The organism is Streptomyces sp. NPDC052496, from assembly GCF_040679095.1.
Lineage (GTDB): Bacteria > Actinomycetota > Actinomycetes > Streptomycetales > Streptomycetaceae > Streptomyces.
This window is the reverse complement of sequence record NZ_JBFAUH010000013.1, coordinates 113530-224661: the sequence shown is the minus strand read 5'-3', so window position 1 is coordinate 224661 and position 111132 is coordinate 113530. Positions and strand designations below refer to the sequence as shown.

Sequence of the window (111132 nt, the reverse complement as noted above, 5' to 3'; positions counted from 1 at the left end):
GACCGGGCGTAGTCGGCGGTCTGGAGCATGCCGGGTACGGTCGATGACTCGTGCATGCGGACGTGGGTGGATCTGGCCTCCAGCTCGGCGAGGTCGAGAGCCGGCCGCCGCATCACGTCCCGGTACGCGTCCCACCAGCCCTTCCCCCGGTCCTGGGCCATCGCCATCAGCCCCTCGAAGAGCGGGCCCTCCGTGCAGCCGTATGCCCGGAGCACCTTGTGGAGGCCGTTGCGGGGGACGTCGACCCGGCCCGCCTCGATGTTGCTCACCCGCCCGCGGTCGGCGTCGATCAGGGCGGCGGCCTGGTCGCCCGACAGCCCGGCGGCCAGGCGCAGCTTGCGCAGTTCGGCGCCGAGCCGGCGGTGGCGTGCGCTGGGCTGGCTCCTGGGTGGCATCGATTCCTCCTCGGGGTTCCGGGCAGTCTCGCGTGTCGTTGCGGCGGGGGACCGTGCACCGGGGCGATACCACTCGTCCGAGCGAGATGGACCGGAAGAGGTTGTAACTTCCAAAAGCCTTTCCCTAGTTTCGGAATACCGGCCCACCCCCGTGCGCCCCGCACGGCCCGGCCCGTGACCCGAGGAGGCCACGTCATGTGCCCCACCACCGAGGCCGTACACCGGCCGTACGCGCTGTGCGACTTCTCGCTCGTCTTTCCGCCGGACCCGGGGTGGGTACGTACGGCCAGGGACGCGGTCGGTACGGCGGTGCGGACCGCCGGGCGCGGGCACTTGGCGGACACGGCGCTGCTGCTGACGTCCGAGGTGGTGACGAACGCCGTCAAGGCCTGCCGGGACAGCGGCTGTTCGGAGCCGGTGACGCTGTACGGGGAGTGGCCCTCGCCGGCCACGCTGCGGGTGCTGGTGCACGACGGGGCGCCGGGGCTGCCCGTACGGCAGTGGGGGGAGCAGGAGGCGGTGGGCGGGCGCGGGCTGTACCTGGTCGGGGTCTGTGCCGACGAGTGGGGCGTGTGCCGGCACGGGCCGGGGCACGGGAAGTCGGTCTGGTTCGAGCTGGGGGACTGAAGCGAGGGACCGGGCGGGCCGGAAGACGGCCGCCGTGTGGTGAGGTACATGCCGAAAACGGCGGTGAAACACGCCCGTTTGGGGGAGGGTTGAGGGGTGCGCAAATACTGGGTGGCCGGTGGGGTCGGAGTCGGGCTGGTGCTCTGCTTCCTCGTGCTGCTCGTGGTGGGCACGTACACGGCCGCCGCGGGTCTGGCAGGAGGCGCGGGCCGGGCGGTGGGGCTGGCGAAGGGTGCCGTGCCGGCGTCGTACCAGCCGCTGGTGCAGAAGTGGGGCAATCTGTGCCCCGCCATCAACCCGGCGCTGCTCGCCGCCCAGCTCTACCAGGAGAGCGGCTGGAACCCGCGCGCGCAGAGCCCGGCGGCCGCGCAGGGCATCGCCCAGTTCATCCCCGGCACGTGGGCCTCGCACGGCATCGACGGGAACGGGGACGGCCGGCGGGACGTGTGGGATCCGGCGGACGCGATCCCGTCGGCGGCGTCGTACGACTGCGAGCTGGCGAAGTACGTGAAGGACGTGCCCGGCGACCCGGCGCGCAACATGCTCGCGGCGTACAACGCGGGCGCGTACCGGGTCATCAAGGCGGGCGGGGTGCCGGCGATCAGTGAGACGCAGAACTACGTGCGGATCATCACCACCCTCGCCAAGAGCTTCGCGGCGCCGGTGGGGCGGGTCGCGCCGTCCCGGCAGGCGGCCTCGGCGATCTACTTCGCCCAGGAGCAGCTGGGCAAGCCGTACCTGTGGGGCGGCAACGGCACACCGGAGCACAACGGGCGCTTCGACTGCTCGGGGCTGACGAAGGCGGCGTACCACTCGGTGGGGATCGAGCTGCCGCGGGTGGCGAACGACCAGTGGAACGCCGGGCCGCACCCGAAGCGGGACGAGCTGCTGCCGGGTGACCTGGTGTTCTTCGCGCACGATCTGAACGATCCGCGGTCCATCCACCACGTGGGGATCTACGTGGGCGGCGGTTACATGATCAACGCGCCGTACACGGGCGCGGTGATCCGGTTCGACAAGATCGACACACCGGACTACATCGGTGCGACCCGCGTCACCGAAGATGGCGCGAAAGCGCTGCCCCGACCGAACGCTGCGTGAACATGGGGCCCTGAACTGCGGACATCAGTCTCTCTTCGGTAACGTCCTGGTGATCATCCGGTAGAAGGTGGAACGGCCCGGCGCTCCATCGCGTTTCCTGGGCATGGAGACATGGCGAGGCCGTGGGAATCCGGCCACGCCCGAAGACCACGGGGGTCGGCAGCACTCACACGGCGCTCGCGCGCGCGAAAGGTAAGGGGCCGCGGCAGATGGCTGGACTCGCAATGGACGGGTCGAACCCCGATGTGGACGTGCTCGACGGCATCAACGGCCTCGCGAAGGACGCACCGGAGTGGCTCAACCGCGCCATGAAGTACGTCGGTGAGTACGGCCTCATCGCCGGGCTCGCCGTGCTGTGTCTGATCGCCTGGTGGGGCGCGCGCAAGCGGCCGGACGCGCCGGCCGCGCTGGCGGGCCTGGTCTGGGCGCCGCTGGCGGCCGGGGTGGCGCTGCTGGCCAACATCCCGATCCGGGCGGTGGTGGAGCGGCCCCGGCCGTTCCGGGTGCACGCGGGCCTGGAAGTGCTGGAACCGGGCAAGACCGACTTCTCGTTCGTGAGCGACCACGCGACGCTGACCATGGCGGTCGGTGTGGGGCTGTTCATCGCGCACCGCAAGTACGGGCTGGTCGGTATCGGCCTGGCGCTGCTGGAAGGCTTCTGCCGGGTCTACATGGGCGTGCACTACCCGACGGACGTGATCGGCGGTTTCGCGCTGGGGACGGCGGTGGCGCTGCTGCTGGCGCCGGTGGCGCAGGCGATGCTGATCCCGGTGGCGACGGCGGTGGGGCGCTCGCCCGCCTGGTGGCTCGTCCAGGCCGGCGGGCCGGCGGCCCGCCGGGTCTCCGGGCCGGTGGCGGCGGTACCGCCGGTGTCCCGTACGGAGCGGGACGAGGACCTGGCGGCGTAGCCGGGCGCGGCACGCGTGAAGGGGGAGGCCCGAGGGCCTCCCCCTTGTGCATGCGCGGGGCCGGTGCGCCGGCGTCAGACGGCGGAAGGCGGCCGGTCGGTGCTCACGCGTGCTGCCCGTGGGGGTGGTGCACCGAGTGGATTCGTACGAGGGTCGGGTCGTACGCCTCCGCGATCGCCGCCCCGGCGACGTGCTCGCGGACGCCGGGGCACTGCATCGCTCCGGCGCCCCCCGTCACAGCGCCTGCGGAAATGTCCTGAACAGGCCGTTCGGGTCGTACTTGCGCTTCAGCTCGGTGAGGCGGTCGGCGGCCGGGCCGTAGTAGGACTTCTTCCAGTCGGTCAGGGCCGGGTCCGTGTAGTTCTGGTAGGCCGCGCCCGAGGCGTGGCGCCGCATCGCGCTGTGGATGTCCGCGAGCCAGGCGCTCTGCGCGGAGCCCGTACCGCCCGCCTTCCAGGACGCCAGGTACTGCGCGAGGAAGCGCGAGCGGCGGTGCACGAAGGCGGTGTCGGTGGGCCGGACCCGGTTGACCGCGCCGCCCAGCGCGGTCAGCGACGCGTTGCCGGCGACGCCCTTGCGGCTCGCGGCCTCGATCTGGCCGAGCAGGGCGCGGACGCCGGCCGCGTCGAGCGAGCGGTCGTAGAAGTCGGAGCGGGCCGCGTAGGTCTCGCGGGCGAGCTTGCCGGCGGCGTCGCGGCCGGGGAGGGTGCCGGGCAGGTGGCACTGTTCGGTGGTCTTCGAGGAGCAGCCCGCGTACGACTCCATCGCGTCGAGGTACGAGCTGGGCGTCAGCCGTACCGACGTGGCGGGTCCGGGGCCGCCCGTCCGGTCGGCGAGCTTGTCGACGGCGTTCTGGAGGTCGCCGTACGAGCCCAGGGAGAAGGCGGCGACGGAGACGGTCGGGGTGCCGCCGGGGTGGGCGTCCAGATGGAGGGAGGACCATATCTCGTCGGGCTGGACGGGGCCCCACTCCTGCCAGGAGCGCAGCAGGGCGGTGGCCTTGGACCAGGGCCAGGTCAGGTAGGCCCTGACCGAGCGGGGTGCGGCGTGGGTCGTGAAGCGCAGTTCGGTGACCACGCCGAAGTTGCCGTTGCCGGCGCCGCGCAGGGCCCAGAAGAGGTCGCTGTTGCGCTTGGCGTCGCACTCGACGGTCTTGCCGTCGGCCGTGACGACGGTGGCGGCGACGAGGCTGTCGCAGGTCAGGCCGTACGCGCGGGACGCGACACCGTGGCCGCCGCCGAGGGTCAGGCCCGATATGCCGACGGAGGGGCAGGAGCCGCCGGGGATCGTGACGTGGTGCTTGCCCAGGCCTTCGTAGACCTCGATGAGCTTGGCGCCGGCGCCGATGCGGGTGATGCCGCCGGAGGGCGCGGAGACCTGGTTCAGGGCGGACACGTCGACGATCAGCTTGCCGTTGCCGCTGGACCAACCGGCATATGAGTGACCCCCGTTGCGTATCGCGACGGGGGCGTTGTGGCGGCGGGCGAAGGACAGGCACTCGGCTATGTCGGCGGGATGGCGGACGTAGGCGACGGCGGCGGGCTTCAGGGTGTCGTAACGGGTGTTGTACAGGCGCCGGGCGGCGTCGTACTGGGCCTCGCCGGCGCGGATCAGCTTGCCGTCGAGGCTCTTGCGCAGCGCGTCCCACGACGCCTTGGCGGCCGGCGGCTTGCCCGCCTGCGCGCTGGTGTTGAGGCCGACGCCGCCGGACGCCGTGCCGCCGGGGCTGCTCGCGTGGCCGGTGTCGGTGCTGCAGGCGGTGGTGAGGCCCGCGGTCGCCGCCGCGAGTCCGCCGCCGGCTGCCAGGATCGTGCGCCGCTTCATTGTGAACTGCCCCTTTTGGAACCCTTTGCGGGTCCGCGCGCCGTGGATGACTTCCCCCTACCCAGATGGGACGGGGGCCCGGGGAGGTTCCAGGGGCACGGCCGCGGGGGCGGGGAGGGGCGTGGCAGCGGGCGTCAGGGTGAGGCGCGGCGAGGGGTTCCCGGGCGGGCGCGGCATCGCGTACGGCATGCCCGCCCGGGCCGGCGAGGGGTTCCGCTCACCCCGTCCGGTGGTGCTGTTCCGCGTCCGTCCGTGCCTGGGAGCGGGCCCGGCGGGCCGGGCCGTGCCAGCCGCAGGTGCAGCGGGCCAGGCAGAACGAGCCTCGTTCGGTGGTGGTGGTCCGGTGGTCGGATGCCCCGGAGGGCTGCGCTGTCGCCTCTTGCGCTGTCGGCTCCTGTGCTGCTCGGTCGTGCACGCCGCCACGCTACGCGGCCGGGGTGTACGGGCGTGACGAAGCGGGCTGAACAGTCGTTGAACGGAACGGGTCGTGGTGCTCCGGACAACCGGAACATCCCGGTCCGCCGGTTCACGAGCAGAGCGGCCGAGGGGGCTCGTACGCGATGGTGGTGCAGGACAGGCGAGGCGGCGCCGTCGCGGCCGCCGTGTGCGGGGTGGGCCTGGCGGTCGGGCTGCTCACCACGGGCTGCTCCCCGAACGGAGCGGCGGCCGACGACCACAGCCGCTCCGCAGACGGCCCGGTGGGCGGGTCGGCGGCCGGGCTGCCCTTCACCGACCGTGCCCGCCCGCCGGGCGACCGGGCGTCCGACGGGCCGCGGGAGGCGTCCGGCCCGTCGGCCGCCGGGTTCCCGTCCGGCCGTACGGACTACGCCGCGGCCCTGCGCGCCGGCGCCGACGCGCTGGAGCGGGCCGGCACCTCCCGGGTGCGTACGGAGATGGAGACCGTCAGCGGCGGCACCCGCGTCGCCATCCGGGGCAGCGGCGGCCATGACTACCGCCGGCGGACCGGCCGGCTGAACGTGCGGCTTCCTGACACCGGCGACGGGAGCGGCGCGCAGCGCACGATCACGGAGATCCTCACGCCGTCCGCGCTGTACATGAAGAACCGCGGGGCGGGCGTGCCGGCCGGCAAGTGGGTGCGGGTGGACACCGCCTCGCTGGCCGACGGCAACCTCGTCACCGGCGGCGCGACGGACCCGATGGCCGCCGCGGAGCTGCTGCGCGGTGTGCGGGAGGTGACGTACGAGGGGCGGGAGCGGCTGGACGGCGTGGCGGTGCGGCACTTCAGCGGGACGACGGACATCGGGGCGGCGGCGCGCGCGGCGTCCGCCGCGGTCCGGCCCGCGCTGACCGCGGCGGAAAAAGGCTTCACCACCGACGTGGTGCCCTTCGACGCGTATCTGGACGACGCCGGGCGGCTGCGCAAGGTGCGCCAGCGCTTCCGCTTCGCCAACGGCACGACGGGCGGGACGTCGGTGACCTCCACCACCACGCTGTACGGCTTCGGCGCGCCGGTTCCGGTCCGGCTGCCGGACGGGGACGACATCTACACGGGCAAGGTCGCCGCGACGGGCGGCTGACCCCGGTCGCCGCGGGCGGCCGGGCGCAGTGGCTCCGGGCGGCCGGGGCACGTGACGACGGCGTGTGCGAACTGGCGGAAATGGTCCATCCGTGCCATGCGCGGAGCGTGCGCCCGTACCTACTCTGGGCGGTAACCACCAGAAGAGTGGGGAGGCGCTCGAAGGAGGAGGTGTTGTACGTGGCCGGACACCGCAACTCGACGGTTCAGGACCACGTCGCCCTCGTCGAGATCGACCTGACTGGTGAGTTGATGATCGCGGCAGCCGCCGCGAGCGAGGATCGGCTCAGCTCGGACCGTATCGACGAGGTGCTGGACGTGGACGCGGACCGCGTGCGACCGGGGCACGGGCCCGGGAATTCCGGGTGACCGGGCGGCGGTGCCGGGCGCGACGGTGTGGGGCACCCGTGCGTCCGGCCTCCGCGGTCAGGTGCGCAGCATCCGCTCGATCGCCTTGGTGGCTTCCTTGACCTTCTCGTCGATGGCCTCGGGGCCCTTGACGGCGGCGTCGGCGACGCAGTGCCGCAGGTGTTCCTCCAGGAGCTGGAGGCCGAAGGACTGCAGGCCCTTGGTGCTCGCGGACACCTGGGTGAGTATGTCGATGCAGTACACATCTTCTTCCAGCATGCGCTGGAGGCCGCGGATCTGGCCCTCGATCCGGCGCAGCCTCTTGAGGTGCGCGTCCTTCTGCTGTGCGTAACCGTGGATGCCCAGATCGTGCGCGGTGACGGCGGTGGGGTCGCTTCCGGGAGCGGTTTTCGGCCCGTCGGTGGGGCAGGCCGCGGCGGCTGCGGTGGTGCCGTTGGTGTCGGCGTCCGTGGTCGTCATGGCCATCTCCCGTGGTACGTAGGCATTCCATATACCCCTAGCGGGTATATGGTACAGAAATTCGCAGGCGCGGGCGGTACCCCGTGCAGAGCATGGTGCCCGATGGGCGACACTGAAGGAATGCCGGTTAGCAGTGGCTGGATGATGCGCCTAGCATCAACTCGACCGAATCCGATGCACCCCGAGGATTTCACGTGCGCTTTCGTCTGACCCCCAGGGAGACGAGCTTCTACGACATGTTCGCCGCGTCCGCGGACAACATCGTCACAGGCTCCAAGCTCCTGATGGAACTGCTCGGGGCGGACGCCTCCGCGCGGACAGAGATCGCCGAGAGGATGCGGGCTGCGGAGCACGCGGGGGACGACGCGACCCACGCGATCTTCCACCAGCTGAACTCCTCCTTCATCACGCCGTTCGACCGCGAGGACATCTACAACCTCGCGTCCTCGCTCGACGACATCATGGACTTCATGGAAGAGGCCGTCGATCTCGTCGTCCTCTACAGCATCGAGGAGCTGCCCAAGGGCGTCGAGCAGCAGATCGAGGTCCTGGCGCGGGCGGCGGAACTGACCGCCGAGGCGATGCCGAACCTGCGGACGATGTCCAACCTCACCGAGTACTGGATCGAGGTCAACCGCCTGGAGAACCAGGCCGACCAGATCCACCGCAAGCTGCTCGCGCACCTGTTCAACGGCAAGTACGACGCCATCGAGGTGCTCAAGCTCAAGCAGATCGTGGACATCCTGGAAGAGGCGGCCGACGCCTTCGAGCATGTCGCCAATACGGTCGAGACGATCGCGGTCAAGGAGTCCTGACCTCCGGTGGACACCTTCGCGCTCATCGTGACCATCGGGGTCGCGCTCGGATTCACGTACACCAACGGCTTTCACGACTCCGCGAACGCCATCGCGACCTCGGTCTCCACGCGGGCGCTGACCCCGCGGGCGGCGCTGGCGATGGCCGCGGTGATGAACCTCGCCGGTGCCTTCCTGGGCAGCGGGGTCGCCAAGACGGTCAGTGAGGGACTGATCTCGACGCCCGAGGGCTCCAAGGGGATGGGCATCCTCTTCGCGGCCCTGGTCGGCGCGGTGGTCTGGAACCTGGTCACCTGGTACTTCGGACTGCCGTCGTCGTCCTCGCACGCCCTGTTCGGCGGCATGGTGGGCGCGGCGCTGGCGGGCGGTACGACCGTCTACTGGTCGGGCGTCATAGAGAAGATCGTCGTTCCGATGTTCCTCTCGCCCGTGATCGGCCTGGTCCTCGGCTATCTCGTGATGGTCGTGATCATGTGGCTGTTCCGGAAGTCCAACCCGCACAAGGCGAAGCGCGGCTTCCGCATCGCGCAGACGGTCTCGGCGGCCGGCATGGCGCTCGGGCACGGCCTCCAGGACGCCCAGAAGACCATGGGCATCGTGGTGATGGCGCTGGTCATCGCGGACGTGCAGAGCGCCGGCGACGCCATCCCGGTCTGGGTGAAGATCGCGTGTGCGCTGACCCTGTCGCTGGGTACGTACGCGGGCGGCTGGCGCATCATGCGTACGCTCGGCCGGCGGATCATCGAGCTGGACCCGCCGCAGGGCTTCGCGGCCGAGACGACCGCGGCGTCCGTCATGTACACCGCCTCGTTCATGTTCCACGCGCCGATCTCCACCACCCATGTCATCACCTCGGCGATCATGGGTGTGGGCTCGACCAAGGGCACCCGTGCGGTGCGCTGGGGCGTGGCCAAGAACATCGTCATGGGCTGGTTCATCACCATGCCCGCCGGCGCGGCGGTGGCCGCCCTGTGCTACTGGGCCGTCCACCTCGTGTTCGCCTGATCCGGCGCGGCCCACGGGCCGTGCATTCTTGTGGGCCCGCCCTCCGGCACCGGAGGGCGGGCCCTCGTCCTTGCGGTGGCACCGCCATGCAGCACCGCAGGACGCGCGGGGGCCGGCCGGACACGGGCTCTCACCGGACCGGCCGGGGACCGCTCACCGGACCGGCCGGGCCTCTCTCACCCGGCCGGCCGGGGCCGGCTCACCCGAAGCGGCCGGAGATGTAGTCCTCCGTGGCCTGGACCGACGGGTTGGAGAAGATCCGCTCGGTGTCGTCGATCTCGACCAGCTTGCCCGGCTGGCCGACCGCGGCCAGGTTGAAGAAGGCCGTACGGTCCGAGACGCGCGCCGCCTGCTGCATGTTGTGCGTCACGATGACGATCGTGAACCGTTCCTTCAGCTCGCCGATCAGGTCCTCGATGGCGAGCGTGGAGATCGGGTCGAGGGCCGAGCACGGCTCGTCCATCAGCAGGACCTGCGGCTCGACCGCGATGGCGCGGGCGATGCACAGCCGCTGCTGCTGGCCGCCGGACAGGCCGGAGCCGGGCTTGTTCAGCCGGTCCTTGACCTCGTTCCAGAGGTTGGCGCCCTTGAGGGACTTCTCGACGACGTCGGTCAGCTCGGACTTCTTCTTCACCGTGCCGTTCAGGCGCAGGCCCGCCGCCACGTTGTCGAAGATCGACATGGTGGGGAACGGGTTCGGGCGCTGGAAGACCATGCCGACCGTACGGCGTACCGCCACCGGGTCCACGCCGCTGCCGTACAGGTTCTCGTCGTCCAGCATCACCTTGCCCTCGACACGGCCGCCCGGGGTGACCTCGTGCATCCGGTTCAGGGTGCGCAGGAACGTGGACTTGCCGCAGCCCGAGGGGCCGATGAACGCGGTCACCGAGCGGGGCTCGACGGTCATGGAGATGTCGTCGATGGCCCGGTGGCTGCCGTAGTACGCGGAGAGGCCGCTGACGTCGATTCGCTTGGCCATGGAAATCACTGCTTCTTTCTATCGCTGGAGTCAGCGGCCGGTCCTGGGGGCCTTCCAGCGGGCGATGCCGCGGGCCACCAGGTTGAGGATCATGACGAAGGCGATCAGGACGAGCGCCGCGCCCCAGGCGCGGTCGTACGCCGCGTCGGTGCCGATCTGCCACTGCTGGAACACGTACAGCGGCAGCGACTGCTGGGCACCTTCGAAGGGGTTGGTGTTGATCAGCTTCGCGCCCCAGACCAGCAGCAGTACGGGCGCGGTCTCACCGGTGATACGGGCGACGGCCAGCATCACGCCGGTGGCGATACCGCCGATCGAGGTGGGCAGCACCACCTTGAGGATGGTGCGCCACTTGGGCACGCCCAGGGCCAGCGACGCCTCGCGCAGCTCGTTGGGGACCAGCTTGAGCATCTCCTCGGTGGAGCGCACGACCACCGGCATCATCAGGATGGCCAGCGCCATCGCGCCGGCGAAGCCGGACGGGCCGAAGCCGAGGATCAGGATCCACACCGACAGGATGAACAGGCCGGCCACGATCGAGGGGATGCCGGTCATCACGTCGACGAAGAAGGTGACGGCCTTGGCGAGCGTGCCGCGCCCGTACTCGACCAGGTAGATCGCGGTGAGCAGGCCGATCGGCGCGGCGATCAGGGTGGCCAGGCCCACCTGCTGGAGGGTGCCGATGAGGGCGTGGTAGATGCCGCCGCCGGCCATCGCGTCGGGCAGGTTGCCCATCGAGTGGCTGAGGAAGTATCCGTCGACGACCTTCGCGCCGCGGGCGAGCGTCTCCCAGATGAGGGAGGCCAGCGGGATCACGGCCAGCAGGAAGCAGATCCAGACCAGGCTGGTGGCCAGGCGGTCCTTGGCCTGCCGGGTGCCTTCGACGGCCGCGGCGAGCAGGAAGGTACCGAGGACGAACAGCAGGGCGGCGATCAGGCCCCACTGGACGCGGCTCTCCAGGCCGGCCGCCAGGCCGATGCCGCAGCCCACGGCGGCCGCCGCCACGGCGAGGCCGGCCGGTGCCCAGCGGGGCAGCCGGGGCTGCTTGAGCGAGACCGGAAGCGGCGCGCTGTCGGCGACGGGCCGCCGCGCGGTGACCGTGTTACTCATGCGTTGGCCCCCGAGTACTCCTTGCGGCGGGCGATGATCAGGCGGGCCGCGCCGTTGACGAGCAGCGTGATGACGAAGAGGACGAGGCCGGAGGCGATCAGGGCGTCCTGCCCGAACTCGTCGGCCTCGCTGAACTTGCTGGCGATGTTCTGGGCGAAGGTGCCGCCGCCCGGGTCCAGCAGGCTGGTGTTGATCAGGAAGCTGGGGGACAGGACGGTGGCCACGGCCATCGTCTCGCCGAGCGCGCGGCCCAGGCCCAGCATCGAGGCGCTGATGATGCCGGAGCGGCCGAACGGCAGCACCGACATCCGGATGACTTCCCAGCGGGTCGCGCCGAGCGCGAGCGCGGCCTCCTCGTGCATCTTCGGCGCCTGGAGGAAGACCTCGCGGCTGACGCTGGTCACGATCGGCAGGATCATGATCGCGAGCAGGATGCCGACGGTGAACAGCGACCGGGCGGCCCCGTGCCCGTAGGCGAAGATGCCGGTCCAGCCGAGGTAGGTGTCCAGCCAGCTGGACAGGCCGGTCAGGTGCGGTACGAGGAAGAGGGCGCCCCACAGGCCGTAGATGATGCTGGGGACGGCGGCGAGCAGGTCGATGACGTACCCGAGCGGGGAGGCCAGGCGGCGCGGCGCGTAGTGGGAGATGAACAGCGCGATGCCGACCGCGACCGGGACCGCGATGACCATCGCGATCACCGAGCTGACGACGGTGCCGAAGGCGAGGACGGCGATGCCGAACTGCGGCTCGGGGCCCGAGGTCCGCCAGTCGAAGTAGGTCAGGAAGTTCGCGTGGTCGCCGGAGACGGCGATCACGGAGCGGACGGTGAGGAAGGCCGCGATGGCGGCCATGATCACCAGGAGGGCGATGCCCGAGCCGCGGGAGAGGCCGAGGAAGATCCGGTCTCCGGGGCGGACCGCCTTGCCGGACACCGGGGAGGCGGCGGGCGCGGCCGGTGGCGGGGGTGGGGCGCTGGATATCGAGGGTGCTGAGTTCATGGTTTCTCCGGTCTGCGGAGCCCGGCGGGGGCTCCTGGCGCGGCGGTGCACCGGACGGGCGGCGGCCTGCGGGGTTGCGGGCCGCCGCCCGGTGGGTCAGGAGAGCGAGGAGACGGCCGAGCGGACCTTGTCGGCGATCTCGGTGGGCAGCGGCGCGTAGCCCAGCTCCTTGAGGGCGTTCTGGCCGTCCTTGCTGGAGATGTAGGTCAGGAAGGACTTGGTGGCGGGCAGGGTCTCCGCCTTGTTGCCCTTGTCGCAGGTGATCTCGTACGTGACCAGGGTGATCGGGTAGGCGCCCTCGGCCTTGGTGGTGTAGTTCAGCTTCAGGGCCAGGTCGCTGCCCTTGCCGACCTGCTTGGCCTCGGCGATGGCCTGGGAGGCGTTGTCGACGGTGGCCTCGACGGGGGCCTTGGCGCCGGTGTTCAGCTTGACCGTGTCGATCTTGCCGGCGGTGGCGTACGACAGCTCGAAGTAGGAGATCGCGCCGCTGGTCTGCTTGACCTGCGAAGAGACGCCGGCCGAGCCGGACGCGGCCTGGCCGCCCTTGCCCTCCCAGGTCTTGCCCGGCTCGTGCTTCCAGGCGCCGGGCGCGGCGCCCTTGAGGTACTTGGTGAAGTTGTCGGTGGTGCCGGAGTCGTCCGAGCGGTGGAACGCCTGGATCTTCAGGTCCGGCAGCTTGGCGTCCGGGTTCAGCTTCTTGATCGCCTCGTCGTTCCAGTTGGTGATCTCCGTGTCGAAGATCTTGGCGAGCGTCGGCGCGTCCAGGACCAGGCTGTCCACACCGGGCACGTTGTAGCCGACCGCGATCGGGCCGCCGACCATCGGCAGGTTGATCGCCTGGCCGCCCTTGCAGATCTTCTTGGACTTCTCGACCTCCTCGGGCTTGAGCGCCGAGTCGGAGCCCGCGAAGGCGGTCTGGCCCTGGAGGAAGGTGGTGATGCCCGCGCCGGAGCCGGTGGGCTGGTAGTTGATGCTGGTGTCCTTGCAGGCGCCCGAGTAGGCCTGCACCCAGGCGTCCATGGCGTTCTTCTGCGCGGACGAGCCGGAGGCGAGCAGCTTGCCCTTGCCCTCGCACTTGACGTTGCCGGTCTTCGCCGCCGAGGCCGCACCGCCGCCACCACTGGTGTCGTCGGAGCCGCACGCCGACAGGGCCAGGGCACCGGTGACGGCGAGAGCGCCGACGGCGAGGGCGCGAACCCGGTTCTTGCGCTGCAGCTGCTTCACTGTCGTGAGTTCCTTCCTGGGGCGCGCCGCTTCTTCGGCGTGCGGGGTGGAGATATGGGTGGTCGCCGGCGCGGCGACCGGGTCGTGACGGTGGGGTCACTGTGCGGCGGCCGCAGGGGTCGGGCAAGAGTCGCCGGGGCGGTCCGCCCGGTGGTTCAGCAATGCCGTGCGGCGTTCGCTCCCACGGAGTGGCGCGCCGCTCGGTACGGCCGAAATTAGGCAGATCAGGTGAAGCCGCCGATGGAGGAGAGTGAACGCAGGGTGAACCTCGGCCGTCGGATGGGGGCGGCCGGCGGACGGCCCGGAATCCTCGGCCTCGCTCTGTCGGATTACCCGCGGGTATGGCAGCATCCGCGCCAGCGGAGGTGCACGAATCGGTGCGGAACGACCGGAGGTGGCTGGTGGGGCGGCAGGGGGCAGGGCGGGGCAAGAGCGGTACGTACGGCAAACGCGGCGTAGCGGACCGTACGGGTGCGGCGGGCGTGCCGCGGCGGGCGGGCGCGGGGAGCCGGGCGGGGGATCGGAGCCGTGCGGGCGCGGGGCGCCGGCGGGGTGTGCGGGGGCTGCGCGGCGCGGTGGTGGCGGCCACGGCGGTGGTGCTGGCGGTGACCGGCGTTCTCGGCGGGGCTCCGGCCGCGTACGCCGATCCCGGGCCGGGCGTGTCCGAAAAGCGCCTCGAAGAGGTCCGCAAGGAGCTCGAAGGGCTCTACCGCACGGCGGAGCAGGCCACCGAGGCGTACAACGCGGCGAAGGAGCAGGTCGCCCTCCAGCAGAAGGAGATCGTCAAGCTGGCGCGGACCATCGACCGCACGCAGCGGCGGATGGACGAACTCAAGCGCCAGGCGGGCGCGCTGGCCAGCGCGCAGTACCGGGGCGGCGGCATTCCCCCCGAGGCCCGGCTGATGCTCAACAAGGACCCGGAGGCCTTCCTCGACAACGCCACGCTGGTCCGCAAGGGCCAGCACGCGGCGAAGGACCTGAGCGACCAACTCGCGCGGACGAAGAACGCGTTGGAGGGGTACGCGCAGGACGCCACCGACCGCTGGGAGCGGCTGGAGGAGAACCGCAGGAAGACCGAGGCCGCGCAGCTCGACGTCCGTCAGAAGATCGAGGCCGCGCAGGCACTGGAGTCACGGCTGGCCGCCGAGGAGAAGGAGCGGCTGAAGAAGCTGGAGGACGCGCGGGCGCTCCAGGAACAGCAGAAGTGGCTGGATTCCGGCGTACTGAAGGACATCGGCGCGCACGCCTCGACAGCCGGCAAGAAGGCGCTGGCGTACGCGACTTCGCAGATCGGCAAGGACTACGTGTGGGGTGCGGAGGGGCCGGACACCTTCGACTGCTCGGGCCTGACGATGCGGGCCTGGCAGGCGGGCGGCCGGGAGATCCCGCGGACGTCGCAGGAGCAGTGGCGGCAGCTGCCGCGCATCGCCCTGAAGGACATGCGCCCCGGCGACCTGATCATCTACTACCCCGACGCGAGCCATGTCGGTATGTACGTCGGGGACGGCGCGATCGTGCACGCGCCGCGGCCGGGCCGGCAGATCACCGTCACCGGGGCCGGTTCGATGCCGGTCCTCGGGGTGGTGCGGCCCGACAAGTAGGGGCGGCGCGGCGGCGTGCGGCGGTGTTCGCGGCCCTGTACGGAGCGTGAGACCCACGTGCGTTTCGTCACGGAGCGCCGGGGGCCAACCCGACGCTGCCGGGGTGATGTTCGTCATTCCGCATCCGCGCTTGCCCAGGTCACCGGCTGTGTGGGGGACGGCATATGACAAGTGCGGAGTGCCTTCGGCCATTCCGTAAGGCTCCGCGCTAGCGCTATGGTCGCCTCTCGGTGCCCGGTGGCGCACCGCCCGGACGGACCGCCGGGCGGCGGCGGAACCGGGCACAGTGGCGCGCCGTTCGGCGGGCCGCTGCACCCTCGGGGGGAGGGAAGGAAGCAGAGCATGTCCGTACCCATTCCGCGTCAGCGGACGGCCGTGCTGCCGCAGGAGGCAGCGCCGGCGGGCGACGCGCGCGACGGCGCGGCGGCAGCGGCCGGACCGGCGGCGGTGCCCGCGGACGCCACGGGCCTCCAGGACACCTCTGCCGCCCCGGAAGCCGCGGAAAGCACCTCCGCCGCCCCCTCGGAAGCCCCTGCGCCCGCCGCCCGCTCCGCGGACACCGGCCTGACCCTGCTGCTCATAGGCGAGGACCCCACCAGCTCCGTGCCCGAGATGCGGGACGGACAGGGCCGCCGGGTCCGCGTCCGTACGGCCCGCAACCTCACCGAGGCGGAGCGGCTGCTCACCGACGACGTGCACTGCATCCTGCTCGACCTGGCGCCCGCGGGCGCGCGGGACCGTACGGACGCGCCCATGGCGCAGGAGGACGGCACCCACGACGAGCTGGACGCCCTGCGCGCGGTGCTGCGGCTGGCCCCCTCCCACGCCGTCCTCGCGCTCACCTCCGAGGCCGACGCCGAACGGGCCGCCGAAGCCGTACGCGTCGGCGCGCAGGACTACCTCTTCCGCGACGAACTCGACGGCGCGGTCCTCGGCCGGGCGGTGCGCTACGCCGTCGAGCGCAAGCGCGCCGACCTCGCGCAGCGCCAGCTCACCGAGTCACGGATGCTGGCCCAGGAGAACCGCCGCCTGGAGCGCGGCCTGCTGCCCACACCGCTGCTGGACGGCTCCGACCTGCGCTTCGCCGCCCGCTACCGCCCCGGTCGCAGCCGCGCGCTGCTCGGCGGCGACTTCTACGACACCGTACGGACGGCCGACGGCACCGTGCACGCGATGATCGGCGACGTCTGCGGCCACGGCCCGGACGAGGCCGCGCTCGGCGTGGAACTGCGCATCGCCTGGCGCGCGTTGACCTTCGCCGGACTGTGCGGCGACGCCCTGCTGTCCACCCTCCAGAAGGTCCTGGAGCACGAGCGCGCCGACGACGAGATCTTCGCGACGCTGTGCCTGGTGGACATCGCGCCGGACGGGCGGCGCGCCGGAGTCTGGCTGGCCGGCCACCCCGCGCCGCTGCTCGTCCGCTCCGGCGGGGCGCCGCGGCTGCTCCCGTACGAGGACGGCGGCCCGGCCCTGGGCCTGCTGCCGCGCGCCCGCTGGCCGCGCCGCCAGGTCGCGCTGGGCGGCGCCTGGAGCCTGATGATGTACACGGACGGCCTGATCGAAGGGCGCGTCGGCAACGGCAACCAGCGCCTCGGCCAGGAGGGCATGGCCGAGCTGGTGGGCCGCCGGATGGCCGCCGGACTGCGCGGCGAGGAACTGCTGGACGCCGCGGTCACGGAGGTGCGGGACCTCAACGGCGGGGAACTGACGGACGACGTGGCCGTCCTCCTGCTGGACCGCGGACGCGTGGCGAACTGACGCCCGCGCGCGGCGCCCGGTGTTCGCCGCTACGGCGCGCCGCACCCGGTGTTCGCCGCTGCCTACCGCCCGCCGTTGAACGGCCCGTACGGCCCGTCCGAGCTGGAGCCGCCGCGGCGCGGGCCCCGGCCGCCGGCGATGCCCTTGAGCGCGGGCCGCACGTCGACCGTGTAGACGATCACGGCGATGAGCCCGATGATCGGCAGGAACGACATCAGCGGCAGCAGGAACAGCAACGCGGTGGCCAGCACCAGGAAGACCAGCCACATGCCCTTGGTCTGCTTGTCGGCCGCCCGGTAGGCGTCCTCCCGCCGTACGGCGGCGTCGACGAGCATCACGGCGGCGTACACGGCCAGCACCAGCTGCACCCAGCTCAGCACGTTCTGGAACCCGTAGATCAGCACTGCCACCACCCGTTCGACTCGGTCCGCCGTCGGCCCACCGTACCCGGAGAACGGGCCGGACACGCGTGGCGTGCCCGGCCCGCCGTACCGGTTTGCTACTTGTCGTTCTCACCCGGCGCGGTGGTCTTCTTCGCCGTGGTCTTCTTGGCGGCCGGCGCCTTCTTGGCCGTGGCGGTCTTCGCCTCGGTGTCGCCGCCGGCCGTGGGCCCGGTCACGGTCTCCGCCACGGGCTCCTGCTTCGGCTCCTGGCGGGGCTCCGGCTCGATCGCGACCGCGAGGTCCTCGGTGGCCTCGGCGGTCTCGCTGCGCCAGTTCTGCACCGCGCCGCGGCCGCGCTCGGCCAGCTCCTCATAGCTCTCCCGGGCCTTGACCGCGGTCTCGGCGACCCGGCCGACACCCTGGAGCGCCAGGTCCTGCGCCTGCTGGCTGAGCTTCTTGAAGTCGGCGTCCAGCAAGCTCAGCTGACGGGTGATCCAGTCCTGCGCCTCCTTCGCCTCCTTGGTGACGCGGTCCTGCACGGTCTTCGGGTCGGTGTTGCGGACGGCCTCGAAGCGCTTGGGGGCCTCCTCGCGCACCTTCTCGACCCACTCCGGAAGCTCCTTGGCCTTCTCGGCGGCGAGGTCCACGGTGCCGGCGAGGAAGTACAGCGGAGTCGGGTCGGTCAGGGCCTTGCGGACGTCATCGGTGATGGCCATGGCGTGGTTCCTCCTGGAATCGGTGGTCGGTCGCTCAGGTGGCGTGCGGGTCGCCGTCGGCCTCTCGGGCGTCCGGAGCGGTCTCCTGCGCCGTCGCGCCACCGCTCTCGCCGCGCCCGCTCTCGTGTCCGTTCTCCTTGCGGAAGGACTCGTAGATCTGCAGCAGCACCTGCTTCTGCTTCTCGGTCAGCGCGGGGTCGGTGAGGATCGCGGTGTGCACCTCGACCCCGTCCACCTTCCGCTCGTCGAGGATCCCGGCCTGCACGTACAGCGTCTCGGCGGAGATCCGCAGCGCCTTGGCCAGCTGCTGCAGGATGTCCGCGCTCGGCTTGCGCAGCCCGCGCTCGATCTGACTGAGATACGGATTGGACACCCCGGCGGCATCCGCGAGCTGCCGCAGGCTCAGCTGCGCATTGCGCCGCTGCTCCCGCAGGAACTCGCCGAGATTGCCGACGTTGAGTGATGCCATACCCCGATGGTGCGCCATCGTGCTAACTATTGCAAGCGGGTGCTAGCAAAAGTGGCGGTGGCCGGCGTCGAGCAGCCGGTGGGCGTCGGTGACGCGTGCGAACGGGAACGTCCCCTGCACGTGGACCCGTGGACCCGTGGACCCGGAGACCGCCCTGTTCGACGAGTGCGACGAGCCCTCGCAGGGAGGCCGGGTCGGGGTCGACGGCGATGCCGCTGGAGCGCAGGCCGGCCGCCGCGGGCCTGGCGGCCGGCTCCGTGTCCTCCTCGGCGACCGCCGTCACCAGGTGACCGCCCGGGCGGAGCACGCCGAGTGAGCGCCCGGCGGTGTCGCCGCCGAGCGTGTCGAGCACGGCGTCGATGTCGCGGGCCACCTCGGCACGTGCGAGAGCGGCGCCGGCGTGCGTGCCGGATGCAGCGCCGGCGCCGACACGACCTCGGCGTACGCGCTCGCCGGCCGCGGGAACAGCTGCATCCCGAACACCTCGTCGCCGGGCCTCAGCCGCCACGTTCCCGATGCGTCCTCGACCACGCTTCCAGCGGGTTCAGCCCGATCGCCTGGACGCGGACGAGCACGCCGGTCGGGAGGGGCCCGGGGCTCGGGCGCGTCCACGACGGTGAGCACTTCGGGATGTCTCGCCGGCCGTCCGGCGCGGCCGGCGGCATCTCCCGCAAGGTGCTCACCTGGACACTCCGACGGCTCGCAGCGCACGGACTCGTCCGCCGCCAGGCCTACGCCGAGGTGCCACCCCGCGTCGAGTACGAACTCACCCCGCTCGGTGCGACGCTGATCGAGCCGATCCACGTGCTGACCGGATGGGCGAGGGCGAACGGCGGCGCGGTGCTCTACGCGCTCGACGCGCTCGACGCCGCCGGTCCCGAACCGGTCGCCCGGAGCGGCTGAGGCCGAGCGACCGAGGCCAGGCGACCGAGGCTCGAACGAGACGGCCGGCTGCGCATCGCCGGTAGCTGCTGCTCACGCCGGCGCGGGCGCGATCGCGGCTGTGCGGCGGCGCTTGTAGTACGCGACGGTCAGCACGGCCAGCAGCGGGCCCCACAGGGGCAGCGGTGCGTAGCAGAGGCGGTACCAGGCGAGCGCCCAGCCGGTGGCCAGGGACGGGTGGTCGGCGGGCAGCTGGACGCCTTGGATCGTGGTGCCCCTGATCTCGGAGACGGTGAACAGGAGGGTGAAGACGAGGATGAGGAACGCGGCCCCGATGGCCGCCGGGACGACCGCGGCCGCTGTCGGGACCTGGCGGCCGCGAAGAAACGGAACCCAGTGCGGGAACACCTCGCCCCAGCGGGCGATCAGGCCGATCGCGGTGAAGGCGAGGACTTCGGAGAGGACCGACAGGAAGACGACGTACAGCCGCTCACCGAGCCCGATGCCCTCGTCGAATGCGGCCGGCAGTCGCCAGATGCCGGCGGGCAGGACCGTGAAAGGCACTGCCCAGGCCACGCGTTGTAGGCGTCGCGACACTCCGGGCACGGGGTCGTGCGCGGCCCGCCATGCGGCGCGGAACCGCCCGGGACGGACGGCAGTGGGTTCTTCGGTGGAGCGGGGCGCCTGCATGCTGGGTCCTCGGTCGCGTGGTCCGGAGCTGATCCGTTCGGTCCTGACGATGCCAGTCAGGGGTGCGCCGGGGATCGCCCTGAGGGCTCAACTCGGCTCCCCCTGACGGCCGAAGCGGCGGTGCGTCCGCAGGACGAGGGTGGGGTGTCGGGGATGTCGGGGGCGTCGAAGGGCGTCGGGGCATCGGAGGCAGGATGTGACATGGGGGGTGGGCGGTTGGCAGCATGCCGCGCATGGTTGTCGGGGAGCAGCAGGGTGAGTGGGTCACGGTCGTGGCCAACAGGCCGGAGCGGTACCACTGGGTGCTGGCCGGTGTCATCGTCGGGGTCGGGTTGCCGGCCGGGCTCTTGTCGGGGTCGGTCGACCTCCTTGTCGCCGCGGGCACGGCGCTCGTGTGCGTGCTCGTCCTGGCCCGGATCGGCCATGCGTGCAGCGTCACCGTGACGGGCCAGGAGGTGCGGCGCCGCGGAGTCTTCGGCAGGACACGCCGCATCCCCCGCGGGGACATCGCCACCGTGCTGCACGCCCCGCACCTGGACCTCGGCAACAACCAGCGCGCGGACTGGCTGGCGCTGCTGGACGGGCACGGCAGGCCGCTGCTGCGGCTCTCCAGCCAGAACATCTGGCCGCGGGCAGGGATCGAGCGGCTGCGTGACGCCGTGGGCGGGCCCACCGTGCGCACCGTGCCGATCGTCAGGATGCCGCACGCGCAGGCCCGCACGGTGCGCGAGCGCTTCCCGCTGGCGATGCCGTACCGCGTGGCCCACCCGAACATCTTCGGCTGCGCCTTCGCCGCGCTGCTCGTCGCCGGCATCGCGGCCGGCGTGATCATTTTCGCGGTGCTGAACCCGTAGCGGCCCGGCGGTCGTCAGCGGGGCGGGGGCGCCGGGGCCGCCGATCCGTCGCGGCGCGGGGTTTCGGCCAGCGCGCTCCGGGCCGCGTCGAGGATGTTGCCGAACGTGCGCGTGATGACCGGCCGCGCGACGTGCCGGGTGAGGAAGCCGCCGACCAGGGGGACGGGGATCTCGGCGCGGGTGGTCCAGCGGACGTGGGTGCCGGCCGGGGTCTCGGTGAAGGTCATCCGGCCGAGTTCGTGCCGGGACGGCGGCAGGCTGCGCTCGACGACGTATTCGGTGGCGTACGGCGGGTCGTAGTGCGTGATGCGTTCCCGGAACCAGCCGATCAGCCAGAGGTGGCTGCGCACCGCGCCGACGCCGTACGGTGCCGTCTCCCCGTGCCGGGTCAGGCGGCAGCGCAGCACCAGGGGTGAGCGGGTGTAGTGGGTGGTCGTGGTGAGCCAGTCGAACACCGCCGCGATCGGGGCGTCGATGTCGCGTTCCACGGTCATGGTTTCCACGGCTGGGCTCCTCCTCTGTCGAGTGTGCGCACCGCGTCCGCGTGGTGCAGCTTGTCCGGGTTGCGTACGCCGTACATGCCGGTGATCCGGCCGTCGCGGACCTCGAAGGCGACCAGCCAGTCGAGGCCGCCGTCCGTCATGAACCGGGCCGCGGCCATGCCGTTGTACGTGGCGGGCTCGACGCGGGCCGTGGCGGCGCTGGTGCGGTACGCGCCGAGCACGAACCGGGCGACCTCGGTGCGGCCGGTGACCGGGCGGCGGGCGGCGGTCGCCTTCCCGCCGCCGTCGGAGAGGACCACGACGTCGGGCGCCAGCAGGTCCATCAGTGACTGGATGTCGCCGGTCGCCGCCGCGGCCAGGAACCGCTGGACGATCTCCCCGGTGACCTGGGAGACCGGCTCGTAGCGGCGCCGCCGCGCGTGGACGTGCCGGCGGGCGCGGTGGGCGGTCTGCCGTACGGCGACCTCGCTCTTGCCGATCGAGGCGGCGATCTCGCCGTGGGTGTACCCGAACACCTCGTGCAGGACGAACACCGCGCGCTCGGTCGGGTTCAGCGTCTCCAGGACGAGCATCATGGCCATCGACACCGACTCGGCCAGCACCGCGTCCTCGCTCACCCCCGGCGCCGTACGGATCGGCTCGGGGAGCCACATCCCGACGTACTCCTCGCGCCGCGCCTTGAGCGCACGCAGGTGATTGAGCGCCTGCCGCGTCACCGTACGGACGAGGTAGGCGCGCGGATGCCCGACCGTGGCCGGGTCGACCGCGCTCCACCGCAGGTAGCTCTCCTGCAGTACGTCCTCGGCGTCGGCGGCGCTGCCCAGCATCTCGTAGGCGATGGTGAACAGCAGCGGCCGGTGTGCGGTGAAGGCGTCCTCCGTCACGGTTCACCCCCGTCGTGTGCGTGGACCGGCATCCGGTGTGGCCCCTCCGGCATGGTGTCCGGCTCCTCTCCTCGGCGTCATGGAGACACGTCGCGCCGGCGAAGCGTGACAGACCGGCGGTGTGGTCCAGCTCACACCACTGCCCGGACCGGCCGGGGGACCGTACCGGCGGCCTCAGGGCGTCCCGGCCGGCCTGGTGCCCACCGCGACGGTGGCGCTGAGGTCGTCGTCCGTCGCCAGCCGGGTGACGAGGCCGTGGCGGCGGAAGGCTTCGAGGGTGTCCGGGGCCTGGCGTTCACTGGTCTCGATCAGGAGGTGGCCGCCGGGGGCGAGCCACCGGAGCGCGCCGGCCGCGACCCGGCGCTGTACGTCGAGGCCGTCCGTCCCGCCGTCGAGCGCCACCCGGGGCTCGTGGTCGCGGGCTTCCGGGGGCAGCAGGCCGATGGCCTCGGTCGGTACGTAGGGGGCGTTGACGACGAGGAGGTCGACGCGGCCGCGCAGGGCGGGCGGCAGCGGTGCGTAGAGGTCGCCTTCGTACACCTGGCCGGTGGCGGGCGGGATGTTGCGGCGGGCGCAGCGTACGGCGGCGGGTTCGATGTCGGTGGCGTGCAGGTCGATGCGGGGAGGCGGGGCCGTGCCGGTGGCAGCGGCAGTGGCGGGGGCCCCGGTGGCGGGGCCGCTCAGGGCGGCGGCCAGGGCCGCGCCGACGGCGCCCGTACCGCAGCACAGGTCGACGACGACGGGCCGCGGACCGGCCGCGTCACGCGCGCGGACGAGCGCGGCGGCCTGGCCGACGAGGAATTCGGTACGGCGGCGGGGGACGAAGACGCCGGGGTCGACGGCGATCCGCAGACCGCAGAACTCGGCCCACCCGACGACCTGTTCGAGGGGCAGGCCGGCGATCCGGCGGTCCGCCATGGCGGCCAGGTCGGAGGGGGTGCGGGCGGTGGCGGCGAGGAGTTGTGCCTCGTCCTCGGCGAAGACGCAGCCGGCCGCCCGGAGTCTGGTGACCAGACCGGTGAGGGACGCGGCGGCGGGGGAAGACAGCGGAAGTGACATGCGCGATCGGGCCTTTCGGGGAGCCGAAGGGCGCTCTCGCGGTCACCTGCCTCGGAGGGACCGTACAGCCGTGAGGTGAGAGCACCCGGCTTGGACAGCGGTAATGGGTCTCACCTCCTTGGTCGTCCACTGTGTGGGCTGGTCACCTTACCCGAAGCGGGCAGCCGCGGGCGGGAACGGCGGCGCGGACCGGGGCACCGGCGGGGGCGCGACCGCACGGCCCGGGACACCGGCAGGGGGCGCGCGGCGGCGCGCTTCGCCCCGGCCGGGCCGTCGCCGGTCTCGACGTGGCGGTGCCGGGGCTGGAGGGTGGAGGCGGGGTGCCTTCGCGCGAGGCGGCGACCGGGGGGTCGCCGTGGGGCGGGGCCGGAGAGGCGGGCGGCGATGGCGGGTGCCGGAAATCCCTACATGCGGGGGCTGTTCGCCCCGGTGCGGGAGGAGACCACCGCGTACGAGATGGCCGTGACCGGCCGGATCCCGGAGGAGCTGGACGGGCGGTACGTGCGCAACGGGCCCAATCCGCTGGGGGTGGACGACCCGGCGGCGTACCACTGGTTCAGCGGCGACGGCATGCTGCACGGCGTGCGGCTGCGCGGCGGCCGGGCCGAGTGGTACCGCAACCGCTGGGTGCGCTCCGACGCGATGGCGCTGCGCCTGGGCGAGAAGATTTTGCACGGGCCGCGCCACCTGGACATGGACTTCGCCCCGAACACGCACGTCACCCGCTTCGCCGGGCGCCTGCTCGCCCTGGTCGAGGGCGGTTCGCTGCCGTACGAGCTGGACGGCGACCTGGAGACGGTGGGCCCCTTCGACTTCGCCGGCACCCTGCCGGGCGGCCTCGCCGCGCACACCACCATCGACCCGGACACCGAGGAGCTGCACTGCGTGGCGTACTGCTGGGCCTGGCCGTACGTGCAGTACCTGGTCGCGGGGACGGACGGCCGGATCCGGCGGCGTGTGGACATACCGGTCGACGGGCGGCCGATGATGCACGACTTCTCGCTGACCGAGCGGCATGTGCTGCTGTACGACCTGCCGGTGGTCTTCAACCCGGGCGGGGTGGGCGTCGGGCCGTCCTTCCCGTACGTGTGGGAGCCGGGCCGCCCGGCCCGGCTGGGCCTGCTGCCGCGGGAGGGTGAGGCGTCGGACGTACGGTGGCTGGACATCGACCCGTGCTTCGTCTTCCACCCGATGAATGCGTACGAGACGGAGGACGGCAGCGGCCGGATCGTCGTCCACCTGGTGCGCTACGAGCGGCTGTTCGCGAAGGGGCGTACGGGGCCGGACGGGTCGCCGCCCGCGCTGGAGCGCTGGACGGTGGACCCGCGGGCCGGCCGGGTGCGGCGGGAGCGGCTGGACGACCGGCCGGTGGAGCTGCCCCGGGTGGATCCGCGGCGGCTGACGCTGCCGCACCGGTACGGGTACGCGGTGCTGGAGTCCGGGGCGTCGGACGTGCGGGGGGCGCAGTTCCCGGGGATAGAGCGGGTGGGGGCCGGGCTGCTCAAGTACGACCTGGAGCGCGGCACCAGCGAGGTGCGCCGCTTCGCGCCGCGGGGCGGCGTGGGGGAGGCCGTGTTCGTGCCGGCGGGTCCGGACGCCGCGGAGGACGACGGCTGGCTGCTGTCGTACGTCTTCGACCCGGACCGTGACGCCACGGACCTCGTCATCCTCGACGCCCAGGACTTCACGGGCGAACCGGCCGCGCGGGTGCACCTGCCGGTGCGGGTGCCGGTCGGGTTCCACGGGGCCTGGATACCGGACCGGGAGTGAGCCGGGGGATTTCCGTCGCCCGCCGCCTCCCCGCTGCGCAGGGCCGCCGCCCGGCGCTCAGCTCGCCTCTGGGTGGCGGGCCCCGTACGTCTCCTCGATCTCCCGCATGTGTGCGCGGCCCCATGCGCCGAGCGGTTCCAGTGCCGTGTTGAGCGAGGTGCCGAGCGCGGTGAGGGAGTACTCCACCTTCGGCGGGACCTGGGGGTGCGCCTCGCGGTGCACGATGCGGTCGGCCTCCATCTCGCGGAGCTGCTGGATCAGCACCTTCTCGCTGATCGCCGGCAGCCCGCGCTTCAGCTCGCCGAAGCGCTGCGGCCCCTGGGCCAGCGCCCACAGCAGCAGGACCTTCCACTTGCCGCCGATGACGTCCACGGCCGCGTCCAGGCCGCACTCGTACGGGCTGTTGCGTCTGCTCATGGCCGGGCCCCCTGATCCCACTTACCAAAAGGTAGGTACCGCACCAAATAGTCGGTACTTGAGGAATGGTAAGCCACCGGCAAACATCGGCAGGGCGCGCGCCACAGCAGCATTCGGCAGGTTCGACAGGCCGGTGTGGCGGCGTACGGGTGCGCCCGTACGCCGCCACGGGCCAGGGGAGTTGGAAGCATGGGTGACAACCGCACTCCGGTGACGGTCATCGGGCTGGGTGACATGGGTGCCGCGCTGGCCGGGGCGTTCCTCGCGCAGGGCCGCCAGGTGACGGTGTGGAACCGCACGGCGGCCAAGGCGGACGCCCTGGCCGCCCGGGGCGCGCTCCGGGCCGGCACGGTCGGCGACGCGGTGGCGGCGAGCCCGCTCGTGGTCGTCTGCGTGCTCGATCACGGCGTGGTGGAGGACGTGCTGGGCCCGGTGAGCGGCGCGCTCGCGGGCCGTACGGTCGTCAACCTCACCAACGGCACGCCCGAGCAGGCCCGTAAGGCCGCGGCCTGGGCGGACGAGCACGGCATCGGCTACCTGGACGGCGGGATCATGGCCGTACCGCCGGGCATCGGCACGCCCGGGGCGTTCATCCTCTACAGCGGCCCGCGGGAGCTGTTCGACGCGCACCGCGAGGCGCTGTCGGCGCTCGGCCGGCCCGAGTACGCCGGCACCGACCCGGGCGCCGCCGCCCTCCAGGACCTGGCCCTGCTCACCGGCATGTACGGGATGCTGTCGGGCGTCGTGCAGGCGCTGGCCCTGGTCCGCTCGGCGGGCTTCGGCCCGGTGGACTTCGCCACGGCGAAGCTGGTGCCGTGGCTGGGCGCGATGGCGGCGGCCGTGCCGCACTACGCCGGGCAGATCGAGAGCGGTGACTACACCCAGGGCGTGGTCTCCCGCCTCGCCATGCAGGCGGCGGGCCTGGAGAACATCTTCCGGGCCCACGAGGACCAGGGCGTCAGCACCGAACTGCTGGCCCCGCTACGGGCGCTGGTCGCCCGGCGGCTGGCCGAGGGGCACGGCGCGGAGGACTTCCCCGGCGTGGCCGAACTGCTCGGCGGGGGCGGGGCTACCGCCGGCCGGTGACGCCCGGCCGGCGGGATCCCGTACGGGGGCGGGAGCCCGCCGGCCGCCGCACCGGTCACGTGCCCGACCCCCGTACGGGCCCGTGCCGCGCGCGCAGAGTGGGAGCGGGGCCGCGGTCCCGCCCTCATCCCCCGTACGGACGCGCTTCCCGCGCCTCGCGCAACGCCTGCGCCCACCAGGCGAGCTGGTCCAGCAGCGCGGTGGCGGCCCGGTCGGCGTCCAGGGGCTCGCGCAGGTTGCCCTCGTCGTCGAAGAGCCGGCCGGCCATCGGGAAGCTGACCGTCTCGCGCACGGTCGTCGCGTGCAGTTCGGCGAAGACCAGGCGCAGTTGCTCGACGGCGCGCAGGCCGCCGGAGACCCCGCCGTACGAGACGAAGCCGACCGGCTTGGCCTGCCACTCCTCGCGCAGCAGGTCGACGGCGTGCTTGAGCGGGGCGGGGAAGGAGTGGTTGTACTCGGGGGTGACGACGACGAAGGCGTCCGCGGCGCCGACGCGCTTGGCGTAGGACGCCATCTCCTCGCTGCCGTACCGCAGTTCGTACGGGCGGACGTCGTCCAGGTCGATGACGTCGACCACGACGTCGTCCCGCCGGCCGGCGTGCCCGGCGAACCAGTTCGCGACGACGGGCGCGAACCGGCCCTCACGGGTACTGCCGACGATGACGGCGAGGGTGAAGGGGCGCTCGGGCATGGCGGGTCTCCTGAAGGCGGTGGTCCGAAGCCGTCGGTCGGCTTCGGAACCAGACGCTAAAACCTCAACCAAAGTTCATGTCAAGGCCTGGCCCCGGGCTGACCCCGCCCCGTCACTGTGCGCCGAAGAGCGTCAGCAGATCCGTCTTCTGGAACATCCGGGCCGTCTCCACCGCCGACGGCGTGCCCGCCGACGGGTCGGCGCCGTGCGACACCAGGATCCGCACGACCGCGTCCTCGCCCTTGAAGACGGCGCCGGCCAGGGGCGTCTGGCCGCGGTCGTTGGTGCGGTCCGGGTCGGCGCCGCGCTCCAGCAGGGCCGCGACCGCGTCGGCGTGGCCGTGGTAGGCCGCGAGCATCACCAGGCTGTCGCCCTTGTCGTTGGTGAGGTTGGCGGGCACACCGGCGTCCACGTAGGCGGCCAGCGTGCTGGTGTCGCCGTGCCGCGCGAGGTCGAAGACCTTGGCCGCGAGCTGCAGCACCTCGGGGTCGTGCGCGTGCTCGGTCGTGTCGGGACCTTGGGGCTCCGTGTTCGCGTCACTCATGGTCGCCGGCCTCCTGCTCTGGTGGTGCGGCGGTGTCCTGCAACTCCCGCCGGGGCCTTCTAGCTGTCCCCGCCACCTTATTCAGCACACCCGCCGGGCGGACCCTGGCGCGCGCCGGAGCCCCGGCCGGAACGCGTCAGAAGACGTCCGGGCACCACGGCCGGCGCGCCGTGTGCAGCAGCAGGTCGGCGGTGGCCAGGGCACCCGGCCGCTCCTCGTCGGCCCGGCCCAGCGCGGCCAGCCGTACCGCGGACTCGTCGCCCAGGTAGAGCGACGCGAAGGCGCCCACGTCGAGGGTGAGTTCCGCGCTGCGGTCCGTACGCGTACAGGTGGCGCCCTGCGGGCCGGCCTCCAGAAGGTAGCGTCCGCCGGCCAGTTCCGCCTCGTCCCGGATCTCCAGGACGAGGGAGCCGTCCGCAGGGTACGTACGGGCCTCCAGCAGCCGCGGGACGTCCAGCGGCCGGACCCACAGGAAGTCGGAGTGCCGCACGATCCGTGCCGCGCGCGGGTCGCCGAGGTGGTACGGCAGCAGGTCGTCGGGCCCCCGCAGGCCCGTCCTGACGTGCAGCACCCAGTCGATCGAGTACAGGAAGCGCCACAGGGCCCGCTCGGCGGCCGGGGTGGTCCCGGTCAGGCGGTCGACGGTGAGGGTGCACTGCGGCAGCTTGTGCTCCCACACGTCGTCGACCCGGTACGTGACCATGCCCTCGACCGCGCCGGACGCGGACCGGTACACGGCGCGGAACCGCTCCTTGACGGGGACGTGCGGGTGCGGGACGGCCCCGGTGTCGGCCTGCCACCAGCTCGCGGGCAGGTCGATCGCGCCGGGCTGCCCGGCACGGAACCGGTCGTGCAGCGCGGGGCCGAGCTCGCCCGCCTCGTCGTGGTCGGCGAAGTCGACCCGGCCGCCGTCGTCCGGGCTCGCGTGCCGCGGATCGAGGGCGGCGCGCGCCACGTCGACGTGCCATTCGGTGCACCAGGTGGCCGGCCCGAAGCCGAACCGCCCGTATATCGGGTACTCCGCGGCGACCAGCGTGGCGAGCGCGTCGCCGCGCTCCTTGGCGGCCCGCAGGTCCTGCGCCATCATCCGGCTGAGCAGGCCGCGCCGCCGGTGGGTGGGGGAGACCGTCACGCTCGTGACGGCGTCGGCGGGCACCCGGGCGCCGCCGACGACGGTCAGCTCCTGCGCGAAGCTGCGGAACGTGGCGACCCAGCGGCCGTTGTCGTACGCGCCCTGGGTGCGGTCCGGGTCGTAGGCACCCCGGCGGAACTCGATCTCTTCCTTCGTCACCTCGGGCGGCCGCAGGAAACCCGTGGCCAGGCCCCGGACCCAGCCGGGGAGGTCCGCGTCGCCGACCGTACGCAGCTCGACCGTCATGGGCGTACGGTAGCGACGGCCCCGGCCCGCCGTCGCGGCAATATCCGGGGGCGGCGCCCGCAGCCGGGCGCCGACCGCCTCAGAACGCCGCGCGGATCTCCCCGACGCGCTCCGCGCCGCCCAGCAGCGGCGCCTCCGCGATGCGCTCCAGCACCGGCGACTCGACGCCCATCAGACGCAGCACGCGGCCGAGTATCGGGCCGAGCGTGCGGGTCGCCCCGTCGTCCACCTTGAACGCCAGCGCCCGCCCGTCCGGCAGCGCCACCGCCTGCACGGCCTCCGCGCCCATCTTGGACAGCACGCCGGGCAGCGCCTGCATCAGCCAGGTGTCGGGGCGGCGGGTGCCGGCCACGTACTCGGGGTGGGCGCGCATCGCGTCGGCCACCCGCCGCTCCGGCGTCCCGGGGTCGGCCAGTACGTAGTGCCGGAACGAGCGGGCCAGGCCGGTCAGGGAGATCGCCATCAAGGGTGCGCCGCAGCCGTCGGTGCCGATGTGCTCGACGCGCTCGCCGCTCGCGGACCGCACCGCCTCCAGGGCCAGCTGCTGGAGCGGGTGCTCCAGGTGGAGGTAGGACTCCAGCGGCCAGCCGTTGGCGGCGCAGGCGGCCAGCATGGCGGTGTGCTTGCCGGAGCAGTTCATGGTCAGCGGCTCGCGCACCCGCCCGGACGCCAGGTACGTCTCCGCCTCGGCCGGGTCCAGCGGCAGGTCCGGCGGGGTCCGCACCAGCCCGGCGGACAGGCCGTGCTCGCTGAGCATCTTCTGCACGAGGTCGAGATGAAAGCTTTCACCGGAGTGGCTCGCGGCGGCCAGCGCCAGCCGCTCGCCCGACAGGTCCAGCCCCGCCCGCAGGATCGCGGCGGCCTGCATCGGCTTGTTGGCGGAACGCGGGAAGACCGGGGAGGTCACATCGCCCAGCGCGGTCTCGACGCTGCCGTCCGCCGCCAGGACCACCAGCGAACCGCGGTGCCGGCCCTCGACGAAGCCCGAACGCACGACTTCGGCGAGGACGGGGGATATACCGGCCTGGGCGGACCCTTCGGTAACGGGGGAGGTGCTCATCGGGGGCCTTCCGGGGAATGACCCGCGATCCCCCCGGAACCGTGTGGCCGCCGGGTCAGGAGAGCAGGTCGTCTACTTGTGCTTCGCCTTCACGGTACCTGCGGGCGATCTCCGCACTGCAATCGTCGGCGGTCCGCTGCAGGGCCTGGCGCCGCCGGGAGACCTGCTGCTCGTAACGGACCAGGCGGGCCATCGCGTCGTGCAGCTCCTGGTCCGTGCGGGCCGTGAGGTCCGACAGCTCCACCTCGCCGAGCATCTGCTCCGCCAGCTGGCGGTACTCCTCGCTGTGCGGCATGCCGAGCGTCACGTGGCGGGCCGAGGAACGGTGCCGGGACGGCCCGTCCGTCAGGATCTCCGGGAGCCGGTCCAGCAGGGGCGAGTGCGGGGCCGTACGGCGGGTGCTCTCGGCCCGCAGGATGTCGATCCGGCCCTGGAGCAGCCGCCGCACATAGCTCAGGTCGGCCTCCTCCCGCTGCGCCTCGCGCCGTACGACGCGCAGGTCGGGCAGGCTCAGCCGGGGCAGCTCGGGCCGCGGGACCGGGCGGAAGCGGTCGCGTTGCAGCGGCGGCCGGTGCGGTGCCGTGCCTGCCTGGAACATGGGACCGTCCTCCGTGCGGGCGGGCCCGGCGGGCGCCGGGGCCTGCGGGGTCGTACGGGCCGCCGTCGGCGCCGTACGGGCGATCGGTACGGGTCCGGGGGTGTGCCCGGGACCGGCAGTGCTCATGAGTCGTTCCGTCCCCTCGTCCGGTGCGGTCGTGCGGGCAGGTTGTCCGCGCGACGCACCGCGTGCACGCATCGTGCCACTGCGGGCGGGCCGTCCGCAGGGCCAGCCATGGCCATGGCACCCGAACGGCCCCGGCAGGGTACGGCTGTCGGATGCCCGGGCGCGCCGTGCATCATGGGCGGTATGCGAGCTGTGGTGCAGAGGGTCGACGGCGCACGCGTCGAGGTGGACGGCGAGACGGTCGGGGAGATCGTCGGAGAAGGGCTGTGCGTGCTGGTCGGAGTGACGCACGACGACACTCCGGCGAAGGCCGCGCAGCTCGCCCGCAAGCTGTGGTCGGTGCGCATCCTGGACGGCGAGAAGTCCTGCTCGGACACGGGTGCGGGCCTGCTGGTGATCAGTCAGTTCACTCTCTACGGTGACGCCCGCAAGGGCCGCCGGCCCACCTGGAACGCGGCGGCCCCCGGCCCGGTGGCCGAACCCCTCGTCGACGAGGTCGTCACGCAGCTGCGTGCCCTGGGCGCGGAGGTCGCCACGGGCCGCTTCGGCGCGGACATGAAGGTCTCGCTGACCAACGACGGCCCGTTCACGGTGCTGCTGGACGTGTGACCGCGGCGCCTACGGCTCGACCACGACCTCCTGGGCCGCCGCGGTGCTCTCCGCGAGCAGCGGCGCGTCGACGGGGACGTTGCGCTTGACCAGGGCCAGCGCGATGGGGCCCAGCTCGTGGTGGCGGGCCGAGGTGGTGACGAAGCCGAGCTGGCGGCCTTCGGCGCCGTCGGCGGCCAGGCGTACGGGGGCGCCGTGCGGCGGCAGGTGCACCTCGCTGCCGTCCAGGTGCAGGAAGACCAGGCGGCGCGGCGGCTTCCCCAGGTTGTGGACGCGGGCCACGGTCTCCTGGCCGCGGTAGCAGCCCTTCTGGAGGTGGACGGCGGTGCCCAGCCAGCCCAGCTCGTGCGGGATGGTGCGGTGGTCGGTCTCCATGCCCAGCCGCGGCCGGTGCGCCTCGACGCGCAGCGCCTCCAGGGCGAGGGTGCCGACGGCGGGGCCGTGGGCCGCCGCGAAGGACTCCAGCTCGCCGCGGGGCAGGAACAGGTCCCGGCCGTGCGGGGTCTCCCGGACGACCGCGTCCTTCGGGGCCTCGGCGATGGAGCCGGCCGGCAGGTGGACGACGGCGTACTCGTCCGTACGGTCGGCGACCTCGACCCGGTAGAAGAACTTCATGCTCTCCAGGTAGGCGATCAGCGCCTCCTCGTCGCCCGGCTCGGTGTGCAGCCAGGTGGTCTCCCCGTCGTCGACGAGGTAGAGGGCGTGCTCGATGTGGCCGTTGGCGGAGAGGATCAGCGCCTCGGTGGCGTGGCCGGGCGCGAGGTCGCTGACGTGCTGGGTCAGCAGCAGGTGCAGCCAGCTCAGCCGCTCGGGGCCGCTGACGGTGACCACGCCGCGGTGCGAGAGGTCGACGAGGCCGCGGCCGTCCGCGAGGGTGCGTTGTTCGCGGAACAGGTCGCCGTAGTGTGCGGCGACGCCTTCGTCGGGGGCCTCGGCCGGAACGGCACCGGGCAGCGACAGCAGCGGACTGGCTTCACGTTGACGCGGCATACCCCAAGCGTACGACCGGCTACGACGGGGTCACCGACCCGCCCTCGGCGTGCGGACCGCCGTCCGGTGTGCGCGCCGCGCGCTTGCCGGTGCACGCCGCACAGCGCCCGAAGATGGCGAAGTGCTTCAGGTCGGTGTCGAAGCCGAACGTTTCCCGCAGCGTCGTCGTGAACGGTGCGGCCACCGTCTGATCGGCCTCGATCACTTCCGTGCAGTCCCGGCACACCAGGTGGATGTGGTGGTGCCGGTCGGCGAGGTGGTACGTGGGCGCGCCGTGCCCGAGGTGGGCATGGCTGACCAGGTTCAGCTCCTCCAGCAGCTCCAGCGTCCGGTAGACGGTGGAGATGTTCACGCCGCCCGCCGTGCGGCGCACCTCGGTGAGGATGTCGTCGGGGGTCGCGTGTTCGAGCTTGTCCACCGCCTCCAGCACGAGCTGTCGCTGCGGGGTCAGCCGGTACCCGCGCTTGCGGAGGTCGCTCTGCCAGTCGCTGCTCACCACACCGACAGTGTAGGAGGGTGCTCAGCGGCCGCCTACTTCCCGCAGATAGCCGGAGAGCGCGGTGACGGCTGCCGGGTTGCGCGGGCTCTCCACCAGGTCGGCGTAGTCCATGACGTAGATGTGGTCGTTCTTGACCGCCGAGACGTTCTTCAGCGGTCCGTACGACTTCAGGAATGCCTTCTTCTGCTCGGCGGTGGGCGTGCCGTAATCGTTGATGACGATCACGTCGGGGTCGCGCTCGACCACCGACTCCCACCCGACCGTGGTCCAGGAGTCCTTCAGGTCCTTCATGACGTGGTCGCCGCCGGCCTTGGTGATGATGTCGTGCGGCCCGGCGAAGCGCCCGGAGGTCATCGGCTTGTCCTGGCCGCCGTCGTACAGGAAGACGGTGGGCCGCTCGCCGTCCTCGGGGGCCTTGGCCTGCGCGTCGGCGATCTGCTTGCGGTACTTCGCGATCAGCGCGTCCGCCCGGTCCTCGACGTCGAAGATCTTCCCGAGGGTCTTCAGGTCGGTGTAGAGCGCGTCCAGCGGCGGCATCACGCCCCGCGCGCGGCCCTGGCCGCCGTCGGTCCCGTTGCGGCACGACTCGGTCAGGACGTAACTGCCGATGCCGAGCTTCTTCAGGGAGGCGGGGGTGACGTCGCTGTCCTCGCCGAAGCCGTAGTTCCAGCCCGCGAAGACCAGGTCGGCCTCGGCGTCCAGGGCGATCTCCTTGGTGATCGCCTTCTTGGAGAGCCAGGGCACCTTGCCGTACGCGTCCTTCCAGGCGACCGCGTCGAGCTTGCCCCGGTACGCCGGCATGACGTACCCGGCCATGTGGTCCTCCAGGCCGAGCGCGAACATGATGTCGGCGATCCCGACGTCGTTGGTGACCACGCGCCGCGGCGCCTTGGCGTACGTGGTCTTCGTGCCGCAGTTCTCGATCGTGACCGGGTAGTGGCCGGACCCGCCGCCCGCCCCGGACGCCTTGGCGGCGCCGTCCTTGCCGTCCTCGGCGACGTGCGCGCCACAGCCGGTGAGCGCGGCGAGCGTGAGGGCGGTGAGCAGGGCGGCGGGGCGGTGGCGGGTGCGCATGGGGGTCCTCACGGGAGTGCTCACGGGGTGGTCGAGGGGTCGGTACGGCCGGGCAGGCGGTCGAACAGCAGCTGTACGACGCCGGTCTCGGGATGCGGCACCCGGTGCGCGCGCACCCCGAACACCTCGGCCAGCAGCTCCGGGCCCAGCACGTCGTGCGGCGCGCCGGAGGCGACGATGCGCCCGCCGGAGATGACGTACAGCTCGTCGCAGTGCACGGCGGCCAGGTTCAGGTCGTGCAGCGCGGTCAGCACCGTCAGCCCGCTGTCCCGCACCAGCGCCAGCAGCTCCAGCTGCTGCGCGATGTCCAGGTGGTTCGTCGGCTCGTCCAGCACCAGCACCCGCGGCTCCTGGGCCAGCGCGCGGGCGATCAGCACCCGCTGCTTCTCACCGCCGGACAGGCTCAGGAAAGCGCGCCCGGCCAGGTGGGCCGCGCCGGTCCGGGCCAGCGCCTCCTCGCACACCCGCAGGTCCGCGGCGCTCGGCCGCCCCGAACCGCGCTGGTGCGGCAGCCGCCCCATCGCGACGACCTCGGCAGCCGTGAACCCGAACTCGGTGGCCGACTCCTGGGGCAGCGCGGCCAGGTGGCGGGCCCCTTCGCGGACGCCCATGGCGTGCAGGTCGGCGCCGTCCAGCCGGACCGTCCCGGTGGCCGGGCGCAGCGCACGGTAGGCGCAGCGCAGCAGGGTGGACTTGCCGCTGCCGTTGGGCCCGACCAGCCCGACGACCCGGCCGCTGCCGGCGTGCAGGGTGATGTCGTGCACGAGCCGGGCCCCGGCCACGTCCACGGACACCGCGTCGAGGTCGATCCGCATCAGGCCCCGCCTCCGTACGTACCGCCGTGTCCAGGCATCAGGCCCCGCCTCCGAACGTGTAGCCGCGGCGCCGCATCAGCAGGACGAAGGCCGGCACGCCGAGCACCGCGGTGATCACTCCGACCGGGAGCTCCACGGGCGCCAGCGACACCCGGGACAGGATGTCCACCCACACCATCAGCACCGCGCCCAGCAGCGGCGCCACCGCCAGCACCCGGCGGTGCCCGGCGCCCACCAGCATCCGGGTCACGTGCGGCACCATCAGCCCGACGAAACCGATCGCGCCGCTGACCGCGACCACCGCGCCGGTGACGGCCGCGGTCACCGCGAACAGCTCCCGGCGCAGCCGCCCCGGGTCCACGCCGAGCGCGGCGGCCGACTCGTCGCCCATGGCGAGCGCGTTGAGGCGGCCGGCGGAGAGCACCAGGTACAGCAGCGCCCCGGCCACCGCCGCCGCGGCGACGGGCAGCGAGCCCCAGCCCGCGCCGCTGAGGCTGCCGAGCAGCCACATCATGGCGGAGCGCGCCGCCTCGCCCCGGTCGGCGGCGAAGACCATCAGGGTGGAGACGGCGGAGAAGCCGTAGTACATCGCGGAGCCGGTCAGCACCAGGCGCAGCGGGGTCAGGCCGTGCGGGCTGCGGGCCGCCGCGTACACCAGCGTCATGGCCAGCAGCGCCGAGCAGAAGGCGGCGGTGGACAGCGCCCAGACACCGAGCGCGGCCAGCGAACCGAAGAGCAGGACCGCGTTGGCGCCGACCGCGGCGCCGGAGGAGATGCCGAGCACGAACGGGTCGGCGAGGGCGTTGCGCACCAGCGCCTGGACGGCCACACCGACGGCGGACAGCCCCGCGCCGACCACGGCGGCCAGCAGCGCGCGCGGGAAGCGCAGCTCCCACACGATGGTGTACGCGGAGACCTCGTCGGCGGTGATGGTGCCGCCGCTCAGCCCGGAACCCAGGTAGCGCAGCACGTCGCCCCACCCGATGCCGGACGCGCCGAGGCCGACGCCGCACACCAGCGAGGCGAGCAGCACCAGGGCCAGCCCGGCGACCAGCGGCACCGTGGGCACCGGCGAGCCGCCACGGGGCCGGGCGCCGGTGTCCTGCCCGGGCGCGGCGGCCGGGGCGGCGGTACGGGCGGAGGCGGTACGGGCGGGGTCGGCCAAGGGACGTACGCCTTCGGCTCGGGCCGCGTCCGTACGGTCAGGGGTGACGGCGCGCGGCGCGGGGCCGGCGGCGGTGTCCCCTCGCAGTCCACGGCGAGTTGTCAGGAACGGGCGCCCCCGCGGGTGATCGGGCTGGCGGAACGGGCGTTCCGCACACCGTTGCGGGTCAGCGCCGGACTCTCACCGGACTTCCCCCGCGGGGCGCTCTGTGACTGTCTGTGCTGGTACGCAGACCTGTGACGGTCTACTTGAAGAAGGCGATGCCGTCGTCCGGCAGGTCCTTGAGGTCCTTGGCCCACTCGCGCGGGTCGACGACCTTCTTCAGGTGCGCCGACATGTACGGGCGCAGCGGCACCTCGGGGGTGGCCTTCTCGCCGACCCACATCAGGTCGCTGTTGACGTAGCCGTACAGGCGCTTGCCGCCGGTGTACGGGCCGGAGGCGGCGGTGCGCGCCACGGCGTCGGTGGCCAGGTCGATCTGCGGCTTCTGGTCGGCCAGCTCGCCGTACCAGACCTCCGCCACGCCGCCGTCGCGGATCATCACGATCTCGACCTTGCGGTCCTGGTCGATGCGCCAGTAGCCGGACTCGGTCTCCAGCGGCGCGACCTTCTTGCCCTCGCCGTCGAGCACCCAGCTGTGCGAGGTGTATTCGAGGAAGTCACGGCCGTCGTGCGTGAAGGTGACCTCCTGGCCGAAGTTGCACTTCTCGGTACCGGGGAAGTCGGCGACGCCGGCGCCCTCCCAGTTGCCGAGCAGGAAGGCGAGGGGCACGAGGGCCGGGTTCAGGTCGGACGGGATCTCGATCATCAGCTCAGGCGATCTGTATCGGGGAACAAGGCAGGGCGCGCGAAGCGCTCGTACGAAGGGCGGTGGCGGGTGACGGGCGGGCCGGGTTCCTAGCGCTGGCCCTGGTACAGCTTCTTCCAGGTCAGCCCGGCGAAGGCGACGACGCCGACGGCGACCAGGACGAGCAGGGTGGTGAAGACTGCCTCAAGCACGAGCGCGCTCCTCGGACGGAGTGAGGTGTTACGGACCGGGAGCGAGTCTAGTCGGCGCGGTCGGTGACGGCGCTGTGAGGTCGGTCCCGCCGGGTGTCCCGGGCGCCCGCCGCCCCCGGGACACCCGGTGCCGCCGGCTCAGCCCAGGAGCTGCTGCTGGAGGGCGACGGACTGGTGGAAGGCCGTCGGTACGGTGCCGCCGGGGCGGGAGTGGACGATCAGGGCGACGGTGTCGCCGGCGTACACGTACGCGTACCGCATCGAGAGAGCGCCCTCGGAACCCGTCTCCTTGTAGACCTCCACCCCGGGCCCGAACCAGCCGCCGATGGCCGAGCCCGCCTCCTTCGGCACGGCCTTCTTGTACGCGTCGTCCTGTCCGACGGTCTGGGCGTCCCGCAGGAAGACGGCCGGGCCGCGCGCGTCGCTCAGCACGGTCCACCGGAAGAACTCGGCCACCGCGGCGCTCTCGAACTGGAGCAGGTGCACCCGGGACCGGGTGCCGTCCGGCATGGTCCAGCCCCGCGAGGCGGTGCGCCGCGGCGCGTAGTCGGCCAGGTGCCGCCGCAGCAGATCGTCGTACGGAGCCGCGTACTCCCCGGCGAAGGGGGCGGCGTCCGGTGTGCCGTCCCCGCTCTTCTTGTCGAGATCCACCGTGGCGTCCTCGGGGGCGGACAGGCGCAGCGCGCCGAGGTCGGCGTGGTGGATGCCGCGATCGGAACGGGCCTGGTCGGCGAAGGGGGCCGAGACGCCCCGTGGCAGCGGTGGCCGGTGCTGCTCCGGGTACGTCCAGCGGCCGTCGCCCGGTGTGCCCAGGCCGGGCAGGTCGGTACGGTCGGCCGAGGTGAGCCCGTAGGCGATGCCGGTACCGAGGACGGCGCAGACCGCGACGGCGGCCACGAGGCGGGGCAGGATTCCGGGGCGGCGTCTGCCGCCGCCGTCGGCCGGTGCGCCGGTGTCGGTCATGCGGTGCCTCCGTGCGCGGCGATCCGGTCGAGTTGCCGGGAGAGCTGACGCGCTCCCTGCGTGGTGTCCAGTTCCCTGGGCCCGTACGCGGTCAGGAGGACCAGGACGCCTTTCACGTGTCCGGCGCACAGCATCGACGCCGTCGATGCCGCGCCGGGCCGTTCGGGCAGGACGCACCGTGCGCCGGGGTGGTCCGGGAGCCGGGGGCCCTCGCGGACGCCGTCCCCCACGAGCGCGGCGGCGAGGTCTGCCGGACCGTTCCCCGCCGCGTCTGCCGTGAGGCGGATGAGCTGCACTTCCCGGATCTGGTGGGCGCCGGGGTACGTCCGTAGGGCCGACTCCTCGGCGCCGTGGCGGCGGAGTGCGGTGGTGAAGGCGTTCTTGGCGCTGTCGGGCAGCGGTCTGATCAGTTCCGCCGCCAGACCGGCCGACCGTGCGGGGCCGTACACGGAGTCGTCGCGGAACCGGCCGGTGTCGGGGCCGTTGCCGGGGCCGCCCGGGGCGGGCAGCAGCCCGGCGCGGAGAGCGGCGGCGCCACCGCCGGGACCACCGGGGTCCTCGGCGGTGAACTGCGACGCCCGCGCCGGGGCCTTCCGCAACTGGTCGAGCTGCCGCTCGGCCAGCGACGTCGCGGTGTCCTGGTCGACCCGTGCGGTGTCCTGAAAGATCATTTCCAGACGACACCGCCGCGCCGCGCCAGGGCGTGGGCCTGGTACACGGGCTCGCCGTCCAGGCTCTCCACCGTTTCGTCGTTCAGGTGCAGTTCCCCGGTGGCGGTCCCGGACAGTTTCACGTCGGCGCCGAACCCCTTCCGCTGTTCCTCCAGCCCCGTCCGCACGTAGCGCGCGGCCATCGCGGTGTTCGTGTCGCGGAACTGGAGCAGGATGGTGCGGACCGTGAGGCTGCCGCGGTGCCACTCGTCCATCACGGCCCGCCGGAACCCGCCCTCGGCGAGCCTCTTGAACGGCTCGGTGGCGTCCTCGTACATCTCGGTGAATTCGTCCAGGCGCAGGCCGCGACGGCTGTCCCGCTCGGCCGTCACCCCCGCAGGCCGCGGCGCCAGCAGCGTCTCCAGGTCGCCGTCGGACCACGGCGCGGCCGCCGGCCGTGGCGCCGCGTCCCCGGCCGCCTGGGCCGGAACGCCCCCGGCCAGCGGCGGCAGCGGTGTCGGCGGCCGTCCGTACTGGACGGCGTAGCCCGTGGCCACGCCGCCGACGACGCCGAGGGCGGCGCCCAGGGCGATCAGCGGGCGGGTACGGCCCGCACGGCGCGCGAAGCGGCGGCATAACCCCGGGCGGGGTGGCTGGTCAGGACGGTCCGGCTGCATGCGGCCCCCATAAAGATCGTGTGCAGGTCGGACAACTGACCAACTGCGGGGCCGAAAGGTTGCGTTGGCGAAAGCCCTAAAGTGGCCGTATGGCGAAGAAGCTGGTGATCAAGGTGACGGCGGGGACGGACGCCCCCGAGCGGTGCTCGCAGGCGTTCACGGTGGCGGCGGTGGCCGTGGCCAGCGGGGTGCACGTCTCCCTGTGGCTGACCGGGGAGTCGGCGTGGTTCGCGCTGCCGGGGCGCGCGGCCGAGTTCGAGCTGCCGCACGCGGCACCGCTGCCGGACCTGATCGACTCGATCGTGGCGGGCGGCGGCACCATCACCGTGTGCACGCAGTGCGCGGCCCGCCGGGACATCGAGGAGAAGGACCTCATCGAGGGCGCCCGGATCGCCGGGGCGCAGGTCTTCGTGAGCGAGGTCATGCCGGACGGGGTGCAGGCGCTGGTCTACTGAGGCGGGGCGGGGGCGCTCAGCGGTCGTCGAGCTCGCGCCACCACCGGTCCGACTCGGGGTCGCCCGACTCGTCCCACCAGCGTTCGCCCGGCTCCCGCCGGTTGCCGATGATCGCCGCGAACGGCGGGATGACCATGGCGACCACGCACATCGCCACGGCCGCCGGTACGGACCACAGCCGTACCACGCCCCAGGCCAGGACGAAGAGGGCGATGCACACACCCATCAGGACGAAGTACCGGCGGTGCCGGCGCTGCGCGGGCGGACGCTGCTGCGCGGACATGCTTCCACCGTAGATCCGGCCGGGGTGGCTGGGAAGCGCGGCGGGCCGCACCCCCAGCCAAGGCGTCCAAACCCCTGGGGTGCGGCCCGTCGGCCGTACACATGTACGTATGCGTGCCGCCGTCAGACGGCGATGGCGACCTCCGCGAGACCGCCGTGCTGCGCGACGACGGTACGGTCCTGCGCGGTCGCGCCCGGGACCAGGGCGCGCAGCGTCCAGGTGCCCTCGGCGGCGTAGAAGCGGAACTGCCCGGTCGCCGAGGTGGGGACCTCGGCGGTGAACTCGCCGGTGCTGTCCAGCAGGCGCACGTAACCGGTGACGGGCTGGCCGTCGCGGGTCACGCTGCCCTGGATCGTGGTCTCGCCCGGCTTGATCGTCGAAGCGTCCGGGCCGCCGGCCTGTGCTCCACACATGTCGGTACTTCCTTGGAGGGTTGAGGGGTACGGGGGCGGTACTGCGGCGGTGCGCCTACTTCGCGGCGCCCAGCTCGATCGGCACACCGACCAGCGAGCCGTACTCGGTCCACGAACCGTCGTAGTTCTTGACGTTGGACTGGCCGAGCAGCTCGTGCAGCACGAACCAGGTGAGCGCGGAGCGCTCGCCGATGCGGCAGTAGGCGATGGTGTCCTTCGCCAGGTCCACGTTCTCGGCCTCGTAGAGGGCCTTGAGCTCGTCGTCCGACTTGAAGGTGCCGTCGTCGTTGGCGTTCTTCGACCACGGGATGTTGCGGGCGCTGGGCACGTGGCCGGGGCGCTGCGACTGCTCCTGCGGCAGGTGCGCCGGGGCGAGCAGCTTGCCGCTGAACTCGTCGGGGGAGCGCACGTCGACCAGGTTCAGGTTGTCGATCGCGGCGACGACGTCGTCCCGGAAGGCGCGGATGGAGGTGTCCTGGGCCTTCGCCTTGTACTCCGTCCGCGGGCGGTTCGGCACCTGCGAGCCGTCGACCAGGTCGCGGGAGTCCAGCTCCCACTTCTTGCGGCCGCCGTCGAGCAGCTTGACGCTGTCGTGGCCGTAGAGCTTGAAGTACCAGTACGCGTACGAGGCGAACCAGTTGTTGTTGCCGCCGTAGAGGACGACGGTGTCGTCGTTGGCGATGCCCTTCGCGGAGAGCAGCTTCTCGAAGCCCGCCTGGTCGACGAAGTCGCGGCGCACCGGGTCCTGGAGGTCCTGCTGCCAGTCGATGCGGACGGCGTTCTTGATGTGGTTCTTGTCGTAGGCCGAGGTGTCCTCGTCGACCTCGACGATGACCACCTTCGGGTCGTCGATGTGGGCCTCGACCCAGTCGGCGTCCACCAGGACGTCGCTACGGCTCATGTTGTTCTCCTCCGGGGCAGTTACGGAACACGCGTACGCCGGCGCGCGCTGCGGGCGGGGGACGCGGCGCTGCGTGGGGAAGTGGCAGGGTCGGCCTCAGCGGCCGGGCGGAAGGCGGGGGAAGAGGCCGCCCGTCAGACGGAGCGACAGAGCATGGCGGCGACGCGGCACAGGTCGACTGCCCGCCGCTTCGTGAGATTCGCCTGTCCCCGCGAACGGGAACCGCTCAGAGAGCTCTGCATGCGACCGATCGTAGGGAGGGACGGCATGACGTGTCACCGGTGTGTCGGATGGTGAGACGCAGTGGTCCGTATGGCGGTACGCGCAGGGGCGGAAAGGGAGGGGCGGGGCGCCCCGCGGCGGCCCGGGCGAGGGGCGGGTCTGACGTACGGGACGCGATGTCTCAGCGTACGGACGTCCGACCGGTTCGTGGCGTTTCGGTACGGTCGGCGGCCGGTCGGAGGTGGGGGGTGCCCCGGCCGGGCGCCGCGGCCGGCATCAGCCCGGCAGCTTGACGTTCGTACCGCTGGCCGAGATCGAGATGCCCTCCCGCGTCGAGACCACCTTGTCCAGCTTCAGACCACCGGGCAGCCGGTTCAGCTTCCACTCGTGGTCGGTCTGCCCGCGGACCTGGTCACGGCAGGCGGAGAGCTGGGAGCACAGGGCCGGCAGGGTGTCGGCGCGCAGCCGCACGGTGTCCCCGTTCACTATGCTCACCGTGCCGGTGACCTCGAGGGAGTTCAGCATCGGCAGGTTCGGCAGATTCGGGGAGATCTTCACCTGGCTCTTGCCGTTCTTCTCACCGCCGTAGCTCACCTTGACGTTCTTGCCCGAGGCGGTGGTCAGGTCCGCGTACGAGATCCGGGCCTCGCCGGTGGCGCTCGCGGCGCTCTCGATCGAGGTGTAGTCGCTGGTCAGCTTCACGTCGTGGAACTGTGCCGACAGCTCCTGGACCCGCAGCGTGTGCCCCTCGGCGGTGGCGTTCAGGCCGTCGATCTTGGCGTCCACCTCGTCCAGACTGCGGCCCGCCACCTGGGTCAGGAACGGGAAGCCGGTGATCGACACCTCCGGCGTACGGTCCAGTCCCTGACTGCTGCGGATCTTGTCGGCGGCCTTGTCCTCGGCGATGTTCACGGCCACGCGGTCCGCGGCCACGAACAGGCCGCCGAGTATCACGACGATCACCAACAGCACTCGCAGTGCGCGCATCGAACCACTACCCCCAGGCGTGGGGCCGAAATCGGCCCGGTTCTTCCGGGTCGGACCCCCGGTCGGTTGCGCCCGAGCCTAACCGGCCCGTGGGGGCCGGGGGGTTTCCGTGGCCTGGTGTGCCTTTGGCACGTCGCGGGGGTGTCGGGGTGGGTGCAGGTGCTCTGCGGGCTGCGGGGCGTCTTGTGTGACGGTCACTGTGTCCTCAAGTGCCGGACGGGCTTGAATTGGCTGGGCCCGTCCGGCGTCGGCCACTGCGGCCGGGGAGGGGATCAGGCCAGTGCCCGGCCCAGTACGTAGATCGCCGGGGCCGCCAGGGTCAGGGGGAGGGCGACGCCTGCGGTCATGTGGACGAAGCGGGACGGGTAGTCGTAGCTGGCTACGCGGAGGCCGATCAGGGCGCAGCCGCCGGCGGCCAGGCCGAGCAGCGCGCCGCTCGCGCCCAGGCCGGTCAGCTGGCCGGCCGCGACGCCCGCGCCCGCGCCGGCGAGCAGGGCGACGACGAGGGAGGCGGGCTGCGGCAGCGGCAGCGCGCGGGCCAGGGTGGTCACGGCGACCGCGACGCAGCCCACGGTCACCGCGTTGGCCGTGGCGGCGAGCTGGCCGGCGGCCAGCACCGCGAGGGCGGTGGAGGTGAGGCCGGCGGTCAGCGCGTACATGCGTTCGTCCGCGCTGCTGCGGTTGCGCAGCTGGAGGACCAGGACGAACAGGCACCAGACGCCGAGCGTGCCGATGGCGACCACGGGCGCCTGGTCGCGTTCGGTGGCCAGCAGCGCGATGTCGGTGGTCACGCCCGCGAGGAAGGCGAGGGCGATGCCCTGCCGGGCGGGCCACATGCCGTTGAGGCGGAACCAGCCCGCCGCGGTGACGGCCTGGAGGAGGACCACCGGCACCATCAGGGCCGCCCTGGGCAGGGGTGCGGCGAGGGCGAGGAGCAGGGCCAGCGCGGCGGTGAGCGCGGCGGGCTGCAGGCCGGGCGGGATGATCGGCGAGCGGCCTTCGGCGCGGGCGCGCTGGTTGGGCGCGAGCTGCGACAGGTCGGGCGCGGGTTCGGCGGCGGGGTGGCCGGGCTCCGGCGCGGACCGGTGCCGGTCCGCCGCCCGGTGCTGGGCCTGCGGGTCGTGGGGGGCGGCCGGTGCGGGGGGCTGTTTCGGCAGGTACGCGGTCTCGTCGGCGGACGGGTCCGGGCCCGACGGCTCGGAGCCGCCCATGACGGGCAGCGCGCTGGTGTCCCAGGTGGGCGCCGTCCAGATCTGGGTCTGCGGGTCCTCCTGGCCGCCGCCCGTCGCGTAGGCGTCCTGCCCGTACGAGGCGGCCCCGGACGGGTTCTGGCCGTAGGAGGGGCCGCCGCCGGGACCGGTGGCGTACTGGCCGGACTGACCGGTCTGGCCCGGCCGGCCGTACTGGCCGGTCTGCTGCTGCTGTCCGGCCGCCGCGGGCCAGGAGGCCTGCTGCGGGCGCCCGTACGCGTCGTAAGCCTGCTGCGGCTGGTGCTGCGGGGGTTGCTGCTGCCCGTACGGCGGGGTTCCGTATGCCGGCCGGCCGTACGCCTGCTGCGGCTGCTGCGGCTGCTGCCCGTAGCCCTGCTGCGACTCCTGGCCGTACGTGCCGTCGTGGCCGCCGTACGACGGGGCCGGTGCCCCGTACGCGCCGCCGGCGCCGTAGGAACCGTGCGCGTCGTACGGCGCCTGCGGCTGCGGATCGGCGCCCTGCTGCGGGGCCTGCGGCTGCTGCCGCTGGTCCTGCGGCTGGTACGGGTCGTAGGACCCGTAGGGATGCTGCGGCTGGTTCTCGCTCATGGTCTCGCTCATCCTCCCGCGAACGGCGGCAGGACCTCGACGGTGCCGCCCTCGGCCAGCCGGACGGCCGCGTGGTCGCGGCTGCCGACGGGGTCGCCGTCCACCAGGAACGAGCACCGCAGCAGGACGCGGGCGAACTCGGGGTTCGCCGCGTGCCGCTCGCGTGCCGCGGCCAGTGCCTCGGCGAGTGTCGCCGCCGCGTACGGCTCCTCGGCGGTGCCGGCGGCGGCCTTCGCCGCGGCCCAGTAGCGCACGGTGCCAGTTGTTGTCACGGCGGCCTCTTCATCGTCGTTCGTCGTGCGTGCAGAGGCTCCATGATGGCGTACGCCGCGGCGGGCCCCGTTCCGGTCGGATCCGGCGGCTGTCCGGATAAGTTCTGGCAAAACCTTCCGCTTCGTTCGAGTGGTGCGGGGAAATTCGATTGCCGCGGGCAGGGGCTCGCATAGGCTCGAACGGTGTTGGTCCGATTGGCGCGGGCGCATCTGCGGCCCCACATGCGCCCGATATCCCTGATCGTGCTGCTCCAGCTCGTGCAGACGCTGGCCACCCTCTACCTGCCCACCCTCAACGCCGACATCATCGACGACGGCGTCGTCAAGGGGGACATGGGCTACATCCTGAGCGTCGGCGGCGTGATGATCGCCGTGACGCTCCTGCAGATCGCCTGTTCGATAGGTGCCGTGTACTTCGGCGCCCGCACGGCCATGGCGCTGGGCCGGGACATCCGGGCCGCGGTGTTCGACCGGGTGCAGTCCTTCTCCTCCCGCGAGGTGGGCAGGTTCGGCGCGCCGTCCCTGATCACCCGCACCACCAACGACGTGCAGCAGGTCCAGATGCTGGTCCTGATGACGTTCACGATGATGGTGGCGGCGCCCATCATGTGCGTCGGCGGTGTGGTGATGGCGCTCAACCAGGACGTGCCGCTGTCCGGTCTGATCCTGGTCATCGTCCCGGTCCTGGCGGTCCTCGTGGCGCTGATCGTCCGCCGGATGCGTCCGCTGTTCCGCGGCGTGCAGGACCGTATCGACACCGTCAACCGGGTGCTGCGCGAGCAGATCACCGGCATACGGGTGATCCGCGCCTTCGTCCGTGACGGGTACGAGCGGGAGCGTTTCGCGGGCGCCAACCACGACCTGTACGACGTCTCGCTGCGCGCCGGCCGGCTGATGTCGCTGATGTTCCCGCTGGTCATGCTGGTGGTGAACGTATCGAGCGTGGCTGTGGTGTGGTTCGGCGGGCACCGTATCGACAGCGGCGGGATGCAGATCGGCGCGCTGACCGCCTTCCTCAGCTATCTGATGTACATCCTCATGTCGATCATGATGGCGACGTTCATGGTGATGATGCTGCCGCGTGCCGAGGTCTGCGCCGAGCGCATCCAGGAGGTGCTGGCCACCGACACCAGCGTGACGCCGCCGAAGGCGCCGGTCACCGAACTGCGCCGGCACGGCGAGCTGGAGCTGCGGAACGTCGAGTTCCGCTTCCCGGGCGCCGAGGAGCCGGTCCTCAAGGACGTCTCGCTGACCGCGCGCCCCGGCGAGACCACCGCCGTCATCGGCTCCACCGGCAGCGGCAAGTCCACGCTGCTGGGCCTGGTGCCACGGCTGTTCGACGCGACGGGCGGCGCCGTCCTCGTGGACGGCGTGGACGTACGGACCCTCGCCCCCGAGACGCTGGCCACCGCCATCGGCCTGGTCCCCCAGAAGCCGTACCTCTTCTCCGGGACCGTCGCCACCAACCTGCGCTACGGCAACCCGGACGCGACCGACGAGGAGCTGTGGCACGCGCTGGAGACCGCGCAGGCCCGCGACTTCGTCGAACGCATGGAGGGCGGCCTGGACGCGCCGATCGCCCAGGGCGGCAGCAACGTCTCCGGCGGCCAGCGGCAGCGCCTGGCCATCGCCCGGGCGCTGGTCCGCAAGCCCGAGATCTACCTCTTCGACGACTCCTTCTCCGCCCTGGACTACGCGACGGACGCCGCCCTGCGGGCCGCGCTGGCCCGCGAGACCGACCGGGCCACCGTCGTGATCGTCGCCCAGCGCGTCTCCACCATCCGCGGCGCCGACCGCATCGTCGTCCTGGACGAGGGCCGGGTCGTCGGCACCGGCACGCACGCCGAGCTGATGGCGGACAACGAGACCTACCGGGAGATCGTGCTCTCCCAGCTCACCGAGCAGGAGGCGGCGTGAGTAGCCAGAAGGCCCCGCAGCAGCGTGGCCCCGCGCCGGCCGCCGGTCCCGCGCGCATGATGGGCGGCCAGCCCACCGAGAAGGTCATGGACTTCAAGGGCTCGGGGCTGCGGCTGCTGCGGCAGATGAAGCCCGAGCAGGCGATCATGTGGGCCGCGGTGGCGCTGGGCGTGCTCAGCGTCGCGCTGTCCGTCGTCGCGCCCAAGGTCCTCGGCCACGCCACCGACCTGATCGTCGCGGGCATCGTCGGCCGGCAGCTGCCCGGCGGCATCAGCAAGGACCAGGCCGTCACGCACCTGCGCGGGCAGGGCGAGAACGGGCTGGCCGACATGCTCGGCACGATGCCGGTGGTGCCCGGCCAGGGCATCGACTTCGGCGCCGTCGGCGTGGTGCTGATGTGGGTCTTCCTGATCTACCTCGGTGCCTCGCTGTTCGGCTTCGTGCAGGCCCGGATCGCCACCGTCGTCGTGCAGCGCACCGTCTTCCGGATGCGCGAGCAGGTGGAGGAGAAGCTGGCGCGGCTGCCGCTGCGCTACTTCGACCAGCAGGCGCGCGGCGAGGTCCTCTCCCGCGCCACCAACGACATCGACAACATCGCGCAGACCCTCCAGCAGACCCTGAGCCAGATCGTCGGCTCGCTGCTGACCATCGTCGGGGTGCTGGCGATGATGTTCTGGATCTCGCCGCTGCTGGCCCTGGTCGCGCTGGTCACGGTCCCGGTCTCGATCGTCGTCGCCACCAAGGTCGGCAAGCGGGCGCAGCCGCAGTTCGTGCAGCAGTGGAAGACCACCGGCAAGCTCAACGCGCACATCGAGGAGATGTACACCGGGCACTCCCTGGTCAAGGTCTTCGGCCGCCAGAAGGAGTCCGCCGAGCTGTTCCGCAAGCAGAACGACGCGCTGTACGAGGCGGGCTTCAAGGCCCAGTTCATCTCCGGGATCATCCAGCCCGCGATGATGTTCATCGGCAACCTGAACTACGTCCTGGTGGCGGTGGTCGGCGGCCTGCGCGTCGCGTCCGGCGCGCTGTCCATCGGTGACGTGCAGGCGTTCATCCAGTACTCCCGCCAGTTCAGCCAGCCGCTCACCCAGGTCGCCTCGATGGCCAACATGGTGCAGTCCGGTGTCGCCTCGGCGGAGCGGGTCTTCGAGCTGCTGGATGCCGAGGAGCAGGAGCCGGACGACGCCCGGCCGCAGCGCCCCGAGCACGTCAGCGGCCATGTCGTCTTCGAGGACGTCTCCTTCCGCTACGAGGACGACAAGCCGCTCATCGACGACCTGTCGCTGGCCGTCCACCCGGGCCAGACGGTCGCGATCGTCGGCCCGACCGGTGCGGGCAAGACCACGCTGGTCAACCTGCTGATGCGGTTCTACGAGGTACGCGGCGGCCGGATCACCCTGGACGGCGTGGACATCCAGGCGATGAGCCGCGAGGACCTGCGCTCCAACATCGGCATGGTCCTCCAGGACACCTGGCTCTTCGGCGGCACCATCGCCGAGAACATCGCCTACGGCGCCCCCGAGGGCACCTCGATGGACAAGATCATCGAGGCGGCGAAGGCCACCCACGTGGACCGTTTCGTCCGTACGCTCCCCGACGGGTACGACACCGTCATCGACGACGAGGGCGCCAACGTCTCGGTGGGCGAGAAGCAGCTGATCACCATAGCCCGGGCCTTCCTCGCCGAGCCGGCGATCCTGGTCCTGGACGAGGCCACCAGCTCGGTCGACACCCGTACCGAGGTGCTCATCCAGCACGCCATGGCCCAGCTGCGCACCGGCCGCACCAGCTTCGTGATCGCGCACCGGCTGTCCACCATCCGCGACGCGGACCTGATCCTGGTCATGGAGTCCGGCGCGATCGTCGAGCAGGGTACGCACGACGCGCTGCTGGCGGCGGACGGCGCCTACGCGAAGCTGTACGCGGCGCAGTTCGCCGAGCCGCTGGCGGAGGTGGAGGCGGAGTGAGCGCCGGTGTCTGAAGCCCGGTGAGCGGCGGCCCGTACCTCTCCGGTACGGGCCGCCGCCCTTCCGGCGCCGGCTCCGGTCCGCCCGGGCGTCAGTCCCCGTCCGCCTCCGTCACCCGTTCGGCCGTCCACGCCGCGATCCGTTCGAGCAGCGCGTCGGGCGCCGCGTTCTCCGCGTGGCCGAAGCCGCGCTCCAGCCACAGCTCGCTGGTCGCCGGGTCGGCGGCAGCGGCCAGCATCCTCGGGTGGTCCAGCGGGAAGTACGGATCCCGGTCGCCGTGCACGACGAGCAGCGGGGTGGGAGCGATGCGCGGGACGGCCGCCACAGGGGAGAGCGGTACGGGATCCCAGTCCTCCGGGTGGATACGGGTACCCAGCCCCAGGCGCGACACCAGGCGTCCCGTGGGCCGCGTCACCACCCAGTGCACCCTGCGCATCGAAGCCGTACCCCGGTAGAACCACCGCGCGGGAGCACTCACCGACACCACCATGTCGGTACGCGCATCCGTGCGCCCCTCGCGCGCCCCTCCGTACAGCGCGGCGTGCCGCAGGACGACCGAGCCGCCCATGGAGAATCCCACGGTCGCCACCCGGCGGTGGCCCAGGGCGCGCGCCCAGCCGACCGCGGCGGCCAGGTCCAGCACCTCCCGGTCGCCGACCGTGGAGCGCCCGCCGGACCGCCCGTGCCCCCGGAAGGAAAACGTGATCACGGCCGCACGCTGGGCGAAGACCCCGGCCGCGCGGCGCAGCGCGGGCCGTTCCAGCGCTCCGGTGAACCCGTGCGCGAGGACGACGGCGAGGCCGCCGGCGGGGGCGTCCGAGGGGGCGCGCGAAGGCGTGTAGGCGGCGTCGATCCGGACCCCGTCCGCCGTCAACAACGACGTGCGCCGGCCACTCGTTGTGATCGACGGAACACAAGATCGCGCAAAATCGGTCTCGGGTCCGGAAGTCATGTGGGCTATTCTGCTGGGCAAGAAGGATCCGGGCAGCGTTGCCCCCGGGTCCTTTTGTGCTTTCACCCGCGTTCACGCGCGGATGAGCACACCGGCGCTCCACAGGGCCCCCAGGGGGCCCGGAAGCCACCCGTACGAAGCAGTGCCGCATACGCCCCCATGGCCAGGACGGGCATGGGAGGGGCCCCGTTCGCAGGGACCGAGGAGGAACCAGACGTAATGGGCGAGCGAAGCGTGCAGGACACACAGGGCAGTGAACGGCCGGCCGGGGCCCGGGCGGGTGATCGGCGATGAGCTCGCTGCTGCTCCTGACCAACGCCCTCCAGCCCTCGACGGAGGTGCTGCCCGCGCTCGGCCTGCTGCTGCACAGCGTCCGGGTCGCCCCCGCCGAGGGCCCGGCCCTGGTGGACACCCCCGGGGCCGACGTCATACTGATCGACGGGCGGCGCGACCTGCCGCACGTACGGTCGCTGTGCCAGCTGCTGCGGTCCACCGGACCCGGCTGCCCCCTCGTGCTGGTGGTGACCGAGGGCGGCCTGGCGGCCGTCACCGCGGACTGGGGCATCGACGACGTGCTGCTGGACACCGCGGGCCCCGCCGAGGTCGAGGCCCGGCTGCGGCTGGCCATGGGCCGCCAGCAGATCGGCGTGGACGACAGCCCGATGGAGATCCGCAACGGTGACCTGTCGGTGGACGAGGCGACCTACAGCGCCAAGCTCAAGGGCCGGGTCCTGGACCTGACCTTCAAGGAGTTCGAGCTGCTGAAGTACCTGGCGCAGCACCCGGGCCGGGTCTTCACCCGCGCCCAGCTGCTCCAAGAGGTCTGGGGCTACGACTACTTCGGCGGCACCCGCACCGTCGACGTGCACGTACGGCGGCTGCGCGCCAAGCTCGGCCCCGAGCACGAGGCGCTGATCGGCACCGTACGCAACGTCGGATACCGCTTCGTGACGCCGGAGAAACCCGAGCGCGCGGCGGAGGACAAGGACCCGCAGGGCAAGCGCGGCGGCCGGGCCGCGGCGAACGGCGACGGCCCGGAGGGCGGCGCGGGGGCGGGCGCGCGCCGCTCCGTACCCTCGCGCGCCGGTGCCGGGACGGAAGCCGCGGCGGCTCGGCCTGCCAAGAGCTGAGGCCACCCGCGTAGACTGCCGCGCGTGGCCAAGGTGACGCGGGATGATGTGGCAAAACTGGCGGGTACCTCGACCGCCGTGGTGAGTTACGTCATCAACAACGGACCGAGGCCGGTCGCCCCGGCCACGCGCGAGCGGGTGCTCGCCGCGATCAAGGAGCTGGGCTACCGCCCGGACCGGGTCGCGCAGGCGATGGCGTCCCGGCGCACGGACCTCATAGGACTGATCGTGCCGGACACCCGGCAGCCGTTCTTCGCGGAGATGGCGCACGCCGTCGAGCAGGCTGCCGCCGAGCGCGGAAAGATGGTCCTGGTCGGCAACGCCGACTACCTGGACGAGCGCGAAGTGCACTATTTGCGGGCGTTTTTGGGCATGCGGGTGGCCGGCCTGATCCTGATCAGCCAGGGCCCCAGCGAGCACGCGGCGGCCGAGATCGACGCCTGGGACGCCCGGGTGGTGCTGCTGCACCGCCGTCCCGACGCCATCGACGACGTGGCCGTGATGACGGACGACGTCGGCGGCGCGCAGCTGGCGACCCGGCACCTGCTGGAGCACGGCCACCCGTACGTCGCCTTCCTCGGCGGTACGGAGGAGACGCCGAAGTCCGGCGACCCGGTCACCGACCACCTGGAGGGCTGGCGCCGGGCGATGGAGGAGTCCGGAAAGTCGCTCGAAGGGCGTTATTTCCAGGCGCCGTACAACCGCTACGACGCGTACAAGGTCGCCCTGGACCTGCTCGCCGGCCCCGACCGGCCGCCGGCCCTCATGTGCGCCACCGACGACCAGGCGATCGGCGTCCTGCGAGCGGCCCGCGAACTGCGTATCGACGTCCCGGGCGAACTGGCGGTGGCCGGCTTCGACGACGTCAAGGAAGCGGCGCTGACCGACCCGCCGCTGACCACGGTCGCCTCCGACCGGGAGGCGATGGCGCGGGCCGCGGTCGACCTGGTGCTGGACGACGGCCTGCGGGTGGTCGGCTCGCGCCGCGAGCGGTTGCGGCTGTTTCCGGCCCGACTGGTGGTCCGGGGGTCGTGCGGCTGCGGCCCGGCCGCCGCCGGTTCGGTGCCGAGCGTCGAGCGCGCACCCCGTAGCTGATCTTCCTTACACCGGGCATACCTACTTCTGTCGGGCCTCTCAGGACGTTCTCAGACGGTTCTCATGGACAGCTCGCAGAGTCGGGTACATGACCGAAACCTACCGCCGGAGCGGTGACGAGACTCCCCAGTACCAGGGTTACGCCCACGGGCCGCAGGCGCCGGGCGGGACGAGCGGGACGGGCTACCCGGCACCGCCGCCGCACCCGCCGTACGCCGCGCCCCAGCCGGCGGCCGGCAGCCCCGCGGGCCCCGGCACCCCCGGCCCGGGAACCCCCGGCCCGGAATCACCCGGCCCCGGAAACCCCGGCTTCGGCGGCCCCGGCGGACCGGGCGGCCCGGACGGCCCCGAGGGCACCGGCGCCCCCGCCCCGCGCCGCCGGGCCCGCCGCCCCGTCGCGCTGATAGCGGCCGTGGCGCTCGCCTCCGGTCTGATCGGCGGCGGCAGCGCCGCCCTCATCGGCAGCGCCACCGACCAGCAGCAGGCCGCCACCACCACCCCGGCCGTCAACACGGGCACCGCGAAGGGCGGCGGCAGCGTCTCCGCGGTGGCCAAGGCCGTCACCCCCGCCATAGTGGAGATCAAGGCGCGGACACAGAGCGGCGAGTCGACCGGCTCCGGCGTGGTCGTCACCCCGGACGGCGAGATCGTCACCAACAACCACGTGGTGGCCGGCGCCTCCTCGATCGAGGTCACCTTCAGCGACGGCACCAAGAAGCAGGCCGACATCGTGGGCACCGACCCGGACAAGGACTTGGCGCTGATCAAGGTGAAGGGAGCCAAGAACCTCACCACCGCCTCGTTCGGCAACTCCGACCAGCTCGCGGTCGGCGACGAGGTCGTGGCCATCGGCTCCCCCGAAGGGCTCACCGGCTCGGTCACCAGCGGCATCGTCTCCGCCCTCAAGCGCGATGTGACGGTCCCCAAGGACGAGGGCCGGCAGCAGCAGGAGCAGGGCGGCCCCGGCTGGCCGTTCGAGTTCGGCGGCAACCAGTACAACGGCGACACCGGACAGTCGAAGACCACGTACAAGGCCATCCAGACCGACGCGGCGCTCAACCCCGGCAACTCCGGCGGCGCGCTGATCGACATGAAGGGCCGGGTCATCGGCATCAACTCCGCGATGTACTCGCCCAGTTCCGCACAGGGCAGCAGCTCCGCGGGGAGCGTCGGCCTCGGCTTCGCCATCCCGATCAACACCGTCAAGGCGGACCTCGCCAACCTGCGGTCGGGCGGCAGCAGCAAGAGCTGAGACGGCCGGCACCCCCTGCCGCCGCACCCCGGAGCCCCCCCCGCCCCGAACCTCACGTACGTACGAGGAGGCCACCATGGCCAGCAAGATCACCGTCCCGGTCCACCGCGCCCGCCGCGCCGTCGCGGCCGTCATCGCCTGGAGCGCGGGCGAGGAGCGGCGCAGCGCGGGTGTGCTGAGCGTCGACCACGGCGCGCACGCCCGTACCGGGCCCGCCGACCTGGACCTGGCCCGCGACCTGGCCGAGGCCGGCGCCCGGGTGGCCGGCGCCCGTACCGAGCGCCCCACGGAGGTCGCGGCGGCCGCACGCCCGCGCCCCAAGCGGGGCACCACGCCGGGTACGGCCCGGCAGTCCCGGGCCGCCGCCGCCCGGAGATGACCGGCGCGCCCCCGTACCCCCGCGACGTGCCCCGCGCACCGGGCGCCGTACGGAGCACCGACGAGACCGCGCCGGGCGGCGTGCCCCGGCCGCAGGCGTGCGAGGCTGACATGCTGGACCGCGGAATCCCCGGTCAGCCGACCCCGCCCGAACCCGAGGTAGCCACAGCGATGAGTCCCGCCGAGCACGGTGACCAGCCCGCCCGCATCCTGATCGTCGACGACGAGCCGGCCGTCCGGGAGGCGCTGCAGCGCTCCCTCGCCTTCGAGGGCTACGGCACCGAGCAGGCCGTCGACGGACTCGACGCGGTCGAGAAGGTCGCCTCCTACGACCCCGAACTGATCGTGCTCGACGTGCTGATGCCCCGGATGGACGGGCTGACGGCCGCCCGGCGGCTGCGGGCGAGCGGCGTGACCGTACCGATCCTGATGCTGACCGCCCGCGACACGGTCGGCGACCGGGTCACCGGACTGGACGCGGGCGCCGACGATTACCTCGTCAAACCCTTCGAGCTGGACGAACTGCTGGCCCGCATCCGCGCGCTGCTGCGCCGCAGCTCGTACGCGGCGGCGGCCGGCGCCCAGCCCGCCGAGGGCGACGCGCTGACCTTCGCCGACCTGCGGATGGACCTGGCCACACGGGAGGTGACCCGTGGCGGCCGGCAGGTCGAGCTGACCCGTACCGAATTCACGCTCCTGGAGATGTTCCTGGCGCATCCGCGGCAGGTCCTGACCCGCGAGCAGATCCTGAAGGCCGTCTGGGGCTTCGACTTCGAACCGACCTCCAACTCGCTGGACGTGTACGTGATGTACCTGCGCCGCAAGACGGAGGCGGGCGGCGAGCCGCGGCTGGTGCACACCGTGCGCGGCGTCGGGTACGTGCTGCGCGCCGAAGGCGGCGCTGAATGAGCGAGGCACCGGCCCCGGGTGCCGCGGCCCCGGAGGGCGGTGCGTGGCGGCGGCTGAAGGCGCGCGTGGCGCACCGCTACCGGCAGCTGCCGCTGCGCTCCCGGCTGGCCCTGCTCACCACGGTCGCCGTGGCGTTCGCCGTGGCCGTCTCGGCCGCCGCCTGCTGGCTGGTGACCCGCGACCGGCTCACCGAACAGCTCGACGAGTCGCTGGCCAGGCAGTCCGTGCCGGCCGACATCGTGCAGGCGCTGGGCGACAAGTGCACCGGTTCGCTGCCGGGCAACGTGTGGCTGGGGCTGCCCACCGACTACACGATCCAGATCGTCACCCCCGACGGTGACGTCTGCACCTCGTGGTCGAAGACCGCCATCCCCGCGCAGAAGTCGGACGTGGAGGTGGCCAGGGGCCAGAGCAAGCAGGCCATCCACACCACCCGGACCAACGACGGCCGGGAGATGCGGGTCCTGACCCGGGCGTACCGGGGCGCGCTGACCGACCGGTTCGGCCCGCAGGTCGGCATCTCCGTGGCCACCCCCATGGACCCGGTCACCGAACCCCTCAGCCAGCTCGCGCTGATCCTGCTGATCGTCACCGGCATCGGCGTCCTGGGCGCCGCCACCGCGGGCCTGTGGGTGGCCCGGGCCGGTCTCAAACCCGTGGACCGGCTCACCGAAGCAGTCGAACGGGTCGCCCGTACGGAGGACTTGACGGTCCGCATCCCCGCCGAGGGCGAGGACGAGATCGCCCGCCTCTCCCGCTCCTTCAACTCCATGACCGCGGCGCTGGCCTCCTCCCGCGACCTCCAGCAGCAGCTGATCGCGGACGCCGGGCACGAGCTGCGGACGCCGCTGACCTCGCTGCGGACCAACATCGACCTGCTGGTGCGCAGCGAGCAGTCCGGCCGGCCGCTGCCGGCCGACGACAAGCAGGCCCTGCTGGCCTCGGTGAAGGCGCAGATGGGCGAGCTGGCCGCGCTCATCGGCGACCTCCAGGAACTGTCCCGCACCCCGGAGGCGGGGCCGGGCGGCTCGGCGTCCGTACCGGTCGTCGCCCTGCACGACATCGTGGACTCCGCCCTGCGCCGCGCCCGGCTGCGCGGCCCCTCGCTGGACATCACCGCGGAGCTGGACCCCTGGTACGTACGGGGAGAGCCGGCGGCCCTGGAGCGCGCGGTGGTCAACCTGATGGACAACGCGGTCAAGTTCAGCGCGGCGGACGGTGCCGTCGAGGTCGGCCTGCACAAGGGCGAGCTGCGGGTGCGCGACCACGGCCCCGGCATCCCGGAGGAGGAACTGCCGCACGTCTTCGAGCGGTTCTGGCGCTCGCCGTCCGCCCGCAGCCTGCCGGGCAGCGGGCTCGGGCTGTCGATCGTGGCGCGTACGGCCTACCAGGCGGGCGGCACGGTCGAGCTGCGGGCGGCGCCGGGCGGCGGCACGGAGGCCCTGCTGAGCCTGCCGGGGGCGGCTTCGCCACCGCCGGAGCTGCCTTAGCCGGGGCGGGGCCGGAGCCCGGGGGCCGGGCCCGGGAAGCCAGGGCCAGGACCGTGCGGATGGCTGGTGGCCGGTGGCCGAGAGGGCTCGCCCCGCGGCCACCGCCTGCTTCGTGCTACTTCCGCTGTTTCCCGTGTTTCCCGCTACTTCTTGCCCTTCGCGGCGCTGCCGACCGGCAGCCCCGCACCCGAGATCCGCACCCGGATCCCGTCCTTCTCCACCGAGATGTCACGCAGCCGCACGTCACCGGGCGTGTCCGGCAGCCGGAAGGACAGCGACAGCTGGTCGGCCAGCTGCGGCTTGGTCAGCCCGGACAGCGCGCCCAGGATCTTCGGGTCGATGCCGACCTTCTGGAGCAGCCACGGGTGGTCGACCACCACATCGACGAGGTTGACCTGCATCAGCTGCTCGATGAAGCGCGGCGCGCCGGTCAGCTCGTGCAGCTTCTTCTCGTTGCGCAGCGCGTCGTCGATGGCCTGCTGTGGGATGCCCAGGCGCTTGGCGATGGCGGGCACGCCCAGCAGCGCCTTCACCTTGGCGGCCTGCCGGCTCATCTCGGCCGCGGCCTTGCGGGTCAGCCGCAGGCCTTCCTCCTTGCCGGTGCCCGGGCGGTAGACGGCCACGTCGGCGATGTCCAGGCGCATGTTGCTGATGTCGGTGGAGATGCCGCGGTCCCCGGCCTGCTTGATGTGCGCCTCGGCCTGTACGCGCAGCTCGTGCCCGGCGATGGGCAGCTGCCCGACGGCCCGTACGGAGTTGGGGCCCAGCTCGCTGAACCGTACCTGGGAGGCGCCCAGTTCCCGGTTCATGTCGTCGAACGACAGCAGGACGGTGCCGCGCACGGTGCCGACCGTCGCGCCGCTGATGGAGGCGGGCAGGTCGCCGTCGAGCCGGATGTCCCGCGCGCTCGCCTCGACCTTGGCCAGCGACACCCGGTCGGCCGCCAGGTCGGGCACGGTGACGTCCACCTGGTCGAGCCGCTTGCCGAGCACCTGCGTCAGGAAGGGGAAGCCCTTGATGTCCACTTCCGGATTGGCGTTCAGGTGCAGCGACTTCTTCAGCTGCTCCTCGGCCTTGTTCTGCGCGTACAGCACGGCGAAGCGGTCCGACAGTGCCAGGAACGCCACACACACCAGGAGCGCGACCAGCAGCTTCACCGTCTTCGACACCGCCGCGAACCGCCTGATCCCGCGTTTGCGGCGGCGGTGGTTCGGCGGCGTCCAGGCGTCCGGGTCGTCCTCGTCGGAGCGCAGTCCCAGGCCCAGCGGATCGTCGCTGTCGTCGCGCTCGTTGAGGTAGGTACGCCGGGTCAGCGGCGCCGGGCCGGCCGGCGGGTCCGCTGCGGGCTCCGGTTCGGGGTCGGCGAGCGCGGCCAGGTCCGCGTACGGGTTGATCTTCTCGAACTGCCGGGTGCCGGGCCCGTCGCCCGGTCCGGAGGCGCTGCTGCCGTGTCCGCCTATGCCGCCCATATCGCCCGTGCTGCCCTGTTCGTCATGTGCGGCTGCGGTGGGGGATCGCCGGTCCGCTGCTGCTGGTTGTGCTGGTGTCCGAGTTCCTGGTGGGGGGACGTTTTTCGAGGGTGAGGGTATGCGTGTGGGGAGGCGCATCCGGACATCCCACCATGCTGACGACCCTCGAACGCAAGTCCTACTGGTGGTAAGTGAGGTATACGCGGGCTTGTCCCGCCCGCTCGGCACCCGCCGGTCCAGGCCCCGCCGCGCTGCGGGCCGACCGGCGCGCGACGGACCGCCGGTGCCGGGAATTCCCCGCGCCGCCCGGCGTTGACCAAGGTCAGCAGAGGTACGGCGGACCGCGACGTACCCCCTTCCCGAGAGGGCGCAGCGATGATCGTAGTAACCGGTGCCACCGGCAACATCGGCCGCAGTCTGGTCGGACAGCTGCTCGCGGAGGGCGCCCCGGTACGGGCCCTGACCCGCGACCCCGACCGGGCCGCGCTGCCGGCCGGGGCCGAGACGGTACGGGCGGACCTCACCGACCCGGCCTCGCTCGGACCGGCCCTGCGCGACGCCGACGCCCTCTTCCTCAACCTGGCGGCGGGCGGCGGAGACGCGGCCCGTACGGTCGTCGAGGCGGCGGCGCGGGCCGGCGTCCGGCGCATCGTCCTCAACTCCTCCATAGCGGTCACCGGCGGCCCGGAGGACGAGGGCAACTTCCTCGCCCGGATGCACGGCGCCGTGGAGGAGGCCGTACGCGCCTCCGGCCTGGAATGGACCTTCGTACGCGGCGGCGCGTACGCCGCCAACGCGCTCCAATGGGCCGAGGAGATCCGGGAGAGCGGCGTGGTCCGCGACCCGCACCCGGGCGCCGCCACCTCGCCCGTCCACGAGGACGACCTCGCCGCCGTCGCCGCGGCGGCCCTCCTGGACGGTACGGGTGCCCACGCCGGCCAGGTGTACGTGGTCACCGGACCGGCGTCCCTCACCAGGGAGGAGCAGGTCGCCGCCATCGGGCGGGTGACCGGACGCCCGACGCGGGTGGAGACGGTCTCCGAGGAGGCGGCCGCCGAGGAGCGCGCGACGCCGGGGATGCCGAAGGAGACTCTGCTCCAGCTCTTCCGCCTGTTCGCCACGGCCGTCGGCACGACGGCGCCGGTCACGGACACGGTGCAGCGGGTCACCGGCCGCCCGGCCCGCTCCTTCGAGCAGTGGGCCGAGGACCACGCGGCTGACTTCCGCTGACCGGACAGGCGTTGGAGCGCGCGGCACCTCAGGCGGTGCGGGGCGTGTCGAGGAAGGCGCGCAGGGACGACGTCAGGTTCTCGACGAACGTGTCGCGGGTGGCGTCGTCCAGGAGGTCCAGCGACAGATACGGATTGAGGTCCTCCAGTTCGACGAGGAGGAGGCGGCCGTCCGGAGCGCGGCAGGCGTCCACGCGCTGGATGCCGTGGCCGACGGTGTTCCAGGCGACGAACGACCGGGCGAACTCCAGGTCGGCCTCGTCGGGCCGGTAACGCTCCAGGTGCCACCGCCGGCCGGGGCGCGGCGCGTACAAGGCGTACTGGAAGGTGTGGTCGATGAAGTAGAAGGAGACCTCGTAGGCGAAGTCGATGCGCGGCTGGACCAGCACGTCGCCGTACCGCAGGTCCGCGAGCCGGTCGCGCGGGACGAACTCCAGGCCGATCGAGTCGGCGCCGAGCTTCGGCTTGACCACGTACTCGGCGGCGTCCGGAAGGCGCCCCAGGTCAGCGGCGGCGTCGACGGTCGGGATGACCGGGAGACCCGCGGCGGTCAGGTCCAGCAGGTACTGCTTGCCGGCCATGTCGGCCTGGCCCGTGAGCTCGTTGTAGACGCGCGCGCCGGTCGCCAGCGCACGGGCGCGGAAGGCGGCGTGCTGTTCCTGGTGGTTCAGGACGGGGCCGCTGTTGCGGATCACCGTCAGGTCGAAGGCGTCCATCAGGGCCGCTGCTTCCAGCGGGTGGCACAGGGCCAGGTCGAAGTCCGCGCGCAGCCGGGACGAGAGGAAGATGTCCTCGTCGCAGTACCGTCGGCCCTTCGCCTGGTAGGCCAGGTCGGTCACGAACAGGAGGCGGGGCCGGGTGGATGACATGGGCGGCTCTGCGCTTTCTTGAGAAGAATCGATTCTCCGCAACGCTAACCGGCCTGCCGGCCCCGCTCTGACCAGCTCTTTCGGTGCGTGCGGGAGGGCGCGGAGGGCGCGGAGACGGGCGAGTCGGGGGCGTTGTCAGTGGGGGGTGCCAGACTGCGTCCATGACTCAGAACGCTGTGAAGGGCCCGGCCAGTTACTTCCCCTCGATCGAGAAGAAGTACGGGCGGTCCATAGCCGAGTGGCAGGGCCTCATCCGTGCTTCTTCGCTGACCAGGCGCATGGAGCTGGTCGGCTGGCTCAAGGCCGAGCACGGGATGGGACACGGCCACGCCAACGCTCTGGTGGCGCACACCCTCGTGGAGGCCGGCGGCAAGTGACCCGCGTCGACGGGGGGGCGGTCAGGGCGTGCGGGCGGTGAGGCGCGGGCGGCGGGCCTGGGCCAGGGCGGTGCGCAGGCCTTCGGCCGGTACGGGGAGGCCGGGGACGTCGGGCAGCCGGTCGTAGGGGGCGTCCGGGTCGGCGGCGTACAGGCGGGTGCAGGCGGTCGTGCCCGGTTCGAAGCGCCAACTGGCGGCGAGCGGGCCCGCGTCCACCGTGTCGTAGCCGAGCCGGTCGACGAGTTCCGCGGCCAGGGCTTTCGCGGCCGGATCGTCACCGGCGACCGGCAGCGCGGAGCGGTCCGGAGCGCCGGTGGGGCGGGCCAGCTGGGGGAGGTGGTGCGCCAGGATCGTGCTGAACGCCTTGACCAGGTGCGCGCCGGGCAGGTGCCGGCCGACCAGTTCGGCGGTGGTCAGCTCGGCGCGGTCGAGCGGGGTGATCCGGCCGTCGCGCTCCGGGTGGTAGTGGGTGGTGTCCAGCACGGTCCGGCCCCGCAGGGCGGCCGCGGGCAGGGCGGGTACGGCCGTCAGCGGTACGGCCGTCACGACGAGGTCACCGGCCAGCGCTGCCTCCTCGGCGGTGCCGGCGGCGGCCGCCGGGCCCAGCTCTCCGACGAGCCGCACGAGGGTGTGCGGGCCGCGGGAGTTGGCCACCACCACCGGGATGCCGGCGGCCACCGCCAGCCGGGCGACCGCCGTGCCGATGTGCCCGCTCCCGATGATCCCCAGAGTCGGCATTGCCTCAACCTCGCTGCTGTAGTGGCGGATCGGCGGTCCGGCCGACCACGTCTGCCCGCAGCCGTGCCCCGCGTTCCCGGCCGGACTGCCGCCACCCTAGCTCATGTTCACCTCGGGGTGAACATGCTGTGCCGGTCCGGGCCCCGCGTCAGAAGTCGACCCGCGCACGGTCGTCGACGCGGGCCACCGACTCCTGGCCGAACCGCTTCAGGTAGGCGGCCCGGATCTGTTCGATCTTCGGGTCGGCGGGGCCGGCCTCGGAGGTGGGGTACAGGAGCGTCAACTCGTACGAGCGCTCTCGTTCGATCGTGCCGTGCGAGTCGCGGTACTGCCCGTAACCGTCCTGGACGGTGAGCCCGTCGGGGAAGCGCGGGGTGACGACCGCGTCCACGAAGGCCCGGAACTCCTTGTCGGTGACCGGCGCGCCACCGTCGGGACGTGCGGTGCCGAACAGCAGGCTCGTCTCGATGTAGGGCCGCCCCTCGTCGGCCTTCCGAGAGGCGGCGGCTCGTTGCGGAGCGGCGGCCTTCCCGGACGCGGCGGGGTGCGTGGCGGTGGCGGCCGGCCCGGACTCCTCGGTGAACGCGGCGTACGCGGTGGGCGCTCCCGCGCCCAGGAGCGCGGCGCTCAGGGTGAGCGCCGCCAGGCGCAGGCGGGAGCGCCGGAGGAGGCGGGAGCCGGGGGAACCGGAGCGCGTGCGGGGCTGCGTCATGGGTGTGCCTTCCGTCGGAAGAGCGGTGGACGGGGGGAAGGTAGCGAGCCGGAGCGGTTCGCGCGCTCTGTCCCCGGCCGGTTCCGGACATCCCTTCGGCACCCTCGCGGCCCGGCGGGAGCCTCCCGCCGGGCCGCTGTCGTACGGCGTACGCGCGCTACTTCACGACCGTGATCCGGTCCGCCTTCGGCGGCGCGAGGGGCGCGGAGGCCGAGGAGTGCGCCGTCAGGTACGCGGTGAGCGCGTCCAGGTCGGACGGTCCGACGTACTTGTCCTTGCCCTCCTTCAGGACGGTGAAGCCGTCACCGCCGCCGGCCAGGAACTCGTTCATGGCGACGCGGTAGCTCTTGGCGGGGTCGAGCGGCGCGCCGTCGAGCCGCACCGTGTCCGCGACCACGCGGCCGGCGCCGGACTTGGTCAGGTCCAGGGTGTACGTCAGCCCCTCGGACACCTGAAGGATCTTCGGCGACGCCTCGTTCGCGCCGCTGACCTGCTGCTGGAGTGCGGTCAGCAGCTGCGCGCCGGTGAGGGTCACGACGTTGGTCATGTTGGTGAAGGGCTGCACGGTGAAGGCTTCGCCGTAGGTGACGACGCCGTCCCCCTCACTCCCGGACGCCTTGTGCGCCAGGTCGGCCCGCACCCCGCCGGGGTTCATCAGGGCGAGCTGCGCGCCGCCCTTGCCGTCGGCCTTGGTGGCCTCCAGCTGCGCGTCGGCTATCAGGTCGCCGAGCGGCGATTCCGGGGTCGCCGCCCCGCGGCCCGGGATGTCGGCGGAGATGTACCCGACGGGCTTGTTCGCGACCGGTGCGGCCAGCTTGTTCCAGCGCTGGATGAGCGCGGTCATGTCGGCCGCTTTGGGCTGTGTGCGGTTGACGACGTGGTTGCGCGCGGTGGCCGACTTCACCGACGTACGGACGATGTCCTTGGTGCGGCGGTCGTAGGTGAGCGTGGTGTCCGTGTAGAGCTTGCCGAACGAGGCCGCCGAGGTGACGGTGCGCGGCATCCCGGACGGGTCCGGGACCGTGCACGCGTACGCCTGGTGGGTGTGGCCGGTGACCAGCGCGTCCACCTTCGGCGTGACCTTCTTGGCGATCTCCGCGATCGGCCCGGAGAGGCCGGAGCCGGGGCCGGGGCTGTCGCAGTCGTAGTTGTACGCCGTGGAGGCGGGCAGGCCGCCCTCGTGGATCAGCGCGACGATCGACTTCACGCCCTGCCGGTCCAGCTCCTTGGCGTACTTGTCGATGGTCTCGGCCTCGTCGTGGAACTTCAGGCCCTTGACGCCGTTGGCGCTGACCACGTCGGGCGTGCCCTCCAGCGTCACGCCGATGAAGCCGATCTTGACGCCCTTGTGCTTCCAGACCGTGTACGGCTTGAGGACCGGGCGGCCGGTCTTCTCGTCGGTGACGTTCGCGGCGAGGTACGGGAAGTCGGCGCCCTTGAAGCGCTTGCCCTTCTCGTAGCAGCCCTCGGTGGGGTGGCAGCCGCCCTTCTGGAGGCGGGTCAGCTCGGCGCGGCCCTCGTCGAACTCGTGGTTGCCGACGGAGGTGACGTCCAGGCCGAGCTTGTTCATGGCCTCGATCGTCGGCTCGTCGTGGAAGAGCCCGGACAGCAGCGGGCTGGCGCCCACCATGTCGCCGGCCGCCGCGGTGACCGAGTACGGGTGGCCCTTGCGCGCCGTACGCAGCGAGTTGGCCAGGTACTCGACGCCGCCCGCCTCGATCTTCTTCCGGCTGCCGTCGGCCTGCTGCTCCTCGACGGTGCCGGCGGAGCCCTGTGGGGACTCCAGGTTGCCGTGGAAGTCGTTGAAGGAGAGCAGCTGCACGTCGACGGTGCGGGAGGCGTGGCCCCCGCCGTGGCCGTGCCCGTGGCGGGCGTGGGCGGCGGGGCCGGCGGTGGCGGCGGTCTCGGCGCCGGCCGGTGCCGCGGCCGTGATGCCGACGGCGGCGGCGAGCACCGCTGCTCCGGCCGTCAGTCGGCGCGTCGCGCGCCGCCGCTGCGGTCTCGGTGACATGAGGAGGGTCTCCCTTGTGTGCTGGTGTCCGAGCGGACGCAGCCTACGGTCAACGCGCGTAGCGGAACAGGGGGTGACAGGTGGCGGACCGGTGTGCATCGGGTGTACCGGCCCCCGGGCCGTACGCTTCGGAGCATGACTGACGCAGCACAGGACAAGAGCCGGACGGGCCGGCGGATCGAGGCCGCCGACGAGCTGACGCCGGACACGGCCGCCGCCGTCCTCGCACTGATCGAGCAGGCCGCGGCGACGGACGGGCAGGCCGCCGTGTCCGAGCAGGGGCGGCTCCAGCTGCGCGGCGGGCGGCGCGAGGGCGTACGGCACCTGCTGCTGTACGTACCGGGCGGGCCGGACGACGAGGCCGGGGTGCTCGCCGGGTACGCCCAGCTGGAGGACACCGACCCCGTGGAGGCACCCGCCGCCGAACTGGTGGTGCACCCGTCGCACCGGGGCCACGGCCACGGCCGCGCGCTGGGCACCGGGCTGCTGGACCAGTCCGGGCGCCGCCTGCGGGTGTGGGCGCACGGCGGCCACTCCGCGGCCCGCCACCTCGCCCAGACCCTCGGCATGACGCTCTTCCGTGAACTGCGGCAGATGCGCCGCCCGCTGACCGGCCTGGACCTGGCGGAACCGATTCTTCCGGACGGGGTGTCCGTCCGGACCTTCCAGCCGGGCACCGACGACGCGGCCTGGCTGGAGGCGAACGCGGCGGCCTTCGCCCACCACCCCGAGCAGGGCTCGCTGACCCAGCGCGACCTGGACGACCGCAAGGCCGAGCCGTGGTTCGACCCCAAGGGCTTCTTCCTCGCGGAGCGCGCCGGCCGGCTGATCGGCTTCCACTGGACCAAGGTCCACGCCGCGGAGGGCCTGGGCGAGGTGTACGTGGTCGGCGTCCGGCCGGACGCGCAGGGCGGCGGCCTCGGCAAGGCGCTCACCGCGATCGGGCTGCGGCACCTGGCGGGCCAGGGCGTGCCGACCGCGATGCTCTACGTCGACGCGGACAACGTGCCCGCCGTGACCGTCTACGAGCGGCTCGGTTTCACCACGCACGAGACGGACCTGATGTACCGCACGGAGACGTGAGCGCGCGGGCGCCTGCCCGGGGGCGTGCGCGGGACCGGCTCGCGCCAGCTGACGGAGCCCGGCGTCTCGCGCCGGTTGACAGAACCCGGCGTCTCGCCCCAGGTGACAGAACCCGGCGTACAGGCCGCCTCGTTCCGCCGTACAGCGAACACAACCGATCACGGTCCGCCGCACAGTGATCCATCAGCGCCGCCGTCCCGCACTTCGGGCCGGCGGCGCCGTGCGTCCCGCTACCCTCCCGCCTGAGTGCCCGCACGCGCGTGCCCGGGTGCGGTCCGGGGCACGGCCAACACGGCGGCAGACGTAGGAGAGTTCCTTGCCCTTCCATGCCGAAGAGCACACCCGCATCGTGCCGGTGGAGCGCCTGCGGCCGGGGGACCACGCCTTCGCGAGCTACGCGGACGAGGAGTCGTGCTGGTCCACGATCGGCTCGTTCGCGCAGACCGGCATCGCCCGCGGCGAGCGGGTGCTGCTCTTCGCGGACCCCGCGCTGCCCGACGCCACCGTGCTGGAGCACCTGGAGGCGTACGGCCCGCCGGTCGGACCGTCCCTGGAGCGCGGCCAGCTGAAGCTGCTGACCATGGACCGGATGTGGCGGCCGGCGGCCATTTCGGTGGAACGGCAGATGGCGGGGTTGCGGCGGGAGGTCGAGGAGGCGCTGGAGCAGGGGTACCCGACGGTCCGCAGCGCCATCGACATGGCCTGGGTGGCGTCCTTCGGCGCCGACATCGAACGGGTCCTGTGGCGGGAGAGCGAGGGCTGCCACCACCTGTTCGCCGACGCGCACTACACCGAGATCTGTACGTACGACGAGTCCCGGTTCAGCGGCGACGTACTGGACCGGGCGGCGGTCGGCCACCCCACGGCCCTGCTGAAACGCCCCGGCGCGCTGCTGGCCCTCCCGGCCGCGGAGTCCGGGCCCGGCACGTTCGGGCTGCGGCTGGTCGGCGAGGCCGACCTGTCCACCCGTGAACCGTTCAACGACGCGCTGCGCCGCATCACCGAAGCCGGCGCGCCGCGCGTCGTCCTGGACCTCACCGAGCTGACCTTCCTCGACGTCTACTGCGCGCGGGCCGTGCTGCGGCTGGCCGCCGAGGACGGCAGACGCGTCGTCATCCGGTGCGACGGCATACACGCCCACACGTTCTCGCTTCTGGGGGCGCTCGACATCCCGCAGCTGACCGTGGAAGGCGAGTGACGCATGGGACCGACGACTCAGGGTTCCCCCGCCGGGCGCCCGGAGCGGCCGCCGGGGCCGGCTGCGGACCTCCCCGCGGACCACTGCCTGGAGACCGATTTCGGCCCGGCCGACCTGCCGCGCCTGCGGGTGGCGCTCGGCGCGTACGCGACCCGCCTGGGCCTGGCCGGCCGCCGCCGCAACGCCCTGCTGCTGTCCGCCAACGAACTGGCCGACAACGCGATCCGGCACGCGGGGGGCGGCGGACTGCTGCGGCTGTACCGGAGGGGTGCGCTGGTGTGCTGCCGCGTCTCCGACAGCGGTCCGGGATTCGACCTGTCCGTCATCCCCGACCGGCCGCCCGAGCTGGGCAGTACGACGGGCTGGGGGCTGTGGACCGTACGGCAGCTGACGGACGGGCTGGAGATCGCCCCGGGCAGCGGCCCGCGGCCCCGGGGCGCCGTCGTCACCTGCTCCGTACGGCTGGTGTACCCGGCCTGCTGACCCGGCGCCCCGGAGACCGGCCGGCCCGGCCCCGCCCGGCGGGCGGCCGCGGCACCGGGTTGACAGGCGCGACACCCGTGGCCGACCCTTCCACTACTTCATTAGTGGAACTGACGTGGCCGGAGACGGTGGAGGGACAGGAGAGCGTGCTGCGCCGCAGGAGCGACCCCGCCGGCCGGATCGCGGGGCACACCGCAGTCGAGGCGGTCGGCCTCGGCCTGCGGATCCGCCGCGGCTGGGCCCTGCGGAACTGCACCTTCCGCCTGCCGGCCGGCCGCCTGTGCGCCCTCGTCGGGCCCAACGGCGCCGGCAAGAGCACCCTGTTCTCGCTGGCCTCCGGGCTGCGCCGGCCGACCGAGGGCAGCGTCACGGTCTTCGGCGTCGACCCCACCACCCCACAGGGCCGCGCCCACGTCGCCTTCCTCACCCAGGACAAGCCGCTGTACCCGCGGCTGACCGTCGCCGAGACCCTGCGCATGGGCTACGAGCTCAACCGGGCCCGGTGGAGCCGCGAGACGGCGGAGCGGATCGTACGGGAGGGCGGCGTCCCCCTCGACGCGCGCGTCGGCGCGCTGTCGTCCGGGCAGCGCACCCGCGTCGCGCTGGCCCTGGTGTTCGCCAAGCGGCCCGAACTGATGCTGCTCGACGAGCCACTGGCCGACCTCGACCCCCTCGTACGCCACGAGATCACCGGCCTGCTGATGACCCAGGCCGCCGAGCACGGCACCACCGTCGTGCTGTCCTCGCACGTCCTCGCCGAACTCGACGGCGTCTGCGACTACCTGCTGGTCCTCGCGGACGGCCGGGTACGGGTGGCCGGCGAGGCCGACGACGTGCTCGGCGCCCACACGGTCCTGACCGGCCCGTACCCGGGCGCCACCGGGGGAGCGGACGGGCTGCCGCCGGAGATCGCCGCGCACACGGTGATCGAATCGCGCGTCACCGGACGGCAGCTCACCGCCCTCGTACGGCGGCAGGGCCCGGTCACCGGGCCGTGGCAGGCCGGCGACCCGACCCTCGAAGAGCTGCTGCTCTCCTACCTGCGGGCGCCCGAGGCGCCCGAGCTGATCGCGCCGAGCGCCGAGCCCCGCGCGGCGGGCCCGCGCCGCGGCGGCCCGCACGCCCGCCCCGCCGAAGGGAACCGCAGCAGGTGAGCGCCGGTACGACGCGAGGCGCCGACCGGCACACCGTACGGGTCTGGCGCAGCCCGCTGCGCGGCGCGGCCTGGCTGGTCTGGCGTCAGCACCGCTGGACGGTCCGGCTGTTCGCGGTGCTCGTGGCCGTCTGCGCGGCCGGTGCGGTGGTGCTGCGCCTGCGGATGGCCGGGTTCATCGACAGCCACCACATCGCGGGCTGCTCGGAGATCTCCCGGCTGCCGGCCTGCGCGGGCACCCAGGACGCGGTGGCCGCCTTCCGCGCCAGGTACACGGCTCCGGTCAATCTGATCACCACGGCCATGGCGCTGCTGCCCGCCGCGGCCGGCATGTTCCTGGGCGCCCCGCTGATCGCCCGCGAGCTGGAGCACGGCACGGCCAGGCTGGCCTGGACGCAGTCGGTGAGCCGGGCGCGCTGGCTGGCCGCGAAGTGCGCGGTGCCGGCCGCGATCGTGCTGGTGGCGTCGTCGGCCCTGGCCGCGCTGGTCACGTGGTGCCTGCGGCCCGCTCTCGACGAGGTCTCCGGCGTCTACTGGTACACGCAGCGGGCCTTCGACGCGCTCGGGCCGGTCCCGGTCGCGCACTGCCTGGCGGCGTTCGTGACGGGCGTACTGACCGGTCTGGTGGTACGGCGCACGCTGCCCGCGGTGGCGCTGACCGCCGTCCTCGTGGGCTTCCTGACGTACGGGTTCGCCACCGTGCGCCCGCACCTGGCGGAGACCGTGACCACGTGGTCCGCCTCGGGCGCCACCGACGCCTCCGAGCTGCCGGACGCCTCCTGGTACCAGGGCGGCGGCCTGCTGACCGCGTCCGGCGTCCGGCTGCCGGACGCGAGCTGCGCCGCCGGAGAGGGCTATGCGGCCTGCGGCGACGGGCACGAGGTGGTGGCCGCGTACCTCGACAGCCACCCGGTCACCCAGCACTGGCAGCTCGCCTGGACGGAATCCGCCCTGGCGGTGGGCGTGGCCGTGCTGCTGGCAGCAGCGCTGTTCCCGGTCGCCTCGCGGGTGCTGCGGCACCGCTGAGGGGCGGGCGGGGGCGCGGGTCAGGGGGGCGTACGCCGGAGCGGACACGCGCCCCCTCGTGCGCCCCGTGGGGCGCGCCCCCGGAAACGCAAGGCACGGGAATGTAAACACCGGGGAGTAGCGGCCCGCTTGCCTGTCCGCCACGTCCCCGTTACCGGCGATTCAATGTCGCTTGCGAGCATCGCTGAATGCAGCCCGCTGTCCCGAATGCCGCCGGTCGCCGCCTGCGCCCCGTACCGACTCCGTCCGACGGGCTGACAAAGCCCCCGGCGCGGAAGAATAAGGCCATGAACCAGCAGCCCAGCGCCCAGGACACGGACCGGACCGAGCCGACCACGTCCCGCACGGCGGCCCACCTGCCGCCGTCCGCGCAGCCGTCGGTGGGCTCCATAGCCGCACACCGCCCGCACGCGGTCGCCGTGCCGGTGCCCGAGCTGGAACCCGACCTCGACGCGGACCTGGACGACTACGAGGAGACCGGCGCGGCCGGCGCCGACGGCGCGGAGCTGCCCGCCGGCCGCTTCCTGGACCGCGAGCGCAGCTGGCTGGCGTTCAACGAGCGGGTCCTGGAACTGGCCGAGGACCCGGCCACCCCGCTGCTCGAACGGGCCAACTTCCTCGCGATCTTCGCCAGCAACCTCGACGAGTTCTTCATGGTGCGCGTCGCGGGCCTCAAACGGCGCATCGCCACCGGCGTCGCCACCCGCTCCGCCTCCGGCCTCCAGCCCCGCGAGGTGCTGGACCTCATCTGGACCCGCTCGCGCGAGCTGATGGCCCGGCACGCCGCCTGCTACCAGCAGGACGTCGCCCCCGAACTCGCCGACCAGGGCATCCACCTGATCCGCTGGCCCGAGCTGACCGAGAAGGAGCAGGCCCGCCTGTTCACCCTCTTCCGCCAGCAGATCTTCCCGGTCCTCACCCCGCTCGCCGTCGACCCGGCCCACCCGTTCCCGTACATCTCCGGCCTCTCCCTGAACCTGGCCGTCGTCGTACGCAACCCGGTCAGCGGCCACGACCACTTCGCCCGGGTCAAGGTCCCGCCGCTGCTCTCCCGCTTCCTGGAGGCCGCGCCGCAGCGCTACGTGCCCATCGAGGACGTGATCGCCGCCCACCTGGAGGAGCTGTTCCCCGGGATGGAGGTACGGGCGCACCACATGTTCCGGGTGACCCGCAACGAGGACCTGGAGGTCGAGGAGGACGACGCGGAGAACCTCCTCCAGGCGCTGGAGAAGGAGCTGATGCGCCGCCGCTTCGGGCCGCCGGTGCGCCTGGAGGTCGAGGAGTCCATCGACCCGGCCGTCCTGGACCTGCTCGTCCAGGAGCTGAAGGTCTCCGACTCCGAGGTCTACCCGCTGCCCGGCCCGCTGGACCTGACCGGCCTCTTCGGGATCGGCGCCCTGGACCGCCCGGAGCTGAAGTACCCCAAGTTCGTCGCGGGCACCCACCGCGACCTCGCCGAGGTCGAATCGGCGTCCGCGCCCGACATCTTCGCCGCGCTGCGCGCCCGTGACGTGCTGCTCCACCACCCGTACGACTCCTTCTCCACCTCCGTCCAGGCGTTCCTGGAGCAGGCCGCCGCGGACCCGGACGTACTCGCCATCAAGCAGACGCTGTACCGCACTTCAGGTGACTCGCCGATCGTCGACGCGCTGATAGACGCGGCGGAGTCCGGCAAGCAGGTGCTCGTCCTCGTGGAGATCAAGGCGCGCTTCGACGAACAGGCCAACATCAAGTGGGCGCGCAAACTGGAGGAGTCGGGCTGCCATGTGGTGTACGGGCTGGTCGGCCTCAAGACGCACTGCAAGCTGTCGCTCGTCGTCCGCCAGGAAGGCGAGATGCTGCGCCGCTACTCCCACGTGGGCACGGGCAACTACCACCCCAAGACGGCCCGGCTGTACGAGGACCTGGGGCTGCTGACCGCCGACCCGCAGGTCGGCGCTGACCTCTCCGACCTCTTCAACCGGCTCAGCGGCTACTCCCGCCGGGAGACCTACCGGCGGCTGCTGGTCGCGCCCAAGTCCCTGCGGGACGGCCTGGTCCAGCGCGTCCACAAGGAGATCGCGCACCACCGCGCCGGGCGGCCCGCCTACGTCCGCATCAAGGTCAACTCGATGGTCGACGAGGCCGTCATCGACGCGCTCTACCGCGCGTCCCAGGCCGGTGTACCGGTCGATGTGTGGGTACGCGGCATCTGTGCCCTGCGGCCCGGTGTCGAAGGGCTCAGCGAGAACATCCGGGTGCGCAGCGTGCTCGGCCGCTTCCTCGAACACTCCCGGGTGTTCGCCTTCGGCAACGGCGGCGAACCCGAGGTCTGGCTGGGCAGCGCCGACATGATGCACCGCAACCTGGACCGGCGGATCGAGGCGCTGGTACGGGTCACCGACCCGGCCCACCGCGCCGCCCTCAACCGGCTCCTGGAGACCGGCACGTCGGACTCCACCTCGTCCTGGCACCTGGGCCCGGACGGCAACTGGACCCGGCACGCGGCCGACGCGGACGGCGCGCCGCTGCGCAACGTACAGGAAATGCTCATTGACGCCCGGAGGCGCCGGCGTGGCCCAGCGACATGACTTCCCCCCGCTCCGCTACGAGCCGGCCGGGACCGGCGGCGCGCCGGCCGCGCTGGCCGACGGCCCGGCCCGGCCCGGAGCACCGGTACGCCCCGGCAGCCGCCCGCGCCCGTACGGAACCGACGGCTCCGCACTGGCCGGACGCACCGCCGGCGACGTCCTCGCCGGATACCTGCACCACCAGGCGACGGACTTCCTGCGCAGCCTGCGCTCCCACGGCGAGAGCGGCCCGGACGCGGACAGCACCCGCGAGTCCGCCCGCCACCTGCGCTCCGCCGCCCGGCGGATCGGCGGCGCGCTGCACACCTTCCGCCCGCTGACGGACGAGAAGTGGGCCGATCACCTGCGCGGCGAACTGGCCTGGCTGTCCGGCACACTGGCCCGCGAGCACGCCGGCACGGCGCGGCTGGACCGGCTGCTGGGCGCACTCCAGCGCCTCACGGCCCAGACCGGCGCCAGCGCCGCGTCCGCCGCCTCCCGGGACACACCGGACCCCGACGCGGCCGAAGCCCTCCTGTCCGCCGGAGCCGCGCGCGCCGGCGCCCTGCTGGAACGGCAGATCACCCTCGCCCGCACCCGCGCCCATTCCGCCGCCCTCCAGGCGCTCGGCTCCTCCCGCTTCCACGCCGTCGCCGACGCCGTGGCCGTACTCGCCTCGGAAGCACCCCTCGCCACCACGGCCGACCGGCCCGCCGCCGACGCGCTGCTCCCCCTGGCCGAACAGGCCCACCGGCGCCTCGCGGACGCCGTCGCGGCCCTGCCGCTGGCCCGCGCCGGCCAGGCGTACCACGCCGAAGCCCGCACCGCCGACTCGCGGCAGGACGGCCCCTGGCACCAGGTACGGCTGCTCGCCCGCCTCAGCCGGTACGCCCAGGAGGTGACCGACCCGGACGACACCGACCCGCGCCTCGCGGAAGCCGGCCGGGCCCTGGAACGCCACCGGGACGCCGCCGAAGCCGCTGCCGCTGCCGCCGCGGCGGCCCGCACCCCGCGCATCGCCCCCGCCACCGCGTACGCACTCGGCGTCCTGCACGCCGACCAGCGCCACGAAGTCGAAGCGGCCCGCTACGTGTTCGGCCGGGTGTGGCTCTCCGCGCCGGTGCCGGAGCCGGGGCCCGCGGTACGGAAAGGGTGAGGTGACGATGGCGGGACAGCGGTACGGGCAGGAGGACGCGGCGATGTCGGCACACCCGTACGGACGGAACGACACGGCGGCGCCGGGATCTCCGCACGGGCGGGAGGACACGGCGGCGCCGGGAGCCCCGCACGGAAGGGGTGACGCGGTGGCGCCGTCGTCCCGGAAACCGGTCAGGGCGGCGGGCTGCGTCCTGTGGCGCCGTTCCCCCACGGCCGGCGGCCTGGAGATCGCCCTCGTGCACCGCCCGAAGTACGACGACTGGTCGCACCCCAAGGGCAAACTCAAACGCGACGAGGACTGGCTGGCCGGCGCCCTCCGCGAGGTCGCCGAGGAGACCGGCATGCGGTGCGTCCCCGGCCCCCGGCTGCCCACCACCCACTACCTCGCCAACGGCCGCCCCAAAGAAGTCCGCTACTGGGCCGCCGAAGCCGTCGGCGGTTCCTTCGACCCCACCCTCGAAGTCGACCGCCTCCGGTGGCTCCCGCCGGACCAGGCCCGCCGGGTCCTGACCCAGGAGCGGGACAAGGAACTGGTGGACGCACTGCTGGGGGTGCTCCACGACGGGCCCGGAGCGCGGCCCGGGATGCGACCCGCCACACCCTCCTGACCTGGAGTTTTCATTACCTACTCAGCTCACTTGAGTCGGGGCTTGTCAACTTCCCTGCGCCGGGGTATACCAGAAGGCGAAGGGCATCGCACCCACTGCCTTCGGAAGGAGATGACCCGTGATGCTCATGCGTACCGACCCGTTCCGCGAGTTCGACCGTCTCACCCAGCAGGTGCTCGGGACGACGGCACGTCCGGCGGCGCTGCCGATGGACGCCTACCGGTCCGGGGACGAGTTCGTGATCCACTTCGACCTGCCGGGCGTCGACCCGGAGACCATCGACCTGGACGTCGAGCGCAATGTGCTGACCGTCCGCGCCGAGCGCACCTCCGCCGCCCCCGAGGGCGCCGAGATGATCGCGAGCGAGCGCACGACGGGCAAGTTCAGCAGGCAGCTCTTCCTCGGCGACACCCTGGACAGCGATCGGGTGGACGCGGCGTACGAGAACGGCGTCCTGACCCTGCGCATCCCGGTCGCGGAACGGGCCAAGCCGCGCAAGATCGAGATCGCGGGCGGGAGCTCGCGGAAGCAGATCTCCCACTGAGGCAGCGCCGCGGCGCCACCTCAGCGCGGCGCCGCGGCGACACCACCGGCCAGGACCGGCAGCCCCGCCCGACGCACGACCGGACGCACGACAGCAGGCAGCGCCCCGGCCCCTCCAGCCCGCGCCGCATACTGGAGCGATGGGTGTGCATCCGGAATCCGAGATCAGAGCGTTCCTCAAGGCGCGCCGGGCCGCACTGGACCCCCGCGAACTCGGCCTGCCGAACGGCCTCGCCCGGCGCCGCGTGCGCGGCCTGCGGCGCGAGGAGGTCGCACAGCTGGCCGGCATCAGCGTCGATTACTACACCCGCATCGAACAGGGCCGCGCCAACGCCGTCTCCGAGCCGGTGCTGGACGCCATCGAACGCGCCCTGCGCCTGTCCGACGCCGAGGCCCGCTACCTGCGCAACCTCGCCGTACCACCGCGGCGCCCGACGACGCCGCCGCAGCCGGCCCGGCGCGTACGGCCCGAGATCCGGCACCTGCTGGACGCCCTCGGCGAGACCGTGCCCGCCATCATCCAGGGCCCCGGCATGGACGTCCTCGCCTGGAACCGCCTCGCCGCCCGCATCACCTTCGACTACGACGCCATCGAGCCCGAGCGGCGCAACTCCGCCCTCCTCGTCTTCCTCGACCCGGCCTCGCGCGCCCTCCACCCGGACTGGGCACTGATCGCGGAGAACATCGTCGGCAACCTGCGCGCCGAAGCCGGCCGGAGCCCCGAGAACCCCCGCGTCTGCGGCGTCATCTGCGAACTGCTGGACAAGAGCGCCGACTTCCGGCGTCTGTGGGCGGCCCAGTCCGTACAGGAACGGTGCAGCGGCACCCAGCGCGTACGCCACCCCGAGGCCGGCGAACTCGTGCTCAGCTACGAGACCTTCCGCCTGCCCCAGGAATCCGGGCAGGCGCTGTGCACGTACACGGCCCCCCGCGATTCACCTACGGCGGGGAAGCTGCGGGAGTTGGCGGGGGCGGTGGCCGCAGAGCCGGGACCGGTGGCTGTGGAAACGAGGCCGGTGGCCGGGGGCCTGGCCGGATAGGGCGCCTCACACCGGCGCGGCGCCTCGCCCCGGAACCGACCGGCTCGCAAGCGATCACCTCACACCGGCGCGACCGCCTCCCACCGCACCGTGACCTCCCCCTGCCGCCACCGTCGCGGCCCGTCGGCCAGCGGCCACGCCGTGCTCAGCGCGAGCACGCTGCGCATCCACCGCTGCCGCGCGCCCAGCGACGCGTACGGGGCGGCCGCCGCCCACGCCCGGTCGAAGTCGCGCAGGAAGGCGTGCACGGGCTGGCCCGGCACATTGCGGTGGATCAGCGCCTTCGGCAGCCGTTCCGCCAGGTCGGACGGGGTTTCGAGGGCACCGAGGCGGGCCGCGAAGGTCACCGTGCGCGGGCCCTCCGGGCCCAGCGCCACCCACACGTGCCGCCGCCCGATCTCGTCGCAGGTACCCTCCACCAGCAGCCCGTCCGGCGCCAGCCGCGCGCACAGCCGCTCCCACACGGCGGCCACCTCGTCCTCCGCGTACTGCCGCAGTACGTTCGCCGCCCGGATCAGCACCGGCGCCCGCCGCCCCGGCAGCGGCACCTCGAACCCGCCGTGGGCGAAGACCAGCCCCGGGCACGCGTACGGCGCCGCCGCGGCGACCCGCGCCGGGTCGATCTCGATGCCGACCACCTGGGCGTCGGCCCGTACCGTCCGCAGCCGGGCCAGCAGCTCCACGGCGGTCCAGGGCGCGGCGCCGTAACCGAGGTCGACGGCGACGGGGGCGGGGCCGCGGCGCAGCGCGGCGGCGTGGGTGGCGGCGATCCAGCGGTCCATGCGGCGCAGCCGGTTCGGGTTGGTGGTGCCGCGGGTCGCGTTCCCGAGGGGACGGGAGGGCGGGGGAGAGGCGGACGTGCTGCGGACCATGTCCTGACTTTATGCGCCCACCGGCCTCACCCGTCACAAGGTCACACTTTGGCAAAGTGGGACGAGAGCGGGCGCACAGGGAAATGGACGCGCCCCTGGCGTTGTTACGGGCTTCGGAGGCGCCGTACGCCCCGGCCAGGCCGTACCGGCTAGGAGGTAGCCCGCAGTGAGCCAATATGTGTCCAGGCTCCGCAGCCGTTCCCACGGTCCGTTCCCGGGCCGTTCCGGGCTGCGCCTGCCGGGCGCGGTCCGCCGCCCACGCCGGGTCGCCATGCTCAGCGTGCACACCTCCCCGCTGCACCAGCCGGGCACCGGCGACGCCGGCGGCATGAACGTCTACATCGTCGAGCTGGCCAGGAAGCTCGCCTCCCTCAACATCGAGGTCGAGATCTTCACCCGCGCCACGACCGGCACCCTGCCGCCCGCCGTCGAGCTGGCCCCCGGCGTCCTCGTACGGCACGTGGACGCGGGCCCGTACGAAGGCCTGGCCAAGGAGGAGCTGCCGGCCCAGCTCTGCGCCTTCACGCACGGCGTGATGCAGGCCTGGGCGGGCCACCGCCCCGGCTACTACGACCTGGTGCACTCCCACTACTGGCTCTCCGGTCACGTCGGCTGGCTCGCCGCCGAGCGCTGGGGCGTCCCGCTCGTGCACGCCATGCACACCATGGCCAAGGTCAAGAACGCCGCCCTGGCCGCGGGCGACACCCCCGAACCCGCCGCGCGCGTCATCGGCGAGACCCAGATCGTGCGCGCCGCCGACCGGCTGATCGCGAACACGGAGGAGGAAGCCGGGGAGCTGACGCGCCACTACGAGGCCGAGCCGGGCAAGGTCGCCGTCGTACACCCGGGCGTGAACCTGGACCGCTTCCGCCCCACCGCACCCGGCGCCCCCACGGGCCCCGCCCCCACCTCCGTCCAGTCCACCCCCACCACCGCCCAGGACACCTCCGCCTCGCGCGCCGCCGCCCGTGCCCGCCTCGGCCTGCCCCAGGACGCCCTGATCCCGCTCTTCGCCGGCCGCATCCAGCCGCTGAAGGCCCCCGACATCCTGCTGCGCGCCGTCGCCGTCCTGCTCGACGAGGATCCGTCCCTGCGGTCGCGGCTGGTCGTCCCGGTGGTCGGCGGACCCAGCGGCAGCGGCCTGGCCAAGCCCGAGGGGCTGCAGAAGCTGGCCGCCCGCCTCGGCATCGCCGACGTCGTCCGCTTCCGCCCGCCGGTCGGCCAGGAGCAGCTCGCCGACTGGTACCGCGCCGCGTCCGTACTGGTCATGCCGTCCTACAGCGAATCCTTCGGCCTGGTCGCCATCGAGGCCCAGGCGTGCGGCACCCCGGTGATCGCCGCCGCCGTCGGCGGCCTCCCGGTGGCCGTACGCGACGGCGTCAGCGGCTTCCTCATATCCGGCCACGACCCGGCGGACTACGCCCGCGCCCTCGGCCGCTTCGCCCGCGACACGTCGCTGGCCGGCCGGATGGGCGGCGCCGCCGCCCGGCACGCCCGGTCCTTCGGCTGGGACACCGCCGCCGCCGCGACCGCCGAGGTGTACACCGCCGCGATGCAGGAGCGGCGCCGTCACCTACGATCACCCCATGGCTGACGACACGGCACGACAGGTGATCGAGACGGCTCTCGACGACGCCGGCCTGACGTGGGAATCGCCCACCGACGGCACGTACGTGGTGACCCTGCCCGGCACCCGCAAGCTCTCCACGACCTGCTCCCTGATCGTCGGCAAGCACTCCCTGTCCATCAACGCCTTCGTCGTCCGCCGCCCGGACGAGAACCACGAAGCCGTGCACCGCTGGCTCCTGGAGCGCAACACCCGCCTGTACGGCGTCAGTTACGCGATCGACAAGCTCGGCGACATCTACCTCGTCGGCAAACTCCCGCTCGCGGCCGTCACCCCCGACGAACTCGACCGCATCCTCGGCACGGTCCTGGAGAACGCCGACGGCAGCTTCAACACCCTCCTGGAAATGGGCTTCGCCTCCGCCATCCGCAAGGAGTACGAGTGGCGGGTCGCCCGAGGCGAGTCGACGCGCAACCTGGAAGCGTTCAGCAACCTGACCCAGCGACCGTCGACGTAACCGCTCCACGGCAGCCTCCCCTCACCCCCTCCCCGCCCTTCCCTCGCCTCCCTCTCCTCACCTCCCTCCCCCCTTCCCTCCCCTCTCCTCCCTCACCGCACGAACCGGACCTCCGGGAAGCGGGCCGACGGCCCGTCCAGCAACCCGCTGTCCGCGTCCCGCCCGCGCAGCCACCGGTCGAAGAACGCCGTCACGTACGCCCGTTGCGCCGCCACCGCACGACCCGGCGCGACCGTACCCACCAACTTCTCGACGGCAGCCCGCGGCAACCCGCCCCCGCCCCCACCCTTCCGGGCGGCCAACTGCGGCACCAGCCACTGCGCATCCGTGAAGCTCGCATGCTCGGCACCGCTCAGGGTGAGATCCCGGTGCCACCCCGAACTGCGCTCCCACACCGCCTTCCAGGAGGCGACCGTGTGGTGATCGTCGCCCTCCTTGCCCATGAGGAGCAGCGGACGGTCGAGCCCGTCCGTGCCCACCGTGGACGGGTGGGCCGGGTCGTCGTCGCGCTGCGTGTAACCCATCACGCCGTCCAGGTTCGCCGCGGCCTTGACCCGGCAGTCGTCGTGCATGGTCTGTGCCGCCGTGAACCCGCCGCCCGACTGCCCGAACATCCCGACCGCCCGCAGATCCAGCGTCCCTCTCAGCACCCGCGGCAGCGCCACTGACCGTCCCAGCTCGTCCAGCACGAACCGGGCATCGCCCACCCGCACCGCCGTGAGCTTCTTCAGCAGCGCGGTGAGCCGCTCGGGCCGCCCCTGCACCTTCCCGACCTCCTCCCGCATCCGGCTGTACGCCACCCGCCCGCCCGGGAACTGCACGCCCGGCGCCTCGTACGTGTGATCGATGCCGACGACCGCGTACCCCCGTGACGCCAGCTCGTCACAGAGCGTGCTGCCGAGCGAGCGCGGGTCCGCCGCACCGGGCGAGTAGAGCACCACCGGGAAGCCCCGCCCGCCGTGCCGCGCGACCGGCGCGTCCAGGTGTGCGTGCGTACGGGTGGCACCCCAGTCGGCCGTCCCCTTCGGAATGACCGCCGAAAAATTGCTCCAGGCCTCGAAGGCCGCCGCCTCCCCGGGCAGCATCTGCGGCGCACGCGGACGCCCGCCCACCGCCCGGGCCGGGTAGCGAACACTCACCATCAGCTCCCGCCGCGCCCGGTCCGCCACCCAGGGATCACGACGCCCGCCGTCCACCAGGTGGAGGGACACGATCCCCACCCCGTAAGGACCGGTCGGCGCAGGCAACGCCATACGAACCGGCACCGCCCCCCGAACACCCCCGGCCCTCGTCACACCCTCGTGCCCGGCCCTCGGCACACCCTCATGCCCGGTACCCGCCCTGCCCTCGCGTCCGCCGCTCCCCTCACCCGCCGGCGTCGCGAGAGCCAGGGCCGACACGACCCCCAGCCCCGCCCTCACACAAGCTCGCCGCGTGTACGTCATGACCATCCCGCCCTTCCCCACTCGGCCCCACGACTCGCAGCCGTCCGTGCCCCTTCCCCCTCCCGCCCCCCTCGAAGCGGGCCGCGGCGATCCCATGACCGAATGTGGATTACGCTCAAAGACATGGCCGACGCACCGTACAAGCTGATCCTCCTTCGCCACGGCGAGAGCGAGTGGAACGCGAAGAACCTGTTCACCGGCTGGGTGGACGTCAACCTGAACGAGAAGGGCGAGAAGGAGGCGGTCCGCGGCGGTGAGCTGCTCAAGGACGCCGGCCTGCTCCCCGACGTCGTGCACACCTCCGTCCAGAAGCGCGCCATCCGCACCGCGCAGCTGGCCCTGGAGGCCGCCGACCGCCACTGGATCCCGGTCCACCGCAGCTGGCGCCTGAACGAGCGCCACTACGGCGCGCTCCAGGGCAAGGACAAGGCGCAGACCCTGGCCGAGTTCGGCGAGGAGCAGTTCATGCTCTGGCGCCGCTCGTACGACACCCCGCCGCCCGCCCTCGCGGACGACGCGGAGTTCTCCCAGATCGACGACCCGCGCTACGCGGTCATCCCCAGCGAGCTGCGCCCGCGCACCGAGTGCCTCAAGGACGTCGTCGTCCGCATGCTGCCGTACTGGTACGACAGCATCGTCCCGGACCTGGCCACCGGCCGCACCGTCCTGGTCGCCGCCCACGGCAACTCGCTCCGCGCCCTGGTCAAGCACCTCGACGGCATCTCCGACGCCGACATCGCCGGCCTGAACATCCCCACCGGCATCCCCCTCTCCTACGAACTCGACGCCGACTTCCACCCGGCGAACCCGGGCGGCACCTACCTCGACCCGGAAGCCGCCAAGGCCGCCATCGAGGCCGTCAAGAACCAGGGCAAGAAGAAGTAATCTCCCGGCCCGGGGCTACTGCTCCCGGGTCCGCTGCTTCCGGGTTTCTTGCCTTCAAGCCCCCTGCCTGCGGGTTCTTCGCCGGTGGGGGGCTTGTTGCTGGCGGCCCTGGGGGCTGGAAGTTGCGGTTGGGCTGTTTGTCTCGTCGTGTGGCTCGGAGGGGCGGCCGTTCCGTGCCGTTGCCCCAGGCCGCTACGGGACGCAGGTCAGGGCCCCGCCCGGTGGGATGCCGGGCGGAACCCTGTGTGTCGCGCCCGTGAGCCGAGCGGCCGCCGGAACGTTTGGTCGCGGGCGCTGTCGGTGGGGCGGTGGTGGCTGGGGTCAGCCGCAGTCGCCGCCGCACTGGCAGGGGCCGCCGGACTGGCAGCCGCAGGAGCAGCCGGAGCCGCAGCTGCAGTTGCTCAGCTGGGGGCCGGGGGTGGTCGAACGCGTCATGATCTGCCTCCTTGGGAAGAGGGGCATCGAATGTCGTCCGCTCTCCATTGGAGGCCCGCCCGCCGAGGCGCATCAACGGCGCGTGGTGGCACGGCGCGCCGCCGTGCGGCTCCTGGCCGGGGCGTGCGTGCCGTGCCGTGCGCGGCCGGGTGCTGCTACGCGCCCTCCACCGGGGCCGGCGGGGCGATCTCGTCCGCGTGCTCGCCGGTGACCAGATAGACGACGCGCTTGGCGACCGACACCGCGTGGTCGGCGAACCGCTCGTAGTAGCGGCCCAGCAGCGTCACGTCCACGGCCGTCTCGATGCCGTGCTTCCAGCGGTCGTCCATCAGGTGCTGGAAGAGGGTGCGGTGGAGCAGGTCCATCGCGTCGTCGTCCTGCTCCAGCTGGAGCGCGAGGTCGACGTCCTTGGTGATGATCACTTCGGCGGCCTTGGCCATCAGACGCTGCGCGAGCTGGCCCATCTCCAGAATCGTCGCGTGCAGATCCCGCGGCACGGCCGTGTCCGGGAAACGCAGCCGGGCGAGCTTGGCCACGTGCTGGGCCAGGTCGCCGGAGCGTTCCAGGTCGGCGCTCATGCGCAGGGAGGTGACGACGATCCGCAGGTCGGTGGCGACCGGCTGCTGGCGGGCGAGGAGGGCTATCGCGCGCGCTTCCAGGTCCCGCTGGAGATCATCGACTTTCTCGTCGGCGGCGATGACGGCCTCGGCCAGCTTCAGGTCCGCGTCGAGTATCGCCGTGGTGGCGCGCCCGATCGCGGAGCCGACGAGCCTGGCCATCTCGACGAGGCTCTCGCCGATCGAGTCCAGCTCCTCGTGGTACGCGTCCCGCATCAGTGACCTTCTCTCGGTTCGGGTGGTGGCGTGTCGCTCGGGGTGGTGAAGTGCCATTCGGCTTGACGGAGTGGGGGCCGGAACCCCCACGCTCCCACGTTCCGGCCGGAACGCGACCGGTTCTGACCTCCGGAATGAACCGGTGCCGACACCAAGGTGAACTCTGGGCGACGTATGTTCGATCAGGCCCTCGAACGGCTGGGGAACTGTCACAGGCGACGCATAACCTGGAGTCATGAACGTGGATGCGGCCGTCGCCGCAGTGGCAGCGATCGCCGGACTGTGCACCGGCGTCTTCGCCATGCTGGCGTTCCGCTGGAGCGAGCGGGATCAGGCCAAGCCCACGCGTACGTCCCTGCACACCGACGCCGTCCTGCCACCCGGCGTGGACACGGTCCTGTCGGTGCTGCGCTCCTCGGCCGTCGTCCTGGACGAGGCCGACGCCGTGGTCAAGGCCAGCTCGGCGGCGTACGCCCTCGGGCTCGTACGAGGCGGGAAGCTGGCCGTCGAGCCGATGCTCCAGATGGCCCGCGACACCCGCCGCGACGGCGAGATACGCCAGGTCGAGCTGGACCTGCCGCGCAGGGGTACGGGCCGGGGCGGCGACGCGCTGGCGGTCTCGGCGCGGGTCGCGCCCCTCGGCTCGCGGCTGGTCCTGCTGCTGGTCGAGGACCTGACCGAGGCCCGGCGCATAGAAGCGGTACGGCGCGACTTCGTCGCCAACGTCAGCCATGAGCTCAAGACCCCGGTCGGCGCCCTGTCCCTGCTGTCCGAGGCCGTCATGGACGCCAGCGACGACCCCGAGGCCGTCGAGCGCTTCGCGGGCCGGATGCAGAACGAGGCCACCCGCCTGACCAACCTCGTCCAGGAACTGATCGACCTCTCCCGGGTGCAGAACGACGACCCGCTGGAGGACGCCGAGCCGGTCCGGGTGGACGAACTGGTCGCGGAGGCGATCGACCGCTGCCGCCAGCAGGCCGGCACGAAGCAGATCACCATGGCCGCCGCCGGCACCGCCGACCTGCACGTCTGGGGCAACCGCGGCCAGCTCGCCGCCGCCCTCGGCAACCTCGTCGAGAACGCCGTCAACTACTCACCGGCCCGTACCCGGGTCGGTATCGCGGGCCGCCGTGTCCAGGCACACGGCGGCGACTTGATCGAGATCGCGGTGACCGACCAGGGCATCGGGATATCGGAGAAGGACCGGGACCGCGTCTTCGAGCGGTTCTACCGCGTCGACCCGGCGCGCTCGCGCGCCACCGGCGGGACCGGCCTCGGCCTCGCCATCGTCAAGCACGTGGCCGCCTCGCACGGCGGGGAGGTCACGGTCTGGAGCGCTGAGGGACAGGGCTCCACCTTCACCCTGCGTCTCCCGGAGGCCGGGGCCGTGCGCGACCGCGCGCGGGCCGCCTCCGACCCGTCGGCGGAGGGCCTCGACGAAGAGGACCGCCCGTACGAGACCTTCAACGATCCGCTCCCTGCTCACCCTGCCCCGGAGGTCCTTCCGTGACCCGAGTGCTCGTCGTCGAGGACGAGGAATCGTTCAGTGACGCTCTGTCGTACATGCTCCGCAAGGAGGGCTTCGAGGTCGCGGTCGCGGCCACCGGCCCCGACGGCCTGGACGAGTTCGAGCGCAACGGCGCCGACCTGGTCCTGCTGGACCTGATGCTGCCGGGCCTGCCCGGCACCGAGGTCTGCCGTCAGCTGCGCGGCCGCTCCAACGTCCCGGTCATCATGGTGACCGCCAAGGACAGCGAGATCGACAAGGTGGTCGGCCTGGAGATAGGAGCCGATGACTACGTCACCAAGCCCTTCTCCTCCCGCGAGCTGGTCGCCCGGATCCGCGCGGTGCTGCGCCGCCGTGGGGAGCCCGAGGAGGTCACGCCGCAGGCCCTGGAGGCCGGGCCGGTCCGGATGGACGTGGACCGGCACGTGGTCACGGTCTCCGGCGGCAAGGTCGACCTGCCGCTGAAGGAGTTCGACCTCCTGGAAATGCTGCTGCGCAACGCGGGCCGGGTGCTGACCCGTATGCAGCTGATCGACCGCGTCTGGGGCGCCGATTACGTGGGGGACACCAAGACGCTGGACGTCCACGTGAAGCGCCTGCGCGCCAAGATCGAACCGGACCCGGGCGCGCCGCGGTACCTGGTCACGGTGCGGGGGCTGGGGTACAAGTTCGAGCCGTAGGCCGTAGGCGTTGGCCATTGGTCGTTGGTTGTTGGCCGTTGGACATAGGCGGTAGCCGCGTGTACGCGAGCGCCGTGCGGCCGGGTCACTCCGGTCCGCACGGCGCTCGTGGTGGTACTGCGATGGCGCATGGCGCTGTACTTCGGTGATGCTGTTACGGCGACGGTGCCATGCCGTACGGCGACGGTGGCGCTGTACGGCGTCGGGTGCCATGCCGTGCGGCGATGGTGATCCCGTACGCCGATGGTGAGCCCGTACGCCGATGGTGATCCCGTACGGGAACGATGTCCTCGTACGGTGACGGCACCCCGCGTACGGTGACGGCACCCCGCACAGCACCCAGCACCCGCCGCACAGCCCCCCCGCGCGGCAGACGGCGCCGCACGTCGTACGTGCCGCGCCGTGCCGCTACCGGCTCAGCGGCCGGCTTCGGGGGACTGCGACATGCCGTTGTTCGGCGAGGCGCTGCCACCGGCGTCGGCGCCGGCCGTGCCGCTCGGCGTGGCCGACGCCGACGGGCTGCCGGACGGCGAGGCGGGGCTGCCGGACGGGCGGGGCGAGCCGGACGGCTTCGGCACCTCGTCCGGGCCGAAGTCCTTGAAGTAGCTCTTGGCCGGGACGACGAACGCGCGCAGGGTGACCTTCCCGGCGGCGCTGAAGTCGAAGGTCACGGACTGCGCGTCGCCGTTCTTCACGGACTCGCGGCCGCTGGCCAGTACGGCGGAGGCGTTGTCCTTGCCGCCGATCACGATCGAGCCGCCGGCCGGGACCACGATCGCCCCGGTGCCCTTGGCGGGCGCCAGCTTCGCTTCCTTGTTCGTACCGTTGACCTTGATGGACTCCAGCGTCTGGTCCTTGCTGCCGTTGTTGAACACGGTCGCGGTCACCACGGCCGGGCCCTCGGCGTCCGGTTCGGGCTGGGTGACGACGGAAGCGTTCTGGATCTTGAGGTCGCCGACGCTGGTCGCGGCGTTGTCCGGCTTGACCTGAAGCGTCTGGGCGTCGTTCCCGGCTCCGCACGCGGAGAGCGTGGCGATCGAGAGCGTGAGAACGGTGGCGGCGAGGACGCCGCGTCGAAGGCTGCGGCTCACGGCGGCGGCATCTCCTTGGACGAACTACGGCGGCCGAACTTCGAGCCCGGTCGCGGATGGGCGGCTGGGCGGCCGAGCGCGGTCGCCGTACCGGCATCCGCGTAAAGCCGCCCTAAGGGTGTGTCAGCGCCGCTAGGTTACCGAGCCGCCCCCGGGCCGCCGCACCCGACCCGCCCCCAGGACGATCACACCCTCCTCACATCCTGGTCGGGCCCGCCCTGACGCGCCACGCCCGCCCACCGCGGTACGGCTGATTGCCGCACACTGTCAGCCCTCCTGGCCCCGTCCTGCCATCACGCCCTGCCGACCCCACCCTGCCGACCAGGCCCTGCCGGTCCTACCGGGGCTTTCCGCGCCTGCTCAACGGAAGTATCGCGAGGGAGGGCGTCGGAGATCGCCGGGGATCGCCGGAGGTCGCTGGGGATCGCCGGAGGCCGCCGGGGACCGCCGGAGATCGCGGGAGATCACGATCGGGTCTAGGGAGAAACCCGAATATCCGGCAAGCGGCTGTTCGGGTGATGTCCGGTCGGTTTCCCCCGAGGTAACCGGGCGGGTTTCCTCTGAGGTAAATCGGGATTCGCAGGGAATGCGCCGGCTTCCCGGAATTGATCACCTGTGGCGGCCGGCGCGCGGTGCCCGTCGGGTGTTCGCGAGGTGATCACCTGGTGATCAATTCGCGAAACGGTGGACACCTGCTCTCCAGAACCGAACGGAGTAGCGGAACTGCGACATCCAGATTCCGGCAAAACGGGACGTACGGGCGTCGCTCCGGGTGCTTCGGGGCGTGTGACGTACGTGTTTCAGGCTGCGTGCGAAGCGGCTCCGACCTGCGAATTCCTGCATGCGGAGGGCTGCCGAAGCACGTTCCGGCCGCTGTTGTCAAGCCCCGAGATATGCCCTGACCTGCGAAAACGCCATTCAGAACGGCCCGTTCCCGTGTTAGCATGGATAGCCACGGAAGGGGTACCTGTCACATGACGTTCAAGGTTGGCGACACCGTGGTCTATCCCCATCACGGGGCCGCGCTGATCGAGGCCATCGAAACTCGCCAGATCAAAGGCGTGGACAAGACCTACTTGGTGCTGAAGGTCGCCCAGGGCGACTTGACTGTTCGTGTGCCAGCGGACAATGCGGAGTTCGTCGGCGTACGCGATGTGGTCGGCCAGGACGGGCTGGACCGGGTCTTCGAGGTGCTGCGCGCACCATATGCCGAAGAGCCGACGAACTGGTCCCGTCGTTACAAGGCAAATCTGGAGAAGCTCGCCTCGGGTGACGTGATCAAGGTCGCCGAGGTCGTGCGTGACCTGTGGCGCCGGGAGCGGGAGCGCGGTCTTTCCGCCGGTGAGAAGCGCATGCTCGCCAAGGCCCGGCAGATCCTCGTGAGCGAACTCGCCCTCGCGGAGAACACCAACGAGGACAAGGCCGAGGCTCTGCTCGACGAGGTCCTCGCGTCCTGACGACGTACGAATGCCGCGGCGCCCGAGTGGCGGCCGACTCCGGCCAGGAGCGGTCAGTTGCCGGGCGCTGCGGCATATCTGCGGCATCTCCGCACCGGCCGACGGCGGGCACGCCCGCCACGGCGTTCCGCACCCGTGCGGACGTCCGTACGAGAGCATCCGCAGCATCCGTATGGACGTCGGACGTCGGACGTACGCGGCACACCGGACGTATTCGGGACGTCAGGTGCGCTCGGCACACCGGACGTACTTGGGACGTCAGGTGTACTCGGGACACCGGACGCGCTCGTACGCGCTACCCGGTGCTCGCAGTACGGCGAGCACGGCGAGTACGGCGGGTGCCGTGGAGTACGTACGGCGTCCGGACTCACGGAAGCGGAAGCTCACGTGCGGCGGAAGCCGTGCACCACTGCACAAACTTGTGATCGTTCCCCGTGGTGACCGCCCCCGTGCTCGTCCCCGACAAGATCCGCCGTCGCGCCCGCTTATGGCGTGCCGGGCTCGGGCAGCTGTCCCGACCGGCGTCACGGAAGGGTCCGGATCGGGGCGTCGCGCCCGGCACACTGCGGCCATACCCATGTCGGCTCAGGAAACAAACCTGTCTGCGCTAATTCCGGGGTCTCCCCGGGCTTCGGAGCAACCGATGTCAGACGTATCCCCAGATTCCGCCAACCTCGCTGCCACCCCCTCCGGCACGCCCCGGCTCCGCACCGCGGCCGTCATCCCGGCCGCCGGACGCGGCGTACGGCTCGGGCCGGGCGCCCCCAAGGCGCTCCGCGCGCTGGGCGGCACACCCATGCTCGTCCACGCCGTACGCGCGATGGCCGCCTCCCGCGCCGTCTCCGTCGTCGTGGTCGTCGCCCCGCCGGACGGTGCCACCGAGGTCCGCAACCTGCTGGACCAGTACCCGCTGCCCGAACGCACCGACCTGCTCGTCGTCCCCGGCGGCGAGACCCGCCAGGAGTCCGTCCGGCGCGGCCTGGAGGCGTTGCCCGAGGCCATCGACGTGGTGCTGGTGCACGACGCCGCCCGGCCGCTGGTCCCCGCCGACACGGTGGACTCGGTGATCGCCGCGGTACGGGACGGCGCCCCGGCCGTGGTGCCGGCGCTGCCGCTCGCGGACACCGTCAAGCAGGTCGAACCGCGTACCGGCGAGCAGGCCGGCGAGCCGGAGCCCGTGGTGGGCACACCGGAGCGCGCCCGGCTGCGCGCCGTGCAGACCCCGCAAGGCTTCGACCGGGCGACCCTGGTCAAGGCCCACGAGACCGTCGCCCTCCAGGGGGACGGCGCGACCGACGACGCGGGGATGGTCGAGCAGCTCGGCGCGCCTGTCGTGGTCGTGCCCGGGCATGAAGAGGCGTTCAAAGTGACCCGGCCCCTGGACCTGGTCCTCGCCGAAGCCGTACTCGCCCGTAGGAGGGCCACCGATGGGTATGTATGAACCGCAACTGCAGATGATGCCCCTGGTGGGCATCGGCACCGACGTGCACGCCTTCGAGAAGGGCCGTGAACTGTGGGTGGCCGGTCTGCTCTGGGACGACGCGGAGAGCGACGGGTACGGCCTCGCCGGGCACAGCGACGGTGACGTCGCCGCGCACGCGGCCTGCGACGCGCTCTTCTCGGCCGCCGGCGTCGGCGACCTCGGCGCCCACTTCGGCACGAGCCGCCCGGAGTACTCCGGCGCGTCCGGCGTGACGCTGCTGTCCGAGGCCGCCCGCATCGTACGGGCCGAGGGCTTCGTGGTCGGCAACATCGCGGTGCAGGTCATCGGCGTACGCCCGAAGATCGGCAAGCGGCGCGCCGAGGCCCAGAAGGTCCTGTCGGAGGCGGCCGGCGGCCCGGTCTCGGTGTCCGGCACGACCTCGGACGGCCTGGGCCTGACGGGCCGCGCGGAAGGGCTGGCGGCGGTGGCCACGGCGTTGGTGCTGCCTGCTCGGTAGAGGCGGGTTGCTCAGTAGAGGTGGGCTGCTCGGTGGAGACGGGCTGCTCGGAGAGGCGGGCTGCGGGGCAGCGGCCGGCGCGCGGGCGGTGCGAGGTGTCGGTGTGAGGTGTCGGTGCGAGGCGCGGCGGGGAGCTGCGACGGCGTCTTCGCCGGGAACTCTGGCGGGAACCGTGACGGGAACCGTGGCGGGAACTCCCTGATGTGGACGGGAGTTCCGTCGCGGTGCCCGCGTACGGCGCAGCCGCTCGCGGCGAAATGTCACGCTTCTGTGTCCGTGGCCCCGGCGGTCGCGGGGCACTGTCCGGTTCGGACTACCCTTGACGCGTGACTATTCGGCTGTACGACACCAGCGCCCGGCAGACTCGCGATTTCACCCCGCTCACGCCGGGCTGTGTCTCGATCTACCTGTGCGGCGCGACCGTACAGGCCGCTCCGCACATCGGGCACATCCGGTCGGGTCTGAACTTCGACATCATGCGCCGCTGGTTCCTGCACCGCGGCTACGACGTGACGTTCGTCCGCAACGTGACGGACATCGACGACAAGATCATCAAGAAGGCCGCCGAACAGGGCCGCCCGTGGTGGTCCATCGGCTACGAGAACGAGGTCGCCTTCAACACGGCCTACGACACGCTCGGCTGCCTGCGCCCCACCTACGAGCCGCGCGCCACCGGCCACGTCCCCGAGATGATCGAGATGATGCGGGGCCTGATCGACCGCGGCCACGCCTACGCCGCGGACGGCAACGTCTACTTCGACGTGCGCTCCTTCCCGGGCTACCTGGAACTGTCCAACCAGGAGCTGGACAACCTCCTCCAGCCCTCCGGAGAGGGCGAGACCGGCAAGCGCGACCCGCGCGACTTCGCCATGTGGAAGGCGGCGAAGCCGGGCGAGCCGAGCTGGGAGACCCCGTGGGGCCGCGGCCGTCCCGGCTGGCACCTGGAGTGCTCGGCGATGGCGCACAAGTACCTGGGCGCCGCCTTTGACATCCACGGCGGCGGCGTCGACCTGGTCTTCCCGCACCACGACAACGAGATCGCGCAGGCCAAGGCGTACGGCGACGACTTCGCCGCCTACTGGTGCCACAACGCGTGGGTCACGATGAGCGGCGAGAAGATGTCCAAGTCGCTGGGCAACTCGGTGCTGGTCTCGGAGATGGTCAAGCGCTGGCGCCCGATCGTGCTGCGCTACTACCTGGGCACCCCGCACTACCGCTCGATGATCGAGTACAGCGAGGAAGCGCTGCGCGAGGCCGAGTCCGCGTTCGCGCGGATCGAGGGCTTCGTCCAGCGGGTGGTGGAGAAGGCCGGTCCGGTCGAGCCCGCCGCCGAGGTCCCGCCGGCCTTCGCCGAGGCGATGGACGACGACCTCGGCGTACCGCAGGCGCTGGCCGTCGTGCACACCACCGTCCGCCAGGGGAACTCCGCGCTGACGGCCGACGACAAGGAATCGGCCGTCGCCCGTCTGGCCGAGGTCCGCGCCATGCTGGGCGTCCTCGGCCTGGACCCGCTGGACGAGCAGTGGTCGGGCGGTGGCGCGGACCGCGGCGAGGACCTGCACGGAGTCGTCGACTCGCTGGTCCGGCTGGTCCTGGAACAGCGCCAGGCGGCCCGCACCCGTAAGGACTACGCGACCGCCGACGCCATCCGCGACCAGCTCCAGCAGTCCGGACTGGCCATCGAGGACACTCCTTCGGGTCCGCGGTGGTCGTTGTCCTGAGGTGAACTTGGGGGCCTGGGGCTTGGGGCCTGGGACCTGGCGGTGACCTTGAGGGCCTCGGGGGCCCCAGGGGCCTCGGGTGGCCTTCGGCCGGGGCCCATGCCTGGTGATCCCCGTGCGGCCGGATGCTCGTACCGGCCGACCGAGGCCGACCGGCCGACCGAGGGGCCGACCGGCCGACCGACGGGCCGGCCGGACGCCCGTACCGACCGAGCCCGTCCCGAGACGGGCCGGTCAGCCGCCCCCGCGGGCGTCGGCGAACCACACCGGAGGGTGCCGGTTGGCCGTACCGGCCGCCTCCGGGCGACACTTCTTGCAGACACACATCAGACAGACATCCGTACGTACGTATCCACTCCACGTCGCGAGACGTCGAGAGCAGTGAAGAGACAGGTGACCCATGGCCGGCAACAGCCAGCGCAGGAACCGCCGCACGTCCAACAAGAAGGGTATGCAGGTCGGCAGCGGTGGCCAGCGGCGCCGGGGCCTGGAAGGCAAGGGCCCGACCCCGCCCGCGTCCGCGCGCAAGGGGCATGTGAAGAACCGCCTCGCCAACGCCAAGGCCAAGCAGGCGGCCAACCGGCGCCCGGCCCCGCGGCGCGGTGGCGCCAAGGGCACCTCGGAGCTGGTCGTCGGCCGTAACCCGGTCTTCGAGGCGCTGCGCGACGGGGTGCCCGCGACGACGCTGTACGTGCAGCAGTTCATCGAGAACGACGAGCGGGTGCGCGAGGCGCTGCAGCTCGCCGCCGACCGCGGCAACATCAACCTGATGGAAGCGCCGCGCCCCGAGCTCGACCGCATGACCAACGGACTCAACCACCAGGGCCTGGTGCTCCAGGTGCCGCCGTACGAGTACGCGCACCCGGAGGACCTGGCGGCCGCCGCCTTCGACGACGGCGAGGACCCGCTGATCGTCGCGCTCGACGGCGTCACCGACCCGCGCAACCTCGGCGCCGTGGTGCGCTCCGTCGCCGCGTTCGGCGGGCACGGCGTGGTCGTGCCGGAGCGGCGCGCCGCCGGCATGACGGCCGGCGCGTGGAAGACCTCGGCCGGCACGGCGGCCCGTACGCCGGTCGCGCGCGCCACGAACCTGACGCGCGCCCTGGAGGGCTACCAGAAGGCGGGCATGACCGTCGTGGGCCTGGCGGCGGACGGTGAGATGGAGCTCCAGGACCTGGAGGTGCTGGACGGCCCGGTCGTCATCGTCGTCGGCAGCGAGGGCAAGGGCCTGTCGCGGCTGGTCGGCGAGACCTGCGACGTACGCGTACGCATCCCGATGCCCGGCGGCGCGGAGTCGCTGAACGCGGGTGTCGCGGCGGGCGTGGTGCTGTGGGAGGCGGCCCGGCGGCGCGGGTGAGTGTGTGCCCGTGCCGGTGGGTTGCGGGGGTGCGGGGGTGCGGGGAAGTGCGTGCCCGTGCCGACGGACCGCGGGGGTGCGGGTGAGCGTGTCCGTGCCGATCGACCGCGGCGGCGCGGGTGAGTGCGTGCCCGTGCCGGTGGGGCGCGGGGGTGCGGGCGAGCGTGTCCGTGCCGATCGACCGCGGCGGCGCGGGTGAGTGCGTGCCCGTGCCGGTGGGGCGCGGGGGTGCGGGTGAGCGTGTCCGTGCCGATCGACCGCGGGGGCGCGGGTGAGTGCGTGCCCGTGTCGACGGATCGTGGCCGCGCCGGTAAGTGCGTGCCCGTGCCGACGGACCGGGGGTGCGGGGAAGTGCGTGCCCGTGTCGACGGACCGCGGCGGCGCCGGTGAGCGCGTGCCCCTGTGTCGACGGACCGAGAGGCGGGCGCTCAGGCGACGCGGACGGAACGGCAGGGTGGTGAGGGCGCGCGGACGGGAGCTCCGGGCCGCGCGTGCTCCGTACCCGAGCGCTTCACCCCTCCCAGCCCCGCCTCGCACAAACATGCGAACAGTCATCCGGAAGACTGTTCGGCGGCCCGCGTGAGCGCCGTGCCGCCGGTGCGCCGGGGCGGCCTCGCGGAGGTCACCCGTGGCACCGGCGGTGATCCCGCGTTCCCTTGACGGGTCTCGGACAGTTCGGGGCGGTCAAGGCAGTGTCTTAAACGCGGGTCACTCGGTTAGATGAGCGTGGACACCAGAACACCCCGCACGCCTACGGGGGGACGCTCGCCGGGCTTCGATGACGAGCCGGTGCTGAGCTCGGTCAAGGTGCCGTGCGATCCCGCGCAGGTCATTGTCAATCACGCCAGCTTCCGCGTGCAGCTCGCCGCGCCCGCCGCGAGCGGCGGTGCCATGGCCGACACCGCGCGCATCCCCGTGGTCCGGGAGCCGGCGGGCGGCAGACGCCGCGCACCCGTGGTGTGGAGCGGCCGCACCGAACCGGGCGGCACCACCGCCGCCACCAGTCAACTTCTCCATGCCGTACGGAAGTCGGGCCGTACCACGGTCACCGCCGAGCGCAGCGACGACGCCGGCACCACGACCCAGGTCCTGCCCCGGGTCCGGCTCGACGAGGAGCAGCCCGGCACGGGCAGCGGTCCCGGCGGCCCGGCCTCGACCGTGGTCGGCCAGCGCGGCCCCGTGGACGCGGACACCACCCTGCTCAAGGGCGTGCGGCCGACCACCGGCGCCTACGACCACTACGAGGTCGAGCCGCCGTACCCGGACGAGGATGCGGCGGCGTACGAGCGGTACGGCGACGAGCAGGACGGCGACGGGCTCAAGCGGCGCGGCGGCGACACGATCCGGCACGCGTACTACCCCGGCCGCCGGATGAACCTCGGTGTCGTACTGCTGCCGCTGCGCGTCTTCCTCGGCTTCATCAGCGTGTACGCGGGCATGGGCAAGCTCTGCGACCCCGTCTACTTCGACGGCGGCGAACGCGGCTCGATGGTCAAATGGCTCCAGTCGCTGCACCCTTGGTCGCTCGTCGCCCCACTGCGCGACTTCGCGCTCTCGCACCCCGTGGGAGCCGGCCTGACCGTGGCCTTCCTCCAGGTCGTGGTCGGCGTGCTGACCATGTGCGGACTGTGGCAGCGGGTCGCCGCCTCGTTCGGCGCGCTGCTCTCCATGGCCCTCCTGATGACGGTCAGCTGGCGCACCGTACCGGTCTACGACGCGCCCGACATCATCTACCTCGCCGCCTGGAGCCCGCTGATCATCGCGGGCGCACCCGTCTACTCGATGGACGCCCGGCTCGCCGGCGAGGCGTGGCGGCGGCTGGGCCCACGCGTCGAGCTGTGGGACCTGCGGCGCCGGGTGCTGCGCCGCGGCGCCGTCCTGACGGCCGTGGTCGCCGGGCTGACGCTGCTGGTCGGTTCGCTGCTGGGCGGCGCCGTACGGTCCGCCTCGGTGCCGTCCGTACCGGAGCCCGGCGAGCCTGCGACGAACAACCTCCCCGGCTCGCCGTTGCCGCAGCAGTCGCAGCCCGGCGGCCCGAAGGCGCAGCACGGCCCCGGGCGCACCGGCAAGTCGCCGAAGCACCCCGGCAAGCCGTCCGCGGGCGCCTCGCGCAAGGCCGGATCGCCGAAGTCGAAGTCCCCCTCGGCCTCCGCCCCCGGCACGGCACGGGCCACCGGCAGCGTGAGCGGCTCGGCACCGGACTCCGGCCGCTCCTCCAGCGGCGCACCGTCCGGCCGCACCACACCGACCCGGGCCCCGGCGACGACCCCCCAGGCCCCGTCCGTCGGCGGCACCGCCGGAGGCACCAACGGCGGCGCGAGCGAGAGCGGTTCGAGCAGCTCCAGCAGCGGCAGGGGGCGCGGGGGGACGCTGGGCGGGTTGCTGGGGTGAGGGGGCTCTGCGGAGGCCCTCAGGGGCCTTGCAGGGGTTCTACGGAGCCCTAGGGGCCGAGCCCCCCAGCCTCAGGCCTTACCTACCGGCAACAGTGAGCCTCCCCAGGCCTTACGGGCAACAGTGAGCCTGCCTGCGTCATACGGGCAACAGTGAGCCTGCCTAGGCCTTACGGGCAGAGCCCGACCGCCGCAACCAAACGGACCGCCCCCACAGCTTCGGACTTCGGCTGTGGGGGCGGTTCACTGCGCGGCTGGCACGGGTTACGGGTACGGGCCCAGGCTCCCCCCGACCCTCAGTCACCCGACTCCCTCCGGGCCCCCGCGCCGTGCGCCGCGCTCCTTACGCTGTTCGCGCTCTTCGCGCTGTCGCGCTGTTCGCACTCTTCGCGCTCAAGCGTCCCGCGCGCCGAGCTCCTTCGCGGCCTCCGTGAGGTCCTTGGCCGTATCGATGGCGCGCCAGTAAGCGCCGTTCGGCAGCGGGAAGCCGGCCAGTCGGCGTTCCCGGGCGAGGCGGGGGAACGTGGTGCGCTCATGGTCCCCGCGCGCGGGCAGCAGCCCAGTGAAGGCGGCGGAGAAGACGTACACACCGGCGTTGATCAGATAAGGGGAGGGCGGCGACTCGATGAAGTCGAGGACGTGGCCGAACTCGTCGGTCTCCACGGCGCCCCAGGGAATGCGCGGCCGGGCCAGCGCGAGCGTGGCGTCCGCGCCGCGCTCATGGTGGAAGTCCGCCATCTCGCGCAGCGAGAAGCGGGTCCAGATGTCGCCGTTGGTCGCGTACCAGGGCTCCTCGGGGCGGGGCAGCGAGGCGGCGGCGTACTTGAGACCGCCACCGCGACCGAGCGGCTCGGTCTCGACAACGGTCGTGACACTCAGGGGAAGTTGTGCCTGGGACAGCCAGTCCTGGAGCACCTCGGCGAGATGGCCGCAGGAGACGACCACGTCCGTGACGCCCTCGGCGGCCAGCCACGCGAGCTGGTGGCCGATGATCGGGGCCCCGGTGCCGGGGATCTCGACCATCGGCTTGGGACGGTCGTCGGTGTACGGGCGGAGTCGCGAACCCTGGCCTCCGGCCAGGACCACGGCCTGCGTGGGGTGCGGGTACGGGGCTGTCATGGTTCGCACCCTATGCGGTGCGAGCCGGGCTCACTGGACAGAGGCGACGCCGGTGGCGAACGACGTATCGCAGACGGGCCGGGACCAGGCCTGCGCACGGTGCGCGGCACCGCCGTACTTGGCGACCGCGGCACGGCCGAGGGCCCGCGCGATGGCCACGCAGTGCTTGGCCAGCGAGGGGCGCTTGGTGGTCGCCTCCTGGAGGTGGGTCAGCGCGACGCCGGGGTTCTTCTCCTGGAGTTCCACCAGGAGCCGGTCGCGGAGGATGTCCTGCGGCGCCCGGGAACGCGCCTTGGTGGAGGCGTTCTCGGAGGACGCGGTCAGCATTTGCGAGTCCGTCCCCGGCGAGGCCCACGGGACGCGGGTGACCGCGAGCGTCCCGGACAGGACGAGCACGACGGGAAGGACAAGGGCGAGGGTTCGGCCGATACGGCGGGCTGCGGAGTTCACGGGGCGATGGTAGCGAGTAGTGATGATTTGGCGACATTTAGTCACCGAATCGAGGGATCTTTTCGCTGAATGCGCGCACGCGATGTTGACGTACAGGCTCGAAATGACGGCTCTGCCGGGGTATTTGTCGACAAGGCGCGTACGGTGGCCGACGCCGACGCCGCTCTACGGACACGACCCGTACGCCTACGGACACGCGACCCGTGCACCTACGGACACGCGAGCCGTACGCCTATGGGTACGCGCACCCGTACCCATACACGAAGCGGCGGCGCCGTCCCCGAAGGACCGGCACCGCCGCGCCGTACATTCGATCACCGGATCGTCCAGCCACCCGGCTACCTGGCCGCCCAGCTACTTGGCCACCCGGCTACCTGGCCGCCCAGTCACCCGGCCGCCCAGCCACCTGGCTAGCTGCCCACCGGCCGACCGCCCTCAGTCGCTGAGCCGCTCACCCGTCGACGTGGAGAACACGTGGGTCTCGCCCGGACGCGGCACGACGTGCAGCTCGGTGCCCTTCTCCGGCACCTGGCGGCCGTTGACGCGTACGACCAGGTCCTTGTGCTCGTCACCGACGACCGCGGACCCGTACACGTACCCGTCGGCGCCGAGCTCCTCGACGACGTTGACGGTGACCGCCAGGCCCGCCGGGGCGTCCGCGGCCTCCTTGGAGAGCGACTTGGCCGCGCCGCCGTTCTGCTCGACGATGTCGAAGTGCTCGGGCCGGACGCCGACCGTGACCGTACGGTCGCCCTTGTCGGCGGCCGCGGCCAGCGCCTCCCGGCTGACCGGCACGACACTGTTGCCGAACTTCACGCCGCCGTCCGTGATCGGCACCTCGACCAGGTTCATCGCCGGCGACCCGATGAAGCCCGCGACGAAGAGGTTGCTGGGCCGGTCGTACATGTTGCGCGGCGAGTCGACCTGCTGGAGGAGTCCGTCCTTGAGGACGGCGACCCGGTCACCCATCGTCATGGCCTCGACCTGGTCGTGCGTGACGTAGACCGTCGTGATCCCGAGGCGGCGCTGCAGGCCGGCGATCTGCGTACGCGTCTGCACGCGCAGCTTCGCGTCCAGGTTGGACAGCGGCTCATCCATGAGGAACACCTGCGGCTCCCGCACGATGGCGCGGCCCATGGCCACCCGCTGGCGCTGACCACCCGAGAGCGCCTTGGGCTTGCGCCCCAGGTACTCGGTCAGGTCCAGGATCTTCGCCGCGTCCTCGACCTTCTGCCGGATCTCCGCCTTGTTGACGCCCGCGATCTTCAGCGCGAAGCCCATGTTGTCGGCGACGGTCATGTGCGGGTACAGCGCGTAGTTCTGGAACACCATGGCGATGTCCCGGTCCTTGGGCGGCAGGTGGGTGACGTCCCGCTCCCCGATCCGGATCGCGCCGTCATTGACGTCCTCCAGCCCCGCCAGCATCCGCAGCGACGTGGACTTGCCACAGCCGGACGGCCCGACCAGGACGAGGAACTCGCCGTCCTCGATCTCGATGTCCAACTTGTCGACGGCGGGCTTCTCGGAACCCGGGTAGATGCGGGTTGCCTGGTCGTAGGTGACCGTAGCCATGATGTGTCCCCTCACCGGCAGGAACGTGCCGGACGATCCGAGTAAAGGAGTGGTGTAGTCCACTGCTGCGGACTGCCCGTGACGCTACCCGCGTCGACGCCCGGTGTCAGTAGCCCGCGGGTCACGAAATAGCGGCGCCAGGTAGGCTGCCTGCCTGGGTACACTGCACCAGACACGCCTCCTTAGCTCAGCTGGTCAGAGCAACGCTCTTGTAAAGCGTAGGTCGTCGGTTCGAATCCGACAGGGGGCTCGATGAGGAAAAGCCCCAGGTCACCGCCGGTGACCTGGGGCTTTCTGCTGCTACGTGATCCGCTGCTACGTGATCCGACGGCGGCGCCGGGCGCGTACGTCCCTGGCGCAGGGCTTGGGGCAGCCTCGCTTGTAGCTTCTGCGCCGCGTGCAGTCGACCAGGCAGACGTCGAAGCGGTGCCGACGCGCTCCGCACGCGTGCGGGGCCGCACGCCCGTGCCGCCGGGTGAGCCGCTGAAGATCGCGGCCGTCTACGAGGGTGGCGACGTTGCGCCCCATCAGCTCACGGCGGTCGGCGATTTCAAGGCGCGTGACAGCGTCCCGTGGACCTTGGTCACGTTGGACGGTGGACCACCGGGCTCACGCCGATGGGCGTGTTGGTTGGGATGTGTGGGTTGCCGGCCTCTCGGGTCGCCGACTGACCGGCTCTACGGCCGGGCGCGCTGAACCCGAAGTTCTTCGGACACCCCGACAGTTCTTCGGACACCTCGACAGTTCTTCGGACACCTCGACAGTTCTTCGGACACCTCGACAGTTCTTCGGACACCTCGACAGTTCTTCGGACACCCCGACAGTTCTTCGGACACTCCGACCGCGCCACACTCGGCTTCGAAGACCGAGAAGATGACTGCCTCCTCGAAGCCGTCTTCTTCTTCGCGGCGTCGGCGGGCCGCACGAAACGGTCACCGCCCCACGTCTCGCCGAGCCCGTACCTCTGGGCGAGCGCGCCTGAATCCTGCGTACGGCCGTCTCCTCGACTTCCGCCTCGACGCGCAGCGGGCCGCTTCGAGGACCTGGTGACGTTCCTCTGCTTCGGCTCGCTCGCGCGAGCACATCCAAGCCACACAACCCGGTACGTGGTGCTGGACGGCGAACGCGGTGACATTGACGCAGATGAAGGCCAGTGCCCCGAAGCCCAACACCAGGAGGTAACGGGTCACCAGCTGTCCGACCCGGCAGGCGCAGCCCGCGAGCAGCGACCCGACGGCAACAGCCTCACCCGACAGGAGCCCGCACCGGAGCCGCGAGCCGGCGAAGGCCGGCTGGCCGCGGCGACCGCTCGTCCGTGGCGCGAACAGCGCGGATTCGCTCAGCTCTGCCGGTGCGGACAGGCGTGGGCGAGCGGCACAACAGGCCCTCAGGCCCTCAGGACCTCTGGTTCTCTGGCCGGGGCTCTCTGGCCCTCTCGTCCGCTAGTCCTCTTAAGGAGCGCTAGCGACTTACGGCCCAGTCCCGTTGTCCTCAACTCCTCATGAGGACTTACCCTGAAACCGCCCGACGATCAGGGACGGTGAGCACCAGATGGCCAAGAAGTACGAGCGGATCGCCGACGAGCTGCGTCAGCACATCCGCGCAGGCCAGCTGAGGCCGGGAGAGCGTCTCCCGGCGGAGACGACACTCGCGAAACAGTACAAAACCAGTGTCCCGACGCTACGTGACGCGCTGGGCGAACTGCTGGCCGAGGGACTGATCGACAAGCGGCACGGGGTCGGCAACTTCGTCCGCAAGCCCCCGCAGCGCGCGGAACGCACCAACGAACGCCACCAGTGGGAGAAGGACCGGGCACGCGCGACCCAGAACGAGCGCGAGAAGACCGGCGCCACCGAGCACGACACCGGACTCACCGCCTCCGATCTCGTCTTCAAGGCCCGGTACCGCGAAACGAAGGCCGACGAGGACCTGGCCGCGGCCTTCGCCGTCCCCGTAGGCACTCGGCTGCTCGAACGCGTATACCGCACCTACCCCCGCGACGGAGACGCGGCCTTCAGCCTCGTCTGCTCGCACCTCGTCCACGACGTGGTGGCGGCCAACCCGGAACTTCTCGACGAGGCCAACGAGCCCTGGCCGGGCGGCACGCAGAGCCAGCTGCACACCATCGGCATCGAGGTCGACCACATCGTCGAGCGGGTAACGGCCCGGCCTCCGACATCAGAGGAGGCCGGGGAGCTCGGCCTCCAGAAGGGCGTCTCCGTGATCGTGCTCCGCAAGTTCTCCATCGACACCGAGGGACGGGTGGTGGACGTCTCCGACGTGGTCATGCCCGGCGACCGCACCGAGCTGGTGTTCACGACCCGACTGGAGCGGTGGTGACGATGACGAACCTCATCACGGTGATCACGGCCGTCCACCCGCCGACCGCCAAGTTCCTGGCCGACGCCTACAAGTCGCTCACCGAGCAGCGACTGCCCGACGGCTGGGACTGGCAGTGGGTGATCCAGGAAGACGGCGAGACCGACGCCGTAACGCCCCACCTGCCCGACGACCCGCGCATCTCCTTCGGCCAGGGCCGGCAGGGACGCGCCGCGATCGCTCGCACCATGGGCCTGTCCCGCGCCGAGGGCGAGTACGTCAAGGTCCTCGACGCCGACGACATGCTGACCCCGGGCGCCCTGGCACGCGACCTCCAGGCCCTCACCGCCGACTCGACGCTCGGCTGGGCCACGTCCCGCGTGCTGGACCTCCTCCCCGACGGCTCCACCGTCGGCTTCGACCAGGACCCGCCCGAGGGCCCGATCGAACGCGGCACCGTCCTCCAGCACTGGAAGGCCCACAACTACCGCGCCCAGGTCCACCCGGCGACCCTCTTCATGCGCCGCGACCTGCTCCTGGCCCTGGGCGGCTGGATGGCCCTGCCGGCGAGCGAGGACACGGGCCTGCTGATGGCCCTGAGCGCGGTCAGCCGCGGTCACTTCTCCGCCGAGACGGGGCTGCTGTACCGCAAGTGGCCTGGACAGGCGACGAACCAGGCGGCTCACGTTCATGAGGGGGAGCGGGAGGCGCGGTTCGCGGTGGTGGAGGCGCGCGCTCGGGTTCTGGCGGCGATGAATGATTGGCGGTACGGAGCCGCGTAGTCACGACGTGAGAGCGGCTGTGGGGGTGCCGAGTGCCCCCACAGCCGCTCTTCGCTATCCAGCCCCCCGTGTCCGGAATCCGACACGACAATCCCATGTCGCGGTGGCGCTTTAACGTTGCTCGGAACGAGACTGGATTGCTGCTCCACGGCCTCAGCTGCGTCACTACCTCCGTTAAGGCGTGGTATTGGTTGGTCCTCCCCACCGCGCCGGGATCTTGGCGCTGTTAGGCTGCTCTGCCTGTACGGCAGACAGGCGCAGGAGTAAGGGGGAGGGCTCTCTTGCCGGGGACTTTCAAAGTCGATGTACACGAACTCGGCTCCATCTCGCAAAAGCTCGACGAGAGCGTCACCGGGATGCGGACCGTAACGCGCAAGATGGACCAAGCCACCGCAGGGCAGCTGGGACACGACTCCCTGGATTCTGCCTGCTCGGACTTTCAGTCGAAGTGGAAATACGGAATCGGGCAGATCGCCGGACTGGCGAACTCCATACGCGGCTCGGTGGATGCCACTGCGGAATCGTACCGGGCCTGCGAGACGGGAATTCAGCAAGCGTTCGCCAAGGGCCTTGAGGGGGCTTCCGCCGGTTCCTCGTCGCCGCAATCGACATCCGGTGCCACATCCCGAGTCTTCGGGTAGGCGGGTAGGGAGGGCTCATGAGTGGCGGCGGGAAGATACCTTCCGAGGCTGCGGGGTACCCGGGCATCGGGTTCGATCCGACCCCTGGCAGTCTCTCGGCGGTGCGAGCACTCGCGGATCAGTCGTTCGAGGCGCACCGAAACCTGAGTTCGGTGTGGCAGACCCTGAACTCCATAACCCGCGGGGGAGATGCGTGGAAGGGCGTTGCCGCAGACGCGTTCTCCGCACAGGTGAAGGAACTGCCGAAGCTGGTCGACTCTGCGACGCAAAGCTTCTATGACTGTGGTTTCCAGCTGAATGAGTGGTCCGCGAAGCTGAGCAGCATGAAGTCCCGGTCGGCAGACCTGGAGGCTCGCGCGGTAACCGCCCGCTCCCGCGTGCGGGACGCGGAGGGGAATCCGAACCTGGGACTGGCGGGGCAGACATTCGACACCGATGAAGAGCTGCACAGCGCCGAGCAGCGGTTGAACCGGGCAGTGAAAGAGCTTGACGCTGCCAGGAACGCCCTCAACACTCTGATCGAGGATGCGAAACGCCTCAAGCATCAGCATGACGAGGCAGCGGAGAAGATCGCCGAGGCCGTACGCAAAGCCTCGGAAGAAGCTCCCGACGAACCAGGGTGGCTGGATCGAATCGGCGACGCCATCAAGTCACTGGCCGAGGCCAACTCCCTCCTGGCACATCAAGCCTGGGACTGGGTGAAGAATCACGCCAACGCCATCGCTGCTGTCGGCGATGTCCTGTCGACGGTCAGCGCCATACTCGGCGCTGCCGGGGTGGGCATCGCTGCTCTCGGCCTCGTCTTCCCTCCCTCGGAGATCGTCCTAGGGCCGCTGGCCGCCGGCCTGGAGGTCACATCGTCCGGTTTCGCGGCAGGGGCGCTCGTGCTGCACGGCACCGCTCGTATGGCGGGCGGCGAAGACGTCGTGTCGAACCGGACGCTGGCGCAGGACGCGCTCGGCACGATCCCGTTCGGTGGCGCCGTTCGCGTCGGAGGAAAGCTGGGCACCGCGATCTTCAAGAGCCGTGCGGCGGACGCAGCCTCCAACTTCGGACTGGTCGACTCCTGGGCCGGACTGTTCGGTGACCCGTCCGTATTCGAGAACTTCAAGCCGACGAACCGCCGTCAGGCCGTGGAGATGGGAATTCCCGGCGGCGGCCCTCTTCTGGTTGCTGTGGAGAACGCGTGGAAGAAGGGCAGCGCGAAAGACCAGGAAACCACTGACGGCGGGTGAGCGAAGAGCATGAAGGATGAGGCGGCGGTAGCAGCACGGTTCGACGGACGCCCGACTGTCGAAGTCGTCTTCACCGGGTTCGGGGCGATGCGTGCTGACCGGGTTACCCGGATCGGCGCGGAGCTGGGGTACGTGCTCAGTGCGGATGAACCTCACGGACGGGGGCAGCGCCGTTTGCTCTTCACCCGCGACGACAGCCCGGTGGCCCGGCAACGCGCCCAGGCGACCCTGGCGCGCGTGCAGGCGACCGGCTCGTGGAGCGCCGTCGCTCAGCCTTGGCCAGGAGCTGCACCCCACGGTCCGTCCGCGGCCATCGACCCGCCGCTGATCCACCCGGAGCGCGCTGCGCGTGCGCAGCGGCAGGTCAAAGCCTATGAGGGGTGGCACCCGGCACAGCTCATCAGCGTGAGCTGCCTCTTCGCCGCAGCATTCTTCGCGCTGGCGTGGGCCGTACGCGAGACAGCGCCAGCCGCAGTGGGCTCCTGCCTCGTCGGCTTTCTGTGCCTGGCCGCAGCCACCCTCGGCCCGCGGTACACGAGGCGCCGGCATCAAGAGAACCAGCGGCTGCTTGAGCGTTACCGCCGTCAGCAGGCAGCCCAGTTCCCTGTCTCGCCCCCTTCCCCTCCTCCCCCTCCCGCAGGGCCGCACCACGACCAGATGGGAAACTAGAGTTGGAATTCATCGCATCTGCGGGCTTCACGGAAATTCCCATAGGGATGACTGTCGAAGAAGCGCGACAGGAACTGTTCACACGCGTATCACGGGAAGCTCTCGAAGAGAGGCCCGTAGCCTACGAGAACCTTGTGAGCAACCTGCAGAAAGTGTCGCAGGCACTCGAAGAGTCCGGGACGCTGTACGCCGGAACCTGCCTGCGCGCCTACGAAGGTGAACTGTCCCTCGGCACCTTGCTTGTCACGGTGACACCCTTCGCCTTCGGGGATGCGGCAATCGCGGCGGACGGCATGGTGCGCGCTCTGGTCGCCGCGCGGGGAGATTCCTGGGCCGGAACGGTATTCGATACGCAGGTCGGGCCTGCCGCGGTGCTGACAGGCGTGAACGGCTTCCACATCCCCGCTGAAACCTCCGCATCGGGGGAAGAGCTGGGCTTGCGGATGGCAGAAATACAGGTGTACCTGCCGGTGCCAGAGGGGGTGGAGGGCCAGGAGCAGTGTCTCGTCTCCTTCAACCTCACGACGCCGTGCGAGGGCCATTGGGACGCGTACTGCTCCGACATCGTGGCACTGCTGAACAGCGTGACGTTCGACGAGCCGGACCACACATTGCCTGAGGCAAGTCCTCAGCCCACCTCACCGAGGACGCCTGTGGGCTCCCCAGCAAGGCTTTCGCCCGGCCGGATCCACGCTGATGGCAAGGCACGCGCGACGCCGTTCGGCTGATTCCTGGGGAGGGGCGAGCAGCTGACGTGTGGGTGTACCGGCGCGATTACTGCACCGCACCCCCCCGGGCGGGGCCTACGGCAGGTATTCAGCGTCAACGCGGGAGAACAGCAGCTCGCTCTCCTCGGTGATCGGCTCCCGCCACCGGATCGGGACCGCTGATGCGCGTCGCAAGGCTGCCGGGTAACGGCTGGCGGTGTAGTCGTTCTGAAGGCGATACATGTGGAACCCGTTCGCCCGTAGCGCGCCCAACAGCTCCTCAGCCGAATCCCCAAGTTCGGCCATCCGCTGCGGCGTCACCTCAATGGCCAGCTCCGCGTCGGGCCGAAGCTGGTCGAGCAGCGGGACCAGCCCCCGTACAACGGAGCCTTCAGCCCCCTCCACATCGACCTTGATCACCCGCGCTCTCGCGATCTCATCAGGGCTGAGGACGTCCGACAGCGGCTGAGCCGCTACTTCGAAGGTGGACTCGGCCTCACCGGCATACGGCACGATGCTGTTGGCCCCCATGTTGTGGGAGCTCGCGAGGATGAAGGTGAGCATCTCGACCCGGTCAGAGATCGCGGTGTTCACCGCGCGAACGTTTCCGCACCTGTTGATCGCCGCCTGCTTGAGCAGCACGCGGTGGAAGTCGGGGGAAGCCTCCAGAGCAACCACAGTCCCGCCCTTTCCGACCAGCCGCGAGGCGAGCAGACTGTAGTAACCGATGTTCGCGCCCACATCCACGAAGACGTCGCCAGGCCGGAGCCGGCGCTCCAGCCATCGCGTCAGGTGCGGCTCCCAGACCCCGAAGAGGTAGATGTACCGCTGGATCAGGTCCTGGGTGTCGGTGACGAACGGCGCGCCGAAGCGCGTACGGGCCCGGCGGATTCGCGGATGGTCGCGCAGACCGGCGTTCAGGTAGGACTCCACGATGCGGGCCTTGCCGAGCGTGCCGGGGGCGTAGCGCACGTACCAGCGGGAGAGGTCGAGCTTGAAGTGCGTGAGGAGAGAAGTCACCTGAGTCCCCGAAGAAGTTGAGCCGGCGGCCGTGTGGATCACCTTACGTACGGCGCTCGATGGGGACCTCGTAGATGATCTCGCAGTACGCGTCCGGCACGACGATGACCGCCGTCTCGACGGGCCGACCGCCCTCCGAGATACACGTACGCCGGATGTGCGTGTCCAGCGCGCTCTTCTGAGCACCACGATCGTGCCCTCGGTGATGCCGTACGGCTCCCAGCTGGTCGACAGGCGTACCGGCTTCCCGTCGGCCAGGAGCCCGTACACCGACCGGACGCACAGATCCCCCTCGGCGATACCGAGGCGCCATGGGCGGGGCAATGTCGTACGAGCAGCGGGCCAAAAGATCGAGTACGCGAACGACCGGGTTCGCCGCGCCCCGTACAGGGAGGGACGCGGCTGTTTGCATTTTCTACAGGGGCCGTACCGAAAACAGCCGGTACGGCCCTATCACGAATATCTGGTCCAGCTTGCCGTAAGCACTCCTGACCCTCGAAGCGCCTTACCTCGGCACCCTTCCAGCTTCACAGCATCGCTTCGTTTCAGGCGCAGGTACAGGCGGTTTCTCAGAACCTCTGCTGCTTCGCCCCCGGGGGGAGGAAACAGGGTGTACCGACAGACAGGCGTAGGGTGTTGGGGGGTTTCACGCTGTCAGCGATGATGTCGAACTTCTCTTCAGGATGATGGCCGTAGAGAATAACCCGAGGCTTCTCCTCGTATGCAGTGATCCTCACTTCTCCGTGTTTTTCCAGTGCTGCGCGGAGGTTTCCGACAACCTTTGCGTGGTCTGCTAGCGGAATATTCGCGTATGCGGTGTACTTCAACGTGTAGCGTCCGTCATCCGCCACCTCATCGTTACGGCCGACGCAGTCCTGGAAGTTGACTTGAGGGGCAGTGGCAGCGTCCAGCGTCACCCCGGCGTAGTGCGCCATCGTCGCGACATACTGTTTGGCCCACGCCGTAGAGTCCTCCCGGCTTTTTCGGGGCAGTGGCCGATTGGGATCGTCTTGTGCTTGAGTCATGCAAGCTCCAGTCAGGAAAGTGATCAAAGCTACCAATGCAAGCAGGCGAAACCTGTGCCGAGGTGATGTAAGCCTCACAATGGAACCTCGCATTGCATTATTTGGTCACCACAAGGGGTTGGGGAGCGTCTTTGTTGGAGTGAGGCCAGCGATGATCGCTCCTTGATTGGCTAGGCTCTGGCTTCCTTCGTCCCAGTACCCGCTATGCCCACTAGTGTCGGTGGCGAAGCGCGTGCCACCGAACCCGTATTGGTTGGGGTCGGGGCCAAGCGTGAGGTTTTGCGCCCAACTGATACGGTCGTCGTCGGCGAGTCCTGTGTAGAAGTTATCGGCGCCGACGTGCAAGTCGGATGCGTTGCCGACGGTTACTCCCGGGCTGCCGACGACCGAAATGCGGTCTGCATCAAGCCCGTCACCACCCGCGTCAGCGTCTCCCACGACAGAGGACCCGTAGCTGTGCCCGAGAACCGTCAGATTCGCCCGCTCCGGGCCTTCGTGTGATGCGCGCAGGCCGTGCGTGAAATCTCGCAAGTGGGGAGCTGCCTCGTCCGCACGCCCTGTGCCGGCGACGCCCAAGTTGGGAGCTTCCGCGAGAGGGACTTCCGGGGCGTCGTACCCTAGCCAATAGATCATCGACGTCTCCGCCGAGTGGTCGGCGCTCTGGGCCGAATCCTGAAGCTTTCCTATGCGTGCCAACTGGCCCCTGGTGGAGTCCATCGTCGTAGCGGTGCCGGGAACCTGTACGCCGACATTATCAGCCGTATCCGGATTCCCCATAGCGATTACGGCTTTCCCGTCATCGGCTCCTTCGAAGTCGAGCAGATACAGCTGCTTGTTGCCCTTGGCGCCGTCATTCCTGTCGAGTTCTTCCTTGAGGGTCTGCAGGTTGTGCTTGTACTCCGGTATGCCCGGAACGGCCTGATCGCTGGCGGTTGCCATACCGAGGTCCTGCTCAAGGGCGAGCCGATTCGCGTCATCTCGAACGTCGCTCGGAAGGCCGTTAGCCTTCCCTATTTGTTTTGGGTACAAATCGATGTACTCCTGACGCGACGCCTCGTCGAGCCCCTTCCACCATGCCGCGGCCTCTTTTGGGTCCTTGGGGATCTGCGGGTCCTTGATTCCCAGGTCCTTCATGGCTTCTTGCGCATCGGCACGGCTTTCGGACGCCATGCCCTTGTTTTTGCGGTCAAGGATTTCGCCGCGCAGCTCGGACAGTGCCTTCTGCCCGTCATCGCTGGCCTTTTGTGCGTCTGTCAAAGCGCCATTGATTTCCTCCTGGAAACGCTTCATCCGCTCCAGCTTGGCCCTGGCCTCAGCATCCGGGTTCACTTCACATGCCGCTTCTGCCACGCCGCCGGAGTCGTTGACGATGAATCCCTCCGCTTCAGCGCTGCGTACAGCATTACGCAAGTCCGTCTGGGCCTGCTCCATACGGAACCGAACCGTGTCGATCGCTTTGGATATGGTCATCGCCTCGACGCGGACCACGTTGATGCGGGTCTCGATGTCTTCGAGAAAGGTCAGAGCAGCCGTTCCGTCCTTTCCCTGCCAGGCCGAGTGCAGCGGGCCGGTAACCCTTGTCCGATGGTGATCGAATGCGGTGTCCATCTCGCGGGACACTGCTTGCCAAGCCTTGGCTGCCGCCTTCATGTCGGAGAAATCTTGCTTCAGCAGACGTGCGTAATCGGAAGCCAAGGCCTATCCAAAGGGGTTGTGTCGGGCAGGAGTTGGGGTGTCGGCGTGTCCCGGCTCCGCGAATACGCCGCCTGGCCGGTAGGTGGGCATCGCGGGCTTGGCGTGCCGCATGTCGTCCGCGCTGGGCAAGGCCGAGCCGGCCGGCGGCGGCTGGTACTCGGCGGTTCGAGCTTGGGCAGAGTCGACACCGCTCGGGCGCCCCGGTTCCGCGAAGACGGGGGGAAGAGTGTCCTTTCCCGCCGTTCCCAAGCGAGGCAACTCGTCAACTAGGGGACTGCTCGGGTCGGGGAGACTTCGGCCCGGCGAGTGCGGGCCGAAGGTGTGGCCGGCGGCACCGGAAGGGCCTCCTGAGGCGGGGGCCGACATGATTACGTCCGACATGTCACCGTCGAAGTCTTCGAAGTCCTGGTTGACCATGTCTTCGTTCCACTCATGCTTGTCAGCCGTGTCGGCGAGATTGCCTGACCCCCACAGCAGACGTTCACGCAACCCGTCGAGAGCGGGCTTCCAGGTCTCGCTGATCATGTGCAGGGCCGATGCGACGGACCAGCCCTCGACGGCTCCGGCAGCTGCGCTGGTATCGCTGATGGCAGTACCGCATGGCTTCTTGACATCGTTAGCTATGCCTTCTTGAGCGCGCCCCGAAGCGCGTAGCACATCAGGTTCGACCGACAATTGGTCTGACATCGCGTGTCCCCTCCCCAGTGACTCAACGTAAGATCACGCTACCAATCGCCCCACCGCTCCTCCCTTGTGCGGCAGATCCGAAGCCCTCGGACCTGCCAACAAGGCGACTTTCGGCCCCAGGCAAACGTGACGGACGTCATTGGCGAACGGCGTGCCCCAGAAGGAGAAAGCGCCTGAAGTTCTCTTCCCCGTCGAGCGGGTGGCGCTCAGAGACATGCGGGATGGCTGCCAGGGGCGACCAGTCTTCAGGGCCACGCTTGGTCAGGTCTGGGCTGTCTCCCGGACCGCAGCCTTGGGGAAGTCGCCTCGGCCTGTTCGAAGGCAAGCAATTCTTGGGCCCCGGAGCCCCGGAGCCCCGGAGCCCCGGGCCTGGCGGAGGTCAGGACGAGCCACGGTTACCGGTAGCGGTTATCAGCAGCAGGTCGGGTTTTGTCTCCAGAACTGCTCGGCACCGTTCAGCCACACACCTCGTCGGCATCGGCCTGAGCGAGAGGGGTAGCACGCTCAATGCTCACCCAGCGTTGTCGAGGTCCAGGTCGAGCATGCGGATCGCGTTCCCCCGGAGAATCTTGTACGTCACGTCCGGAGGCAGGCCGGCGACGTGCTCCGCGGCCACCTCCTTGGTGTGCGGCCAGGTGGAGTCGACGTGCGGGTAATCGGTCTCGAAGGTGGCATTGTCGACGCCAACCGTCTCGATGGACGCGACGCCGTGCTTGTCGCGGAAGAAGCAGCAGAAGATCTGCCGGTAGTAGTACGTGGAGGGCGGCTCGGGGATCAGGTCGCGTACGCCGCCCCAGGCGCGGTGCTCCTCCCACACATCGTCGGCGCGCTCCAGGGCGTACGGAATCCAGCCCATCTGTCCTTCCGCGTACGCCAGCTTCAGCCGAGGGAACTTCACCAGGACGCCACTGAAGAGAAAATCCATCATCGACGCCATGGCGTTGTTGAAGGACAGCGACGCCTGCACGGCCGGGGGAGCGTCCGGTGAGGCGGCCGGCATCTGCGACGACGAACCGATGTGCATGCACACCACGGTCCCCGTCGCCTCGCACTCGGCGAAGAACGGATCCCAGTATCCCGAGTGGATGCTCGGCAGCCCCAGGTAGGTCGGGATCTCGCTGAAGGTCACGGCGCGTACCCCTCGGGCAGCGTTACGCCGAATTTCCCGCACCGCCAGTTCGACGTCCCACAGCGGAATCAGGCAGAGGGGAATCAACCGACCGCCGCTGTCCCCGCACCACTCCTCCACCATCCAGTCGTTGTAGGCGCGGACGCACGCCAGCCCGACGTCCTTGTCCTGGGCCTCGGCGAAGGTCTGCCCGCAGAATCGGGGGAAGGTCGGGAAGCAGAGTGACGCTTCGACGTGGTTGAGGTCCATGTCCGCGATCCGCGCTTTCGGATCCCAGCAGCCACGCCGCATGTCCTCGCGGGTGATGCCGTCGAGCGTCATCTCATCCCGGGAGAATCCGACGGCCGCGATGATCCGCTTGTACGGGAAGAGATCTCCCTCGTACCGCCACCAGTCCGTCAGCTGGCCGGCCGGATCGGTCGTGAACTTGTACTTGCCGCCGACGTACGCCAGCTCGCCGATCCCGGCGGTGAACGGTTTCGGCCCGAGTTCGCGGTACTTCGTGGGCAGCCAGGTCTCGAAGAGGTGCGCCGGTTCGATCACGTGGTCGTCAACGCTGATCACACGAGGGAGGTCAATGGTGTCAGCGGTGCCGTTCATGCCGTTCGTACCGTTCATGCCGTTCGTCTGGCCAGTCATGACGCCCCTCTCAGCGGTCGCCGCGTCGGCGACGTACCTGACGACCCGTCAGGTCGAGGGTATAGACGGCTTGCGTGAGCAACAAGGTGTTGCCCAGCAGACGACTCCGACGACGGCCTGGGTGCCACCCCGCGGTCGGCAGGGGAGCTGGCATGAGCCGGCCTACCGCCCCACCGAAGGGACTGTCAGTCGGTAATCGTCACCCGTTCCACCGGAATCCATAGTTCCGCTTCGGCCTGTGTCGTGTCCTGCGAGAGGTGGGTGCGGAGGATTTCGGGGCCCGGTCTGCTGCGGTAGGGAGTGGAGGGGAACCATTGGGTGAATATGTCGCGCCAGAGGGATTGCAGGGCCTCTGGGAACGGACCGGTGTTTTCGAAGACTGCCCAAGTGCCTGGTGGGACGATCAGTGCGTCCAGGTCGGGCGGGGTATCCGAGTGGGTCACCACGCCGTGGTAGTAATCAAGTTCGGTGCCCTCTGCTCTGCTCGGGTCCAGGTCGTCGCAGACGGCGACGATTCCCTTCGGATGCTGGTCGGAGAGGGCGGTGATGCGTCGTATGGTCTCCGGGGGAATGTTCCGGATGAACTCTGCGATTGCCGGGTTCGGCCCTTGGTGGACGAGTGGCACCCGCGCCTTCTTGCCTACGACGTGGAACCTCTCCTTCTCCACGACCCGGTACCGCATGCTGCTGCTCCCTTCGACGATGAGGCGGAAGGACATCCGGGGCTGGGAGTGCAGCGTCGAGCCTTCGCGTCGGGCTTCGCCCGGGCCCACGCCGTGTACGGCCCGGAAGGCGCGCGCGAACGCTTCGCCCGAGCCGTAGCCGTACCGCACGGCGATGTCCAGCAGTGTCCGGTCGCCGGCGAGCACCTCGGCGCCCGCGACCGTGAGACGGCGCCGGCGGATGTATTCCGACAGTGACATCCCGGCGAGCGCGGAGAACATGCGGCGGAAGTGGTATTCCGAGGTCATGGCGATTCTCGCCAGTTCGGCCGCATCGATCCGTTGGCAGATGTGCGCCTCGATATGGTCCAGGGCTTTGTTCAGATGCTCCAGCAATGCGGTCTCCTTCCCCGCCCACGTTTATGACGGCGGGAAGGTCGCAGGGTTGCATGGTATCGAGCCCGACGCACTGTGCCCGGTTCGGCCGGGCGGGGTGGAGTGGGGGCGGTGAGAGTAGGCGGTGAGAGCAGGCGATGAGAGGGGCCGGAATTTTCGTGGCGTGATAGGTGGGGTGGCGTTCGCGCGGAGCAGCGTAGGTTCTCGGCATGGTGACTTCGATGAGTGCCGAGGACCATGAGCGGCGGATGACGCGAACGGCTCGCGCCGCGGAGGACGCTGGTCTGGCGGGAGTGATCGTTACGCCGGGGCCGCTGATGGTGTGGCTGTGCGGATATACGCCGGCGCGCTTCAGGGGGCTGGTGACCGCGCTGCTCGTCCCTGTAGAGGGGCAGCCGCGCTTGCTCGTACCGGCGGAGGAGAAGGCCGTGGCCGAGCGGGCCACGGGGGCGGCCGCGCTGGCGGTGACCGCTTGGGCGGCGGGCGTGGATCCGTACGGTCTGATCGCCAAGTGGACGGGCGGCAGAGGCCGTTACGGCGTGTCGGACATGACGTGGGCGCGTGATCTGCTGGCCTTGCAGCGTGCCGCGCCGGAGACCTCGTACATCACGGTGATGGAGGCGCTGCCGATGCTGCGTACGGTCAAGGACGCCTTCGAGGTGGAGCAGCTGGAGGCTGCCGCGGCCGCCTCGGACGCCGTGTACGAGGCGGTCCTCGGCCTGCGCTTCGCCGGGCGTCGGGAGCGCGAAGTCGCGCCCGACATCACGGCGTTGATGACTGAGTACGGTCACGAGGTGATCGCCTTCGCCGTGGTCGGTTCGGGCCCCAACGGCGCCGACCCGCAGCACGAGGCGGGCGAACGGGTCATCGACAGCGGCGACATGGTGGTGCTCGACTTCGCCGGCCTGAAGGGCGGGTACGGCTCGAACACCGGCCGGACCGTACACGTAGGGCCGCCGTCGGCCGAGGAACGCAAGGTGCACGGTGTCGTACGGGAGGCCCAGCAGGCTGCTTTCGAGGCGGTACGCCCGGGAGCGGCCTGCCAGGACATCGACCGGGCGGCCCGGCGCGTCATCAAGGCGGCGGGTTACGGGGAGTACTTCACTCACCGTACGGGCCGAGGGATCGGTGTCCTCCCGCACGAGCCGCCGTACCTGGTGGAGGGCGAGCAATTGCCGCTGGTCCCGGGGATGTGTTTCACGATCGAGCCGGGGATCTACCTTCCTGGGCGCTTCGGTGTGCGGGTGGGGGACGTGGTGACGTGTACGGAGACGGGCGGACGGTGGTTGAACGGGAGTGATCGGGGGGTGGGGGTGGTGGAGTGAGCACGGGGGAGGGGTGAGGGGGGAGGGGCGTCGGTGTGTCCTGTAGGTCCGTACGGTTACGGGATCAGGACGACTTTGCCCATCGTGCCGCGGCTCTGCAGGGCGCGGTGTGCGGCTGCTGCCTCGGCGAGGGGGAAGCGCTGCACGTCCGGTATCAGGCGGCCGGCAGCCGCCTCGGCGAGGGACGCGGTCTCCAGGGTGCGCATCGGGTTGGTGCCGCCCGCCTTGGCCATCATCACCGGGCCGAGTACCGACTCCGAGGTGATGCCGCGTTCGGCCAGCTCACCCTCGGCGAACTCCAGCGGTCCGCCGGTCAGCGGGCCGCCCGAAGACCAGCCGAAGACGAGGTGGCGTCCGCCGCGGGCGAGCAGGTGCACGGCGGCGCGGCCCGGTTCGCCGCCCACGGAGTCGAAGACCAGGGTGGCGCCGGGGGC

General features: G+C 71.6%; 107 protein-coding genes, 1 tRNA gene, 4 pseudogenes and 1 riboswitch (2 of these 113 cut by a window edge). Of the genes and pseudogenes, 53 read left to right on the top strand and 59 right to left on the bottom strand.

Going from position 1 to position 111132, the window contains the following annotated elements; translation table 11 throughout:
• A protein-coding gene (locus tag AB0L45_RS19280; protein WP_365841333.1) for a helix-turn-helix transcriptional regulator crosses the window boundary here: on the bottom strand, nt 1-395 show its 5' end (the start). Its footprint begins 496 nt before the window's first position; the window shows 395 of its 891 coding nt (coding positions 1-395); it begins with the start codon at nt 393-395; its stop codon lies off the left edge, out of view.
• Between the two features lie 195 nt (nt 396-590).
• On the opposite strand from AB0L45_RS19280, the gene AB0L45_RS19275 reads away from it, so the two are divergent.
• The 3 genes from AB0L45_RS19275 (at nt 591) to AB0L45_RS19265 (ending at nt 3031) form a co-directional block, all read left to right on the top strand.
• Nucleotides 591-1022: an ATP-binding protein gene (locus AB0L45_RS19275; RefSeq protein WP_365841331.1), complete on the top strand. Its 432-nt coding sequence runs from the start codon at nt 591-593 to the stop codon at nt 1020-1022.
• 96 nt (nt 1023-1118) lie between these two features.
• Nucleotides 1119-2123, top strand: a complete 1005-nt coding sequence (locus tag AB0L45_RS19270) for a bifunctional lytic transglycosylase/C40 family peptidase (protein ID WP_365841328.1) — start codon at nt 1119-1121, stop codon at nt 2121-2123.
• 209 nt (nt 2124-2332) lie between these two features.
• Nucleotides 2333-3031: a phosphatase PAP2 family protein gene (locus AB0L45_RS19265; protein ID WP_365841326.1), complete on the top strand. Its 699-nt coding sequence runs from the start codon at nt 2333-2335 to the stop codon at nt 3029-3031.
• Between the two features lie 234 nt (nt 3032-3265).
• Here the strand turns inward: AB0L45_RS19265 and AB0L45_RS19260 are convergent, their stop codons facing one another.
• Together AB0L45_RS19260 and AB0L45_RS19255 are read right to left on the bottom strand one after the other, a co-directional pair.
• Nucleotides 3266-4855 carry an FAD-binding oxidoreductase gene (locus tag AB0L45_RS19260; protein ID WP_365841324.1) on the bottom strand — a complete coding sequence of 530 codons (1590 nt, stop codon included), beginning with the start codon at nt 4853-4855 and terminating at the stop codon, nt 3266-3268.
• A gap of 217 nt (nt 4856-5072) precedes the next feature.
• Nucleotides 5073-5270: a hypothetical protein gene (locus AB0L45_RS19255; RefSeq protein WP_365841322.1), complete on the bottom strand. Its 198-nt coding sequence runs from the start codon at nt 5268-5270 to the stop codon at nt 5073-5075.
• Nucleotides 5271-5415: 145 nt separating this feature from the next.
• Between AB0L45_RS19255 and AB0L45_RS19250 the strand changes: the two genes are divergently transcribed.
• Nucleotides 5416-6393 carry a hypothetical protein gene (locus tag AB0L45_RS19250; protein WP_365841320.1) on the top strand — a complete coding sequence of 326 codons (978 nt, stop codon included), beginning with the start codon at nt 5416-5418 and terminating at the stop codon, nt 6391-6393.
• A 173-nt stretch (nt 6394-6566) separates the two neighbouring features.
• The gene (locus AB0L45_RS19245) at nt 6567-6761 is read left to right on the top strand and encodes a hypothetical protein (RefSeq protein WP_365841318.1); all 195 of its coding nucleotides are present in this window, start codon (nt 6567-6569) and stop codon (nt 6759-6761) included.
• Nucleotides 6762-6818: 57 nt separating this feature from the next.
• Here the strand turns inward: AB0L45_RS19245 and AB0L45_RS19240 are convergent, their stop codons facing one another.
• Nucleotides 6819-7220, bottom strand: coding sequence for a metal-sensitive transcriptional regulator (locus AB0L45_RS19240; protein WP_365841316.1), 402 nt, complete (start codon nt 7218-7220; stop codon nt 6819-6821).
• Between the two features lie 194 nt (nt 7221-7414).
• Between AB0L45_RS19240 and AB0L45_RS19235 the strand changes: the two genes are divergently transcribed.
• Entirely contained in the window at nt 7415-8035 is a 621-nt protein-coding gene (locus AB0L45_RS19235; RefSeq protein ID WP_365841314.1) for a DUF47 family protein, read from the top strand.
• A gap of 6 nt (nt 8036-8041) precedes the next feature.
• Nucleotides 8042-9040 (top strand): inorganic phosphate transporter, encoded by a 999-nt coding sequence (locus AB0L45_RS19230; protein WP_365841312.1) that lies wholly within the window; start codon nt 8042-8044, stop codon nt 9038-9040.
• Between the two features lie 199 nt (nt 9041-9239).
• Here AB0L45_RS19230 and pstB read toward each other — a convergent pair whose 3' ends face one another.
• From pstB to pstS, 4 genes are all read right to left on the bottom strand, one after another.
• Nucleotides 9240-10019, bottom strand: coding sequence for a phosphate ABC transporter ATP-binding protein PstB (gene pstB / locus AB0L45_RS19225; protein ID WP_125054873.1), 780 nt, complete (start codon nt 10017-10019; stop codon nt 9240-9242).
• 30 nt (nt 10020-10049) lie between these two features.
• A complete protein-coding gene (gene pstA, locus AB0L45_RS19220) occupies nt 10050-11129 on the bottom strand; it encodes a phosphate ABC transporter permease PstA (protein WP_365841310.1) in 1080 nt (359 codons plus the stop codon).
• On the bottom strand, nt 11126-12127 hold the full coding sequence (pstC, locus tag AB0L45_RS19215) for a phosphate ABC transporter permease subunit PstC (RefSeq protein WP_365841308.1): 1002 nt from the start codon (nt 12125-12127) through the stop codon (nt 11126-11128). The genes pstA and pstC overlap by 4 nt, the downstream gene beginning before the upstream one ends.
• A 96-nt stretch (nt 12128-12223) precedes the next feature.
• On the bottom strand, nt 12224-13351 hold the full coding sequence (pstS, locus tag AB0L45_RS19210) for a phosphate ABC transporter substrate-binding protein PstS (protein WP_365841306.1): 1128 nt from the start codon (nt 13349-13351) through the stop codon (nt 12224-12226).
• Nucleotides 13352-13929: 578 nt separating this feature from the next.
• Between pstS and AB0L45_RS19205 the strand changes: the two genes are divergently transcribed.
• Together AB0L45_RS19205 and AB0L45_RS19200 are read left to right on the top strand one after the other, a co-directional pair.
• Nucleotides 13930-14952 carry an NlpC/P60 family protein gene (locus AB0L45_RS19205; protein WP_365841389.1) on the top strand — a complete coding sequence of 341 codons (1023 nt, stop codon included), beginning with the start codon at nt 13930-13932 and terminating at the stop codon, nt 14950-14952.
• 342 nt (nt 14953-15294) lie between these two features.
• Nucleotides 15295-16710, top strand: a complete 1416-nt coding sequence (locus AB0L45_RS19200) for a PP2C family protein-serine/threonine phosphatase (protein WP_365841304.1) — start codon at nt 15295-15297, stop codon at nt 16708-16710.
• 62 nt (nt 16711-16772) lie between these two features.
• On the opposite strand, the gene AB0L45_RS19195 is transcribed toward AB0L45_RS19200, so the two are convergent.
• From AB0L45_RS19195 to AB0L45_RS19180, 4 genes and pseudogenes are all read right to left on the bottom strand, one after another.
• Nucleotides 16773-17114: a DUF2516 family protein gene (locus AB0L45_RS19195; protein ID WP_365841387.1), complete on the bottom strand. Its 342-nt coding sequence runs from the start codon at nt 17112-17114 to the stop codon at nt 16773-16775.
• A gap of 95 nt (nt 17115-17209) precedes the next feature.
• Nucleotides 17210-17809: a hypothetical protein gene (locus AB0L45_RS19190; protein ID WP_365841302.1), complete on the bottom strand. Its 600-nt coding sequence runs from the start codon at nt 17807-17809 to the stop codon at nt 17210-17212.
• A gap of 34 nt (nt 17810-17843) precedes the next feature.
• Nucleotides 17844-18278: a helix-turn-helix transcriptional regulator gene (locus AB0L45_RS19185; RefSeq protein WP_365841300.1), complete on the bottom strand. Its 435-nt coding sequence runs from the start codon at nt 18276-18278 to the stop codon at nt 17844-17846.
• Between the two features lie 42 nt (nt 18279-18320).
• Nucleotides 18321-18902, bottom strand: a pseudogene (locus AB0L45_RS19180) (zinc-binding dehydrogenase).
• A 33-nt stretch (nt 18903-18935) separates the two neighbouring features.
• Here AB0L45_RS19180 and AB0L45_RS19175 point away from each other — a divergent pair.
• Nucleotides 18936-19181, top strand: a pseudogene (locus AB0L45_RS19175) (helix-turn-helix domain-containing protein); the annotation flags it as partial.
• Between the two features lie 72 nt (nt 19182-19253).
• Here AB0L45_RS19175 and AB0L45_RS19170 read toward each other — a convergent pair.
• Entirely contained in the window at nt 19254-19850 is a 597-nt protein-coding gene (locus AB0L45_RS19170; protein ID WP_365841298.1) for a hypothetical protein, read from the bottom strand.
• A gap of 233 nt (nt 19851-20083) precedes the next feature.
• On the opposite strand from AB0L45_RS19170, the gene AB0L45_RS19165 reads away from it, so the two are divergent.
• Nucleotides 20084-20704: a hypothetical protein gene (locus AB0L45_RS19165; RefSeq protein ID WP_365841296.1), complete on the top strand. Its 621-nt coding sequence runs from the start codon at nt 20084-20086 to the stop codon at nt 20702-20704.
• A 14-nt stretch (nt 20705-20718) separates the two neighbouring features.
• Here AB0L45_RS19165 and AB0L45_RS19160 read toward each other — a convergent pair whose 3' ends face one another.
• The 3 genes from AB0L45_RS19160 to AB0L45_RS19150 form a co-directional block, all read right to left on the bottom strand.
• A complete protein-coding gene (locus tag AB0L45_RS19160) occupies nt 20719-21207 on the bottom strand; it encodes an SRPBCC family protein (protein ID WP_365841294.1) in 489 nt (162 codons plus the stop codon).
• Nucleotides 21195-22091 carry an RNA polymerase sigma-70 factor gene (locus AB0L45_RS19155; RefSeq protein WP_365841292.1) on the bottom strand — a complete coding sequence of 299 codons (897 nt, stop codon included), beginning with the start codon at nt 22089-22091 and terminating at the stop codon, nt 21195-21197. Before AB0L45_RS19155 ends, AB0L45_RS19160 begins: the two co-directional genes overlap by 13 nt.
• Before the next feature lie 174 nt (nt 22092-22265).
• Nucleotides 22266-23150 (bottom strand): putative protein N(5)-glutamine methyltransferase, encoded by an 885-nt coding sequence (locus tag AB0L45_RS19150; protein WP_365841290.1) that lies wholly within the window; start codon nt 23148-23150, stop codon nt 22266-22268.
• Between the two features lie 384 nt (nt 23151-23534).
• Between AB0L45_RS19150 and AB0L45_RS19145 the strand changes: the two genes are divergently transcribed.
• Nucleotides 23535-24920, top strand: coding sequence for a carotenoid oxygenase family protein (locus AB0L45_RS19145; protein ID WP_365841287.1), 1386 nt, complete (start codon nt 23535-23537; stop codon nt 24918-24920).
• Nucleotides 24921-24977: 57 nt separating this feature from the next.
• On the opposite strand, the gene AB0L45_RS19140 is transcribed toward AB0L45_RS19145, so the two are convergent.
• Complete coding sequence (locus tag AB0L45_RS19140; protein ID WP_365841285.1) at nt 24978-25337, bottom strand: helix-turn-helix domain-containing protein; 360 nt, start codon at nt 25335-25337, stop codon at nt 24978-24980.
• Nucleotides 25338-25526: 189 nt separating this feature from the next.
• On the opposite strand from AB0L45_RS19140, the gene AB0L45_RS19135 reads away from it, so the two are divergent.
• A complete protein-coding gene (locus AB0L45_RS19135; protein WP_365841283.1) occupies nt 25527-26423 on the top strand; it encodes an NAD(P)-binding domain-containing protein in 897 nt (298 codons plus the stop codon).
• A gap of 124 nt (nt 26424-26547) precedes the next feature.
• Here the strand turns inward: AB0L45_RS19135 and AB0L45_RS19130 are convergent, their stop codons facing one another.
• From AB0L45_RS19130 to AB0L45_RS19110, 5 genes are all read right to left on the bottom strand, one after another.
• Complete coding sequence (locus tag AB0L45_RS19130) at nt 26548-27114, bottom strand: NAD(P)H-dependent oxidoreductase (protein ID WP_365841281.1); 567 nt, start codon at nt 27112-27114, stop codon at nt 26548-26550.
• A gap of 112 nt (nt 27115-27226) precedes the next feature.
• Nucleotides 27227-27658 (bottom strand): ankyrin repeat domain-containing protein, encoded by a 432-nt coding sequence (locus AB0L45_RS19125; RefSeq protein WP_365841279.1) that lies wholly within the window; start codon nt 27656-27658, stop codon nt 27227-27229.
• A gap of 136 nt (nt 27659-27794) precedes the next feature.
• The gene (locus tag AB0L45_RS19120) at nt 27795-29036 is read right to left on the bottom strand and encodes a GNAT family N-acetyltransferase (protein ID WP_365841277.1); all 1242 of its coding nucleotides are present in this window, start codon (nt 29034-29036) and stop codon (nt 27795-27797) included.
• A 79-nt stretch (nt 29037-29115) separates the two neighbouring features.
• Nucleotides 29116-30096 carry an asparaginase gene (locus tag AB0L45_RS19115; RefSeq protein WP_365841275.1) on the bottom strand — a complete coding sequence of 327 codons (981 nt, stop codon included), beginning with the start codon at nt 30094-30096 and terminating at the stop codon, nt 29116-29118.
• 55 nt (nt 30097-30151) lie between these two features.
• Nucleotides 30152-30820: an ABC transporter substrate-binding protein gene (locus AB0L45_RS19110; RefSeq protein ID WP_365841273.1), complete on the bottom strand. Its 669-nt coding sequence runs from the start codon at nt 30818-30820 to the stop codon at nt 30152-30154.
• A 183-nt stretch (nt 30821-31003) separates the two neighbouring features.
• Between AB0L45_RS19110 and dtd the strand changes: the two genes are divergently transcribed.
• Nucleotides 31004-31429, top strand: a complete 426-nt coding sequence (gene dtd, locus AB0L45_RS19105; protein WP_365841271.1) for a D-aminoacyl-tRNA deacylase — start codon at nt 31004-31006, stop codon at nt 31427-31429.
• A gap of 9 nt (nt 31430-31438) precedes the next feature.
• Here the strand turns inward: dtd and AB0L45_RS19100 are convergent, their stop codons facing one another.
• The 9 genes from AB0L45_RS19100 to AB0L45_RS19060 all read right to left on the bottom strand — a co-directional run bounded on the left by AB0L45_RS19100 (nt 31439) and on the right by AB0L45_RS19060 (nt 39261).
• Nucleotides 31439-32419, bottom strand: coding sequence for a folate-binding protein (locus AB0L45_RS19100; RefSeq protein ID WP_365841269.1), 981 nt, complete (start codon nt 32417-32419; stop codon nt 31439-31441).
• Between the two features lie 19 nt (nt 32420-32438).
• Nucleotides 32439-32918 carry a transcriptional repressor gene (locus AB0L45_RS19095; protein WP_365841267.1) on the bottom strand — a complete coding sequence of 160 codons (480 nt, stop codon included), beginning with the start codon at nt 32916-32918 and terminating at the stop codon, nt 32439-32441.
• A 21-nt stretch (nt 32919-32939) separates the two neighbouring features.
• Entirely contained in the window at nt 32940-33992 is a 1053-nt protein-coding gene (locus AB0L45_RS19090; RefSeq protein ID WP_365841265.1) for an ABC transporter substrate-binding protein, read from the bottom strand.
• 20 nt (nt 33993-34012) lie between these two features.
• Complete coding sequence (locus tag AB0L45_RS19085; protein WP_365841263.1) at nt 34013-34807, bottom strand: ABC transporter ATP-binding protein; 795 nt, start codon at nt 34805-34807, stop codon at nt 34013-34015.
• Between the two features lie 37 nt (nt 34808-34844).
• Nucleotides 34845-35876, bottom strand: a complete 1032-nt coding sequence (locus tag AB0L45_RS19080; protein WP_365841385.1) for an iron ABC transporter permease — start codon at nt 35874-35876, stop codon at nt 34845-34847.
• Nucleotides 35877-36093: 217 nt separating this feature from the next.
• A riboswitch (cobalamin riboswitch) is annotated at nt 36094-36167 on the bottom strand.
• Between the two features lie 49 nt (nt 36168-36216).
• The gene (locus AB0L45_RS19075; RefSeq protein WP_365841261.1) at nt 36217-36780 is read right to left on the bottom strand and encodes an FABP family protein; all 564 of its coding nucleotides are present in this window, start codon (nt 36778-36780) and stop codon (nt 36217-36219) included.
• Nucleotides 36781-37109: 329 nt separating this feature from the next.
• A complete protein-coding gene (locus AB0L45_RS19070) occupies nt 37110-37934 on the bottom strand; it encodes a hypothetical protein (protein WP_365841259.1) in 825 nt (274 codons plus the stop codon).
• Complete coding sequence (locus tag AB0L45_RS19065; RefSeq protein ID WP_365841257.1) at nt 37931-38605, bottom strand: hypothetical protein; 675 nt, start codon at nt 38603-38605, stop codon at nt 37931-37933. Before AB0L45_RS19065 ends, AB0L45_RS19070 begins: the two co-directional genes overlap by 4 nt.
• Nucleotides 38602-39261 (bottom strand): hypothetical protein, encoded by a 660-nt coding sequence (locus AB0L45_RS19060; RefSeq protein ID WP_365841255.1) that lies wholly within the window; start codon nt 39259-39261, stop codon nt 38602-38604. The genes AB0L45_RS19065 and AB0L45_RS19060 overlap by 4 nt, the downstream gene beginning before the upstream one ends.
• An 89-nt stretch (nt 39262-39350) precedes the next feature.
• On the opposite strand from AB0L45_RS19060, the gene AB0L45_RS19055 reads away from it, so the two are divergent.
• Nucleotides 39351-39716 carry a DsrE family protein gene (locus AB0L45_RS19055; protein ID WP_365841253.1) on the top strand — a complete coding sequence of 122 codons (366 nt, stop codon included), beginning with the start codon at nt 39351-39353 and terminating at the stop codon, nt 39714-39716.
• Between the two features lie 16 nt (nt 39717-39732).
• On the opposite strand, the gene AB0L45_RS19050 is transcribed toward AB0L45_RS19055, so the two are convergent.
• The 7 genes from AB0L45_RS19050 to AB0L45_RS19020 all read right to left on the bottom strand — a co-directional run bounded on the left by AB0L45_RS19050 (nt 39733) and on the right by AB0L45_RS19020 (nt 44593).
• The gene (locus AB0L45_RS19050) at nt 39733-39999 is read right to left on the bottom strand and encodes a DUF3099 domain-containing protein (RefSeq protein ID WP_365841251.1); all 267 of its coding nucleotides are present in this window, start codon (nt 39997-39999) and stop codon (nt 39733-39735) included.
• A 122-nt stretch (nt 40000-40121) separates the two neighbouring features.
• The gene (locus tag AB0L45_RS19045; protein WP_365841249.1) at nt 40122-40412 is read right to left on the bottom strand and encodes a DUF1416 domain-containing protein; all 291 of its coding nucleotides are present in this window, start codon (nt 40410-40412) and stop codon (nt 40122-40124) included.
• Between the two features lie 55 nt (nt 40413-40467).
• Nucleotides 40468-41313 (bottom strand): sulfurtransferase, encoded by an 846-nt coding sequence (locus AB0L45_RS19040; protein WP_365841247.1) that lies wholly within the window; start codon nt 41311-41313, stop codon nt 40468-40470.
• A 134-nt stretch (nt 41314-41447) separates the two neighbouring features.
• Nucleotides 41448-41555 carry a putative leader peptide gene (locus AB0L45_RS19035; protein ID WP_365841245.1) on the bottom strand — a complete coding sequence of 36 codons (108 nt, stop codon included), beginning with the start codon at nt 41553-41555 and terminating at the stop codon, nt 41448-41450.
• Between the two features lie 256 nt (nt 41556-41811).
• The gene (locus AB0L45_RS19030) at nt 41812-42522 is read right to left on the bottom strand and encodes a DUF2993 domain-containing protein (protein WP_365841243.1); all 711 of its coding nucleotides are present in this window, start codon (nt 42520-42522) and stop codon (nt 41812-41814) included.
• 272 nt (nt 42523-42794) lie between these two features.
• Nucleotides 42795-44321, bottom strand: a complete 1527-nt coding sequence (locus AB0L45_RS19025; protein WP_365841241.1) for a hypothetical protein — start codon at nt 44319-44321, stop codon at nt 42795-42797.
• Nucleotides 44322-44329: 8 nt separating this feature from the next.
• Nucleotides 44330-44593, bottom strand: coding sequence for a MoaD/ThiS family protein (locus tag AB0L45_RS19020; protein WP_208853437.1), 264 nt, complete (start codon nt 44591-44593; stop codon nt 44330-44332).
• A gap of 183 nt (nt 44594-44776) precedes the next feature.
• Between AB0L45_RS19020 and AB0L45_RS19015 the strand changes: the two genes are divergently transcribed.
• Both AB0L45_RS19015 and AB0L45_RS19010 read left to right on the top strand, forming a co-directional pair.
• Nucleotides 44777-46510 carry an ABC transporter ATP-binding protein gene (locus tag AB0L45_RS19015; RefSeq protein WP_365841239.1) on the top strand — a complete coding sequence of 578 codons (1734 nt, stop codon included), beginning with the start codon at nt 44777-44779 and terminating at the stop codon, nt 46508-46510.
• Nucleotides 46511-46569: 59 nt separating this feature from the next.
• Nucleotides 46570-48477: an ABC transporter ATP-binding protein gene (locus tag AB0L45_RS19010; RefSeq protein WP_365841383.1), complete on the top strand. Its 1908-nt coding sequence runs from the start codon at nt 46570-46572 to the stop codon at nt 48475-48477.
• A gap of 91 nt (nt 48478-48568) precedes the next feature.
• Here AB0L45_RS19010 and AB0L45_RS19005 read toward each other — a convergent pair whose 3' ends face one another.
• Entirely contained in the window at nt 48569-49429 is an 861-nt protein-coding gene (locus tag AB0L45_RS19005) for an alpha/beta fold hydrolase (RefSeq protein WP_365841237.1), read from the bottom strand.
• Nucleotides 49430-49719: 290 nt separating this feature from the next.
• On the opposite strand from AB0L45_RS19005, the gene AB0L45_RS19000 reads away from it, so the two are divergent.
• The 6 genes from AB0L45_RS19000 to AB0L45_RS18975 all read left to right on the top strand — a co-directional run bounded on the left by AB0L45_RS19000 (nt 49720) and on the right by AB0L45_RS18975 (nt 55683).
• Complete coding sequence (locus AB0L45_RS19000; RefSeq protein ID WP_365841235.1) at nt 49720-50559, top strand: response regulator transcription factor; 840 nt, start codon at nt 49720-49722, stop codon at nt 50557-50559.
• A gap of 24 nt (nt 50560-50583) precedes the next feature.
• Nucleotides 50584-51654: a LacI family DNA-binding transcriptional regulator gene (locus AB0L45_RS18995; RefSeq protein ID WP_365841233.1), complete on the top strand. Its 1071-nt coding sequence runs from the start codon at nt 50584-50586 to the stop codon at nt 51652-51654.
• 88 nt (nt 51655-51742) lie between these two features.
• Nucleotides 51743-52906: a trypsin-like peptidase domain-containing protein gene (locus tag AB0L45_RS18990; RefSeq protein ID WP_365841231.1), complete on the top strand. Its 1164-nt coding sequence runs from the start codon at nt 51743-51745 to the stop codon at nt 52904-52906.
• A 76-nt stretch (nt 52907-52982) separates the two neighbouring features.
• Nucleotides 52983-53285 (top strand): hypothetical protein, encoded by a 303-nt coding sequence (locus AB0L45_RS18985; RefSeq protein ID WP_365841229.1) that lies wholly within the window; start codon nt 52983-52985, stop codon nt 53283-53285.
• 170 nt (nt 53286-53455) lie between these two features.
• Complete coding sequence (locus AB0L45_RS18980; RefSeq protein WP_365841381.1) at nt 53456-54193, top strand: response regulator transcription factor; 738 nt, start codon at nt 53456-53458, stop codon at nt 54191-54193.
• Nucleotides 54190-55683 carry a HAMP domain-containing sensor histidine kinase gene (locus AB0L45_RS18975; protein WP_365841227.1) on the top strand — a complete coding sequence of 498 codons (1494 nt, stop codon included), beginning with the start codon at nt 54190-54192 and terminating at the stop codon, nt 55681-55683. The genes AB0L45_RS18980 and AB0L45_RS18975 overlap by 4 nt, the downstream gene beginning before the upstream one ends.
• A 143-nt stretch (nt 55684-55826) precedes the next feature.
• Here AB0L45_RS18975 and AB0L45_RS18970 read toward each other — a convergent pair whose 3' ends face one another.
• On the bottom strand, nt 55827-57152 hold the full coding sequence (locus AB0L45_RS18970) for a DUF2993 domain-containing protein (protein ID WP_365841225.1): 1326 nt from the start codon (nt 57150-57152) through the stop codon (nt 55827-55829).
• Nucleotides 57153-57527: 375 nt separating this feature from the next.
• Here AB0L45_RS18970 and AB0L45_RS18965 point away from each other — a divergent pair, with 375 nt between their 5' ends.
• Complete coding sequence (locus AB0L45_RS18965) at nt 57528-58382, top strand: NAD(P)H-binding protein (RefSeq protein WP_365841224.1); 855 nt, start codon at nt 57528-57530, stop codon at nt 58380-58382.
• 28 nt (nt 58383-58410) lie between these two features.
• Here the strand turns inward: AB0L45_RS18965 and AB0L45_RS18960 are convergent, their stop codons facing one another.
• The gene (locus tag AB0L45_RS18960) at nt 58411-59250 is read right to left on the bottom strand and encodes a hypothetical protein (RefSeq protein ID WP_365841222.1); all 840 of its coding nucleotides are present in this window, start codon (nt 59248-59250) and stop codon (nt 58411-58413) included.
• Between the two features lie 161 nt (nt 59251-59411).
• Between AB0L45_RS18960 and AB0L45_RS18955 the strand changes: the two genes are divergently transcribed.
• Nucleotides 59412-59627, top strand: coding sequence for a DUF4287 domain-containing protein (locus tag AB0L45_RS18955; protein ID WP_365841220.1), 216 nt, complete (start codon nt 59412-59414; stop codon nt 59625-59627).
• Between the two features lie 21 nt (nt 59628-59648).
• On the opposite strand, the gene AB0L45_RS18950 is transcribed toward AB0L45_RS18955, so the two are convergent.
• The 3 genes from AB0L45_RS18950 to AB0L45_RS18940 form a co-directional block, all read right to left on the bottom strand.
• Nucleotides 59649-60365: an NAD(P)-binding domain-containing protein gene (locus AB0L45_RS18950; RefSeq protein WP_365841218.1), complete on the bottom strand. Its 717-nt coding sequence runs from the start codon at nt 60363-60365 to the stop codon at nt 59649-59651.
• A gap of 148 nt (nt 60366-60513) precedes the next feature.
• On the bottom strand, nt 60514-61077 hold the full coding sequence (locus AB0L45_RS18945) for a DUF3574 domain-containing protein (protein WP_365841216.1): 564 nt from the start codon (nt 61075-61077) through the stop codon (nt 60514-60516).
• Nucleotides 61078-61234: 157 nt separating this feature from the next.
• Nucleotides 61235-63088: a bifunctional metallophosphatase/5'-nucleotidase gene (locus AB0L45_RS18940; RefSeq protein ID WP_365841214.1), complete on the bottom strand. Its 1854-nt coding sequence runs from the start codon at nt 63086-63088 to the stop codon at nt 61235-61237.
• Between the two features lie 135 nt (nt 63089-63223).
• On the opposite strand from AB0L45_RS18940, the gene mshD reads away from it, so the two are divergent.
• The 10 genes from mshD (at nt 63224) to AB0L45_RS18890 (ending at nt 73929) form a co-directional block, all read left to right on the top strand.
• The gene (gene mshD / locus AB0L45_RS18935; protein ID WP_365841212.1) at nt 63224-64171 is read left to right on the top strand and encodes a mycothiol synthase; all 948 of its coding nucleotides are present in this window, start codon (nt 63224-63226) and stop codon (nt 64169-64171) included.
• A 316-nt stretch (nt 64172-64487) separates the two neighbouring features.
• A complete protein-coding gene (locus tag AB0L45_RS18930; protein WP_365841210.1) occupies nt 64488-65369 on the top strand; it encodes an MEDS domain-containing protein in 882 nt (293 codons plus the stop codon).
• A gap of 3 nt (nt 65370-65372) precedes the next feature.
• Nucleotides 65373-65852 (top strand): ATP-binding protein, encoded by a 480-nt coding sequence (locus tag AB0L45_RS18925; protein WP_365841208.1) that lies wholly within the window; start codon nt 65373-65375, stop codon nt 65850-65852.
• A 146-nt stretch (nt 65853-65998) separates the two neighbouring features.
• Nucleotides 65999-67006: an ABC transporter ATP-binding protein gene (locus tag AB0L45_RS18920; protein ID WP_365841379.1), complete on the top strand. Its 1008-nt coding sequence runs from the start codon at nt 65999-66001 to the stop codon at nt 67004-67006.
• Complete coding sequence (locus AB0L45_RS18915) at nt 67003-68031, top strand: ABC transporter permease (RefSeq protein ID WP_365841206.1); 1029 nt, start codon at nt 67003-67005, stop codon at nt 68029-68031. The genes AB0L45_RS18920 and AB0L45_RS18915 overlap by 4 nt, the downstream gene beginning before the upstream one ends.
• Before the next feature lie 287 nt (nt 68032-68318).
• Nucleotides 68319-70601 (top strand): RNA degradosome polyphosphate kinase, encoded by a 2283-nt coding sequence (locus tag AB0L45_RS18910; RefSeq protein ID WP_365841204.1) that lies wholly within the window; start codon nt 68319-68321, stop codon nt 70599-70601.
• A gap of 133 nt (nt 70602-70734) precedes the next feature.
• On the top strand, nt 70735-71736 hold the full coding sequence (locus AB0L45_RS18905; protein ID WP_365841377.1) for a CHAD domain-containing protein: 1002 nt from the start codon (nt 70735-70737) through the stop codon (nt 71734-71736).
• 148 nt (nt 71737-71884) lie between these two features.
• Nucleotides 71885-72346 (top strand): NUDIX hydrolase, encoded by a 462-nt coding sequence (locus tag AB0L45_RS18900; RefSeq protein WP_365841375.1) that lies wholly within the window; start codon nt 71885-71887, stop codon nt 72344-72346.
• A gap of 121 nt (nt 72347-72467) precedes the next feature.
• Nucleotides 72468-72890 carry an Hsp20/alpha crystallin family protein gene (locus AB0L45_RS18895; RefSeq protein ID WP_365841373.1) on the top strand — a complete coding sequence of 141 codons (423 nt, stop codon included), beginning with the start codon at nt 72468-72470 and terminating at the stop codon, nt 72888-72890.
• A gap of 139 nt (nt 72891-73029) precedes the next feature.
• Complete coding sequence (locus tag AB0L45_RS18890; protein WP_365841202.1) at nt 73030-73929, top strand: helix-turn-helix transcriptional regulator; 900 nt, start codon at nt 73030-73032, stop codon at nt 73927-73929.
• Between the two features lie 59 nt (nt 73930-73988).
• On the opposite strand, the gene AB0L45_RS18885 is transcribed toward AB0L45_RS18890, so the two are convergent.
• Entirely contained in the window at nt 73989-74801 is an 813-nt protein-coding gene (locus AB0L45_RS18885; protein WP_365841200.1) for a class I SAM-dependent methyltransferase, read from the bottom strand.
• Between the two features lie 166 nt (nt 74802-74967).
• Here AB0L45_RS18885 and AB0L45_RS18880 point away from each other — a divergent pair, with 166 nt between their 5' ends.
• Entirely contained in the window at nt 74968-76395 is a 1428-nt protein-coding gene (locus AB0L45_RS18880) for a glycosyltransferase (protein WP_365841198.1), read from the top strand.
• Nucleotides 76388-76885: a YbjN domain-containing protein gene (locus AB0L45_RS18875; RefSeq protein WP_365841196.1), complete on the top strand. Its 498-nt coding sequence runs from the start codon at nt 76388-76390 to the stop codon at nt 76883-76885. Before AB0L45_RS18880 ends, AB0L45_RS18875 begins: the two co-directional genes overlap by 8 nt.
• Before the next feature lie 92 nt (nt 76886-76977).
• Here AB0L45_RS18875 and AB0L45_RS18870 read toward each other — a convergent pair whose 3' ends face one another.
• Nucleotides 76978-78096 carry a hydrolase gene (locus AB0L45_RS18870; protein WP_365841194.1) on the bottom strand — a complete coding sequence of 373 codons (1119 nt, stop codon included), beginning with the start codon at nt 78094-78096 and terminating at the stop codon, nt 76978-76980.
• A 357-nt stretch (nt 78097-78453) separates the two neighbouring features.
• On the opposite strand from AB0L45_RS18870, the gene AB0L45_RS18865 reads away from it, so the two are divergent.
• Nucleotides 78454-79215: a phosphoglyceromutase gene (locus AB0L45_RS18865; protein ID WP_365841192.1), complete on the top strand. Its 762-nt coding sequence runs from the start codon at nt 78454-78456 to the stop codon at nt 79213-79215.
• A 590-nt stretch (nt 79216-79805) separates the two neighbouring features.
• Here AB0L45_RS18865 and phoU read toward each other — a convergent pair.
• Nucleotides 79806-80483: a phosphate signaling complex protein PhoU gene (gene phoU, locus AB0L45_RS18860; RefSeq protein ID WP_361158845.1), complete on the bottom strand. Its 678-nt coding sequence runs from the start codon at nt 80481-80483 to the stop codon at nt 79806-79808.
• Between the two features lie 235 nt (nt 80484-80718).
• Here phoU and AB0L45_RS18855 point away from each other — a divergent pair, with 235 nt between their 5' ends.
• Together AB0L45_RS18855 and AB0L45_RS18850 are read left to right on the top strand one after the other, a co-directional pair.
• Nucleotides 80719-81993 (top strand): ATP-binding protein, encoded by a 1275-nt coding sequence (locus AB0L45_RS18855; protein ID WP_365841190.1) that lies wholly within the window; start codon nt 80719-80721, stop codon nt 81991-81993.
• Nucleotides 81990-82670, top strand: a complete 681-nt coding sequence (locus AB0L45_RS18850) for a response regulator transcription factor (RefSeq protein WP_018540121.1) — start codon at nt 81990-81992, stop codon at nt 82668-82670. Before AB0L45_RS18855 ends, AB0L45_RS18850 begins: the two co-directional genes overlap by 4 nt.
• A 416-nt stretch (nt 82671-83086) precedes the next feature.
• On the opposite strand, the gene AB0L45_RS18845 is transcribed toward AB0L45_RS18850, so the two are convergent.
• Nucleotides 83087-83761 carry a DUF461 domain-containing protein gene (locus AB0L45_RS18845; protein WP_365841188.1) on the bottom strand — a complete coding sequence of 225 codons (675 nt, stop codon included), beginning with the start codon at nt 83759-83761 and terminating at the stop codon, nt 83087-83089.
• A 974-nt stretch (nt 83762-84735) separates the two neighbouring features.
• Here AB0L45_RS18845 and AB0L45_RS18840 point away from each other — a divergent pair.
• From AB0L45_RS18840 to AB0L45_RS18815, 6 genes are all read left to right on the top strand, one after another.
• Complete coding sequence (locus AB0L45_RS18840) at nt 84736-85218, top strand: CarD family transcriptional regulator (RefSeq protein ID WP_003953493.1); 483 nt, start codon at nt 84736-84738, stop codon at nt 85216-85218.
• Between the two features lie 643 nt (nt 85219-85861).
• Nucleotides 85862-86659 carry a 2-C-methyl-D-erythritol 4-phosphate cytidylyltransferase gene (gene ispD, locus AB0L45_RS18835; RefSeq protein ID WP_365841186.1) on the top strand — a complete coding sequence of 266 codons (798 nt, stop codon included), beginning with the start codon at nt 85862-85864 and terminating at the stop codon, nt 86657-86659.
• Nucleotides 86652-87158, top strand: coding sequence for a 2-C-methyl-D-erythritol 2,4-cyclodiphosphate synthase (gene ispF, locus AB0L45_RS18830; protein WP_365841371.1), 507 nt, complete (start codon nt 86652-86654; stop codon nt 87156-87158). Before ispD ends, ispF begins: the two co-directional genes overlap by 8 nt.
• A 326-nt stretch (nt 87159-87484) precedes the next feature.
• Nucleotides 87485-88879 carry a cysteine--tRNA ligase gene (gene cysS, locus AB0L45_RS18825; RefSeq protein WP_365841184.1) on the top strand — a complete coding sequence of 465 codons (1395 nt, stop codon included), beginning with the start codon at nt 87485-87487 and terminating at the stop codon, nt 88877-88879.
• Between the two features lie 400 nt (nt 88880-89279).
• Nucleotides 89280-90236 (top strand): 23S rRNA (guanosine(2251)-2'-O)-methyltransferase RlmB, encoded by a 957-nt coding sequence (rlmB, locus tag AB0L45_RS18820; protein ID WP_365841182.1) that lies wholly within the window; start codon nt 89280-89282, stop codon nt 90234-90236.
• Between the two features lie 720 nt (nt 90237-90956).
• A complete protein-coding gene (locus AB0L45_RS18815; protein WP_365841180.1) occupies nt 90957-92627 on the top strand; it encodes a DoxX family protein in 1671 nt (556 codons plus the stop codon).
• 392 nt (nt 92628-93019) lie between these two features.
• Here AB0L45_RS18815 and AB0L45_RS18810 read toward each other — a convergent pair whose 3' ends face one another.
• The 3 genes from AB0L45_RS18810 to ugpC form a co-directional block, all read right to left on the bottom strand.
• Complete coding sequence (locus AB0L45_RS18810; protein ID WP_365841178.1) at nt 93020-93745, bottom strand: nucleotidyltransferase family protein; 726 nt, start codon at nt 93743-93745, stop codon at nt 93020-93022.
• A 30-nt stretch (nt 93746-93775) separates the two neighbouring features.
• A complete protein-coding gene (locus AB0L45_RS18805; RefSeq protein WP_365841176.1) occupies nt 93776-94195 on the bottom strand; it encodes a hypothetical protein in 420 nt (139 codons plus the stop codon).
• A 435-nt stretch (nt 94196-94630) separates the two neighbouring features.
• A complete protein-coding gene (gene ugpC / locus AB0L45_RS18800) occupies nt 94631-95767 on the bottom strand; it encodes a sn-glycerol-3-phosphate ABC transporter ATP-binding protein UgpC (RefSeq protein ID WP_365841174.1) in 1137 nt (378 codons plus the stop codon).
• Nucleotides 95768-95943: 176 nt separating this feature from the next.
• Between ugpC and AB0L45_RS18795 the strand changes: the two genes are divergently transcribed.
• Nucleotides 95944-96017, top strand: a tRNA-Thr gene (locus tag AB0L45_RS18795).
• Between the two features lie 101 nt (nt 96018-96118).
• Here AB0L45_RS18795 and AB0L45_RS18790 read toward each other — a convergent pair.
• Nucleotides 96119-96354 (bottom strand): annotated as a pseudogene (locus tag AB0L45_RS18790) (hypothetical protein); the annotation flags it as partial.
• Between the two features lie 964 nt (nt 96355-97318).
• On the opposite strand from AB0L45_RS18790, the gene AB0L45_RS18785 reads away from it, so the two are divergent.
• The 5 genes from AB0L45_RS18785 to AB0L45_RS18765 all read left to right on the top strand — a co-directional run bounded on the left by AB0L45_RS18785 (nt 97319) and on the right by AB0L45_RS18765 (nt 102141).
• Nucleotides 97319-98107 carry a GntR family transcriptional regulator gene (locus AB0L45_RS18785; protein ID WP_365841172.1) on the top strand — a complete coding sequence of 263 codons (789 nt, stop codon included), beginning with the start codon at nt 97319-97321 and terminating at the stop codon, nt 98105-98107.
• A gap of 2 nt (nt 98108-98109) precedes the next feature.
• On the top strand, nt 98110-98868 hold the full coding sequence (locus AB0L45_RS18780; protein WP_365841170.1) for a glycosyltransferase family 2 protein: 759 nt from the start codon (nt 98110-98112) through the stop codon (nt 98866-98868).
• A 281-nt stretch (nt 98869-99149) separates the two neighbouring features.
• The gene (locus AB0L45_RS18775) at nt 99150-99509 is read left to right on the top strand and encodes a hypothetical protein (protein WP_365841168.1); all 360 of its coding nucleotides are present in this window, start codon (nt 99150-99152) and stop codon (nt 99507-99509) included.
• Between the two features lie 17 nt (nt 99510-99526).
• Nucleotides 99527-100744, top strand: coding sequence for a putative T7SS-secreted protein (locus AB0L45_RS18770; RefSeq protein ID WP_365841166.1), 1218 nt, complete (start codon nt 99527-99529; stop codon nt 100742-100744).
• A gap of 671 nt (nt 100745-101415) precedes the next feature.
• A complete protein-coding gene (locus tag AB0L45_RS18765) occupies nt 101416-102141 on the top strand; it encodes a hypothetical protein (RefSeq protein ID WP_365841164.1) in 726 nt (241 codons plus the stop codon).
• Between the two features lie 75 nt (nt 102142-102216).
• Here AB0L45_RS18765 and AB0L45_RS18760 read toward each other — a convergent pair whose 3' ends face one another.
• The 6 genes and pseudogenes from AB0L45_RS18760 to AB0L45_RS18735 all read right to left on the bottom strand — a co-directional run bounded on the left by AB0L45_RS18760 (nt 102217) and on the right by AB0L45_RS18735 (nt 109373).
• Nucleotides 102217-103092 (bottom strand): FkbM family methyltransferase, encoded by an 876-nt coding sequence (locus AB0L45_RS18760; RefSeq protein WP_365841369.1) that lies wholly within the window; start codon nt 103090-103092, stop codon nt 102217-102219.
• 91 nt (nt 103093-103183) lie between these two features.
• A pseudogene (locus tag AB0L45_RS18755) lies at nt 103184-103449 on the bottom strand (GntR family transcriptional regulator); the annotation flags it as partial.
• Nucleotides 103450-103709: 260 nt separating this feature from the next.
• The gene (locus AB0L45_RS18750) at nt 103710-104075 is read right to left on the bottom strand and encodes a hypothetical protein (protein WP_365841163.1); all 366 of its coding nucleotides are present in this window, start codon (nt 104073-104075) and stop codon (nt 103710-103712) included.
• Between the two features lie 195 nt (nt 104076-104270).
• Nucleotides 104271-105860, bottom strand: coding sequence for an alpha/beta hydrolase (locus AB0L45_RS18745; protein WP_365841161.1), 1590 nt, complete (start codon nt 105858-105860; stop codon nt 104271-104273).
• A gap of 1198 nt (nt 105861-107058) precedes the next feature.
• Nucleotides 107059-108276 carry an amidohydrolase family protein gene (locus AB0L45_RS18740; RefSeq protein WP_365841367.1) on the bottom strand — a complete coding sequence of 406 codons (1218 nt, stop codon included), beginning with the start codon at nt 108274-108276 and terminating at the stop codon, nt 107059-107061.
• Between the two features lie 224 nt (nt 108277-108500).
• Nucleotides 108501-109373, bottom strand: coding sequence for an AraC family transcriptional regulator (locus tag AB0L45_RS18735; RefSeq protein ID WP_365841160.1), 873 nt, complete (start codon nt 109371-109373; stop codon nt 108501-108503).
• A gap of 209 nt (nt 109374-109582) precedes the next feature.
• Between AB0L45_RS18735 and AB0L45_RS18730 the strand changes: the two genes are divergently transcribed.
• A complete protein-coding gene (locus tag AB0L45_RS18730) occupies nt 109583-110698 on the top strand; it encodes a M24 family metallopeptidase (protein ID WP_365841158.1) in 1116 nt (371 codons plus the stop codon).
• A 56-nt stretch (nt 110699-110754) separates the two neighbouring features.
• Here the strand turns inward: AB0L45_RS18730 and AB0L45_RS18725 are convergent, their stop codons facing one another.
• Nucleotides 110755-111132, bottom strand: the 3' end of a protein-coding gene (locus tag AB0L45_RS18725) for a zinc-binding dehydrogenase (protein ID WP_365841156.1). It continues 636 nt past the right edge of the window; the window shows 378 of its 1014 coding nt (coding positions 637-1014); the start codon falls outside the window, past its right edge; its stop codon occupies nt 110755-110757.

What these genes read in the sequence shown, in the direction of transcription:
- AB0L45_RS19090 (WP_365841265.1), bottom strand. Translation starts at nt 33,992, where the DNA reads ATGCGCACCCGCCACCGCCCCGCCGCCCTGCTCACCGCCCTCACGCTC.
- AB0L45_RS18980 (WP_365841381.1), top strand. Translation starts at nt 53,456, where the DNA reads ATGAGTCCCGCCGAGCACGGTGACCAGCCCGCCCGCATCCTGATCGTC.
- AB0L45_RS18785 (WP_365841172.1), top strand. Translation starts at nt 97,319, where the DNA reads ATGGCCAAGAAGTACGAGCGGATCGCCGACGAGCTGCGTCAGCACATC.
- AB0L45_RS18780 (WP_365841170.1), top strand. Translation starts at nt 98,110, where the DNA reads ATGACGAACCTCATCACGGTGATCACGGCCGTCCACCCGCCGACCGCC.
- AB0L45_RS19125 (WP_365841279.1), bottom strand. Translation starts at nt 27,658, where the DNA reads ATGAGTGACGCGAACACGGAGCCCCAAGGTCCCGACACGACCGAGCAC.
- AB0L45_RS19055 (WP_365841253.1), top strand. Translation starts at nt 39,351, where the DNA reads ATGGCGAAGAAGCTGGTGATCAAGGTGACGGCGGGGACGGACGCCCCC.
- AB0L45_RS18975 (WP_365841227.1), top strand. Translation starts at nt 54,190, where the DNA reads ATGAGCGAGGCACCGGCCCCGGGTGCCGCGGCCCCGGAGGGCGGTGCG.
- AB0L45_RS18730 (WP_365841158.1), top strand. Translation starts at nt 109,583, where the DNA reads ATGGTGACTTCGATGAGTGCCGAGGACCATGAGCGGCGGATGACGCGA.
- AB0L45_RS18815 (WP_365841180.1), top strand. Translation starts at nt 90,957, where the DNA reads ATGAGCGTGGACACCAGAACACCCCGCACGCCTACGGGGGGACGCTCG.
- AB0L45_RS19130 (WP_365841281.1), bottom strand. Translation starts at nt 27,114, where the DNA reads ATGCCCGAGCGCCCCTTCACCCTCGCCGTCATCGTCGGCAGTACCCGT.
- AB0L45_RS18770 (WP_365841166.1), top strand. Translation starts at nt 99,527, where the DNA reads ATGAGTGGCGGCGGGAAGATACCTTCCGAGGCTGCGGGGTACCCGGGC.
- AB0L45_RS19030 (WP_365841243.1), bottom strand. Translation starts at nt 42,522, where the DNA reads ATGCGCGCACTGCGAGTGCTGTTGGTGATCGTCGTGATACTCGGCGGC.
- AB0L45_RS19170 (WP_365841298.1), bottom strand. Translation starts at nt 19,850, where the DNA reads ATGCAGGCGCCCCGCTCCACCGAAGAACCCACTGCCGTCCGTCCCGGG.
- AB0L45_RS19120 (WP_365841277.1), bottom strand. Translation starts at nt 29,036, where the DNA reads ATGACGGTCGAGCTGCGTACGGTCGGCGACGCGGACCTCCCCGGCTGG.
- AB0L45_RS18750 (WP_365841163.1), bottom strand. Translation starts at nt 104,075, where the DNA reads ATGGCGCACTACGCCGGGGTGACGCTGGACGCTGCCACTGCCCCTCAA.
- AB0L45_RS18960 (WP_365841222.1), bottom strand. Translation starts at nt 59,250, where the DNA reads ATGTCATCCACCCGGCCCCGCCTCCTGTTCGTGACCGACCTGGCCTAC.
- AB0L45_RS18965 (WP_365841224.1), top strand. Translation starts at nt 57,528, where the DNA reads ATGATCGTAGTAACCGGTGCCACCGGCAACATCGGCCGCAGTCTGGTC.
- AB0L45_RS19065 (WP_365841257.1), bottom strand. Translation starts at nt 38,605, where the DNA reads ATGATCTTTCAGGACACCGCACGGGTCGACCAGGACACCGCGACGTCG.
- AB0L45_RS19040 (WP_365841247.1), bottom strand. Translation starts at nt 41,313, where the DNA reads ATGAGCCGTAGCGACGTCCTGGTGGACGCCGACTGGGTCGAGGCCCAC.
- AB0L45_RS19115 (WP_365841275.1), bottom strand. Translation starts at nt 30,096, where the DNA reads ATGAGCACCTCCCCCGTTACCGAAGGGTCCGCCCAGGCCGGTATATCC.
- pstC (WP_365841308.1), bottom strand. Translation starts at nt 12,127, where the DNA reads ATGAACTCAGCACCCTCGATATCCAGCGCCCCACCCCCGCCACCGGCC.
- AB0L45_RS19145 (WP_365841287.1), top strand. Translation starts at nt 23,535, where the DNA reads ATGGCGGGTGCCGGAAATCCCTACATGCGGGGGCTGTTCGCCCCGGTG.
- ispF (WP_365841371.1), top strand. Translation starts at nt 86,652, where the DNA reads ATGTATGAACCGCAACTGCAGATGATGCCCCTGGTGGGCATCGGCACC.
- AB0L45_RS19275 (WP_365841331.1), top strand. Translation starts at nt 591, where the DNA reads ATGTGCCCCACCACCGAGGCCGTACACCGGCCGTACGCGCTGTGCGAC.
- AB0L45_RS18990 (WP_365841231.1), top strand. Translation starts at nt 51,743, where the DNA reads ATGACCGAAACCTACCGCCGGAGCGGTGACGAGACTCCCCAGTACCAG.
- AB0L45_RS18890 (WP_365841202.1), top strand. Translation starts at nt 73,030, where the DNA reads ATGGGTGTGCATCCGGAATCCGAGATCAGAGCGTTCCTCAAGGCGCGC.
- AB0L45_RS18865 (WP_365841192.1), top strand. Translation starts at nt 78,454, where the DNA reads ATGGCCGACGCACCGTACAAGCTGATCCTCCTTCGCCACGGCGAGAGC.
- mshD (WP_365841212.1), top strand. Translation starts at nt 63,224, where the DNA reads ATGACTGACGCAGCACAGGACAAGAGCCGGACGGGCCGGCGGATCGAG.
- AB0L45_RS19010 (WP_365841383.1), top strand. Translation starts at nt 46,570, where the DNA reads ATGGGCGGCCAGCCCACCGAGAAGGTCATGGACTTCAAGGGCTCGGGG.
- AB0L45_RS19075 (WP_365841261.1), bottom strand. Translation starts at nt 36,780, where the DNA reads ATGATCGAGATCCCGTCCGACCTGAACCCGGCCCTCGTGCCCCTCGCC.
- AB0L45_RS19200 (WP_365841304.1), top strand. Translation starts at nt 15,295, where the DNA reads ATGTCCGTACCCATTCCGCGTCAGCGGACGGCCGTGCTGCCGCAGGAG.
- AB0L45_RS19050 (WP_365841251.1), bottom strand. Translation starts at nt 39,999, where the DNA reads ATGTCCGCGCAGCAGCGTCCGCCCGCGCAGCGCCGGCACCGCCGGTAC.
- AB0L45_RS18910 (WP_365841204.1), top strand. Translation starts at nt 68,319, where the DNA reads ATGAACCAGCAGCCCAGCGCCCAGGACACGGACCGGACCGAGCCGACC.
- dtd (WP_365841271.1), top strand. Translation starts at nt 31,004, where the DNA reads ATGCGAGCTGTGGTGCAGAGGGTCGACGGCGCACGCGTCGAGGTGGAC.
- ispD (WP_365841186.1), top strand. Translation starts at nt 85,862, where the DNA reads ATGTCAGACGTATCCCCAGATTCCGCCAACCTCGCTGCCACCCCCTCC.
- AB0L45_RS18940 (WP_365841214.1), bottom strand. Translation starts at nt 63,088, where the DNA reads ATGTCACCGAGACCGCAGCGGCGGCGCGCGACGCGCCGACTGACGGCC.
- AB0L45_RS19185 (WP_365841300.1), bottom strand. Translation starts at nt 18,278, where the DNA reads ATGGCATCACTCAACGTCGGCAATCTCGGCGAGTTCCTGCGGGAGCAG.
- AB0L45_RS19085 (WP_365841263.1), bottom strand. Translation starts at nt 34,807, where the DNA reads ATGCGGATCGACCTCGACGCGGTGTCCGTGGACGTGGCCGGGGCCCGG.
- AB0L45_RS18740 (WP_365841367.1), bottom strand. Translation starts at nt 108,276, where the DNA reads ATGAACGGCACCGCTGACACCATTGACCTCCCTCGTGTGATCAGCGTT.
- AB0L45_RS19150 (WP_365841290.1), bottom strand. Translation starts at nt 23,150, where the DNA reads ATGTCACTTCCGCTGTCTTCCCCCGCCGCCGCGTCCCTCACCGGTCTG.
- AB0L45_RS18955 (WP_365841220.1), top strand. Translation starts at nt 59,412, where the DNA reads ATGACTCAGAACGCTGTGAAGGGCCCGGCCAGTTACTTCCCCTCGATC.
- AB0L45_RS18925 (WP_365841208.1), top strand. Translation starts at nt 65,373, where the DNA reads ATGGGACCGACGACTCAGGGTTCCCCCGCCGGGCGCCCGGAGCGGCCG.
- AB0L45_RS18885 (WP_365841200.1), bottom strand. Translation starts at nt 74,801, where the DNA reads ATGGTCCGCAGCACGTCCGCCTCTCCCCCGCCCTCCCGTCCCCTCGGG.
- AB0L45_RS19135 (WP_365841283.1), top strand. Translation starts at nt 25,527, where the DNA reads ATGGGTGACAACCGCACTCCGGTGACGGTCATCGGGCTGGGTGACATG.
- AB0L45_RS19045 (WP_365841249.1), bottom strand. Translation starts at nt 40,412, where the DNA reads ATGTGTGGAGCACAGGCCGGCGGCCCGGACGCTTCGACGATCAAGCCG.
- AB0L45_RS18950 (WP_365841218.1), bottom strand. Translation starts at nt 60,365, where the DNA reads ATGCCGACTCTGGGGATCATCGGGAGCGGGCACATCGGCACGGCGGTC.
- AB0L45_RS18810 (WP_365841178.1), bottom strand. Translation starts at nt 93,745, where the DNA reads ATGACAGCCCCGTACCCGCACCCCACGCAGGCCGTGGTCCTGGCCGGA.
- ugpC (WP_365841174.1), bottom strand. Translation starts at nt 95,767, where the DNA reads ATGGCTACGGTCACCTACGACCAGGCAACCCGCATCTACCCGGGTTCC.
- AB0L45_RS19060 (WP_365841255.1), bottom strand. Translation starts at nt 39,261, where the DNA reads ATGCAGCCGGACCGTCCTGACCAGCCACCCCGCCCGGGGTTATGCCGC.
- AB0L45_RS18840 (WP_003953493.1), top strand. Translation starts at nt 84,736, where the DNA reads ATGACGTTCAAGGTTGGCGACACCGTGGTCTATCCCCATCACGGGGCC.
- AB0L45_RS19070 (WP_365841259.1), bottom strand. Translation starts at nt 37,934, where the DNA reads ATGACCGACACCGGCGCACCGGCCGACGGCGGCGGCAGACGCCGCCCC.
- AB0L45_RS19240 (WP_365841316.1), bottom strand. Translation starts at nt 7,220, where the DNA reads ATGACGACCACGGACGCCGACACCAACGGCACCACCGCAGCCGCCGCG.
- AB0L45_RS19100 (WP_365841269.1), bottom strand. Translation starts at nt 32,419, where the DNA reads ATGCCGCGTCAACGTGAAGCCAGTCCGCTGCTGTCGCTGCCCGGTGCC.
- AB0L45_RS19025 (WP_365841241.1), bottom strand. Translation starts at nt 44,321, where the DNA reads ATGAGCGAGAACCAGCCGCAGCATCCCTACGGGTCCTACGACCCGTAC.
- AB0L45_RS18985 (WP_365841229.1), top strand. Translation starts at nt 52,983, where the DNA reads ATGGCCAGCAAGATCACCGTCCCGGTCCACCGCGCCCGCCGCGCCGTC.
- pstA (WP_365841310.1), bottom strand. Translation starts at nt 11,129, where the DNA reads ATGAGTAACACGGTCACCGCGCGGCGGCCCGTCGCCGACAGCGCGCCG.
- AB0L45_RS18895 (WP_365841373.1), top strand. Translation starts at nt 72,468, where the DNA reads ATGCTCATGCGTACCGACCCGTTCCGCGAGTTCGACCGTCTCACCCAG.
- AB0L45_RS18970 (WP_365841225.1), bottom strand. Translation starts at nt 57,152, where the DNA reads ATGGGCGGCATAGGCGGACACGGCAGCAGCGCCTCCGGACCGGGCGAC.
- AB0L45_RS19250 (WP_365841320.1), top strand. Translation starts at nt 5,416, where the DNA reads ATGGTGGTGCAGGACAGGCGAGGCGGCGCCGTCGCGGCCGCCGTGTGC.
- AB0L45_RS19035 (WP_365841245.1), bottom strand. Translation starts at nt 41,555, where the DNA reads ATGCAGAGCTCTCTGAGCGGTTCCCGTTCGCGGGGACAGGCGAATCTC.
- AB0L45_RS19165 (WP_365841296.1), top strand. Translation starts at nt 20,084, where the DNA reads ATGGTTGTCGGGGAGCAGCAGGGTGAGTGGGTCACGGTCGTGGCCAAC.
- AB0L45_RS19265 (WP_365841326.1), top strand. Translation starts at nt 2,333, where the DNA reads ATGGCTGGACTCGCAATGGACGGGTCGAACCCCGATGTGGACGTGCTC.
- pstB (WP_125054873.1), bottom strand. Translation starts at nt 10,019, where the DNA reads ATGGCCAAGCGAATCGACGTCAGCGGCCTCTCCGCGTACTACGGCAGC.
- AB0L45_RS19140 (WP_365841285.1), bottom strand. Translation starts at nt 25,337, where the DNA reads ATGAGCAGACGCAACAGCCCGTACGAGTGCGGCCTGGACGCGGCCGTG.
- AB0L45_RS18945 (WP_365841216.1), bottom strand. Translation starts at nt 61,077, where the DNA reads ATGACGCAGCCCCGCACGCGCTCCGGTTCCCCCGGCTCCCGCCTCCTC.
- AB0L45_RS19190 (WP_365841302.1), bottom strand. Translation starts at nt 17,809, where the DNA reads ATGGCCATCACCGATGACGTCCGCAAGGCCCTGACCGACCCGACTCCG.
- AB0L45_RS19000 (WP_365841235.1), top strand. Translation starts at nt 49,720, where the DNA reads ATGAGCTCGCTGCTGCTCCTGACCAACGCCCTCCAGCCCTCGACGGAG.
- AB0L45_RS19110 (WP_365841273.1), bottom strand. Translation starts at nt 30,820, where the DNA reads ATGAGCACTGCCGGTCCCGGGCACACCCCCGGACCCGTACCGATCGCC.
- AB0L45_RS18875 (WP_365841196.1), top strand. Translation starts at nt 76,388, where the DNA reads ATGGCTGACGACACGGCACGACAGGTGATCGAGACGGCTCTCGACGAC.
- AB0L45_RS19260 (WP_365841324.1), bottom strand. Translation starts at nt 4,855, where the DNA reads ATGAAGCGGCGCACGATCCTGGCAGCCGGCGGCGGACTCGCGGCGGCG.
- AB0L45_RS18855 (WP_365841190.1), top strand. Translation starts at nt 80,719, where the DNA reads ATGAACGTGGATGCGGCCGTCGCCGCAGTGGCAGCGATCGCCGGACTG.
- phoU (WP_361158845.1), bottom strand. Translation starts at nt 80,483, where the DNA reads ATGCGGGACGCGTACCACGAGGAGCTGGACTCGATCGGCGAGAGCCTC.
- AB0L45_RS19005 (WP_365841237.1), bottom strand. Translation starts at nt 49,429, where the DNA reads ATGACTTCCGGACCCGAGACCGATTTTGCGCGATCTTGTGTTCCGTCG.
- rlmB (WP_365841182.1), top strand. Translation starts at nt 89,280, where the DNA reads ATGGCCGGCAACAGCCAGCGCAGGAACCGCCGCACGTCCAACAAGAAG.